Source organism: Pseudomonas sp. P9_2 (assembly GCF_034008255.1).
GTDB lineage: Bacteria > Pseudomonadota > Gammaproteobacteria > Pseudomonadales > Pseudomonadaceae > Aquipseudomonas > Aquipseudomonas synxantha_A.
On record NZ_CP125376.1, the window covers coordinates 2,705,172 to 2,818,768 of the forward strand.

Annotated in this window: 111 protein-coding genes, 1 tRNA gene and 2 pseudogenes (2 of these 114 cut by a window edge); 70 read left to right on the forward strand and 44 right to left on the reverse strand. The window is 59.0% G+C overall.

Features of this window, described 5'->3' with window-relative positions:
- The 3 genes in view from QMK52_RS12020 to QMK52_RS12030 are tightly spaced (at most 29 nt apart) and all read left to right on the forward strand, a layout consistent with a single transcriptional unit that may run on beyond the window.
- Positions 1-353, forward strand: partial view of a MurR/RpiR family transcriptional regulator gene (locus tag QMK52_RS12020; RefSeq protein ID WP_005791330.1) — the final stretch only. 508 nt of this gene lie to the left of the window's left edge; only the last 353 of its 861 coding nucleotides appear in the window; its start codon lies off the left edge, out of view; the stop codon is at positions 351-353.
- Position 354: 1 nt separating this feature from the next.
- On the forward strand, positions 355-1,818 hold the full coding sequence (locus QMK52_RS12025) for an N-acyl-D-amino-acid deacylase family protein (RefSeq protein ID WP_194439177.1): 1,464 nt from the start codon (positions 355-357) through the stop codon (positions 1,816-1,818).
- A gap of 29 nt (positions 1,819-1,847) precedes the next feature.
- Positions 1,848-2,216, forward strand: coding sequence for a glyoxalase superfamily protein (locus QMK52_RS12030; RefSeq protein ID WP_005791326.1), 369 nt, complete (start codon positions 1,848-1,850; stop codon positions 2,214-2,216).
- 626 nt (positions 2,217-2,842) lie between these two features.
- Here QMK52_RS12030 and QMK52_RS27360 read toward each other — a convergent pair.
- Together QMK52_RS27360 and QMK52_RS27365 are read right to left on the reverse strand one after the other, a co-directional pair.
- Positions 2,843-3,706 (reverse strand): methyl-accepting chemotaxis protein, encoded by an 864-nt coding sequence (locus QMK52_RS27360; protein WP_413817843.1) that lies wholly within the window; start codon positions 3,704-3,706, stop codon positions 2,843-2,845.
- A 39-nt stretch (positions 3,707-3,745) separates the two neighbouring features.
- Positions 3,746-4,762: pseudogene (locus QMK52_RS27365) on the reverse strand (methyl-accepting chemotaxis protein); the annotation flags it as partial.
- 255 nt (positions 4,763-5,017) lie between these two features.
- On the opposite strand from QMK52_RS27365, the gene QMK52_RS12040 reads away from it, so the two are divergent.
- Positions 5,018-5,635 carry an FKBP-type peptidyl-prolyl cis-trans isomerase gene (locus tag QMK52_RS12040; protein WP_014719893.1) on the forward strand — a complete coding sequence of 206 codons (618 nt, stop codon included), beginning with the start codon at positions 5,018-5,020 and terminating at the stop codon, positions 5,633-5,635.
- A gap of 60 nt (positions 5,636-5,695) precedes the next feature.
- On the opposite strand, the gene QMK52_RS12045 is transcribed toward QMK52_RS12040, so the two are convergent.
- The 3 genes from QMK52_RS12045 to QMK52_RS12055 all read right to left on the reverse strand — a co-directional run bounded on the left by QMK52_RS12045 (position 5,696) and on the right by QMK52_RS12055 (position 7,604).
- Positions 5,696-5,953 carry a hypothetical protein gene (locus tag QMK52_RS12045; protein WP_005791321.1) on the reverse strand — a complete coding sequence of 86 codons (258 nt, stop codon included), beginning with the start codon at positions 5,951-5,953 and terminating at the stop codon, positions 5,696-5,698.
- A 159-nt stretch (positions 5,954-6,112) separates the two neighbouring features.
- The gene (locus QMK52_RS12050) at positions 6,113-6,454 is read right to left on the reverse strand and encodes a zinc ribbon domain-containing protein YjdM (protein WP_005791320.1); all 342 of its coding nucleotides are present in this window, start codon (positions 6,452-6,454) and stop codon (positions 6,113-6,115) included.
- A gap of 181 nt (positions 6,455-6,635) precedes the next feature.
- Positions 6,636-7,604 (reverse strand): polyprenyl synthetase family protein, encoded by a 969-nt coding sequence (locus QMK52_RS12055; RefSeq protein ID WP_005791318.1) that lies wholly within the window; start codon positions 7,602-7,604, stop codon positions 6,636-6,638.
- A 377-nt stretch (positions 7,605-7,981) separates the two neighbouring features.
- On the opposite strand from QMK52_RS12055, the gene rplU reads away from it, so the two are divergent.
- The 7 genes from rplU (at position 7,982) to QMK52_RS12090 (ending at position 13,593) form a co-directional block, all read left to right on the forward strand.
- Positions 7,982-8,296: a 50S ribosomal protein L21 gene (rplU, locus tag QMK52_RS12060; RefSeq protein WP_003176051.1), complete on the forward strand. Its 315-nt coding sequence runs from the start codon at positions 7,982-7,984 to the stop codon at positions 8,294-8,296.
- A 34-nt stretch (positions 8,297-8,330) separates the two neighbouring features.
- Positions 8,331-8,588 carry a 50S ribosomal protein L27 gene (gene rpmA, locus QMK52_RS12065; RefSeq protein ID WP_003176049.1) on the forward strand — a complete coding sequence of 86 codons (258 nt, stop codon included), beginning with the start codon at positions 8,331-8,333 and terminating at the stop codon, positions 8,586-8,588.
- A gap of 192 nt (positions 8,589-8,780) precedes the next feature.
- Complete coding sequence (gene cgtA, locus QMK52_RS12070) at positions 8,781-10,004, forward strand: Obg family GTPase CgtA (protein ID WP_005791308.1); 1,224 nt, start codon at positions 8,781-8,783, stop codon at positions 10,002-10,004.
- Positions 10,005-10,113: 109 nt separating this feature from the next.
- Entirely contained in the window at positions 10,114-11,232 is a 1,119-nt protein-coding gene (proB, locus tag QMK52_RS12075) for a glutamate 5-kinase (RefSeq protein ID WP_005791305.1), read from the forward strand.
- Between the two features lie 16 nt (positions 11,233-11,248).
- Complete coding sequence (locus tag QMK52_RS12080; RefSeq protein WP_005791303.1) at positions 11,249-11,713, forward strand: CreA family protein; 465 nt, start codon at positions 11,249-11,251, stop codon at positions 11,711-11,713.
- A gap of 101 nt (positions 11,714-11,814) precedes the next feature.
- Positions 11,815-12,297: a glutathione peroxidase gene (locus QMK52_RS12085; RefSeq protein WP_005791301.1), complete on the forward strand. Its 483-nt coding sequence runs from the start codon at positions 11,815-11,817 to the stop codon at positions 12,295-12,297.
- Positions 12,298-12,489: 192 nt separating this feature from the next.
- Complete coding sequence (locus QMK52_RS12090) at positions 12,490-13,593, forward strand: NADH:flavin oxidoreductase (RefSeq protein WP_005791299.1); 1,104 nt, start codon at positions 12,490-12,492, stop codon at positions 13,591-13,593.
- Between the two features lie 49 nt (positions 13,594-13,642).
- Here QMK52_RS12090 and QMK52_RS12095 read toward each other — a convergent pair whose 3' ends face one another.
- The 4 genes from QMK52_RS12095 to cysZ form a co-directional block, all read right to left on the reverse strand.
- Entirely contained in the window at positions 13,643-13,822 is a 180-nt protein-coding gene (locus tag QMK52_RS12095; protein WP_005791298.1) for a hypothetical protein, read from the reverse strand.
- A 49-nt stretch (positions 13,823-13,871) separates the two neighbouring features.
- A complete protein-coding gene (locus QMK52_RS12100; protein ID WP_157264181.1) occupies positions 13,872-14,192 on the reverse strand; it encodes a hypothetical protein in 321 nt (106 codons plus the stop codon).
- Positions 14,193-14,586: 394 nt separating this feature from the next.
- Positions 14,587-15,765 carry a glycosyltransferase family 1 protein gene (locus QMK52_RS12105; protein ID WP_320404135.1) on the reverse strand — a complete coding sequence of 393 codons (1,179 nt, stop codon included), beginning with the start codon at positions 15,763-15,765 and terminating at the stop codon, positions 14,587-14,589.
- 54 nt (positions 15,766-15,819) lie between these two features.
- Positions 15,820-16,584 carry a sulfate transporter CysZ gene (cysZ, locus tag QMK52_RS12110; protein ID WP_122732597.1) on the reverse strand — a complete coding sequence of 255 codons (765 nt, stop codon included), beginning with the start codon at positions 16,582-16,584 and terminating at the stop codon, positions 15,820-15,822.
- Positions 16,585-16,877: 293 nt separating this feature from the next.
- Between cysZ and trxB the strand changes: the two genes are divergently transcribed.
- A complete protein-coding gene (gene trxB / locus QMK52_RS12115; RefSeq protein ID WP_194439172.1) occupies positions 16,878-17,840 on the forward strand; it encodes a thioredoxin-disulfide reductase in 963 nt (320 codons plus the stop codon).
- Between the two features lie 175 nt (positions 17,841-18,015).
- Here the strand turns inward: trxB and QMK52_RS12120 are convergent, their stop codons facing one another.
- From QMK52_RS12120 to QMK52_RS12145, 6 genes are read right to left on the reverse strand one after another with little or no spacing between them, the layout of a single operon-like run.
- Complete coding sequence (locus QMK52_RS12120; protein WP_320404136.1) at positions 18,016-18,357, reverse strand: HopJ type III effector protein; 342 nt, start codon at positions 18,355-18,357, stop codon at positions 18,016-18,018.
- On the reverse strand, positions 18,350-18,646 hold the full coding sequence (locus QMK52_RS12125) for a DUF1244 domain-containing protein (protein WP_032879544.1): 297 nt from the start codon (positions 18,644-18,646) through the stop codon (positions 18,350-18,352). Before QMK52_RS12125 ends, QMK52_RS12120 begins: the two co-directional genes overlap by 8 nt.
- 23 nt (positions 18,647-18,669) lie before the next feature.
- Positions 18,670-19,041: a dihydroneopterin triphosphate 2'-epimerase gene (gene folX / locus QMK52_RS12130; protein WP_122732594.1), complete on the reverse strand. Its 372-nt coding sequence runs from the start codon at positions 19,039-19,041 to the stop codon at positions 18,670-18,672.
- A gap of 2 nt (positions 19,042-19,043) precedes the next feature.
- Positions 19,044-19,604 carry a GTP cyclohydrolase I FolE gene (gene folE, locus QMK52_RS12135; protein WP_005791285.1) on the reverse strand — a complete coding sequence of 187 codons (561 nt, stop codon included), beginning with the start codon at positions 19,602-19,604 and terminating at the stop codon, positions 19,044-19,046.
- Between the two features lie 20 nt (positions 19,605-19,624).
- Positions 19,625-20,335, reverse strand: coding sequence for a dihydromonapterin reductase (gene folM, locus QMK52_RS12140; protein WP_413817838.1), 711 nt, complete (start codon positions 20,333-20,335; stop codon positions 19,625-19,627).
- Positions 20,336-20,390: 55 nt separating this feature from the next.
- The gene (locus QMK52_RS12145; RefSeq protein WP_320404137.1) at positions 20,391-20,948 is read right to left on the reverse strand and encodes an antibiotic biosynthesis monooxygenase; all 558 of its coding nucleotides are present in this window, start codon (positions 20,946-20,948) and stop codon (positions 20,391-20,393) included.
- 212 nt (positions 20,949-21,160) lie between these two features.
- On the opposite strand from QMK52_RS12145, the gene QMK52_RS12150 reads away from it, so the two are divergent.
- Positions 21,161-22,117, forward strand: coding sequence for a MerR family transcriptional regulator (locus tag QMK52_RS12150; protein ID WP_078822275.1), 957 nt, complete (start codon positions 21,161-21,163; stop codon positions 22,115-22,117).
- Positions 22,118-22,119: 2 nt separating this feature from the next.
- On the opposite strand, the gene QMK52_RS12155 is transcribed toward QMK52_RS12150, so the two are convergent.
- The gene (locus QMK52_RS12155) at positions 22,120-22,725 is read right to left on the reverse strand and encodes a hypothetical protein (RefSeq protein ID WP_194439166.1); all 606 of its coding nucleotides are present in this window, start codon (positions 22,723-22,725) and stop codon (positions 22,120-22,122) included.
- Between the two features lie 58 nt (positions 22,726-22,783).
- The gene (locus QMK52_RS12160) at positions 22,784-23,251 is read right to left on the reverse strand and encodes a PAS domain-containing protein (RefSeq protein WP_005791275.1); all 468 of its coding nucleotides are present in this window, start codon (positions 23,249-23,251) and stop codon (positions 22,784-22,786) included.
- A gap of 129 nt (positions 23,252-23,380) precedes the next feature.
- Between QMK52_RS12160 and QMK52_RS12165 the strand changes: the two genes are divergently transcribed.
- From QMK52_RS12165 to QMK52_RS12180, 4 genes are all read left to right on the forward strand, one after another.
- Complete coding sequence (locus QMK52_RS12165; protein ID WP_005791273.1) at positions 23,381-23,836, forward strand: flavodoxin; 456 nt, start codon at positions 23,381-23,383, stop codon at positions 23,834-23,836.
- Positions 23,837-23,981: 145 nt separating this feature from the next.
- Positions 23,982-24,764 carry a class II aldolase/adducin family protein gene (locus tag QMK52_RS12170; protein WP_005791271.1) on the forward strand — a complete coding sequence of 261 codons (783 nt, stop codon included), beginning with the start codon at positions 23,982-23,984 and terminating at the stop codon, positions 24,762-24,764.
- Entirely contained in the window at positions 24,764-25,666 is a 903-nt protein-coding gene (locus tag QMK52_RS12175; protein WP_005791269.1) for an alpha/beta fold hydrolase, read from the forward strand. The genes QMK52_RS12170 and QMK52_RS12175 overlap by 1 nt, the downstream gene beginning before the upstream one ends.
- Positions 25,667-25,796: 130 nt before the next feature.
- Positions 25,797-26,708: an SDR family oxidoreductase gene (locus QMK52_RS12180; RefSeq protein ID WP_005791267.1), complete on the forward strand. Its 912-nt coding sequence runs from the start codon at positions 25,797-25,799 to the stop codon at positions 26,706-26,708.
- Between the two features lie 403 nt (positions 26,709-27,111).
- On the opposite strand, the gene QMK52_RS12185 is transcribed toward QMK52_RS12180, so the two are convergent.
- The gene (locus QMK52_RS12185) at positions 27,112-27,987 is read right to left on the reverse strand and encodes a helix-turn-helix domain-containing protein (RefSeq protein ID WP_005791265.1); all 876 of its coding nucleotides are present in this window, start codon (positions 27,985-27,987) and stop codon (positions 27,112-27,114) included.
- Positions 27,988-28,123: 136 nt separating this feature from the next.
- On the opposite strand from QMK52_RS12185, the gene QMK52_RS12190 reads away from it, so the two are divergent.
- Positions 28,124-29,026, forward strand: a complete 903-nt coding sequence (locus tag QMK52_RS12190; protein ID WP_005791264.1) for a DMT family transporter — start codon at positions 28,124-28,126, stop codon at positions 29,024-29,026.
- Between the two features lie 14 nt (positions 29,027-29,040).
- Here QMK52_RS12190 and norR read toward each other — a convergent pair whose 3' ends face one another.
- On the reverse strand, positions 29,041-30,585 hold the full coding sequence (norR, locus tag QMK52_RS12195) for a nitric oxide reductase transcriptional regulator NorR (protein ID WP_005791262.1): 1,545 nt from the start codon (positions 30,583-30,585) through the stop codon (positions 29,041-29,043).
- Between the two features lie 147 nt (positions 30,586-30,732).
- On the opposite strand from norR, the gene hmpA reads away from it, so the two are divergent.
- From hmpA to queC, 8 genes are all read left to right on the forward strand, one after another.
- Positions 30,733-31,914 carry an NO-inducible flavohemoprotein gene (gene hmpA, locus QMK52_RS12200; protein ID WP_005791260.1) on the forward strand — a complete coding sequence of 394 codons (1,182 nt, stop codon included), beginning with the start codon at positions 30,733-30,735 and terminating at the stop codon, positions 31,912-31,914.
- Between the two features lie 221 nt (positions 31,915-32,135).
- Positions 32,136-32,642, forward strand: a complete 507-nt coding sequence (locus tag QMK52_RS12205; RefSeq protein WP_005791258.1) for a disulfide bond formation protein B — start codon at positions 32,136-32,138, stop codon at positions 32,640-32,642.
- Positions 32,643-33,434: 792 nt separating this feature from the next.
- Positions 33,435-34,376 (forward strand): ubiquinol oxidase subunit II, encoded by a 942-nt coding sequence (cyoA, locus tag QMK52_RS12210; RefSeq protein WP_005791256.1) that lies wholly within the window; start codon positions 33,435-33,437, stop codon positions 34,374-34,376.
- A gap of 3 nt (positions 34,377-34,379) precedes the next feature.
- Complete coding sequence (gene cyoB / locus QMK52_RS12215; RefSeq protein WP_005791254.1) at positions 34,380-36,398, forward strand: cytochrome o ubiquinol oxidase subunit I; 2,019 nt, start codon at positions 34,380-34,382, stop codon at positions 36,396-36,398.
- 3 nt (positions 36,399-36,401) lie between these two features.
- Positions 36,402-37,028: a cytochrome o ubiquinol oxidase subunit III gene (locus QMK52_RS12220; protein ID WP_005791252.1), complete on the forward strand. Its 627-nt coding sequence runs from the start codon at positions 36,402-36,404 to the stop codon at positions 37,026-37,028.
- Complete coding sequence (gene cyoD, locus QMK52_RS12225; protein ID WP_003194051.1) at positions 37,028-37,363, forward strand: cytochrome o ubiquinol oxidase subunit IV; 336 nt, start codon at positions 37,028-37,030, stop codon at positions 37,361-37,363. Before QMK52_RS12220 ends, cyoD begins: the two co-directional genes overlap by 1 nt.
- Positions 37,364-37,374: 11 nt before the next feature.
- Positions 37,375-38,262 (forward strand): heme o synthase, encoded by an 888-nt coding sequence (cyoE, locus tag QMK52_RS12230; protein WP_005791249.1) that lies wholly within the window; start codon positions 37,375-37,377, stop codon positions 38,260-38,262.
- Positions 38,263-38,415: 153 nt separating this feature from the next.
- Complete coding sequence (gene queC / locus QMK52_RS12235) at positions 38,416-39,114, forward strand: 7-cyano-7-deazaguanine synthase QueC (protein ID WP_320404138.1); 699 nt, start codon at positions 38,416-38,418, stop codon at positions 39,112-39,114.
- 35 nt (positions 39,115-39,149) lie between these two features.
- Here queC and QMK52_RS12240 read toward each other — a convergent pair whose 3' ends face one another.
- On the reverse strand, positions 39,150-40,013 hold the full coding sequence (locus QMK52_RS12240) for a queuosine precursor transporter (protein WP_005791245.1): 864 nt from the start codon (positions 40,011-40,013) through the stop codon (positions 39,150-39,152).
- Complete coding sequence (locus tag QMK52_RS12245; RefSeq protein ID WP_005791243.1) at positions 40,000-40,605, reverse strand: helix-turn-helix transcriptional regulator; 606 nt, start codon at positions 40,603-40,605, stop codon at positions 40,000-40,002. The genes QMK52_RS12240 and QMK52_RS12245 overlap by 14 nt, the downstream gene beginning before the upstream one ends.
- 212 nt (positions 40,606-40,817) lie before the next feature.
- Here QMK52_RS12245 and QMK52_RS12250 point away from each other — a divergent pair, with 212 nt between their 5' ends.
- Positions 40,818-41,912: a pyridoxal phosphate-dependent aminotransferase gene (locus tag QMK52_RS12250; RefSeq protein WP_320404139.1), complete on the forward strand. Its 1,095-nt coding sequence runs from the start codon at positions 40,818-40,820 to the stop codon at positions 41,910-41,912.
- Between the two features lie 66 nt (positions 41,913-41,978).
- On the opposite strand, the gene QMK52_RS12255 is transcribed toward QMK52_RS12250, so the two are convergent.
- From QMK52_RS12255 to QMK52_RS12290, 8 genes are all read right to left on the reverse strand, one after another.
- Positions 41,979-42,695 (reverse strand): hypothetical protein, encoded by a 717-nt coding sequence (locus QMK52_RS12255; protein WP_032879566.1) that lies wholly within the window; start codon positions 42,693-42,695, stop codon positions 41,979-41,981.
- A gap of 94 nt (positions 42,696-42,789) precedes the next feature.
- A complete protein-coding gene (locus QMK52_RS12260) occupies positions 42,790-44,043 on the reverse strand; it encodes an aspartate aminotransferase family protein (protein WP_005791238.1) in 1,254 nt (417 codons plus the stop codon).
- A 114-nt stretch (positions 44,044-44,157) separates the two neighbouring features.
- Positions 44,158-45,171 carry a diguanylate cyclase domain-containing protein gene (locus QMK52_RS12265; RefSeq protein WP_320404140.1) on the reverse strand — a complete coding sequence of 338 codons (1,014 nt, stop codon included), beginning with the start codon at positions 45,169-45,171 and terminating at the stop codon, positions 44,158-44,160.
- Positions 45,172-45,311: 140 nt separating this feature from the next.
- Positions 45,312-47,213, reverse strand: a complete 1,902-nt coding sequence (locus tag QMK52_RS12270; protein WP_194439162.1) for an alkaline phosphatase family protein — start codon at positions 47,211-47,213, stop codon at positions 45,312-45,314.
- 116 nt (positions 47,214-47,329) lie between these two features.
- Complete coding sequence (locus QMK52_RS12275; protein WP_157264179.1) at positions 47,330-47,515, reverse strand: hypothetical protein; 186 nt, start codon at positions 47,513-47,515, stop codon at positions 47,330-47,332.
- Positions 47,516-47,656: 141 nt separating this feature from the next.
- Positions 47,657-49,885, reverse strand: coding sequence for an ATP-binding protein (locus tag QMK52_RS12280; protein ID WP_320404141.1), 2,229 nt, complete (start codon positions 49,883-49,885; stop codon positions 47,657-47,659).
- The gene (locus QMK52_RS12285) at positions 49,882-50,496 is read right to left on the reverse strand and encodes a biliverdin-producing heme oxygenase (protein ID WP_320404142.1); all 615 of its coding nucleotides are present in this window, start codon (positions 50,494-50,496) and stop codon (positions 49,882-49,884) included. The genes QMK52_RS12280 and QMK52_RS12285 overlap by 4 nt, the downstream gene beginning before the upstream one ends.
- A 194-nt stretch (positions 50,497-50,690) precedes the next feature.
- Positions 50,691-51,071 carry a response regulator gene (locus QMK52_RS12290; protein ID WP_005791228.1) on the reverse strand — a complete coding sequence of 127 codons (381 nt, stop codon included), beginning with the start codon at positions 51,069-51,071 and terminating at the stop codon, positions 50,691-50,693.
- 180 nt (positions 51,072-51,251) lie between these two features.
- Here QMK52_RS12290 and QMK52_RS12295 point away from each other — a divergent pair, with 180 nt between their 5' ends.
- A complete protein-coding gene (locus tag QMK52_RS12295; protein ID WP_320404143.1) occupies positions 51,252-51,683 on the forward strand; it encodes a VOC family protein in 432 nt (143 codons plus the stop codon).
- A gap of 30 nt (positions 51,684-51,713) precedes the next feature.
- Entirely contained in the window at positions 51,714-52,088 is a 375-nt protein-coding gene (locus tag QMK52_RS12300; RefSeq protein WP_005791225.1) for a c-type cytochrome, read from the forward strand.
- Between the two features lie 445 nt (positions 52,089-52,533).
- On the opposite strand, the gene QMK52_RS12305 is transcribed toward QMK52_RS12300, so the two are convergent.
- A complete protein-coding gene (locus QMK52_RS12305; RefSeq protein WP_005791222.1) occupies positions 52,534-52,791 on the reverse strand; it encodes a colicin E3-like toxin immunity protein in 258 nt (85 codons plus the stop codon).
- Positions 52,792-52,798: 7 nt separating this feature from the next.
- Positions 52,799-53,953: an S-type pyocin domain-containing protein gene (locus tag QMK52_RS12310; protein WP_005791220.1), complete on the reverse strand. Its 1,155-nt coding sequence runs from the start codon at positions 53,951-53,953 to the stop codon at positions 52,799-52,801.
- A gap of 133 nt (positions 53,954-54,086) precedes the next feature.
- On the opposite strand from QMK52_RS12310, the pseudogene QMK52_RS27370 reads away from it, so the two are divergent.
- Positions 54,087-54,227: pseudogene (locus QMK52_RS27370) on the forward strand (DNA-binding protein); the annotation flags it as partial.
- Here the strand turns inward: QMK52_RS27370 and QMK52_RS12320 are convergent.
- Positions 54,226-54,597, reverse strand: a complete 372-nt coding sequence (locus QMK52_RS12320; RefSeq protein ID WP_005791218.1) for a PH domain-containing protein — start codon at positions 54,595-54,597, stop codon at positions 54,226-54,228. The pseudogene QMK52_RS27370 and the gene QMK52_RS12320 sit on opposite strands and share 2 nt — an antisense overlap.
- Before the next feature lie 156 nt (positions 54,598-54,753).
- Between QMK52_RS12320 and QMK52_RS12325 the strand changes: the two genes are divergently transcribed.
- On the forward strand, positions 54,754-55,389 hold the full coding sequence (locus tag QMK52_RS12325) for a LysE family translocator (protein ID WP_005791216.1): 636 nt from the start codon (positions 54,754-54,756) through the stop codon (positions 55,387-55,389).
- Positions 55,390-55,397: 8 nt separating this feature from the next.
- On the opposite strand, the gene QMK52_RS12330 is transcribed toward QMK52_RS12325, so the two are convergent.
- Entirely contained in the window at positions 55,398-56,090 is a 693-nt protein-coding gene (locus tag QMK52_RS12330; RefSeq protein WP_005791214.1) for an NBR1-Ig-like domain-containing protein, read from the reverse strand.
- 229 nt (positions 56,091-56,319) lie between these two features.
- Between QMK52_RS12330 and QMK52_RS12335 the strand changes: the two genes are divergently transcribed.
- Both QMK52_RS12335 and QMK52_RS12340 read left to right on the forward strand, forming a co-directional pair.
- Entirely contained in the window at positions 56,320-57,126 is an 807-nt protein-coding gene (locus tag QMK52_RS12335) for a 2OG-Fe(II) oxygenase family protein (RefSeq protein WP_005791210.1), read from the forward strand.
- A gap of 26 nt (positions 57,127-57,152) precedes the next feature.
- Positions 57,153-57,791, forward strand: a complete 639-nt coding sequence (locus QMK52_RS12340; protein ID WP_005791208.1) for a LysE/ArgO family amino acid transporter — start codon at positions 57,153-57,155, stop codon at positions 57,789-57,791.
- On the opposite strand, the gene QMK52_RS12345 is transcribed toward QMK52_RS12340, so the two are convergent.
- Both QMK52_RS12345 and QMK52_RS12350 read right to left on the reverse strand, forming a co-directional pair.
- Positions 57,762-58,091 carry a hypothetical protein gene (locus QMK52_RS12345; RefSeq protein WP_005791206.1) on the reverse strand — a complete coding sequence of 110 codons (330 nt, stop codon included), beginning with the start codon at positions 58,089-58,091 and terminating at the stop codon, positions 57,762-57,764. The two genes, QMK52_RS12340 and QMK52_RS12345, sit on opposite strands and share 30 nt — an antisense overlap.
- An 83-nt stretch (positions 58,092-58,174) precedes the next feature.
- Positions 58,175-58,259 (reverse strand) — tRNA-Leu (locus QMK52_RS12350).
- A 108-nt stretch (positions 58,260-58,367) separates the two neighbouring features.
- Here QMK52_RS12350 and queA point away from each other — a divergent pair.
- The 6 genes from queA (at position 58,368) to QMK52_RS12380 (ending at position 64,442) form a co-directional block, all read left to right on the forward strand.
- Positions 58,368-59,417, forward strand: coding sequence for a tRNA preQ1(34) S-adenosylmethionine ribosyltransferase-isomerase QueA (gene queA / locus QMK52_RS12355; RefSeq protein ID WP_005791205.1), 1,050 nt, complete (start codon positions 58,368-58,370; stop codon positions 59,415-59,417).
- Between the two features lie 5 nt (positions 59,418-59,422).
- Positions 59,423-60,538, forward strand: coding sequence for a tRNA guanosine(34) transglycosylase Tgt (tgt, locus tag QMK52_RS12360; RefSeq protein ID WP_032803964.1), 1,116 nt, complete (start codon positions 59,423-59,425; stop codon positions 60,536-60,538).
- 43 nt (positions 60,539-60,581) lie between these two features.
- Positions 60,582-60,920: a preprotein translocase subunit YajC gene (yajC, locus tag QMK52_RS12365; protein ID WP_003175975.1), complete on the forward strand. Its 339-nt coding sequence runs from the start codon at positions 60,582-60,584 to the stop codon at positions 60,918-60,920.
- A gap of 62 nt (positions 60,921-60,982) precedes the next feature.
- On the forward strand, positions 60,983-62,851 hold the full coding sequence (secD, locus tag QMK52_RS12370; protein WP_103734905.1) for a protein translocase subunit SecD: 1,869 nt from the start codon (positions 60,983-60,985) through the stop codon (positions 62,849-62,851).
- A gap of 9 nt (positions 62,852-62,860) precedes the next feature.
- Positions 62,861-63,775: a protein translocase subunit SecF gene (secF, locus tag QMK52_RS12375; RefSeq protein ID WP_005791199.1), complete on the forward strand. Its 915-nt coding sequence runs from the start codon at positions 62,861-62,863 to the stop codon at positions 63,773-63,775.
- Positions 63,776-63,899: 124 nt separating this feature from the next.
- Complete coding sequence (locus tag QMK52_RS12380; RefSeq protein WP_005791197.1) at positions 63,900-64,442, forward strand: glycine zipper 2TM domain-containing protein; 543 nt, start codon at positions 63,900-63,902, stop codon at positions 64,440-64,442.
- A 223-nt stretch (positions 64,443-64,665) separates the two neighbouring features.
- Here QMK52_RS12380 and suhB read toward each other — a convergent pair whose 3' ends face one another.
- The gene (gene suhB / locus QMK52_RS12385) at positions 64,666-65,481 is read right to left on the reverse strand and encodes an inositol-phosphate phosphatase (RefSeq protein WP_005791195.1); all 816 of its coding nucleotides are present in this window, start codon (positions 65,479-65,481) and stop codon (positions 64,666-64,668) included.
- A 145-nt stretch (positions 65,482-65,626) separates the two neighbouring features.
- Here suhB and trmJ point away from each other — a divergent pair, with 145 nt between their 5' ends.
- The 21 genes from trmJ (at position 65,627) to QMK52_RS12490 (ending at position 84,435) form a co-directional block, all read left to right on the forward strand.
- On the forward strand, positions 65,627-66,397 hold the full coding sequence (gene trmJ, locus QMK52_RS12390; protein ID WP_005791193.1) for a tRNA (cytosine(32)/uridine(32)-2'-O)-methyltransferase TrmJ: 771 nt from the start codon (positions 65,627-65,629) through the stop codon (positions 66,395-66,397).
- 2 nt (positions 66,398-66,399) lie between these two features.
- Complete coding sequence (cysE, locus tag QMK52_RS12395) at positions 66,400-67,182, forward strand: serine O-acetyltransferase (RefSeq protein WP_005791191.1); 783 nt, start codon at positions 66,400-66,402, stop codon at positions 67,180-67,182.
- A gap of 284 nt (positions 67,183-67,466) precedes the next feature.
- Positions 67,467-67,958, forward strand: coding sequence for a Fe-S cluster assembly transcriptional regulator IscR (gene iscR, locus QMK52_RS12400; protein WP_003194020.1), 492 nt, complete (start codon positions 67,467-67,469; stop codon positions 67,956-67,958).
- A 50-nt stretch (positions 67,959-68,008) separates the two neighbouring features.
- Positions 68,009-69,223 (forward strand): IscS subfamily cysteine desulfurase, encoded by a 1,215-nt coding sequence (locus QMK52_RS12405; protein ID WP_003194019.1) that lies wholly within the window; start codon positions 68,009-68,011, stop codon positions 69,221-69,223.
- A 99-nt stretch (positions 69,224-69,322) separates the two neighbouring features.
- Complete coding sequence (gene iscU / locus QMK52_RS12410; protein ID WP_003175965.1) at positions 69,323-69,709, forward strand: Fe-S cluster assembly scaffold IscU; 387 nt, start codon at positions 69,323-69,325, stop codon at positions 69,707-69,709.
- Between the two features lie 28 nt (positions 69,710-69,737).
- Complete coding sequence (iscA, locus tag QMK52_RS12415; protein WP_003209680.1) at positions 69,738-70,061, forward strand: iron-sulfur cluster assembly protein IscA; 324 nt, start codon at positions 69,738-69,740, stop codon at positions 70,059-70,061.
- A gap of 8 nt (positions 70,062-70,069) precedes the next feature.
- Entirely contained in the window at positions 70,070-70,591 is a 522-nt protein-coding gene (gene hscB / locus QMK52_RS12420; protein WP_005791186.1) for a co-chaperone HscB, read from the forward strand.
- A 51-nt stretch (positions 70,592-70,642) separates the two neighbouring features.
- Positions 70,643-72,505, forward strand: coding sequence for a Fe-S protein assembly chaperone HscA (hscA, locus tag QMK52_RS12425; protein ID WP_005791184.1), 1,863 nt, complete (start codon positions 70,643-70,645; stop codon positions 72,503-72,505).
- 3 nt (positions 72,506-72,508) lie between these two features.
- Positions 72,509-72,850 carry an ISC system 2Fe-2S type ferredoxin gene (fdx, locus tag QMK52_RS12430; protein ID WP_005791182.1) on the forward strand — a complete coding sequence of 114 codons (342 nt, stop codon included), beginning with the start codon at positions 72,509-72,511 and terminating at the stop codon, positions 72,848-72,850.
- A 14-nt stretch (positions 72,851-72,864) separates the two neighbouring features.
- Positions 72,865-73,065, forward strand: coding sequence for a Fe-S cluster assembly protein IscX (gene iscX, locus QMK52_RS12435; protein WP_003194015.1), 201 nt, complete (start codon positions 72,865-72,867; stop codon positions 73,063-73,065).
- A gap of 91 nt (positions 73,066-73,156) precedes the next feature.
- Complete coding sequence (ndk, locus tag QMK52_RS12440) at positions 73,157-73,582, forward strand: nucleoside-diphosphate kinase (protein ID WP_003175956.1); 426 nt, start codon at positions 73,157-73,159, stop codon at positions 73,580-73,582.
- A 29-nt stretch (positions 73,583-73,611) separates the two neighbouring features.
- Complete coding sequence (rlmN, locus tag QMK52_RS12445) at positions 73,612-74,760, forward strand: 23S rRNA (adenine(2503)-C(2))-methyltransferase RlmN (RefSeq protein ID WP_005791178.1); 1,149 nt, start codon at positions 73,612-73,614, stop codon at positions 74,758-74,760.
- 12 nt (positions 74,761-74,772) lie between these two features.
- Entirely contained in the window at positions 74,773-75,531 is a 759-nt protein-coding gene (gene pilW, locus QMK52_RS12450; RefSeq protein WP_005791176.1) for a type IV pilus biogenesis/stability protein PilW, read from the forward strand.
- Positions 75,531-76,517: a RodZ family helix-turn-helix domain-containing protein gene (locus tag QMK52_RS12455; RefSeq protein WP_320404144.1), complete on the forward strand. Its 987-nt coding sequence runs from the start codon at positions 75,531-75,533 to the stop codon at positions 76,515-76,517. The genes pilW and QMK52_RS12455 overlap by 1 nt, the downstream gene beginning before the upstream one ends.
- 2 nt (positions 76,518-76,519) lie before the next feature.
- A complete protein-coding gene (gene ispG, locus QMK52_RS12460; protein WP_003175952.1) occupies positions 76,520-77,629 on the forward strand; it encodes a flavodoxin-dependent (E)-4-hydroxy-3-methylbut-2-enyl-diphosphate synthase in 1,110 nt (369 codons plus the stop codon).
- Positions 77,630-77,652: 23 nt separating this feature from the next.
- Positions 77,653-78,942, forward strand: coding sequence for a histidine--tRNA ligase (gene hisS / locus QMK52_RS12465; RefSeq protein ID WP_005791172.1), 1,290 nt, complete (start codon positions 77,653-77,655; stop codon positions 78,940-78,942).
- Between the two features lie 41 nt (positions 78,943-78,983).
- Positions 78,984-79,625: a YfgM family protein gene (locus QMK52_RS12470; protein ID WP_003194010.1), complete on the forward strand. Its 642-nt coding sequence runs from the start codon at positions 78,984-78,986 to the stop codon at positions 79,623-79,625.
- A complete protein-coding gene (bamB, locus tag QMK52_RS12475) occupies positions 79,618-80,769 on the forward strand; it encodes an outer membrane protein assembly factor BamB (RefSeq protein WP_005791169.1) in 1,152 nt (383 codons plus the stop codon). The genes QMK52_RS12470 and bamB overlap by 8 nt, the downstream gene beginning before the upstream one ends.
- Before the next feature lie 134 nt (positions 80,770-80,903).
- Positions 80,904-82,373, forward strand: coding sequence for a ribosome biogenesis GTPase Der (gene der, locus QMK52_RS12480; protein WP_005791167.1), 1,470 nt, complete (start codon positions 80,904-80,906; stop codon positions 82,371-82,373).
- Positions 82,374-82,507: 134 nt separating this feature from the next.
- On the forward strand, positions 82,508-83,656 hold the full coding sequence (locus QMK52_RS12485; protein WP_005791166.1) for a pyridoxal phosphate-dependent aminotransferase: 1,149 nt from the start codon (positions 82,508-82,510) through the stop codon (positions 83,654-83,656).
- A complete protein-coding gene (locus tag QMK52_RS12490) occupies positions 83,644-84,435 on the forward strand; it encodes an amidohydrolase (RefSeq protein WP_005791165.1) in 792 nt (263 codons plus the stop codon). Before QMK52_RS12485 ends, QMK52_RS12490 begins: the two co-directional genes overlap by 13 nt.
- A gap of 163 nt (positions 84,436-84,598) precedes the next feature.
- Here the strand turns inward: QMK52_RS12490 and leuA are convergent, their stop codons facing one another.
- From leuA to QMK52_RS12520, 6 genes are all read right to left on the reverse strand, one after another.
- A complete protein-coding gene (gene leuA / locus QMK52_RS12495) occupies positions 84,599-86,278 on the reverse strand; it encodes a 2-isopropylmalate synthase (RefSeq protein ID WP_005791164.1) in 1,680 nt (559 codons plus the stop codon).
- A 365-nt stretch (positions 86,279-86,643) separates the two neighbouring features.
- Positions 86,644-90,528, reverse strand: a complete 3,885-nt coding sequence (locus tag QMK52_RS12500) for a membrane-targeted effector domain-containing toxin (protein ID WP_320404145.1) — start codon at positions 90,526-90,528, stop codon at positions 86,644-86,646.
- Positions 90,529-91,024: 496 nt separating this feature from the next.
- Positions 91,025-95,161, reverse strand: a complete 4,137-nt coding sequence (locus tag QMK52_RS12505) for a membrane-targeted effector domain-containing toxin (protein ID WP_320404146.1) — start codon at positions 95,159-95,161, stop codon at positions 91,025-91,027.
- 135 nt (positions 95,162-95,296) lie between these two features.
- A complete protein-coding gene (locus QMK52_RS12510; RefSeq protein ID WP_005791161.1) occupies positions 95,297-96,115 on the reverse strand; it encodes a M23 family metallopeptidase in 819 nt (272 codons plus the stop codon).
- Between the two features lie 3 nt (positions 96,116-96,118).
- Complete coding sequence (gene xseA / locus QMK52_RS12515) at positions 96,119-97,498, reverse strand: exodeoxyribonuclease VII large subunit (protein WP_005791160.1); 1,380 nt, start codon at positions 97,496-97,498, stop codon at positions 96,119-96,121.
- Positions 97,499-97,507: 9 nt separating this feature from the next.
- Positions 97,508-98,398: a LysR family transcriptional regulator gene (locus QMK52_RS12520; protein WP_005791159.1), complete on the reverse strand. Its 891-nt coding sequence runs from the start codon at positions 98,396-98,398 to the stop codon at positions 97,508-97,510.
- 99 nt (positions 98,399-98,497) lie between these two features.
- Between QMK52_RS12520 and QMK52_RS12525 the strand changes: the two genes are divergently transcribed.
- From QMK52_RS12525 to guaA, 4 genes are all read left to right on the forward strand, one after another.
- Positions 98,498-99,265, forward strand: a complete 768-nt coding sequence (locus QMK52_RS12525; protein ID WP_005791158.1) for a sulfite exporter TauE/SafE family protein — start codon at positions 98,498-98,500, stop codon at positions 99,263-99,265.
- Between the two features lie 137 nt (positions 99,266-99,402).
- Positions 99,403-99,951, forward strand: a complete 549-nt coding sequence (locus QMK52_RS12530) for a hypothetical protein (protein ID WP_005791157.1) — start codon at positions 99,403-99,405, stop codon at positions 99,949-99,951.
- 104 nt (positions 99,952-100,055) lie between these two features.
- The gene (gene guaB, locus QMK52_RS12535) at positions 100,056-101,525 is read left to right on the forward strand and encodes an IMP dehydrogenase (RefSeq protein ID WP_005791156.1); all 1,470 of its coding nucleotides are present in this window, start codon (positions 100,056-100,058) and stop codon (positions 101,523-101,525) included.
- A gap of 81 nt (positions 101,526-101,606) precedes the next feature.
- Positions 101,607-103,184 carry a glutamine-hydrolyzing GMP synthase gene (gene guaA, locus QMK52_RS12540; RefSeq protein ID WP_005791155.1) on the forward strand — a complete coding sequence of 526 codons (1,578 nt, stop codon included), beginning with the start codon at positions 101,607-101,609 and terminating at the stop codon, positions 103,182-103,184.
- Between the two features lie 152 nt (positions 103,185-103,336).
- Here guaA and treR read toward each other — a convergent pair whose 3' ends face one another.
- Positions 103,337-104,041, reverse strand: coding sequence for a trehalose operon repressor (gene treR, locus QMK52_RS12545; protein ID WP_005791154.1), 705 nt, complete (start codon positions 104,039-104,041; stop codon positions 103,337-103,339).
- A gap of 239 nt (positions 104,042-104,280) precedes the next feature.
- Between treR and treP the strand changes: the two genes are divergently transcribed.
- The 5 genes from treP (at position 104,281) to QMK52_RS12570 (ending at position 111,642) form a co-directional block, all read left to right on the forward strand.
- Positions 104,281-105,723, forward strand: coding sequence for a PTS system trehalose-specific EIIBC component (gene treP, locus QMK52_RS12550; protein WP_032879618.1), 1,443 nt, complete (start codon positions 104,281-104,283; stop codon positions 105,721-105,723).
- A 119-nt stretch (positions 105,724-105,842) separates the two neighbouring features.
- Positions 105,843-107,489, forward strand: a complete 1,647-nt coding sequence (gene treC, locus QMK52_RS12555) for an alpha,alpha-phosphotrehalase (RefSeq protein ID WP_194439140.1) — start codon at positions 105,843-105,845, stop codon at positions 107,487-107,489.
- Positions 107,490-107,557: 68 nt separating this feature from the next.
- A complete protein-coding gene (locus QMK52_RS12560) occupies positions 107,558-108,778 on the forward strand; it encodes a maltoporin (RefSeq protein WP_005791151.1) in 1,221 nt (406 codons plus the stop codon).
- Positions 108,779-108,826: 48 nt separating this feature from the next.
- Entirely contained in the window at positions 108,827-111,361 is a 2,535-nt protein-coding gene (gene ptsP / locus QMK52_RS12565; protein ID WP_194439138.1) for a phosphoenolpyruvate--protein phosphotransferase, read from the forward strand.
- A gap of 2 nt (positions 111,362-111,363) precedes the next feature.
- Entirely contained in the window at positions 111,364-111,642 is a 279-nt protein-coding gene (locus QMK52_RS12570; RefSeq protein WP_005791149.1) for a PTS transporter subunit EIIB, read from the forward strand.
- 136 nt (positions 111,643-111,778) lie between these two features.
- Here QMK52_RS12570 and mltF read toward each other — a convergent pair whose 3' ends face one another.
- Positions 111,779-113,239, reverse strand: a complete 1,461-nt coding sequence (gene mltF / locus QMK52_RS12575; protein ID WP_005791148.1) for a membrane-bound lytic murein transglycosylase MltF — start codon at positions 113,237-113,239, stop codon at positions 111,779-111,781.
- A 286-nt stretch (positions 113,240-113,525) separates the two neighbouring features.
- Between mltF and purL the strand changes: the two genes are divergently transcribed.
- Positions 113,526-113,597: the beginning of a phosphoribosylformylglycinamidine synthase gene (purL, locus tag QMK52_RS12580; RefSeq protein WP_320404147.1), read on the forward strand. It continues 3,825 nt past the right edge of the window; only the first 72 of its 3,897 coding nucleotides appear in the window; its start codon is at positions 113,526-113,528; the stop codon falls past the right edge of the window.

A 113,597-nucleotide genomic window follows, 5' to 3' on the forward strand; every position in this document is an offset into this window, starting at 1 on the left:
CGACCCTGGGCCCGCAACATGCCTTGATTGTCTGTTCCCTCACCGGCCGTACGCCCGAATTACTGGATGTGGTGAAGCTGGCGCGCAACTACGACGCGCGGATTATTGCCCTCACCCTCGCGGACTCACCCCTGGCCGAACTGGCGGATGTGTTGCTGCCGCTGCAACCGGCGGAGACCAGTTTTATCTACAAACCCACCGCCGCCCGCTACGGCATGTTACTGGCCATCGACCTGCTTGCCACCGAGCTGGCGCTGGCCTTGCCGGACGACAATCAGGAACGCCTGCGCCGGATCAAGCTGGCCCTGGATGATTACCGCGGCGGCCCTGACAGCCTGCCGCTTGGAGACTGATATGAAATACGACACGCTGATTCGCCAGGCGCTGGTCATTGATGGCAGCAACACCGAAGGGTTTGTCGCCGATGTGGGCGTGCGCGGTGGGCGTATCCAGGCGATGGGTGACCTGTCCACCGACGAGGCCGCGCATGTCATCGATGCGCATGGCCTGGTATTGGCGCCGGGCTTTATCGATGTACACACCCACGATGACACGGTGGTGATCCGCCAGCCGCAGATGCTGCCCAAGCTCAGCCAGGGCGTGACCACGGTGATTGTCGGCAACTGTGGCATCAGCGCTTCGCCGGTGAGTTTGCGCAGTGACCCGCCAGACCCAATGAACTTGTTGGGCAGCCGTGAGCAGTTCTGTTATCCGCGGTTCAGCGATTATCGCAACGCAGTGCAAGGCGCCCATCCGGCAGTCAACGTCGCGGCATTGATCGGCCACACGGCGCTGCGCAGCAACCATATGGATGATCTGCATCGCACCGCCACACCGTATGAAATCGCGGCCATGCGCGTGCAGTTGCAAGAGAGCCTGGAGGCCGGTGCCCTGGGGTTATCCACAGGCCTGGCCTACGCCAGCGCATTCAACGCCGAGACCGATGAAGTGTTGCAACTCGTTGAGGAACTGACGGCCTATGGTGCGGTGTACACCACGCATTTGCGCAGCGAGTTCGAGCCGGTGCTGGAGGCAATGGATGAGGCGTTTCTGATCGGCCGACATGCCAGGGTGCCGGTGATTATTTCCCACCTTAAATGCGCTGGTGCTGGTAACTGGGGGCGTAGTCCGCAGTTGTTGGCGGCCCTGGAGGCTGAGGCGAAAAACCACCCGGTGGGTTGCGATTGCTACCCCTACGCCGCCAGCTCCTCGACTCTGGATCTCAAGCAGGTGACCGACGCGTTTCGCATCACCATCACCTGGTCGACGCCGCACCCCGAAATGGGTGGGCGGGATCTGCAGGCTATCGCTGCCGAGTGGGGCGTTTCGCTAATGGACGCTGCCCGTCGCCTGCAACCGGCGGGAGCGGTGTACTACGGGATGGACGAAGACGATGTGCGGCGCATCCTCGCCCATCCGTTGTCGATGGTGGGCTCCGATGGTTTGCCCGAAGATCCGTTTCCCCACCCGCGCTTGTGGGGGGCGTTCCCGCGGGTGCTGGGGCACTTCAGCCGCGATGTCGGCTTGTTCCCGTTGCACACGGCGGTGCACAAGATGACTGGTCTGTCGGCAGCGCGCTTTGGCTTATCCGAGCGTGGCGAAATCCGCGAAGGGTACTGGGCCGACCTGGTGTTGTTCGACCCGTTGCGGGTGCGTGATGTGGCAGATTTCAACACACCGCAACGTGCAGCGGAAGGGATCGACGGTGTGTGGGTTAACGGCGTACTGAGCTACAGCAATGGGCAGGCCAATGGCCAGCGGCCAGGGCGATTCCTGGCGCGCAGTGGGGATTTGCGTGGCGGCTTTTCGTCTTTATAGTGGGCGTTCTCATACACGGAGCGGTCGCCATGCACTTAGGAAAAGTCACCCCCATCCTGCGGATTTTCGACGACACCAAAGCGTTGGAATTCTACGTCGACTTCCTGGGGTTCAAGGTCGATTGGCAGCATCGGTTCGAGGCGAATTTCCCGTTGTACCTGCAAGTGTCGCTGGGTGAGTGCGTGTTGCATTTGTCCGAGCACCATGGCGATGCTTCGCCGGGCGCGGCGGTGCGGATCCAGGCGCAAAGGGTGGATGCGTACCAGCAGCAATTGCTCGGCAAGGATTACCGCTATGCCAAGCCTGGGGTCGAGGAAACGCCTTGGGGATCGCGGGAAATGAGCATCCGGGATCCGTTCGGGAATCGCTTGGTGTTTGTCGAGGACAGCGAGGGCTAAGTGGCAAATGGCAGGCAATAAAAAACCGCCTTGATAGGGCGGTTTTTTTTGCAAACCCAGTTAGTGGCTGGGGTTGCGGCTTCACAGGAGCACTGGCGTGGTCACAATACTACTGCTGCTTTAGGGCGTTATGCAACACCAGACGAACAAGAGTTTTTCACGGCAGCATTGATCTTTTGTGTTGTTTAACTTTGCAAAAAACAGCAACAGATTTTAAGGCTAGCTGGCCGTTGTTCGTTACACCTTGGAGCAGAGTGCTGAGCTAGTATCGCCCTCGTTCTGTGTTCGTCGTGAAGTAGGTTGGCTGGGTTCGCGCGCAAATTTTGGACCGCCCGCCACGGGCTAGTAATCCGTGCCGGATTCACGCGGGAGGACCATAAACCCAGCCGCCTCACAGGAGCACTGGTGTGCATCCAAAGGCCCACATGTTCCGGTAAGTGCGCTGGAGGTAAGGCCCAACTCACGGAGGGCCGAGTATGTCTAAGTTTGCACGACGTACATGGAACCTCGTAGTGAACTGCCTGCGTGCGTATCACGTATGGAAGTTCCTGCGGGACAGCTTCGATGACCGTTAAGGTCTGAGAGGTGGAGCCGCCTCGGTCTAGATCGAGGCGGCTTTTTGGTGTCTACACCCGGAAATGACTGACCATCTGCTGCAACTGGCTACCCAATCGAGCCAGTTCCACACTCGACTTGGCCGTCTCATCACTGGCAGTCGCGGTCTGCTCGGACACGTCCCGCACATTCACGATACTGCGGCTGATCTCTTCCGCCACGGCGCTTTGCTGTTCGGCGGCCGCGGCAATCTGCTGGTTCATCGACTGAATATTCGACACCGTACGGGTGATGTTTTCCAGGGATATCCCGGCCTTGCGCGTCAGTTCGACGCTGCTGTCGGTGAGGCTGCGGCTGTTGTTCATCACGCTGGCGACTTGTTGGGTGCCGTTCTGCAAGCCGGCCACCAGGCCTTCGATTTCTTCGGTGGATTTCTGCGTGCGCTGGGCCAGGCCACGCACTTCGTCGGCGACCACGGCAAAGCCACGGCCGGCTTCCCCGGCACGCGCCGCTTCAATGGCAGCGTTGAGGGCCAGCAGGTTGGTCTGTTCGGCCACGGCCTTGATCACGTCCATCACGCTGCCGATCTTGTTGCTCTCTTGTTGCAGGTGCGTCATGGCGTCGGTGGAGCGGGCGACTTCGGCGGCCAGGCGTTCGATCTGGGCGATAGCTTCGGCCACCACCTTGTCGCCTTCGCGGGCCTGGCCGTCGGCGTCGGAGGCGGCTTGGGACGCCTGCTCGGCATTGCGCGCAACTTCCTGCACGGTAGCGGTCATTTCATGCATGGCGGTGGCCACCTGATCGGTCTCGATCTTCTGGCTGTTCACACCGGCGCTGGTTTGCTCGGTCACGGCCGATAGCTCCTCAGCGGCGCTGGCGATCTGGGTCACGCCATCGCGGATGCCGCTGATCAATTCGCGCAGGGTCGTGCCCATGCGCTGGATGCCTTGTTGCAATACGCCCAGCTCATCACGACGGGTCACCTGGATGTTCTGGCTCAAGTCGCCTGAAGCGATGCGCTCCACCACCGCCAGGGTGTCCTGGATCGGGCGGGTGATCTGACGGGTGATGACCCAGGCGGCAATCACGCCGACCAGCAGTGCCAGCAAGGTGCTGATCAATTGCAGGCTTCGGGCCTGGGTGCTTTCAGCGTCGCGACGTTCCAGTTGGATGTCGTATAGCTTGTCGCTGATCGTCACGATATCGGCGCCCTGGGTGGTCATTTCGGCGCGGGCGGTGACGATGTTGGCGTTGGCTGCCTTGTAGCTCTGCACGGCGCTGCGATAGGCACCGAGGGCGGCTTCCAGTGCGGACAATGCGTTTTGCTGGCCGGTACTGAACGCCGTGCTAAGGCCCTTCAAACCGCCGACGGCTTTTTCCAGTTGCGCAGCAGCGCGGGCTTCGGTTTCTGCGTTGGGGCTATTGGTATAGCCGCGCACTTCGTAGCGAGCTTGCTGGAACTCATTCTTGGCTTGGGTCACGGCCAGAAATTGCGTGAAGCGCTCCGGGCTATCGGGCGCCTGCTGCACACTGGTTTCCAGTGCATTGATTTGTGCGTTGGCGACATCGGCTTTGGCGCTCATGACGTCGCGCGCAGCGTTGCCATTGCGGTAGGCCTCGCGCATTTTGTTCAGGGACTGGCGGTAAGCAGTGATGACGGCTTTCTGGTCATTGAGCAGTTTGAGGTTTTCCGGGCTCTTGAAGCTGTCCAGCAATTTCTGTTGTTGAGCTGCGAAGGCATCCAGGCTGGTCTGCACATTCTGCGCCACGGCTTCGTCGCCATTGGCCAGCATGTATTGCAGGCGTACGATCCGCAGCTTGGTCAGCGAGGCGTTGAGCTGGGTGATGTCGCTCATCCAGTTGCTGCGGTCGATCAGGCCGCCCAGGCTGGTCCAGCCGGTGAGCGCCAGGATCGAGGTGAGGACCAGCACCAGGCCAAAGCCCAGGCCGAGTTTGAGATTGACGCTGATGTTACCGAACCAGCTGTTCATCGAAAGCTCCTTGAAGAGTGATGTCTGTCTGCTGGACGGTGTGTTGTTGTTTGAGCCAGCCAAGATGTGTAGGGCTGTATCGGCGGCATGGGATAATTCTGAAATACTTTTATTGATGGGCGACGAAGGGTCGCTGGTGCGCTAAGGCGATGCCGGGGTGGGGCTGATCATGGGCCGCTCTTGTGTGCTAGTCTGCGGGCCCTTTTAGTTCTGGGCAGCACGGGAAACCATGTTGTCCTACAGCGGAGCCTCTTCATGTCCGAAGTTAATCTGTCCACCGACGAAACCCGCGTCAGCTACGGTATCGGCCGTCAGTTGGGCGACCAACTGCGCGACAACCCGCCACCGGGCGTGAGCCTGGACGCAATCCTGGCCGGCCTGACCGACGCATTTGCAGGCCAGCCTAGCCGTGTTGACCAGGAGCAAATGGCTGCCAGCTTCAAAGTGATCCGCGAGATCATGCAAGCCGAAGCCGCTGCCAAGGCTGAAGCTGCTGCGGGTGCCGGCCTGGCATTCCTGGCTGAAAACGCCAAGCGTGATGGCATCACCACCCTGGCTTCCGGCCTGCAATTTGAAGTGCTGACTGCTGGCACCGGCGCCAAGCCGACCCGTGAAGATCAAGTGCGTACCCACTACCACGGCACCTTGATCGACGGCACTGTGTTCGACAGCTCCTACGAGCGCGGCCAGCCTGCAGAATTCCCGGTTGGCGGCGTGATCGCTGGCTGGACCGAGGCCCTGCAACTGATGAATGCCGGCAGCAAATGGCGTCTGTACGTGCCGAGCGAACTGGCTTACGGCGCTCAAGGCGTTGGCAGCATCCCGCCGCACAGCGTTCTGGTATTCGACGTCGAGCTGCTCGACGTTCTGTAAGACCTGCTGGTTACCTGTTGGGACGAACGCGTTCGCCCCAACAGGCATTTGCCAGTTTCTTCATGGATGGAACTTGCCATTCAAGTCGGTCGCCGGGCGCAATGCTCGGGCATAGCAGAACAGAAACAAATTCCTCACCACTTCCTTCAGTACTCCAGGCTCACTGGAACTCAGGCCATTGACGTCCAGGTCACCCTGGTCCTGTAGTTCGTTCAGCGCTTCTTCCTCAAGCACCGCACAGACTTCGCCGGTTTCCCGATGCAGGATTCGCAGGTAAGGGTGGGGGCGATCCAGCCAGGCATCTATCAAATAAGTCATGGTCGTTCTCCTTGATGAGTTTCAATGAGAATAATTCTTATTCGTAGAATAGCAAGTATCTATTGGCGGTTTCCGGGTTTTTTTGTGTGGATATTGTTTTCGATCAATCAGGAGGGCGAAACGCCATCCCGCGGCGGGCGCGGGATGGATGCAGCAGCTTCAGACCTTGCGCACGAACTCGGACTTGAGTTTCATCGGGCCGATACCGTCGATCTTGCAGTCGATATCGTGGTCTCCGTCGCACAGGCGGATGTTCTTGACCTTGGTGCCGACCTTGACCACCAGTGAGGTGCCCTTGACCTTGAGGTCCTTGATCACGGTGATGGTGTCGCCGTCCTGCAGGACGTTGCCCACAGAGTCTTTCTTCACGGTCTCATCGCCGGCCACTTCGGCCTCGCCATTGGCGGACCACTCATGGGCGCATTCCGGGCAGACCAGTTGGGTGCCGTCTTCGTAGGTGTATTCGGAATTGCATTTCGGGCAGGGTGGCAACGTGCTCACTAAAGCTCCTTGAGATTCAGGGATGACTAAAAGTCGCACATTATATAGGGTTTTGCGGCGAGAGCGGGGAGGTCAGTGGTGAATGCGATCTAAATGGGGGAGCTGGCTTGCCTGCGATAGCGATTGTGAATTCACTACCGTCATCGCAGGCAAGCCAGCTCCCACATTAATCAACGCGGAATCAGTGAGTACGGGCCACCGCGAACTCACTCAGTTCCACCAATGCATCCCGGTATTCACTGGCCGGCAAGGCTTCCAGGCACTGGATCGCCCGCGCCACGTAGTCACGCGCCAGTTGCGCGGTGTACTCCAGGGAACCGGAGGCTTCGACGGCGGCACGGATGGCCTCCAGGTCTTCGATCCCGCCTTTCTGGATGGCCTTGCGCACCAGGGCGGCCTGTTCCGGCGTGCCTTCGCGCATGGTGTAGATCAGCGGCAAGGTTGGCTTGCCCTCGGCCAGGTCATCACCGACGTTCTTGCCCAGGGTTTCGGCATCGCCCTTGTAGTCGAGCAGGTCATCCACCAGTTGGAACGCCACGCCCAGGTGATCGCCAAAGGTACGCAGGGCTTCGGCCTGTTCCGCGGTGGCGCCACACAGCGCGGCGGCGCTGTGGGTGGAGGCTTCGAAGAGCATCGCGGTTTTGCCGCGAATCACTTCCATATAGGTTTCTTCGGTGGTGCTGGCGTCGCGGACCTTGGACAGCTGCAACACTTCGCCTTCGGCGATGATGCGCGTGGCCTGTGAAAGAATTTTCATCACCGGCATCGAGCCCAGTTCGACCATCATTTCAAACGAGCGCGAGTACAGGAAGTCGCCCACCAACACGCTGGGTGCGTTGCCCCACATGGCATTGGCGGTCTCGCGGCCACGCCGCATACCGGACATGTCGACCACGTCGTCATGTAGCAGGGTGGCGGTGTGCAGGAACTCGATGGTCGCGGCCAGCAAGCGCAGGTCATCGCCTTCGCGGCCCAGCGCCTTGCCACACAGCAGCACTAATAAAGGACGCAGGCGTTTACCGCCCGCCGACGTAATATAGTCGCCAATTTTGGAGACCAGCGGCACTTTAGACGTCAGCTGCTGCTTGATGATGCCGTCGACGGCGCTAAAATCGTCCGCGACCGCGCGGTAGAAAGCTTGGGGTTGCATCAGCGACAGTCGCTCCAGAAGGGTTGCGCGGCATGCTAGGACCCTGACCCCGCAGTGTCAAGGCGCGCCCAGTCACCATGAAAGCTACTGCGCTCGGTAATCCTGCGTCAAAAACAGGCTCGGAATGCTCATTTACAACCAGTAAACTCCGCTTCCTCGCCTGTTTTTTCCTTGTCTTCCCTTCGCTCGTTACGCTTTCAAGGCGACTGGCGGCCCCTTGCAACACCCATTTACCTTGCGTACAATCGCGCACCCTGAACTTCCTGGGCAGCACCTGCCTTACGCAATTGCATTCGGGACGTCCATCCCATGCAGCCATGCCAGCCAATACCTCTTCTTATAAAGCGCTGGGTGAGCAGGATTATCGGAGAAATACCATGTCGTACGCAGTAATTGTTACTGGTGGCAAGCAATACAAAGTCGCCCCAGGTGAATACCTGAAGATCGAAAAACTGGAAATCGCTACTGGCGAATCCGTTACTTTTGATCGCGTTCTGTTGGTCGCCAATGGCGATGACGTGAACATCGGCGCTCCAGTTGTTGCTGGCGCTACCGTTGTGGCTGAAGTGATCTCCCAAGGTCGTCACGATAAAGTCCGCATCATCAAGTTCCGTCGTCGTAAGCACCACATGAAGCGTATGGGCCACCGCCAGTGGTACACCGAGATCAAAATCACCGGTATTCAGGCTTAATTTCAGCCTAATTCCTCACTAGGAGAATTGACTCATGGCACACAAAAAAGCTGGTGGTAGTACCCGTAACGGTCGCGACTCAGAAGCCAAACGCCTTGGCGTGAAGATGTATGGCGGCCAGAAAATCATTCCGGGCAACATCATCGTGCGTCAGCGCGGCACCCAATTCCACGCCGGTTACGGTGTTGGCATGGGTAAAGATCACACCCTCTTCGCTAAAATCGAAGGCGTGATCAAGTTCGAAGTAAAGGGCGCGTTCAACCGCCGTTACGTGAGCGTTGTCGCAGCTTAATTGCGAGATCGCTGGAAAAGCCCTGTCTTGCGACGGGGCTTTTTCGTTTGTGGAGTGAGTCTCTTGCAAAGCTGTTTGTGATGAGCTCAGGCGCAAGTTTTCGGTCGCTGATTGAGGTCGCTGCGCTCATTTTTGCAAGAGTCTTATGTCTTGGTTTCTTAAGCTCGTCCATGCGGCGAGAGGCGTTTTGTTATGAAGTTCGTTGATGAAGTTTCCATCCGAGTAAAAGCAGGCGACGGCGGTAACGGTTGCATGAGTTTCCGTCGCGAAAAATTCATCGAAAACGGTGGTCCGAACGGCGGTGACGGCGGTGACGGCGGCTCCATCTACATGATGGCCGACGAAAACCTCAACACCCTGGTCGACTACCGTTACACCCGGCACTTCGATGCCGAGCGTGGCTCCAACGGCGGCAGCACCGACTGCACCGGCAAAAAAGGTGAGGACCTGGTACTGCGCGTACCGGTCGGCACCACGATCATCGATTCCGCGACACAGGAAGTGATTGGCGACCTGACCAAGGCCGGCCAGAAACTGATGGTTGTGCAGGGCGGCTGGCACGGCCTGGGTAACACCCGATTCAAGTCCAGTACCAACCGTGCGCCGCGCCAGACCACGCCGGGCAAGCCGGGCGAACAGCGTGACCTGAAGCTGGAAATGAAAGTACTCGCCGACGTGGGCCTGTTGGGCCTGCCGAACGCCGGCAAAAGTACCTTCATCCGCTCGGTATCGGCCGCCAAGCCGAAGGTCGCCGACTACCCGTTCACCACCCTGGTGCCAAACCTGGGTGTGGTCAGCGTCGACCGCTGGAAGAGCTTCGTGGTTGCCGACATTCCTGGCCTGATCGAAGGCGCTTCCGACGGTGCTGGTCTGGGCATTCGCTTCCTCAAGCACTTGTCCCGCACCCGTTTGCTGCTGCACCTCGTCGACATGGCGCCGCTGGATGACACCAGCGCTGCGGATGCCGCCGAAGTGATCGTCAGCGAGCTGACCAAGTTCAGCCCGGCCCTGGCCGAGCGTGATCGCTGGCTGGTACTGAACAAGTGCGACCAGATCCTTGAGGAAGAGCACGAAGAGCGCGTCAAGGAAATCGTCGATCGCCTGGAATGGGAAGGCCCGGTCTATGTGATCTCGGCCATTGCCAAAGAAGGCACCGAACGCCTGACCCGCGACATCATGCGTTACCTGGAAGACCGTGCTGACCGCCTGGCGGCCGACCCGGTATTCAAGGCCGAGCTTGCCGAGCTTGACCAGCAGATCGAAGACGAAGCCCGTGCCCAGTTGCAGGCCCTGGACGACCAGCGTGCCCTGCGCCGCAGCGGCGTGAAGTCGGTCCATGACATCGGCGACGATGATTGGGACGAAGAAGACGTGGATGATGAAGACGGTCCGGAAATCATTTACGTGCGCGATTGATTCGTTGCGATAAACTTGAACGCCGCTCCCTGGAGCGGCGTTTTGGTATCCGGGTATAACGTTATGGGCGGCGCTGGGTCGCGCGGCCCTCACTCTAAGGTTGAAGATGATGCGGAGCAAAGTGACAGGTGCGCAGCGCTGGGTCGTGAAGATCGGCAGTGCGTTGCTGACGGCCGATGGCAAGGGGCTGGATCGCGCAGCCATGAGCGTCTGGGTCGAGCAGATGGTGGCCTTGCATGAGGCCGGTGTCGAGTTGGTGTTGGTGTCGTCCGGGGCTGTTGCCGCCGGGATGAGCCGCCTCGGCTGGACCGCGCGACCCAGCGCGATGCACGAACTGCAAGCCGCCGCGGCCATCGGCCAGATGGGCCTGGTGCAAGCCTGGGAGTCCAGCTTTGCCGAGCACGGCCGCCACACGGCGCAGATCCTGCTGACCCACGACGACCTGTCCGACCGCAAGCGCTACCTCAACGCCCGCAGCACCTTGCGCGCCTTGGTGGAGCTCAAGGTCATCCCGGTCATCAATGAAAACGACACCGTGGTAACAGACGAAATCCGTTTCGGCGACAACGACACCCTGGCTGCGCTGGTGGCCAACCTGGTGGAAGCCGACCTGTTGGTGATCCTCACCGACCGCGACGGCATGTTCGACGCCGACCCGCGCAACAACCCCGATGCCCAGTTGATCTATGAAGCCCGCGCCGATGACCCGGCACTGGATGCGGTCGCTGGCAGTGTCGGCGGTGCCCTGGGCCGTGGCGGTATGCAGACCAAACTGCGCGCCGCTCGCCTGGCTGCGCGTTCCGGTGCCCATACCATCATCGTTGGTGGGCGCCTGGAGCGCGTGCTGGATCGCCTCAAGGCCGGTGAGCGCATCGGTACGCTGCTATCACCGGAACGCGGCATGCTGGCAGCGCGCAAGCAGTGGTTGGCCGGGCATCTGCAAACCCGTGGCACCCTGGTGCTGGACGAGGGCGCGGTGTCGGCGTTGTCCCAAGGCAACAAGAGCTTGCTGCCGGTGGGCGTCAAGCTGGTGCAGGGCAGCTTCCGCCGTGGTGAGATGGTGGTGTGCGTCGCGCCGGACGGTCGTGAGATTGCCCGTGGCCTGGCCAACTACAGCGCCCTTGAAGCACAGAAGATTATTGGACAATCGTCTGACGCTATTGTCGGACTCTTGGGCTATATGGCGGAGCCGGAACTGGTGCACCGCGATAACCTCATCCTGGTTTAAACGAAAGGAATACCCGATGCGTGTAATTAAGGGATTACTCGGCCTGTTATTGCTCATGCCACTGCTGGCCTCGGCCGAAGAAATCGCCCAGGTCTCGACGGTGTTCAAGTTTGTCGGCCCTAACGACCGGATTGTGGTCGAAGCGTTTGACGACCCCAAGGTCGACGGCGTGACCTGCTACCTGTCGCGTGCCAAGACCGGCGGCGTCAAAGGCGGCCTGGGCCTGGCCGAAGACCGCGCTGAGGCCTCGATTGCCTGCCGCCAGGTTGGCCCGATCCATTTCAAGGGCGAACTCAAGGACGGGGATGAAGTCTTCAAGGAACGCACCTCCCTGGTGTTCAAGACCATGCAGGTGGTGCGTTTCCTCGACAAGAAGCGCAATACCCTGGTGTATCTGGTCTACAGCGACCGCTTGATCGAAGGCAGCCCGCAGAACGCGGTGACGGCGATTCCGATTCTGCCTTGGCCGACCGCTCAGTAACCTGCAGGCGAGTTTTGTCACCGGCGTCTATGATTGCAGACTCGCCGGTTGTAAGCTCCGAGAGCTGCAATGCAAAGAATATGGGATATCTGGAGTTCGTCATGAGTGCTTTCCACGATCTGAAACTCAAAGCCCTGGACGGACAAGAGCTACCGCTGGCGCCCTTCAAGGGCCAGGTTGTGCTGGTGGTCAATGTGGCGTCCAAATGTGGTTTGACCCCGCAATACGCGGCGTTGGAAAACCTCTATCAGCAATACAAAGACCAGGGGTTTTCGGTGCTTGGGTTGCCGTGCAATCAGTTTGCGGGCCAGGAGCCGGGCTCCGAGGAAGAGATCCGCGAGTTCTGCAGCCTGAACTACGGCGTGACCTTTCCTCTGGGCAGCAAGCTCGAAGTGAACGGTCCTGAGCGCCATCAGTTGTATCGCCTGCTGGCGGGCGAGGGCGCCGAGTTTCCTGGGGATATCACCTGGAACTTCGAGAAATTCCTGTTGGGTAAAGATGGCCGGGTGCTCGCGCGTTTCTCGCCGCGCACGTCTCCGGATGACCCGACTATCATCCTGGCCATCGAAAAAGCCCTGAGCTGAACACCTTTCGGTGTAGCTTCAAGTCCCAAGCCTTAAGCTGCAAGTAGACGCGCCACCGCTTCTCTTGCAGCTTTAAGCTTGCAGCTACCCACTGCTTTCATACCCCTTAATCACCCAGATCAATAGTGCTACTAAGCGCTGCACACTCAGCATATTATCCGCGTCATAAATCCCGTCCTGGTGGAGTGCGCCATGCCTGTCCAAGCCTTGTTCAAACCCTTCCAGCTCGGTGGGCTGCAACTGTCGACCCGCGTGGTCATGGCGCCCATGACCCGTTCGTTCTCTCCGGGTGGTGTACCCAACTCCAAGGTCATCGAGTACTACCGTCGTCGTGCGGCTGCCGGTGTGGGCCTGATCATCACTGAAGGCACCGTGGTCGATCACCGGGCGTCCAACGGCTACCCCAACGTCCCGCATTTCTACGGTGAGGCCGCGCTGGCCGGCTGGAAGAAAGTGGTCGACGCGGTACACGCCGAAGGCGGCAAGATTGTCCCGCAGTTGTGGCATGTGGGTAGCGTGCGCCGTATCGGCACCGAGCCTGATGCCAGCGTGCCTGCTTATGGCCCGATGGAAAAGCTCAAGGACGGCAACGTGGTTGTGCACGGTATGACGCAACAGGACATCAGGGACGTGATCAACGCCTTCGCCCAAGCTGCCAAGGACGCCCAGGCGATCGGCATGGACGGTGTAGAAATCCATGGCGCCCACGGTTACCTGGTGGATCAATTCTTCTGGGAGGGCAGCAACCAGCGCACCGACGAATACGGTGGCAGCCTGGCCAACCGTTCGCGCTTTGCCATTGAGTTGATCGAGGCCACTCGTGCTGCTGTAGGGCCGAACTTTCCGATCATCCTGCGTTTCTCGCAGTGGAAGCAGCAGGATTACACCGCACGCCTGGTGCAAACCCCTGAGGCGCTGGGTGAGTTCCTCAAGCCATTGGCTGAGGCCGGCGTAGATATTTTCCACTGCTCCACTCGCCGTTTCTGGGAGCCGGAGTTTGAAGGCTCCGACCTCAACCTGGCTGGCTGGACGCGTCAGCTCACGGGTAAGCCAACCATCACCGTGGGCAGTGTTGGCCTGGATGGCGAGTTCCTGCAATTTATGGTCAACACCGACAAGGTCGCGCAACCTGCCAGCCTCGAAAAGCTGCTGGAGCGCCTCAATAACGATGAGTTCGACCTGGTGGCCGTAGGGCGTGCGCTGCTGGTAGACCCGGATTGGGCCGTGAAGGTGCGTGAAGGGCGCGAAAGTGACATCTTGCCCTTCAGTCGCGACGCGTTGACCACTCTGGTGTAAAAGGCTGGACTCCCTGTGAGCGTCACAGGGAGTTTCTTCTCTTTAGCGATTAATACTCTGGTCGCTTATTCAACTCTTTACCGTGATCAGTCTTGAGCGCGTCTTTATGGCCAGGCTGGCCGTAGATTGGCGGTTCAGCACGGGCTTGATCCAGCCATTGTTGCTGCTGGGTCCATTGCGCGGTTGGCATGTTGACGCCATTGCGTACACCCATTCCATAAATTGACATGTTCCGTATCTCCTGTGGTTGGCTGATCAATAGGGGCGTACTGGCTGCGTCAGGGTTTGGTCGTATGGATGTGTGGGTTGCTGTGGACGATACGAACCGTAGTCGGGGCGTGTGGGTTGATGTGGACGATGCGAGCCGTAATCGGGTTGTGAGGGTTGCGGACGATGCCAGCCGTAATCGGGTTGTGAGGGTTGCTGCGGACGATGCCAGCCGTAATCGGGTTGTGAGGGTTGCTGCGGACGATGCCAGTCATAATCGGGTTGTGAGGGTTGCTGCGGACGATGCCAGCCATAATCGGGTTGTGTGGGTTGCTGCGGACGATGCCAGCCATAATCGGGTTGTGTGGGTTGCTGCGGACGATGCGAGCCATAGTCGGGACGTGTAGGTTGCTGCGGGCGATGCCAGCCGTAGTCGGGGCGTGGGGGTTGCTGTGGGCGATGCCAGCCATTGTCGGGCCCCGTAGGCCTCTGGCCGAAGGTATCGGTAGTCGGGTACCGTGGAACCATGGATTCGTTTATCAGTGTCGACATAGTTATCTCTCAAGTTTCCATCATGAATGCCTGCCTCTCGGGTGCGATCTGTAAAAGACACCCCTGATAAGACAGGTGTCATGTGGGTGGTGATAAATCCTGTGGCGTTCCAGAAATATCCTGTTGGGGGGCGCTTATTCAGGCGCTCTGGCGCGAAAAAGCCTACCGCCTGGGCCATTACTCGGGGGCTCGTCTGTCAGGCAGGTGAAGTGGCTTACAGTCATTGCTGAGTCTTCAGCCTGCGTGCGGCTGTGTTGGGACGATAAAATGTTCCCCACACACACCTCGCAACTGCTGTTCGAACTGTTCGACAATCGCTGGCCAACCCTGGCGGCTTGCGTGTTGACGGGCATTGAGGCGCATACGGCGTAGACTCTCTGCGTCCTCCAGCAGCCAGTTGGCGGCATCGCAAAACGCATTTTCATCCCCCGGCATCGCCAGCACCCCGTTGTATCCATGACGTATATGCTGGGTGGCGGCAGCCTGGTCATAGGCCACGACACCCAACCCCGACGCCATGGCTTCCAGTACCACGTTGCCAAAGGTTTCGGTCAGGCTGGGGAACAGGAACACATCGCCTGACGCGTAATGACGAGCCAGTTCTTCACCGCGCAAGGCACCGCAGAAAATTGCTTCGGGAAGGTCCTTTTCCAGCATTGCTCGTTGTGGTCCATCACCGACGATGATCAGTTTCATCTGGCGCAATGGGTATCTGTTCTGCAAGGTCTCGAAACAGCGCTTGAGCAGGCCAAGGTTCTTTTCCTGGGCCAGCCGCCCTACATGCAGCACTGCGATTTGCCCATTATTCAATGCCCAGCTTTCCCGCAGAGCGCTGTCGCGTTTGGCGGGGTGGAACAATTGGCTGTCGACGCCCCTGGCCAACATCCCCAGGCGCTCAAAATGCCGACGCTCCAGTTCCAGGCGCTGACTGGCACTCGGTACCAGGGTCAGGCTCGATCGGTTGTGAAACCAGCGCAGGTAATGGGTGACCATGCGACTGAGCAGGCTCAAACCGTACTGGTTCGAATACTGCTGGAAATTGGTATGAAAGCCGCTGACAACACTGATTCCCAGACGCCGCGCCGCACGCAGAGCGGATAAACCCAACGGCCCTTCGGTGGCGATATACAACACGTCCGGGCGCTGGCGGCTCCAGCGTCTGAGCAGTTTGCGCATCGACGATTGGCCCCATTGCAGCCCTGGATAACCGGGTAATGGCCAGCCGCGGCACAGCAGCAGTTGATCGTCACTCGGTCGGCTCTGATCGGCACCCTGGCGTGGACGCACCAGTTCGACCTGATGACCACGCGAGCGCAAACCCTCGCACAGGCGGCCAAGGGTATTGGCCACGCCGTTGATTTCCGGCGGGAAGGTTTCGGTAATAAGGGTGATGTGAAGCGAGGCTGTCGTCATGACCCACAGTGTCACCGTGGGCCATGTCGCCATTGTGTCTGTGTGATGATGAATTTATGACGGGGTCACGGCTTGCTGCGCCATCGCCTCGGCACCTTGCTCACGCACCCAGAACAACGTCGCCCCGGCGACTGCCGCCGGCATCATCAGCAGGTTGACAACCGGCACCAGCAGCACCAGATAGACAATGCCGCCGAAGCTCATGCTCTGCCAGCGCTTCTGGCGCAGCCAGGCGAGCATCTCGTTCCAGCCCAGTTTGTGGTTGTCGGCCGGGTAGTCGATGTACTGGATTGCCATCATCCACACCCCAAACAGCAACCACAGCGGCGCCGCGATCAGGTTGACCACGGGAATGAACGACAGGATAAACAGGCCGATGGCCCGCGGCAGGAAGTAGCCCAGCTTGCGCATCTCCCGGGCCAGAGTGCGGGGCACCATGGCGATCAGCTCACTCCAACTGAACGGCGGAAAGTCATCGGTGCCACGTACCACCACCTCGACTTTCTCCGCGAGAAACCCATTGAACGGCGCGGCGATAATGTTGGCGAGCATGGTGAAGGTGAAAAACACCATCAGCACCACCAGCACGACAAACAGCGGCCACAACAAGTAATTCAAAAAGCCTAGCCAGCTGGGCAGGGTTGGTATCAGGCTATCGACCCACAGGCTGAACTGATGGCCGGCGAAATAGATCAGTCCGACGAACAGCGCCAGGTTGATCGCCAGCGGCAGCAGTACAAACAGGCGCAGGCCGGGGCTCAACACCAGTTTGAGACCTTCACGCAGATATTGCGGGCCGGAAAGAGCAGGGGCAGGCATGGAGAACTCCGAGCAAGGTGACGAACGCGCCGACCTTACCGGCTTTGCACGCGATGTGAAAGCATGGGCCGGCAGGCGACATCCGGGGTTACAAAGGCATCGATTAACCTGACCAGGCGCATAGAGAGTAGCTATGAGCTGGATTGTTAATGCGTATTTCCTTAATCTTGCCCCCCTCGATACGCTGCACCCATTATTTTCAGGACCTGGCGAGTTAAAGCCTTCCCCAAGTGCTTCGCCGTCCTTTTTTATTCCAGCCGCTCTGTGGTCCGGGCGGTCGATAGGAGTGAGTCATGACTGATACCCGTCATTCCCGAGTGATTATTCTCGGTTCCGGCCCTGCCGGTTACAGCGCTGCCGTCTACGCTGCCCGGGCCAATCTCAAGCCGCTGCTGATCACTGGCATGCAGGCGGGCGGCCAGTTGACCACCACCACTGAGGTCGACAACTGGCCGGGCGATGTCCACGGCCTGACCGGCCCGGTGCTGATGGAGCGTATGAAAGAGCACGCCGAGCGCTTCGAAACAGAGATCGTCTTCGACCATATCAACCAGGTCGACTTCTCGAAAAAGCCTTACAGCCTGACCGGTGACAGCGGCGTGTACACCTGCGACGCGCTGATCATCGCCACTGGCGCCAGCGCACGTTACCTGGGCCTGCCGTCCGAAGAAGCGTTCATGGGCAAGGGCGTTTCCGCCTGCGCCACCTGCGACGGTTTCTTCTATCGCAACAAGCCGGTTGCCGTTGTGGGCGGTGGCAACACAGCTGTCGAAGAGGCGCTGTACCTGGCCAACATCGCCAGCACCGTGACCCTGGTTCATCGCCGTGAGACTTTCCGCGCCGAGAAAATCCTGATCGACAAGCTGCATGCACGTGTTGCCGAAGGCAAGATTATCCTCAAGCTCAATGCCACCCTGGATGAAGTCCTGGGCGACAACATGGGCGTGACCGGTGCTCGCCTGAAAAACAACGACGGCAGCTTCGACGAACTGAAAGTCGATGGCGTGTTCATTGCCATCGGCCACACTCCGAACACTTCGTTGTTCGAGGGCGTGCTGGAAGCCAAAGACGGTTACCTGGTGGTGCAGGGCGGCCGTGAAGGCAATGCGACTGCGACCAACATCGAAGGTATCTTCGCTGCCGGTGATGTGGCTGACCACGTCTACCGCCAGGCCATTACCTCGGCTGGCGCCGGTTGCATGGCGGCCCTGGATGCCGAGCGCTACCTCGATGGTTTGAAGGACGCTTCGTTCTGAACCCATTGAACTGAAAAAACCGGCTGCGAGGCCGGTTTTTTTATGTGCGCGATCTAGCCAACACCGCAAAACAAATGTGGGAGGGGGCTTGCTCCCGATAGCAGAGTGTCGGTCAGCCTATCTGTAGCTGACACACCGCCATCGGGGGCAAGCCCCCTCCCACAGGTTGTTTGACTCAGGATTTTCGAGTCAGTGGCAGCGTTGTGAACGTCACGCCGCCCAAGCCCTGTTTGATCAACGCCCGAATATTGCCATGGTCACTGCCCTCAGGCGTCGCGACCACCGACCGGTAATGCTCGCCAAACGCCAGCAACGCTTCCTGATCGCTCAAGCCTTCCAGCAAGGCCAGGCCCAGGGTCTTGCACGAACCTTCGTTTTGCCCGGCTGCGTTTTCCACATCGCCATTGGTGAATGCTTGTGGCTGGTAGTCGTAACCAGCCGCGACAAACGCCAGGGTATCGGCAAAGACGTGTTCGCCACTGTTGAGGCTGGCGCGCAGGGTGTTCAGATCAGTCATGGGGCTTTCCTTTGGCGAACGCGGCCTGTTGGTCTGCGTTGGCTTCTTGCTGGTATTGGGCTTTCCACTCGGCATAGGGCATGCCGTACACCACTTCACGGGCGTCATCGAGGCTGACCTCGATCTGGCGTTCGTCGGCCTCGGCCTTGTACCACTTGGACAGGCAGTTGCGGCAGAAGCCGGCGAGGTTCATCAGGTCGATATTCTGCACATCCTTGCGGCTGTCCAGATGCGCCACCAACCGGCGGAAGGCGGCAGCTTCAAGTTCGAGGCGTTGTTGGTCGTTCATAAGGCTCACTGCAATTGAGAAGGTTAGCGGCTGGCGGCCAGAGTGATCGAAACCGACTCGGCAAAGCGCAGCGCGTGGGGCTTGTCGACTTCCACCTCGGCGTACAACACCGATTCGTTGTTCATCACCAGGTCCAGCAATTCCTGGGTCAGGCGCTCCAGCAAGGCGAAGCGGTTGCCTTCCACATGGGCGATGATCGCCTTGGTGATGGTGCGGTAGTTCAAGGCGTGGTCGATATCGTTGTCGCGCACGGCTTCCTGGGCGGCATACAGGATGGTCAGGTTGATCAGCACATCCTGCTTGTTGAGGATTTCGTCCTCATTGATGCCGATAAAAGTGCGCAGGCGCAGGTCTTTGACCCGGATGCGCGCCATGCCTGGTTGAAGTTGTGGCATTGCTACTTGCTCCGTCCAATCAATTGCAGGAACTCCATGCGCGTGGTGTTCGATTCGCGGAAGGCACCGAGCATCACTGAGGTGTTCATGGTTGAGTTCTGTTTCTCCACGCCGCGCATCATCATGCACATGTGCTTGGCTTCGATCACCACCGCCACGCCGGCGGCCTGGGTCACGTCCTGGATGGCGTCGGCGATTTGCCGCGTAAGGTTTTCCTGGATCTGCAGGCGCCGGGCAAACATGTCGACGATGCGCGCCAGTTTAGACAGGCCCAGCACTTTGCCGGTCGGAATATAGGCCACATGCGCCTTGCCGATAAAGGGCAGCAGGTGATGCTCGCACAACGAGTACAACTCGATGTCCTTGAGGATCACCATCTCGTCATTGTCGGAGGCGAACAGCGCGCCGTTGACGATTTCTTCCAGGTTCTGCGCGTAGCCATGACACAGGTACTGCATGGCCTTGGCGGCGCGCTTGGGCGTGTCGAGCAGACCCTCGCGCTCTGGGTCTTCGCCCAGGCCCTTGAGGATTTCGCGGTAGTGGTGGGGCAGGGAAAGGGTCATACAACATCCTCGCAAACGGCTTACTTGATATGCCGCCCGCCGTTGACGGTCAGGGTGGTACCGGTGACATAGGGGTTGTCCAGCAGGTAACGCACGCTCTGGTAGATCACCTCAGGCCCGGGCTCGATGCCCAGGGCCGACTTGGCCAGGACCTTGGCGCGATAGGCCGCGTCGTCGCCTTCGTTGAACATCACCATGGCCGGCGCGATACCGTTGACCTTGATCAGCGGCGCGAACTGCGCGGCAAACGATAGCGTGAGGCTGTCGAGGCCGGCCTTGGTGGCGCAATAGGCGATGTGCTGACGGCTGCCCTTGCGCACCACGTCATCGCTGATGTGCACGATATCGGCAGGTGTCGAGCGTTGCAGCAAGGGTGAACAATGCAGGTTGATCAGGTACGGCGCAAGCATGTGTACGCTGAACATATCGATAAACGCGCGGCTTTCGTCGCCCGGTGTTTCTGCGACCCAGGCCGAAGCATTGTGGATGATCGCACGCAGGCTTTGGGTATGGGTTTGCAACTGCGCGATGAAGGCAAGAATCCCGGCTTCGCTGGAAAAGTCGGCAAATACGCCGATGGCCCCTCGTTTACGTAGCGCCTGCACACCTGGGCGTTCGCTGCGGTAACTGAAAATCACCGAGTAGCCATCATCCAACAGGCGCTCAGCACAATGCAGGCCGACGCGCTGGCCGGCACCGGTGATCAGGATCGGTGCGTGGGTTGCAATCATGGGAGGCTCAAGTCGCTGGCAGACGCAAACTATACCAGCGACCCGGCCCCTGTGCTCATGCGGCGGCTTCGGTGACTTTGCGCGGTGGCGAGGGGTGCAGCCAGTTCGCCAGCAGATGCGTCGAGAGCGGAATAAAGAGGTAAACCATCAGCGGTGTCAGGGCGGCGGTGCTGACCAGTACACGGCTGAACAGGTCCAACTCGCCAAGCAGCGGGCCGAGACCGAAGTTGAACAACAATGACACCGGGAAGAACGCCAGCCAAATCGCGACCGCCTGTTTCCAGCGCGGCGGGCGTGCCCCTACGGCACCAAACCAGCCATCGATACCGCTGACACGATGCTCGCAAGGGTTGGCAAACAGCTCGCTGCCGCGACTTAGCCAGGCGTTTCGCGAGGCGGAAAATTCCCAGGCGTGCAGGGTTTTCTCATCGGCGAAGCGGAAGATGATCTGGAACTCATCATCATGGGGTGGCGGGGCGAGTACGCCGGAACCCAGGTAACCCGGGAAGTCAGTGGCCAATTGCTCGCCTTCGCGCAGCCAAGCCATCAATTCTTCGTAGCGACCTTTGGCGACGCGGCGCGCAACCATCAAGGTGACGGGGGAGGTAGACATGATGTATCTCCAGGTATCGAGTGCGCTGGGCCGGGTAAGCGGCGCACGAACGAGGCTGCGGGGTGCTGCAGCGACGTAAAAAACAGGCAAGGATTATTCCTGTTTTGCCGAAATACGCCAGAAACTTCGGATGGATCGCCGTAGATCTTGAATCATGGGCTTCAATGGGCGTTAAATAGGATCCAAATCCATATGGATATTGCTGACAGCTGATGTCCCAAATCATAGCTCCGTCTCTTGAAGCAGCACCCGATAGTCAGGCTGACGCCGAGGTGCTGTTTCCAATTCGTGAAGTGGCAAGACTTACAGGTGTTAACCCGGTGACATTACGTGCCTGGGAGCGTCGCTATGGCTTGATTCAGCCCGTTCGCACCGAAAGTGGGCATCGGCTGTACTCAAGCACCGATATCGACACGGTTCATCGCATTCTTGACTGGATCGAACGCGGCGTGGCGGTGAGCAAAGTGGGCAAGATCCTGGCGCGCGATCAACGGCCCGGCGAGCTGGCCACGGCGTCGCGCAGCGATACCGAACTGGAATGGCAGCAGTGGCAGGCGCAACTGCGGGTGGCCATCAGCGCTTTTGACGATCGTGAACTGGGGCAGTTGTACGGCCAGATCTTCAGCGCTTATTCAACCACGGTGGTATTTCAGGACATCCTGATGCCCCTCTGGCAGCAATTGCTGCGTCACCAGGGGCGTTTTGGCCAAGCCAGCGAATGGCTGTTTTTCGACAACTTCCTGCGTTCGCGCACCGCCCAACGGCTGCAATTGGCCTGTGCTTCACCGGCGCCGAGGGTGTTGCTGGCCGCCATTGCCGGGGAGTGCCGTGAGCTGGAACTGTTGGTCGCGGGTTTATTGATATCCAGCGACAAGCTCGCGGTAAAAGTTCTGGGTGTTGGCCAACCGCTCGATGAGTTGACGCTGGTCTGCGAGAGAACTCGGCCACAAGCCCTGGTGCTGTTTTCCAACCATTCTCCCGGTGCAGAACTGCCTTCGCGGCTCAGTCGCCTGGCATTGACGCTCAATTGCCCGTTGCTGTTGGCTGGCGATGCCTCGGACCTCGCCGAGCACAGCCTGGCAGGTTCATCGATAGGTTGCCTGGGCAATGACGGACGTTTGATGCAGCGCCGCTTGCAGCAGTTTCTCAGCGGTCGCCTGGATACCTGAACTCAGGCGTGCACGTGGGGATGAACCAGGCGGTGCTGGTGCAGAATGAACTGGCGCAGGCGCTCGATCTCATCTGCATCACTCTGGTTCAGGCGGTAAGCGAACAGGCCTCGGGCGGTTTCCCGCTCCAGTGTGCCGCGAAGCGCGATACGCTCGTAGCCGGAAGGGCTGAACCACAGGGAAAAGGTTTTGGGCGGTTTGGCCCGGCCGCGCACTTCTACCAGTACACCTTTGAATGATACTTCGTGCACCCACAATGCACTGGGGGAGCCCTTGACGTTTTCCAGCGTCACGGGCGCTTCAAGGGCCAGGCGCCACGGGCGGATCATCGGCCCGTCTTCGAAAATGCTCGGCACGCCCAGGCGCAGATGCACCGCATGAAACTCATCTTCCACCAGGCGCAGGGGGAAGGTAAGTTGCTGGTTGTCGAACTGCGCCTGGATGGTGACCTGGTCGTGAGCGGCCAGCCGCGTGAGCAAATCACGAATCTGCGCGCCACCATTAACCGTCAGGCTCGACCACGCATCCCGCAGATTGAGCTGCGGGTTGTGCTGCATGTCCTGGATAAAGTCCAGTTCGTCCTGCGTCAAAAGCGTGTCGCGGTGCATTGATCTGGCTCAAGGCTGAGGCATTAAAAAGCCATTATCGCTCTAAAGACTGCGTTTTTTACAGTTTGTTAATTCCACTCGTCGCCTTGAGCGCCGCGAGCTCGTTTTTAAGCTCGGCCAACTGCGCTTCCAACTGGGCGACGCGCTGCTGCGCCTTGACTTGAGTGGTGACGTCTTTTTGCACACCGACGAAATACGTTTGCCTGTCCGCCTCGTTGTACACCGTCGAAAGTGACAGCTCATTCCAGAAGTGCGTGCCGTCCTTGCGGTAGTTACGCAGGATCTCGCGACATGCGCCGCCGTTATCGAGGGCGTCACGAATGGCCATCAGTGCCGGCTGGTCACGGTCACCGGACTGGAGGAAGCGGCAGTCCTGATACAGGATCTCGTCCAGGGTGTAGCCGGTCAGGCGTTCGAACGCAGGGTTGACGTAGATCAGCGGTTTGTCCTTGCCCTCACGCTCGGCAACGACGATCCCGTCGTTGGAGGCATTGACGACCATTTGCAGCAGCTTGGCGTTAATCATTGAGCGGTCCATGGCTTGTGTTTGACGGTGCAAGTTTATGGCAAGTCTTGATTCTTGCACGCTGCGCGCTGAATTATCGGCACAGACTGCTAATATCCCAGGCTTTGACTCAACTACAGGATCAGATTGATGAAAGTCGCCATCCTTTCCGGCTCGGTCTACGGTACGGCTGAAGAAGTCGCTCGCCACGCGGAAACAATCCTCAAGGACGCTGGTTTTGAAGCCTGGCACAACCCTCGCGCCAGCCTGGGCGAGGTGCAGGCGTTTGCTCCCGATGCGTTCCTCGCGGTGACCTCGACCACCGGCATGGGCGAGTTGCCCGACAATCTGCAACCGCTGTACTCAAGCATTCGCGACCAGCTCCCCGCTGCCTGGCGCGGGCTGCCGGGTGCGGTCATCGGCCTGGGGGACGCCAGCTATGGCGATACGTTCTGCGGTGGCGGCGAGCAAATGCGCGAACTGTTCGGCGAGCTGGGCGTCCGTGAAGTGCTGCCGATGCTGCGCCTGGACGCCAGCGAAAGCGTGACCCCGGAAACCGACGCCGAGCCTTGGCTGGCTGAACTGGTCGTCGCGCTGCGCGGTTGAGCGAAGGGGGCGCGGTTGTACTATTCTCTTGGCTGACTCGCTCAGTCATCAAGCTGGCTGCGAAGGCAACTCCTTGTGCCACGGCGTCTGACTAGACTGGCTCTCACTTAGACACAATAACAAGTGCGCCAAGGAGGACGTTGCCGTGAGCCTAGCCCCTGCATCATCGCCAGAAAACATCAAAGCCCAGGTCAGTGCTGCCGAATGGCAAACCCGCGTTGACCTGGCGGCCTGTTATCGCCTGGTGGCGATGCATGGTTGGGATGACCTGATCTTCACGCATATTTCGGCCAAGGTGCCGGGCACGGAAGATTTCCTGATCAACCCTTATGGGCTGATGTTCCACGAAATCACGGCCTCAAGCCTGGTCAAGGTTGACCAGGCCGGCAACAAGCAAATGGACAGCCCCTACGAGATCAACCCCGCGGGCTATACCATCCACAGCGCCATCCACGAAGTGCGCCATGACGTGACCTGCGTGTTGCATACCCACACCGCTGCCGGTGTGGCGGTTTGCGCACAGAAGCAAGGCGTATTGCCCATCAGTCAGCAGTCGCTGTTTGTGCTGTCCAGCCTCGGCTATCACGCCTACGAAGGCGTAGCGCTGAACCACGAGGAAAAAGCCCGTTTGCAGGCGGACCTGGGGCAAAACAATTTCCTCATGCTGCATAACCACGGCTTGTTGACCTGTGCTGGCACCATCGCCGATACCTTCCTGATGATGTTCACCTTCCAGCGCGCCTGCGAGATCCAGGTGCTGGCGCAAAACGGCGCAGCGCAGCTGATTGCCATCGAACCGCAAATCCTGGCTGGCGCCAAGGCGATGGTGGCGGCTGTCACAAAAAGCGCCCAAGGTATGGGAGGTGCGCTGGCCTGGCCGGCGCTGCTGCGCAAATTGGACCACCAGAACCCCGGGTATAAAAGCTGATGCCACTCGCCGAGATACCGCTCAGAGCCTGGCGCAAACGCGGCCAGGACTTCGTCTTTCGTGGTCATACCCTGCGGTATTGGGTGGCCGGGCAGGGCACACCGCTGCTGCTGCTTCATGGTTTTCCCACCGCCAGTTGGGATTGGCATTACCTGTGGCAGCCCCTGGCCCAGCGCAATCTGGTGATTGCCTGCGACATGCTCGGTTTTGGTGACTCGGCCAAGCCCCTGAGCCACGACTATTGCCTGTTGGAGCAAGCCGACGTGCAACAGGCGTTGCTTGAACACCTGGGAGTGGAGCAGCCGGTGCATGTATTGGCCCATGACTACGGCGACAGCGTCGCCCAGGAGTTACTTGCCCGGCATTATGAAGGCCGCTTCCAGATGGCCAGTTGCGTATTTCTCAACGGCGGGCTGTTCCCGGAAACCCACCGTCCCACCCTGGTGCAAAAATTATTGCTCAGCCCATTGGGCTGGATGATCGGCCGGGCTTATGGGCGCAATGCCCTGGCCAGCAGTTTCAGCCAGATATTCGGCCCGCGAACGCGGCCCAGTGAAAGCGCTCTGGATGATTTCTGGAGTCTGATCAGTTGCAATGACGGGCCGCGTATCCTGCACAAACTGATCGCCTACATTCCCCAGCGTCGACGCTTGCGTGATCGCTGGGTGGCCGCCATGCAGCACGGCAGCGTGCCGATGCGGGTGATCGACGGCGAGGTGGACCCGATTTCCGGCGGCCATATGGTCGAGCGCTTTGAGCAACTGGTGCCCCACGCCGATACGGTGTTGCTGGCCGATATCGGCCATTACCCGCAGATCGAAGCACCGGTGCAGGTGCTCAGGCATTACCAGGCATTTCGTGATCGCATCGGCCAGCCGTCACCGCAAGCGGTCTATTCCTGAGCCTGGCTTCTATAACGAGCATCATCCTGATGCCTTATTGAGCACCATTCAGCCTCGGTCGTTTTTATTGTGACCAAAGGCCCTGTGCGTGACACTCTGCCTATTCCCATTGTCGCCAGCGGAGTTCGGTATGAGTGAATCAGTGCAGTTCCAGGATAAGGTCGTGATCGTCACCGGTGCCGGCGGTGGCCTGGGCCGTGCCCATGCGCTGCTGTTCGCCAGGCACGGGGCCAAAGTGCTGGTCAATGACTTGGGTGGCTCCACCCAGGGCGAGGGCGCCAACGCCTCGGCGGCCGATCGGGTGGTTGCCGAGATTCGCGCGGCAGGCGGCATTGCCGAGGCCAACCATGACTCGGTCACCGACGGTGACAAGATCGTACAGAACGCTCTGGATGTCTTCGGCCGGATCGACGTGGTGGTTAACAATGCCGGGATCCTGCGCGACAAGACTTTCCACAAGATGGACGACGGCGACTGGGACCTGGTTTACCGGGTGCACGTCGAAGGCGCCTACAAGGTTACGCGTGCCGCCTGGCCCCATCTGCGCGAGCAAGGTTATGGTCGGGTGATCTTCACCGCCTCCACGTCAGGCATCTACGGCAACTTCGGCCAGTCAAACTACGGCATGGCCAAGCTGGGCCTGTATGGGTTGACCCGCACCCTGGCGCTGGAAGGGCGCAAGAACAATATCCTGGTCAACGCCATCGCCCCTACCGGCGGTACGCGCATGACCGAAGGGCTGATCCCGCCCCAGGTATTCGAGCGGCTCAAGCCGGAACTGGTCAGCCCGTTGGTGGTGTATTTGGGCAGTGAAGCCTGCCAGGAAACTTCAGGGTTGTTCGAAGTGGGTGGCGGCTGGATCGGCAAGACCCGTTGGGAGCGCAGCCTGGGGGTGGGGTTTGATCCCGAAGCGGGCTTCTCGCCGGACGACGTGGCGGCGCACTGGCAGCAGATCTGTGATTTCGAAGGGGCTGCACATCCCAAGGACAACATTGAGGCATTGAAGGAGATGATGGCCAACTTGCAGAAGTTCAGCCTCTGATCATTGCCGGAACATCACTGAATCTCGCGGGGCGTCGATGACGCCCCGTTTTATTTCAGGCATAAAAAAGGCCGCTGCATAAGCAGCGGCCGAAGTAAGACGTTGGATCAAGGAGCGACAAATCAACGTCAGTGAACACCGGTAACAGACTGAATACGGGATCAATCCGTTGTAAATCTGCTGTTCTCCCCCAGCAGGGAGCGGGCCATTTGCCCTGAAAGCGAGGTAAGAATAGTCGCTTGTAACAAAATGAGTAATAGCAGTTCAGGACAAGGACTGTTACCAATTACGCAACAGTTGCGCGGCGTTCATCGACTCTTCCAATAACCCCCTACCCACCCCGTTCATGCGCCATCTTCAGGGCACAGGCGCTGGCCAAGGCGACGACGCTGGGCCTGATGGCCTAGGCGCGCAATGCCTGGCGGTATTCGCCCGGGGTGGCCCCCAAGGCCTGGCGAAAGCGCTGGTTGAAATGGCTGGCGCTGGAAAAACCGCACCTCAAGGCCACCTCACCCAGGGGCAGCGTGCTGCTGCGCAGCAGGGTCTGCGCCCGCGCCAGACGGCGTGCCAGCAGGTATTGATGGGGCGGCACGCCGAAACTCTGACGGAACATCCGGGCGAAATGGTATTCCGACAGCGCGCACATCGATGCCAACTGGCCGAGGCTGATGGGCTCTTCGACATGGTGGTCGATGTACTCCACCAGTCGCCGCCGTTGGTGCGCCGCCAGCCCGCCTTTGAGGCGCAGGCCCTCGCGTACGCCGACCTGATTGAGCAAAGTGTGGCTGAGCAACTCATGGGCCAGGCTGCTGGTCAGCAAGCGCTCTGCGGGTTCGAGCCAGTTGAGGCTAATCAGCTGGTGAAAGCGCCGGGCCTGGCGGGCGTCTTCAAGGAAGGTCGTCTCACGCAACTGCAATTCCCGCGGCTCGCGGTCCAGCAGGGTGACGCAGCCGAGGGCAAATTGCTCCGGGCTGAAATACACGTGGGCCAGGCGAATCTCGCCGTTGATCACCCACGCCGACTGGTGCTCGGCCGGCAGAATGCACAATTTGTCGGGGCCGCCCTTGGTACCCGGTCGGTCGCGACGAAAGGTGCCAGTGCCGCCGCCGATATAGCAGGACAAGGTGTGATGGCTGGGCGCCTGATAGTCCTGGGCATCGTGGTGGTTGCTCCAAACGGCCGCAGACAAACCGTCACCGAGCTCGGCGCAGGCTTCCAGGCGTGCGTGGGGCGAGCGGTTGAGGGATTGAAAGACGTGCAGCGATTCCAGCTCTGGCATGGTGTGTTCTCCGACGCCTTGCATCCTACTCCCGGCGGCGAGCGCTGTGAGCCCGTCACCCGACAAAAGCGCAAGAATGTGCAAGAACCTCAGGGCGATTAACCGCAACACTGTGGCTCAATCGTCGGAGCCTGCTATGAACCTCTTCTTGTACTTACTCACGGTCCTGATTTGGGGTACCACCTGGATCGCGCTCAAATGGCAACTGGGCGTGGTGGCGATTCCCGTGTCGATTGTCTATCGCTTCGGCCTGGCGGCGCTGGTGCTGTTCGCGCTGTTGCTGCTCAGCCGCAAATTGCAGGTGATGAACCGCCGCGGGCACCTGATTTGCCTGGCCCAAGGGCTGTGCCTGTTCTGCGTCAACTTCATGTGCTTTCTCACCGCCAGCCAGTGGATCCCCAGTGGCCTGGTCGCCGTGGTGTTTTCCACGGCGACCTTGTGGAATGCCCTGAATGCCCGGGTGTTTTTCGGCCAGCGGGTTGCACGTAACGTATTGACGGGCGGCGCGCTGGGGCTGCTGGGCCTGGGCTTTCTGTTCTGGCCGGAACTGGCCGGGCATACCGCCAGCCCGCAGACCTTGCTCGGGCTGGGCCTGGCGCTGCTGGGAACGCTGTGTTTTTCGGCGGGCAATATGCTGTCGAGCCTGCAACAGAAGGCCGGGCTCAAGCCGTTGACCACCAATGCCTGGGGCATGGCCTATGGGGCAGCCATGTTGGCGACCTATTGCGCAGTGCGTGGCATTCCCTTCGAGATGGACTGGAGCGCGCGGTATATCGGTGCGCTGTGGTACCTGGTGATCCCGGGCTCGGTGATTGGGTTTACCGCCTACCTCACCCTGGTCGGCCGCATGGGGCCGGAAAAAGCGGCATATTGCACCGTGCTGTTTCCGGTGGTGGCGTTGAATGTGTCCGCATTCGCCGAGGGCTACCAGTGGACGGCGCCGGCGTTGGCGGGGCTGGTGCTGGTGATGTTGGGGAATGTATTGGTGTTTCGTAAACCCAAGCCGGTAACCCCGGTTTTCCAAGCGAAACACATTTAACCGAGTTGCCTGGTCTATTTCAGGCCCAGGCGCTTGGCCATGCGCCCAAGGTTGGCGCGGTCCAGGCCCAGTTCGCGGGCGGCGCCGGCCCAGTTGTGCTGATGACGTTCCAGACAGGCGCTGATGATCTGGCGCTGATAGTGCTCGGTGGCCTGGCGCAGGTCGCCAGTGGCGATGGGCGCGGCTTGCACTGGTACTTCAATCACCGCTGCACTGATGTCAGGCAAGTCCAGGTCCTGGGCGCTCAGGCTGAGAATCTTCGGACGTTCGCGACAGTTGCCCAAGGCTTTGAGCGCGCTACGTCCGATCAGGTGTTCCAGTTCGCGCACATTGCCCGGCCAGTTGTAGGCCAGCAGCGCCGCCTGGGCGTCACTGGTCAGGCGCAAGCTGCCCAGGCCCATGCGCGACCGGTTCTGTTCGAGGAAAAAGCCTGCCAATAGCAGCACATCCCGTCCGCGCTCACGCAGCGCCGGCACTTGCAGCGGGTACACGCTCAGGCGATGGTAGAAATCGGCGCGGTAGCGGCCATTGCGCACCTCTTCGGCAAGGTCGCGGTTGGTGGCGGCAATCAGGCGCACGTCCACCTGGTGTTCCTTGTCCGAGCCCAGGCGCTGCAACTGGCCGCTTTGCAGTACGCGCAGCAGCTTGGCCTGCACGCTCAATGACAGTTCACCCACTTCGTCCAGGAACAACGTGCCGCCGTTGGCCAGTTCGAATTTGCCCCGTCGCTCATTCAACGCGCCGGTGAAAGCACCGCGCACATGGCCGAACAGCTCGCTCTCTACCAGGGTTTCCGGTAGCGCGGCGCAATTGAGGCTGATCATCGGCTTGTCGGCACGCGATGACGCGGCATGGATCGCCTGGGCCACCAGTTCCTTGCCGACCCCGGTTTCGCCGGTGATCAGCACGGTCAGGTCGCTGCCGCCCACCAGCTTGATTTCCTCGACCAGCCGTTTGTGCGCTTTGCTCTGGCCGATCATTTCCTTGTGCTGCTGGCCGCTGGCCTGGCGATAGATTTCGGCGCGCTGGTGCTCGTCTTCGGCCCGTAGCGCCAGGCGCTCAATGCGTTCAGCCACATTGACCGTGGCCGCGGCCAGGCTGGCGAAGGCTTGCAGCGCGTCCAGTTCGACCCGTTCAAAGCGTTCGTTGTCGAGGGCGTCAAGGGTCAGCAGGCCCCAGGGCTGGTCGTCGATAAACAGCGGGCAGCCCATGCAGTCGTGGACTTCAAGGTGGCCGTGCAAACCGGCGACCAAGCCGTCATAGGGGTCGGGCAATTGGCTGTCGCTGTCGAAGCGGGTAGGGCCGGGGCTGCTGAGCAATATTTCAAAGCGCGGGTGTTCGCTGATCTTGAAACGGCGGCCCAGGGTATCGGCGCTCAAACCATCCACCGCCAGCGGCACCAGCCATTCGCCATCCAGGCGCAGCAGCGCGGCGGCATCACACGGCAGCAGGGCGCGCATGGCTTGCAGCAGGCGGCGGTAGCGCTCGCCTTCGGGCAATTCGCGGGACAGGTCGGCGACCAGCGGCAGCAGGGCGGTGAGCAGCGATTTTGCAGTCATAATGACTCCTTGTAGTCGTTATGACTATAAAGTGTAAGAAGTCATATTGACTACAAAATATTTAAACCATTGAAAAATAACGATTTATTAATTGGCACGAATACTGACTACCTGAAGGTAATGAGTAAAAAGACCCAGGAGTCTGCCATGCTGAGTGCCCAAGACCGTGCCATCGTCAAATCCACTGTGCCCCTGCTGGAAAGCGGCGGCGAAGCGTTGATCACCCATTTCTATCGCATGATGCTCTCCGAGTATCCCGAAGTCCGCCCGCTGTTCAACCAGGCCCACCAGGCCAGCGGCGACCAGCCCCGGGCCCTGGCCAATGGCGTGCTGATGTATGCGCGGCATATCGACCAGTTGGACCAACTGGGCGACCTGGTGGCCAAGATCATCAACAAGCACGTGGCCTTGCAGATCCTGCCGGAGCATTACCCGATTGTGGGTGCCTGCTTGCTGCGGGCTATTTCCGAAGTGCTGGGCAGCGAGATTGCCACCCCTGAGGTGATGAGTGCCTGGGGCGCGGCCTACGGCCAGTTGGCGGACATTCTGATCGGTGCCGAAGCGGCCATCTACGACGAAAAAGCCCAGGCGCCCGGCGGCTGGCGGGGGGCGCGGCCATTCCTGTTGGTCAAGCGTGTGGAGGAGAGTGACGAGATCATCTCCTTCTATTTCGCCCCGGTGGATAACGGCCCGATCCTGGCTGCCGCGCCCGGCCAGTACATCGGCCTGAAGTTGGTCCTCGATGGAGAAGAGGTGCGTCGCAACTATTCCCTGTCGGCTCTCACCGATACCGGCATGTACCGCATCAGCGTCAAGCGCGAAGCCGGCGGGCGAGTGTCCAACTACCTGCATGACCAGATGCACGTTGGCGCAACGGTTGACCTGTTTCCACCGTCGGGCGAGTTCACCCTGGCTGCCAGCGATAAGCCGCTGGTGCTGATCAGCGGCGGGGTGGGCATTACGCCAACCCTGCCGATGCTCGAAGCAGCCCTGGCGAGCGAACGGCCGGTGCACTTTATTCACTGTGCGCGTAATGGCGGGGTGCATGCGTTCCGTGACTGGGTGGATACCCTGGCGGCCAAGCACCCGCAGCTCAAGCGCTTCTACTGCTACGCCGAGGATGACGGTATCAGCCCGGCGGCGGACAAGGTCGGGATGCTCAATCAGGAGCAACTGGCGGCCTGGTTGCCCGAGGACCGTGATATCGATGCGTACTTCCTGGGGCCCAAGGGCTTCATGGCGGCGATCAAGCGTCATCTCAATGCCCTGGGTGTGCCGGATAAGCAGGCGCGCTATGAGTTCTTCGGCCCGGCGGCGGCGCTTGAATAGATTTTAGCCCATTGACCGTATCGGCATCATCGCGGGCAAGCCCGGCTCCCACATTGGAATGCGTTCTCTGTGGGAGTCGGGCTTGCCCGCGGTGGCGTCCGCATAATCACTACGTTTACCACGATTAATCCGCTGTTAACCCCTCTCTGTTTTAACCACTGCCTGTGTGTAAACTTGTTGCCATCAGGCACAACCATAATCAGAGAAAGGGAAAGACGGGGATGATTGACGACATGCGTTTGGGCAGGGAGCGGCGCTTTCTGGTGTTGCTGGGCATTATCTGCCTGGCGCTGATTGGCGGCGCGCTGTACATGCAAGTGGTGCTGGGCGAAGCGCCGTGCCCGCTGTGTATCCTGCAACGCTATGCCTTGCTGCTGATTGCGGTCTTCGCGTTTATCGGTGCCGCCATGCGCACCAAAGGCGCGGTGACCTTCTTCGAAGGGTTGGTGGTGCTCAGCGCCTTGGGTGGCGTGGCCGCCGCCGGCCACCATGTGTACACCCAGTTCTTTCCACAGGTCAGCTGCGGCATCGATGTGTTGCAACCGATCGTCGACGATCTGCCCCTGGCCAAAGTGTTTCCCCTGGGGTTCCAGGTCGATGGTTTCTGCAGCACCCCTTACCCGCCGATCCTCGGCCTGTCCCTGGCCCAATGGGCGCTGGTGGCGTTCGTGCTGACGGCGATCCTGGTGCCACTGTGCATCTACCGCAACCGTCATCCCAAAGCCTGAGCCCTTGCTCCAACAAGACGCTCCGCCCTTCCTGTGAAGGCCGGAGCGTTTTTGTTTGTAGGGATTTGTGAAAGCGCTGTGACGAGGGGCAACTTAAGGTGCGCGCAACGTGCGACATGTTGTCACACGGACGCTGTCGCAGGACGTTTCTGACCCGCCGAATCGACCCTTAAATTTGCACCCTGCGCACAAATTGTGCTGTCAGTTCGTGGGCCTGGCCGTGCCGTGACGGGCGCGAGGCCGGAAGGCTTGATGGATCTGCGAATCCCTTGGTTTATGGGCACTTGCATCCATTGGTCATGCCCTTACAGCCTGTAAGGGAAGTGGCAGTCTGCCCAATAACACGGCAATTTTTGTGGTTTTTGTTGAGAATCGAACGCGATAAGATCGCGAATCTTTGCAACTTTGGTGAAGGATTGTTGCTGGAATCGATAAAAATTATTTCTTTATAAGACATGGTTTATACATCGCTAGCTAACTACAATCGCCCGCACTGAATGTCCGGTGCTGTTCAATATTTGAGCATTGGAGCGGTCGAGGAGCAGATGGAAGGCTCTGTGCGACCCCAGGTTCCGGCAGCCTTTCAACTATCCGCACCAAATGGAATTGGTCTGTAACAAGGCCTTTAGCCACGAAATCGAATAAGAACTCACTGCAGGTCCGTGAAACGTACAGTTATGACGTGTCGGGCAGGCTCTTATTCAATCGAAGAGAAATGCCAACCCTTGGCAGGGTGAAGTGTTGGCGATCAAAACCCAACTGCATTGCGCAAGCTGCTTTAGAGGTCGTGAGATGAGTAAAAACAGGTACCCCCGATTACTAGGCTTTTTGCCGCTGCTTGGCATGTTTTTAATGCTGGGAGGCTGCAAGTGGACCTTGCTCGACCCAAAAGGACAGGTCGGTCTGGATGAACGAAACCTGATCATCACCGCTACCCTGCTGATGCTGCTGGTTGTGGTGCCTGTGATCGTGATGACCTTCGCCTTCGCCTGGAAATACCGCGCGTCCAACACCAGCGCCACCTACGCGCCGAAGTGGTCGCACTCCACCAAGATCGAAATCGCGGTGTGGCTGGTCCCGATCCTCATCATTATCGCCCTGGGTTACATCACCTATAAGTCGACCCACGCTCTGGACCCGTACCGTCCGCTGGAATCCGACGTGAAGCCTGTGAACATCCAAGTGGTCGCGCTGGATTGGAAGTGGCTGTTCATCTACCCGGACCTGGGTATCGCCACCGTCAACGAGATCCGCTTCCCGGAGCACACCCCGCTTAACTTCCGGATCACCTCCGACGCCGTGATGAACTCGTTCTTCATCCCTGCACTGGGTGGCCAGATCTACGCGATGGCAGGCATGCAGACCCGCCTGCACCTGATCGCCAACCAGAAAGCCGAAATGGAAGGCATCTCCGCCAACTACAGCGGCGCTGGTTTCACCGGCATGAAATTCAAAGCGATCTCGACAAGCCAGGAAGATTTCGACGCCTGGGTAGCTGCAGTCAAGGCCGCACCTAAACAGCTTGATCAAGCTGAATACGACGCCCTGACCAAACCAAGCCAGAACAACCCTGTCGCCTTGTACTCCGCGTATGAGCCGGACCTGTTTCAGAAAATCGTCGACAAGTACGAAGGTATGAAGCCAGGCAAGCCGGTCAAGCACGAGAAGAAAGAAGTGGCCGCGGTTGAAGGTTCTGATACAGGCGCGCATTCAACTGCTGGGGCAGAGGAGTAAACGATGTTTGGTAAATTAAGTTGGGACGCGGTCCCATTCCACGAGCCGATCGTGATGGTGACCATCGCCATGATCGCGCTGGGTGGTCTGGCACTGGTTGCGGGTATTACGTACTTCAAGAAGTGGTCCTACCTGTGGACCGAGTGGCTGACCTCGGTCGACCACAAGAAAATCGGCGTCATGTACGTCATCGTTGCCATGGTCATGCTGCTGCGTGGTTTTGCCGACGCCATCATGATGCGTACCCAGTTGGCCATGGCCACCGAGGGTTCGCCTGGCTACCTGCCACCTGAACACTATGACCAGATCTTCACCGCCCACGGTGTGATCATGATCATCTTCATGGCGATGCCATTCTTCACCGGCTTGATGAACCTTGCCTTGCCGCTGCAGATTGGTGCGCGTGACGTTGCCTACCCGTTCCTGAACTCCCTGAGCTTCTGGCTGCTGGTTTCCGGCGTGGTGCTGATCAACGTTTCCCTGGGCGTCGGCGAATTCGCCAAGACCGGTTGGGTTGCGTATCCGCCATTGTCGGGCTTGCAATACAGTCCGGGCGTGGGTGTGGACTACTACATCTGGGCCCTACAGTTATCAGGACTCGGGACGACATTGACGGGGGTCAACTTCCTGGCCACCGTCCTGAAAATGCGCGCCCCTGGCATGAAACTGATGGACATGCCGATCTTCACCTGGACCTGCACCTGGGCAAACGTGCTGATCGTGGCTTCGTTCCCGATCCTGGCCGCTACCATGGCGCTGCTGTCGCTTGACCGTTACCTGGATTTCCACATTTTCACCAATGAACTTGGTGGCAATCCAATGATGTACGTGAACCTGTTCTGGGCATGGGGTCACCCTGAGGTGTACATCCTGATCCTGCCAGCGTTCGGTATCTTCTCCGAAGTGATCTCGACCTTTACCGGCAAGCGCCTGTTCGGTCACCACTCGATGGTCTACGCATCGGGCGCGATCTCCGTACTGGGCTTCATGGTGTGGCTGCACCACTTCTTCACCATGGGCTCGGGGGCCAGCGTCAACGCCTTCTTCGGCCTGGCGACGATGCTGATTTCCATCCCGACGGGGGTGAAGCTATTCAACTGGCTGTTCACCATCTACCACGGGCGTCTGCGCATGACCAGCCAGGTCCTGTGGACCCTGGGCTTCATGGTGACCTTCGCCATTGGCGGCATGACCGGCGTACTGCTGGCCATCCCGGGTGCTGACTTCGTACTGCACAACAGCCTGTTCGTGATCGCGCACTTCCACAACGTGATCATCGGTGGTGCGGTATTCGGCTACATCGCTGGTTTCAGCTTCTACTTCCCGAAAGCGTTCGGCTTCAAGCTGCACGAAGGCTGGGGCAAGGCTGCATTCTGGTTCTGGATCTCGGGCTTCTTCGTCGCGTTCATGCCGCTCTATGCACTGGGCTTCATGGGCATGACCCGTCGTCTGAACGCCACCACCAACCCTGAGTGGGTACCGTACCTGTACGTTGCCATGTTCGGTGCGGTGATGATCGCTGTGGGCATCGCCTGCCAGCTGATCCAGCTGTACGTCAGTGTGCGTGATCGCAAGAAGAACATGTGCGAGTCCGGCGATCCATGGAACGGCCACACCCTGGAATGGTCGACCTCGTCGCCACCACCGTTCTACAACTTCGCTGTGATCCCGACTGCGAACACCATTGATGCGTTCACCGAAGCCAAGGAAGACGGTACTGCGTACCAGAAGCCCAAGCACTACGAGCCGATCCACATGCCAAACAACACCGCCACTGGCGTGGTGATGGGTGCGCTGTTGACCGTGTTCGGTTTCGCGATGATCTGGCACATCTGGTGGCTGGCAATCGCGAGCCTGGTGGGCACTATCGGTTACTTCATCATTCACGCTGCCCGTGATGATCAAGGCTACATGGTGCCGGTCGAAACGATCGAACGCATCGAAGCCGAGCAGCACGCTCGCCTGGTAGCCGAGAAGAAGATTCCGGCCAACCGTGTAGAAACCTCGTTGGAACAGGCTTAAACCATGTCGAACTTAGTGACCAATGCTGGACACGCCCATGTCGATGACCATGGGCACGATGACCATCACCACGACTCGGGGCCAATAACCGTCTACGGTTTCTGGCTCTACCTGATGACCGACTGCATCTTGTTTGCGTCGATCTTCGCGGTGTACGCGGTACTGGTAAACAACGTAGCGGGTGGCCCATCGGGCCACGACATCTTCGAACTGCCTTACGTGCTCGGCGAAACCGCCTTGCTGTTGTTCAGTTCGATCACCTACGGCTTCGCCATGTTGGCCTTCTACAAAGGCAACAAGAAGGGCGTGCTGACCTGGCTGGGCCTGACCTTCCTGTTCGGCCTGGGCTTTATCGGCATGGAGATCAACGAGTTCCACCTGCTGATCTCCGAAGGCTACGGTCCTAGCCGTTCCGGTTTCCTGTCGGCGTTCTTTACGCTGGTCGGCACCCACGGTCTGCACGTAACCGCAGGTTTGCTGTGGATGGCGGTGATGATCTATCAGGTCAACAAGCACGGCCTGACCAACACCAACAAGACCCGCCTGAGCTGCCTGAGCCTGTTCTGGCACTTCCTGGACGTGGTCTGGATCTGCGTATTCACCGTCGTTTACTTGATGGGGACTCTGTAATGGCTAATGCACACTCCCATGACAGCCACGATTCGAGCCACGGCAGCGTAAAGTCTTACGCCATCGGCTTCATCCTGTCGGTCATCCTGACCCTGATCCCGTTCGGCCTGGTGATGTACCCAACCTTGCCGAAGTCGATCACCTTGATGATCGTCCTGGCGTTCGCGGTGATTCAGGTCCTGGTGCATCTGGTGTACTTCCTGCACCTGGATCGCTCCAAAGAGCAGCGCGAGAACGTGATCGCGTTTGTGTTCGCAGGCCTGGTGATCGTTCTGCTGGTTGGTCTGTCGCTGTGGATCATGTTCAGCATCCACACCTACATGATGGCGAAGTGAGGTAAGACCCGATGTCGCTTAAGCACTTTATCCAAATCACCAAACCGGGGATCATTTTCGGTAACGTGCTTTCTGTGGCGGGCGGTTTCTTCCTGGCCTCCAAGGGACATGTCGATCTGGCCATCTTCCTGGCGGCGATGATCGGTACGTCCCTGGTGGTTGCTTCCGGATGCGTGTTCAACAACTGCATCGACCGTGACATCGACATCAAGATGGAGCGCACCAAGAATCGAGTGCTGGTCCAGGGGCTTATTTCCCTGAAGCTGGCGCTGATCTTCGCGACCATCCTGGGTGTTGCGGGTGTAGTGTTGTTGTACAAGGTGGCCAACCCGTTGGCGGCGCTGTTTGCCGTGATCGGTTTTGTCATCTATGTCGGCCTCTACAGCCTGTACCTCAAGCGCAAGTCGGTTCACGGCACGCTGGTGGGCAGCCTGTCGGGGGCGATGCCGCCGGTGATTGGTTATGTGGCTGTAACCAATAGCTTCGACATGGCCGCGCTGGTGCTGCTGGTGATGTTCAGCCTGTGGCAGATGCCGCATTCCTACGCCATCGCGATTTTCCGCTTCAATGACTACCTGGCTGCGTCGATTCCGGTATTGCCGGTCAAGCGTGGCATCCAGGTGGCCAAGAAACACATCCTGCTCTACATCCTGGCCTTCCTCGTGGCGACCTTGATGTTGACCTTCAGTGGCTACGCCGGCATGAGCTACCTCGCCGTAGCCGCCGCCATGGGCATGTACTGGTTGTACATGGCCTGGACCGGTTACAAGGCGGTGGACGACACCGTCTGGGCGCGCAAGCTCTTCGTGTTCTCGATCTTCACCATCACCGCGCTCAGCGTGATGATGTCCCTGGATTTCCAGGTACCCAAAGAGCTGTTGCTGACCTACGCGCACTGAGTGGTCTTGCAGTAAAAAAGCCCCGCCTTCGAAAGACGCGCGGGGTTTTTTATTGAGCGCTGCGCTAAACCGGATACGCTGCGTTATCGTTGACGTTTTTCGTGAGCGCGCTCGCTCCTACACCCCAATTCTACAAATGCAGGAAGCAATGCAATGAGTAAAAAAGCCGTGATGGTCTTCAGTGGCGGGCAGGACTCGACTACCTGCCTGATCCAGGCATTGAAGCAGTATGACGAAGTGCACTGCATCACCTTCGATTATGGTCAGCGCCATGTGGCGGAAATCGAAGTGGCCCGCAAGTTGGTCAAGCAATTGGGCGCCACCGTGCACAAAGTGATGGATGTGTCGCTGCTCAATGAGCTGGCGATCAGCAGCCTCACCCGTGACAACATTCCGGTACCGACCGTTAACAGCTCAGGCGAAAGCCTGCCGAGCACTTTCGTGCCGGGCCGCAATATTCTGTTCTTGACCCTGGCTGCGATCTACGCCTACCAGGTCAAGGCCGAGGCCGTGATTACCGGTGTGTGCGAAACCGACTTCTCGGGCTACCCCGATTGCCGTGACGAGTTCGTCAAGGCATTGAACCAGGCCCTCAAGCTGGGCATGGAATACGACGTGCGCCTCGACACCCCGTTGATGTGGCTGAACAAGGCCGAAACCTGGGCCCTGGCCGATTACCACAACCAACTGGAACTGGTGCGCGAGCAGACGCTGACCTGCTACAACGGCGTCATTGGCACCGGCTGCGGCAACTGCGATGCGTGCAACCTGCGTGCCCGGGGCTTGAATGACTACCTGCAAAACAAAGCGGATGTCATGCAGAGCCTCAAGCACAAGTTGCAACTGAAGTAACCCTCGTAGGAGCGAGCTTGCTCGCTCCTACGAGATTATTGATAGCGCTTGAACAGCGAACGTGCCCCGTAGGCAGGCAGAATATTGAAGAACGCAAAACCGACTTTGATCGCGATCTGCACATAGATCATGCTCAGGATATCGCTGGTCTGCATGGCGCCGTAGAAGGCAATAAAGCAGAACAGAAAACTGTCGATGATCACCGCAAAGAAGGTGCTGAAGAAAATCCGCAGGTACAGGTACCTGGAGTTGGTCAGCTCTTTGATCTTGCACAGCAGATAGGAATTTATATTCTCCGAGACCAGGAACGACACCGAAGAGGCAACCAGCACCGACGACACCTGCAGGATCACGTCGTTATACGGCCCATCGAGTTTCCAGCCCGGCAGCCCCGGCAGGAACGTTGAGCCATACAACAGGATGATGATCATCGCATTGCTGGCAAACGCAAACATAATGGCTCGCCGGGCCAGGCGCAGGCCGAAGTTCTCGTTCAGCAGATCCACAATCAGGAAGGTCAGCGGGTACAAAAAAGTGCCCGGCGTCACAATGATGCCCATGGATTCCAGGTAGATCGGTTTGGTCGCGGCGATGCTGGTGAAGATGTAAAACGTGAACAGCAACAGGTTCAGGATGATGTAGATCATCCAAGAGTTTTCATTGCGGTCGTTAATGTCGTAGGCGGTGAGTGCTCCTGCTTGTGAATAGAACTTCTTGTAGAGGTTCTTGATTTCCAGCTTGTTGAAGTTGTCCATCATTTCGCTGTTGAGCACCTCACTGAGCTTGATTTTCACGACCTTGCCCGTGGCGATCACCATGATCACCGCCAGGCGCTTGTCATTTTCAAAGCCCAGCAACTTGTATTTGCTGTTTTCCACGGCGCCTTCAAAGGTTGTCATTGAAGCGCTCCTCGAGAATATCGCCGATGACGCACAAGCGGTCTGAGTTGCCGCAGGGTTCAAGGGTGATGAACAGCTTCTTGGTGGCGCGGTCGTACACCAGCTTTTCTTTATCGTCGCTCGATGCGCCTTTCTGCACGATCAGCAAGTCCCCCGGCTCATTGATGCCGGGAATCGCATGCTCCAGGCGAACGCCGATCAAGTTGCAGGAGTTGCCGAAGTAGTAAGTCAGTGGGTAAAGCGTGGCCAGCTCGCCGATGCGCTTGCCCAGGTTCTGCATCAGCAGGCTTTCCTTGAGCACAGGCACTGCCGCCGGGTTCTTGTTGCCCAGGGGGGAAACATTGCTTTCGATGACTTCCTTGGCTTCAAAGTTGACGGTCTCGATTTCTTCGTACGAAACGCCGAAGAAATCAGAGATCTTGCGAATGGTCGACTGTTGCACTTTGACGACCTTGCCTTCCAGGATGTTGTAGATGGTCGTCCTGGTCACGCCGGCGGCATTGCTTAACGAAAGCTGGGTTTCGCCACGACTTTTGATCAAGTACTTGATATTGCTCTTCAAGTGCTCGGTTTTTTCTCGTCTGTGTATCAAGTGCTCACCACTTCCATTTAGTCATCAGTCCATACCCGGCAGAACGTCTAGTTCCAGGCCAGCGGCAGCGCAAGTGTTGCATGGGCTCGCGTTGACAATAAAGTACTGAGTGCAGGGATACGTCCCGCCGCTAAATCAGGCAACTGCTTTCTCGTCATACCGTTATATCCGACCTGTGCGAATCCCTCGCACTTCGACAAGGAGTAGTCACCATGGTCAGCTTCAGCCGCAGGTCCCTTCTCGCTCTTGGGGCGGCGTTACCTGTACTTGGCCAGCTGGATTGGGCGGTTGCCAGCCCGGTGCCGGCTCAACCCGACAAGGTACGGCTCAACTACAACGAAAGCCCCTACGGCCCTTCAGACGCCGCCCGTGAGGCGATGCAGCGAGCGATTGCAGCGTCTGGGCGCTATCCCTACCCGGACATGTACGCCTTGGCCGCGCAGTTTGCCCACCAGCAGGGGGTTGCCGAAGAAAACGTCGCGGTGTTTGCCGGCTCGATGGCGGCCCTGCGTTTTGCGGTGCTGGCGTTTACCAGCCAAACCCGCGGCCTGGTCATGGCGACACCGTCCTATGAACTTGTGCGTCAGGCGGCCGAGTCGATCAAGGCGCCGGTGCATGAAGTGAACCTCGACGCCGGTCATGCCCATGATGTACCGGCCATGCTCGCGGCAGACCCACAGGCCGGCATGTTGTACCTGTGCAACCCCAACAACCCCACCGGCACCCTGACCCCTACCGAGGCCATCCGCCAAGCCCTGGCGAACAAACCCAAAGGCAGCGTGCTAGTGGTGGACGAGGCGTATATCGACTTCTGCGATGCAACCAGCTGTGTGAGTTGGGTCAACGACCACGACGATCTGTTGGTGCTGCGTACGTTCTCGAAAATCTACGGCATGGCCGGAGCGCGTCTGGGGCTGGCAATCGGTCATCCGGCGCTGCTGGAGCGGCTGGCGGTGTTCGGCGGTGACAACGTCCCGGCCGCTGCCAGCCTATTGGGCGCACGTGCCAGCCTGGAGGACGCCACGTTGGTGGGCCAACGCAAAGCGCTCAATGCCAGGTTGCGTGATGAGACAGTCGCCTGGCTCAAAGGCCGGGGCTTTAGCTGCACGGCTTCCCAGAGCAATTGCTTCATGATCGATGTAAAGCAACCCGCTGAGCAGGTGGTTGAGCGGCTGGCCGCACAGAATGTGCTGGTGGGGCGCGTATGGCAGAACTGGCCGCAATGGGTGCGGGTGACAGTGGGCAACCAGCAGGAGATGGAACGCTTTCGCGAGGTGTTTGCCGCGCAGATCGCGCACGTAGGCTGAAACACTACAAACAAGTGGGGGCTAGCGCCTCCACTTGTTTAGTCCAGCGGTGTTGCCTGTAACGCGTTACTGCTGGGCAATGCTGTAGCCGGCAAACGCTGTCTGCTGCTGCAGCGCAGTAATCACACTTTTGCGGCTCAACGGCTGCTCATTACCGGCGTTATCCACGAAGCTTTCCACTTCCAGTTCGGCCTCGTCGCCTTCACCGACGAAGTTGAACCCCAGGAACTCGAATGCTTCGCGGTCCACGCTGAGCCTGGAGCGCGGTGTGCGCAGCGGCAGGGTGACGCTGATGCCATCCTTGCTGATCACGAACACCTCGGCTTCTTTCTTGGCACGTGCTGCCTTGCCCTTGCCGGCACTTGGGTTGCTGATGGCCTGATGCGACTGGTTCAGCACCTTGAGGGCCAGGCCATAGACCAGTTCCTGAAACTGGGGATCGTCCTTGAAGCTGGACAGGATGCGGCTGATCGAGAACTTGCTGCTCAGGTCTTCGAGGGCGGCGTTATCGGCGGCTTCGGCGTCCTTCAATTGTTTGAGCTGGCCCATCAGGTCGTAGGCTTTGTCATCGTCGAAGGCGTCATGGGCCTGGCGGATGGCGATGCGCAACTCGCGGATCTGGTCGCTTTCCTTGGAGGTATGAAACGCGTCCAGCACCATCTCGCTGATGATCTTGGCCGCTGGCACATGCTGTGAAAGATTGATGGCGTTTTCGTATTCGGCTTTGGCATGCAAGGCGGTTACGGATTCTTCGGCGGATTCTGCGGTGTAGGAATCAGGCATTAAAATTTCACTGCGTAGTAAACGGGGAGACAAAAACGTCGGGCATTTTCGGCGGGGTGGGGGATCAGGTCAAGACAGGTTCGGGCAGGTGATGCTATTGATCCAGTTGCGCGAAGCACGCCTGGAGAATATCCAGGCCTTCCTCCAGCACCCAAGGCTCGATGGTCAACGGTGCCAGCAAGCGCACAATGTGCCGCGACTTGCCGCTGGGCATCAGCAGCAAGCCGGCGTCTCGCGCCAGGCCCAGCAACTGAGTGAGTTGCCTGGAGGCCGGAGTGCCATCGACATTCACCAGTTCAATACCACGCATGGCGCCGACGCCGGTGAGGCGGCCCAGGTAGGGCGACAGTTGTTGTGAGCGCCAGCTTTCATGGCGTCTGACAATGGCCGCCTCCTGCTGTGCCCCCCAAGCTTGCAGGTGTTCATCGGTCATCGCCTCAAGGGTAGCCAGCGCCGCCGCGCAGGCGATGGGGTTGCCGGAGTAGGTGCCGCCGAGGCCGCCCTTGGGCAGGTTGTCCATCAGCGCCTTGCGCCCCACCACAGCACCCAACGGCACGCCGCCAGCGATGCTTTTGCCGAGCAGCAACAGATCCGGTTCGATGCCCAGGCGCGAAAAGGCAAAGCGCTGCCCCGTGCGACCAAAGCCGGACTGGACCTCATCGACAATCAGCAGGATGTTGTGCTCGTCGCAAAAGCGCCGCAGGGCTTGGGCGAACTCGATATCAAGGGCGAGGAAACCGGCTTCGCCCTGCACCGGCTCGATGATGAAACAGGCCACATCGTTTACGTCGATTTCCACGCTGAACAGACGGTCCATCGCCTTCAGCGCTTCGGCGCATGTCACGCCGTTATCGGCACTGGGGTACGGCAGGTGATACACCGGGCCAGGCAGTACGCCGACCTTCTGCTTGTAGGGCGCCACCTTGCCATTGAGGTTGAGGGTCGCCAGGGTTCGGCCGTGGAAGGCTCCATCAAAGGCGATCACCGCCGTTCGCCCGGTGGCGCCGCGGACGATCTTCAACGCATTTTCCGCCGCTTCCGCGCCACTGTTGGTGAGCATGCCGCTGACCGGGTAGTGCACCGGGATAAACGCCGTCAGGCGTTGCATCAACTCGATGTAGGGCGTATGCGGTGCGGCGTTGAATGCGTAGTGGGTAAGCCTGGTTGCTTGCTCGCGAATCGCCGCCACTACGCCCGGATGGCAATGGCCCAGGTTGAGTACGCCGATACCGCCGACAAAATCGATGTAGCGTTTGCCCGCGGTGTCCCACACCTCAGCGTTTTTACCGTGGCTGAGGCTGATGGGATGGACGATGGAAATCGATTGGCTGATGCTGGCGTGGCTCATGAATCGCTTACTCGACAAGGCTGGGCGTGGTTTATCTAAGCCGCGCACCGGGCCTTGTCGCAAACGAAATAAAGTCGCCGGGTCATTCCAAATCGGAAGGAGCGCTTATCTGCATTAATCCGACACCCCATCTTTGCCCGCCGCCTTGGACCGATATAGCGCTCGATCAGCCCTCGCCACCAGCGCGGCAGGGGGCTCACCCATGCGCCGCTCTACAATCCCCAGGCTCAGGGTGACGTTGAGCTCGTTGACGATAGGTGACTGTTTGATTGCACGGCGAATCCTTTCGGCCAATTCCTTCGCCGTGTCCAGGTTGCTTGCAGGCAGCACCACCATGAACTCATCGCCGCCCCAGCGAGCCAGCAGGTCAGTTGTGCGTACGCAGCTTTCCAGACGCTCCGCCACCCCTATCAGCGTCTGATCACCGACGCCGTGACCGTATCGGTCATTGACCGGCTTGAAGTCATCGATGTCCATCGCCACCAGCGCCAGGGGCACACGAAAGCGTTCGGCGCGGTCGCATTCTTCCAGCAGGCATTTTTCCAGGCGATAACGGTTGGCGATGCGCGTCAGCGCGTCGCGCTCGGCCAGGGAACGATTTTCGTCCAGCTGTATCTGCAATTGTTGATTGACCCGCGACAGCTCAAGGGTACGTTCTGCCACCAGTGCTTCAAGGGATTGGTTGCGTTTTTGCAGGCGTTCAATGGAGCATTTACGCGTATGAATGTCGCGGTGCGCGCCCACCATGCGCGCCACTGAGCCGTCGGGGTTGCGTGCAATGATGTAGCCACGATCCTCGATCCACAGATAAGTGCCGTCTTCTTTCCGGCAGCGGTATTCGGCGCGGTAAAGGGGCGAGCGTTGACTGATGTAGTCATCAAACAACGCCATCACGCGCGGGTAATCCTCGCTATGGATCACGCTTTCCCAGGTGAACACGTTGTTTTCCAGCGAGTCTCGGGAATAACCGAGCATTTCGTACCAGCCGGGGTTGCGGTAGACGTAGCCAGTCTTGGCGTTCCAGTCCCAGATCCCGTCACTGACCAGTTCCATGATGGCGTGCAGCAGGTCGGCGTGGAGTTCGGAAAAGTCATTGCGTAGTGGCTCGTTGCCGGGTGTATCGTCCATCAGCGCGCTCCCTGCAAGGGCTGGCTTCTAGGGCCAGTTATTATTGTTGACGCCGATACTCCGTGGCTGGCGCTACTCTACCTCGCGGCTTGCACGGTTTGAATAGGGCGGATGTGCTGCTTTCGGATAGTGGCGTTTGGCTATGATTCGGGCACCAGCATCTTTGTGCGAGGCTTTCCATCCGCGTTGTGTTGGTAAATCTCATCCGGCTGGCCCTGTTCATTGAAAAACACCTGGCCAATTCCCGCGCTATTCCACAGCCGCTCACCCGCCTCGGCATGCTCCGGAATATACGGGACTACCTGCATGGTGCGGCGGCGGGTAAACCAGTTGAGCGGCGAGCGTGGGGAATACAGCCAGCGGTTGAGACGGTCGAACCATTCCAGCAAGCGCGGTGGGAACTCATTCTTGATGCCGCTGCTGGTGATTTGCCAGATCCTCGGGCCGCCGTTGCGATGACGGATCAGCACCTGGTAGACGAACGAGTAATGCACATCGCCGGAGAGGATCACGTAGTTACCGGGCGTGCGCGAGTGGCGGAAGATGTTCAGGATCACTTGGGCGGCGCCGCGATGAGCCATCCAGTTTTCGGCGTCCACCAGCAGTGGGAAGCCGCACCAACTGAAGACCTTTTGCACCGTTTCGATCAGCTTGACGCCAAAGATCGGCGCAGGCGAGACGATAATGGCCGACGGATGGTCGAGCAGCTCCTGTTGCAGTTCGCTCAAGGCTTCCCAGTCCAGCAGGCCGGAAGGTTGCTTGAGGGTAAATTCGCTGCGCCAGCGCCGAGTACGGGTATCGAGTACCACCAGGGCAGGGGTGGTGGGCAAAACGTAATGCCATTGCTGGAATTTCAGCAGCGCCTCCAGCAGATCATCCTGGGCGGCAGCCTCCAGATGATTGCCCTGCGCCTGGCCAGTCAGTGCCTGGGTCTGGCTCAGCAGCTCGTCGAACACTTGGGGCTGGTTGCCCCAGCCCTGGCATAACAGGTACGCCAGCAAGGCATTGCCGATGATGCGTTTGGAGAAGGGATGGCCGTAGGCGGTTTGCTCCCACTGAGCGCTGAGGTTCCAATCGTCAGTGATGTCATGATCATCGAAGATCATCAGCGTCGACAGGTGGGTGAACACTCGGGCTACCCCCGGCAGGCCGGTGCGGAATTGATCGATCTGGACCTGTTCGCGGGCATAACGCAGTTGTTCTTGCGCGCTCAGTTGCGGCGGTTGTGGTGTGATCAGCGTCCACGGGGTGGGCGACCAGACCAGCAGGTACATCGCGATGACTTCGGCGAAGGTCACCAGGTGATTGTCAGCGGTGCTGCTGGTGAAGATCGGCTTCTTCACGCCGCCGAAAAAGCGTTCGCGCAGGGTCTCGTTACTGTCCAGCGCCGGAAGCAGGTCGGCTCGGTGGTAATAGCTGGCGCGATGCCCATAGAGGCTGACGCTGTCGTCCACCACGGCGCCCTCCAGGAACTCGTCGAACAGGCCCAGGCGCGCGATCAGCGCATGGATGGCCCGCAGCATGGGCCCGGCGACATCGTCGGCGTAGACCTGGTCGCCGCTCATCATCAGCAAGGCGGGGCGTTCGAGCGGGGTGCGGGCCTCCGCCAACAGGCGATCGACACATAACAAGCCTTCGTCAGCACGGTGATGGGGTTTACGGCAGGAGCCATGCACCAAGTGGTTGATGCGGCTATGCAGCACGAAGCTCGGCGTTGTGGCGTCGGCATACAGCAAGTGCGGCGCCCATTGTGCAATACCAATTCCGTCGACGATCAGGTCGTAACCGATGACCTCGTCCTGAGGCAGAGCGTCGCTCAGCTCTACGTCGATCAAGTGGATAACGGCATGGCGCCCGACGGGCACGATTTGGCAGTGCGTTGCATCGAGCGGGATATTCAGCGCCTCGCCCTGGGGTAATTGCAGCCTCAAGCACAGTGGCAGGGCACGACTGCCCACCAACCAGATAACCAGGCGCTGCGGTTCAAGGCGCCTTAGCAGGGGACCTGCGATGACAGCAGGCAGGATGTCGGGTTGATGCATGAAAAATGCAGCTCATACCAAATGGGACTGGAGAGGATAACGCAGAGGATGTGAGTGTTTTGTTAACGCAAGTGCAGCGCGGTGCGCTGCACTTGTTGCCGGTGACCCGTAACGGTTTAAAGCAGTTTGCCTCCTCCGAGAGAGGTCATACCCGAATCTTTGGGTTTTGGTTGCGTGTCCTGCCCCTGTGGGGGGCCGTCAAGCGGCGAAGAAGTTGGCGCGGGATTGGCTGGAGGCTGGTTATCTTTTAAGCCTTGCTGGACGTTATAGCTGAAGCTGTGAAACGAATTGCCGATGAACATGGTAAAACCCCTTACTCAATTGGAGGACTGTTGTCGCATCAATACTCCCTTTGAGTGCGCACTGATTGAGTGGAGTTGGCCGGGTTTTTCGTTCCCGGCCATAGGTAACCATATGTTTGGCTAGTAGGAATTTGGTGTGTCTCAAGCAGGCTTAGGCACCGTAAACCTGAATTCACTGCCGCGCCCCAATTCACTGTCGGCTTCGATCCGACCACCATGGGCCTGGACAATCCCCTGGGTGATATACAGCCCCAGCCCGCTGCCGGTGGGATTGTTCTCGGACTGGGTCCAATAGCGGTCGAACACATGGGGCAAATGATCCGGCGCAATGCCTTCACCGGAATCGCGTACCGAAAACACGATCTCTTCGCCGTTGCTCATGGCGCTGATACCGATGTTGCCCTGGCGGGGGGTGAATTTGATGGCGTTGCCGATCAGGTTCGACAGCACTTGGAACAAGCGCTCCGGGTCGGCGCTGATCTGCAGGCCAGGCTCGGCGTTGAACGACAGGTCGATACCTTTTTCCGAGGCCAGTGGCGACAGCAGCGAGTATGCCTCTTCAAATATCTGGCTGACGTCCAGCGCAACCGGCTTGACCACATAGCGTCCGGCTTCGATTTTCGAGGTGTCGAGCAAGTCCTCCAGCAGCACATTCATGCGCCCGGCGGCCTGTTGCATGGTGTCGATGGCCGAGGAAATCCGCCGTGAGGTGTGTGGGCCGTCGGAGCTGAAGGCTTTCTGCATCATGCCGCAGAGCATGGAAATGACTGTCATCGGGTTGCGCAGGTCGTGGGAAACCACTGCGACCAACTCGTCTCGGGCACGCACCGCTTGTTGTTCGCGCAGCACCTGGCGGGCCAGATCATTTTCCAGGGCCGAGCGGCGCAGGTCATTGGCGGCAAACAGGTCGCCGTGGCTCCACTTGGTGGAAATGCCGGCCATTTCCACTTTCCAGATTTCAAACGACGTGCGTGGGCGAAGGCGTAGGCCAGTGTCAGAGGTTTCCAGATTTAGCGGCTTGCTCGGGTCACCGCTCCAATTGATGTTCTCTTTGACTTCCGGGCGAAACCACAACACACCGTTATCCACAGGCTTGGGCAGGCTCATGGCGAGCACACCACTGGCCACCGCCTGATACTCGGCGGCCGGTGGGTACACCGAAGCCAGGTTGTGGTTGGAAAATACCGGCTGGCCCAGCGTTTGCAGCCACTTGTGCAGCGCCCGGATTTGCGCTGGTTCCGGGCAGTTGCCGTAACGGTGCAACTGCTTGTCTTCGATGATCGCCACACCGCCCGACAAGGTCAGGTCCATCAGTTTTTTACCGTGGTGGGCCAGGCTGTCGAACACGTTGTCGTCGCTGGCTTTCATCGCCCGATCAAGCAACGCCAGGGTTTCGACTTTCTCCTCTCGCTGGCGGCTTAACTCCAAGGCTTCCATGGCACTGATCTGCAACGACAGCACCTGACCGATGGTTTGGCAGGTCATACGCAGATCGTTCGGCACCAGCAGCGGCTCGCGGTTGCCGCAGCTGATCAGGCCCCAGAGTTTGTCGCCCTTCATCAGCGAAATACTCATGGACGACAACACGCCCATGTTCTGCATGTATTGGCAGTGAATCGGCGACACGCTGCGCAGGGTCGCGAAGCTCAGGTCCAGCGGTTGGCCGGTGTCCGGGCGCAATTTTGGCAATAGCGGTACGGGTTCGTAGGACGCATTCGGGATGATCCGAAGCCAGTTGGTGCGATACAGCTCACGGGCTTGTTCGGGGATGTCGGACGCGGGGAAGAACAGGCCGTTGAATAACTCCATGGCCGGCGCCGAGGCTTCAGCGATTACCTGGCCATGGCCTTCGTCTTCGAAGCGATAGATCAGCACTCGGTCATAACCGGTCATGGCCTGGATTTCATCCACGCTGATGGCGTACAGCGCTTGCAGAGTCTTGGCTGATTGCAGGCGTTGCAACATTTTGCTCAGGTTGCTGGTGAGACCATTGCTTACCTGGGGTTTGAAATCCGTGAGCAGGGGTTCGAACTCCAACACCAGCACGTTCTGATGACGATGCAACAAACCTTCGAACTGAGCACCGTTGAGCGTGACATGCAGGGGTGGGGCGTCGATAAAGGTATTGTGCTCGGCCATCGACTGCACCACTTGGGCGTGTTCACTGCCGATCAACGTATGCAACGGTTGATTCAACAGGGCCTCGGGCGCGTGGCCGAACAAGGTGCCGACGTTGGCACTGACCTGGATGATGTTCAGCTCAGGCTCCGACAGCGTCAGCAACACGCCATGAGGCTGGATTGCCCCGGGGAAGCGGATGGGCTCGTCGGCACAGTTGGCAAGCAGCTCTTCAAAATCTTCGGGTTTCATAGCAGTACCTCCTGGCGTTCGAGCCATTGCTCAAAGCCGCTGAAAGTGGACCGGGCACCCATCACTGCGCGCGCTCGAGCGCTCGCATCCAGTGGCTGATGAGCCAGGTAGTCGAGAAAGTCTTTCCAGCGCCGGCCGGTCTCGGCACCGTAGACATCGAGAAACGCACCGCCGTTGTCGGCTTCGATCGCCAGGCGTGACGCCATTTCCCGGCGTAATACCTGGCCACCGAGCGTTGCGCCTTCCAGTACATACAGGGCGCCGAGGCAAGCGGCAGGCGTGTCCAGCGCGGGGAGTTGGGTGCAGCGGGGAAGGGCAGCGAGGGTGTGACTATCCAGGCCCAGGGCGCGCAGATCGTTGACCAGCGTCGGCGTTTTCACACGTGATGCAATGTCAATTCCATCTGGAATCAGGCCGCCGTTGTACAGCGCCGCCTCCATGGGTTGATAAAAACCGTAGTACGCCTGCAGCAATCGCCGATACCACTGGGCATCCAGGCGTTCGGAAAAAAACGGCAAGCGCTTTTCCAACGCGACATGCAACAGGCCGGTGCCCGTGCGCAACGATTCCAGCAAGGATGGCGCACCAACGTCATGGGCCTGTGAGTGCATTCAATGAGCTCGAACTGTGGGCCTGTCGGCCAGGAATGACGCATGAAAATGGGCGACAATTCTACACAACTCGTTGTCGTCAGCTGAGCGCAAGAAGCGAAAAGGCTGACCAGTAGATCAGAAAAGTCGCTCCCTGTATTCCAAATGACCCCACGGCACGCCACGAGTTCGGTCCGGATGATATCGCGACGCTATCAATGCATGGGCGGTCCCTGCTGGGTCAACGCCGTTTGAACGCACTCAAGCAAGTGATCGGTGCTCCATGGTTTAGGCAGAAACCGCACCGAGCTGCCCAATTGAGTGGCGATCTTCGTATTGCCGGAAGTGAGCACCACCTGCACCTCAGGCCAGCGATGAGCCACTACGCGGCTCAAGTCGTAGCCATTGAGCAGGCCGGGCATTTGAATATCACTGACAATCAAGTCCACAGGGTCGTCGCCTCGCTCCAGATAAATCATCCCTTCATCCGCCGAAGGGAATGAAGTCACCACCGCACCGAAATCCTCCAGCACATCCACCATTAACGCCCGAATGATCTCGTCGTCTTCCAATACTAAAATCGATGGCTGAACCATGATCCTTACTCCACCATCAGGGGTTCAGTAAGGTGGAGTGGGGGTTGGGTATATAGGTTCGATTGGATGTTTTTTAAACGATGGGTGGTCATTCGGCTGGTTCCAGTATGTGGTCTTGCTCCACGCCGTCAGCACGATAATCCGTTAAGGTAAGCGCCACTGCGACGTCCAAGGAATGCCATGTTTAAGCGTAATCCCCTCGTGCCAGAACTCATCGTTACCCACCTCGATGCCAGCCTGGCATTCTGGGTTGACCAGTTGGGTTTCGGCATCGCCTATCAGCGCGCTGAAGAAGGCTTTGCCTACCTCGACCTGCACGGTGCGCAAATCATGCTGGAACAATACGCGCCGCACGCCGGGCAGTGGCTGACCGCGCCCTTGCAGCAGCCTTTTGGGCGTGGCATCAACTTGCAAATCGACGTGCCTGCCGTAGCGCCTATCTTGCGGCGCCTGTCGGAGATCGGCCGCCCGTTGTTCCGTAACGTCGAGGATGCCTGGTACCGCGCGGGCGACGTAGAGGCCGGGCAGCGCCAGTTCATCGTGCAAGACCCGGACGGTTATCTGGTGCGCCTGGTGGAACGGCTGGGGGAGCGGCCGTTCAAGCAGGCATAATTGACGGCAATAACCCCTAGGGAGCCCCTGATGAAGTACGTGTTATTGACCTTCGCCCTCACCGTTGTCGCCGCACCCGCGTTTGCAGCTGGCGACGCCGAAGCGGGCGGCAAACTCTTCACCAAGACCTGCGGCGGCTGCCACAGCATCGGTGAAGGTGCGCGCGGCGGTTTTGGGCCGCAGCTGAACGGCATTCTCGGCCGACCTGCCGGTACGACCCCGGACTATCAGTATTCGGATGCGATGAAGAATTCGGGAGTGGTCTGGACGCGGGACAAACTGGCGGCCTACATCGAAGACCCGAAATCGGTGGTAAGTGGGACGCGGATGATTTTCTGGGGAATCAGTGATTCGCAGAAGATCGAAAATATCCTGGCGTACTTAGATACATTCCAGCCCAAGTGAGCCAACGCGATCAAAGTGTGGGAGGGGGCTTGCTCCCGATGGCGGCCTCATTTTTGAAAAGCGTGTACGGAACGGGCACATGGTGGACGGGTGTGCCTAAGATCAAGAGCGGCTCGCGTCGCATCGTGGTGACGGTCGGCTACCACTAAGTTGTGTCGGTACCTATGTCGCGATAGCGGTGAGTCAGTCAATGAAGTTGGGGCTGACACTCCGCTATCGGGAGCAAGCGTCCTCCCACTTTGAACTGGGTTGGGAGTAACGGACCGATGTCTGGCATACGTCTGCCGAGAACTACAGCTAAGCCGGGCTTCTTGCGTAGAAGCAGGCATCAATAGACCCTAATTACTAGTGTGAGCTGCGAAAACCATACCGTTAAAGGTGTGAGCGCAGCAGTCACACAATGGCTTCATCTGCTACGACTCAGTCTGAACTCTGTGAATGTTTGTTATTCGTTTGAAACTTCGTAATCAAATGCGATGAAGTAATCACTTTCTGAAAGAGAAATCTCATGAGAAAAGTATGGCTGTATCATGGATAACCACTCCGTGCGCAGTTCAAACATGCCGTTATTTACGTCTCGGGCAGTCGATAGCCCAAGACTGGATATCACGGTGTAGTCATCCCCCAAGTCCGCCGAGTTTACTGTTCCGCATAGCCTTTCTGTGGCTCTGTTAAACCATTCCAACCTTACTTTTAGTCCCATGTTGCCCTCACAGATATTTTTTGATGTTTCGTTTCTTGTTTGGCCCTTTTAGCTGCGCGCCGGTTATGTGGTTGTACGCACCTACGTGGCTTCCATCACTTGCTAGATAGACTTCTAGCTCCCCATGTTGGGAATCCCATTCATAGACTTTCCGGCCTTTTTCCTCAATCCAGCGCTCTCTCAGTCCGGCACCTCCCTGTCTGGGAGTCATGGGCTTTGCTTTTATCAGGTTTGCAAAGCCAGTTATGTGTTCAGTGTTAGGCGCTTTGTGGTACTTGTGATCCCCAGCCTTGACACTTACTACCACATACAGTGGTCGAACCCCGGACTCCACTGGGAACACCAGAATGAAATCCCGATACTGCGGCGGGTAAATCGGATTCACCAGAATCTGCGCGGCTGTCTCCGTTGGCGGATAGATCCAAATCACCGGCGCTTGCGGCGCAGCCTCCAGTGCTGGAATACCTAGTGTGTCACCCGGATCAACGGCGGGCGTCCAAATCAGCTCCGCCCCCTCGTCCAACACCGCCACAAACTGACCGCCTCGGTTTTGAAACTGCACCACATCAATCATCTGCCAATCAGTATTGTTGCCGGTGTAAAAGCCGTAGCCTTCGAGCGTGCCGTCATCGCGTTGCTCGATATGCAACCGCATCTGCGAACGCGCCCGTTGTAACGAACGCAGTTGCTCCGCGCTGTAGAGTGCGCTATCACCCAGTTGCGACGGCCAGGCCAGCGCTACCAACCCTGTCAACAGACCACCTGCGACGCCCCCGGCGATTGTGGCAGTCGACTCAAAAAGCGCCGAACGCAATGACAGCTGCCCCAAACCAGCGGGCAGTGCACTGCCGCCGATCTTGCGCAAGGCAACCGCGCCTCGGGTGTCCACTTCGCGTCCCCCCAACAGGCTTAAATGACCGTACTCCTTGATCAGCTCCAACGGAACGTACCCAGAGGGTTTGAAGTAATGGGTGAAGCCGTCAGGCAGTTGGCAGGGCTTGATGAAGACGCAGCCGGGAGGTTTGGCTGGCGCGGGTGTCGGGGCAGGCGATGGCTCGGAAAAATCAATAGGCGGCGAATACGGCACACGCGATGGCTGCGGAGTCAGGATTCGTCGTTTGGTTAACTCTTCTTCGGTCGGTGGATAAAAGCGTTCTGACATGAATAGCTCACTTCCCTGTGCGAAGTGTGAGCCTAAGAGCAGGTATCAGAAGCGGCTATCGTCTTTATTCGCTAGCCTGTGTAGGAAAGGTGGATTGATTTTCGACAAACAAGACAAACCTCCCACCCTCGTACTCCCTACGTCTGCATTGCGTCTGCTGGTCGATATTTTGTGAGAATTGACCCTCGGTAATGCCGTCAAGGTTGTTCCGGTTCATGCTGAATTGACCTCTCAGGAAGCTGCTGACCTGCTTAACGTCTCGTGCCCAAGGCTCAGGCCAGCAGGTGCTTTGATATCAGCCGCGAAATCTCCACAATCGAGGTTTTCCCAGTGAACTCGAACTTCACCTTCCCCAGCGACGAAAAGTAAATCTCCAGCTCCGAATCCAGATCAAACGTCCCTGACGTTTCCACTGAATACGCCACGATGTTTTTGTACGGCAGCGAAGTGAAATCCTTCTTGCTGCCGGTAATCCCCTGCACGTTCACTGCGATGATGCGCTTGGTGGTGAAGACCACGCCGTCGCGCATGGCCTTGTACGCGTCGACCACTTCTTCGCCGTCCAGCAGCAGGGCCGATACGCGTTCGGCGTATTCGTTGTTTTGTTTGAGCTTGAAGAAGCCTTTGTTGTTGAAGTCGATCATGTGCTTGTCCTGGTTGAAGGGTGCCGCTGGTGTATGGCGTTTTGCTCGCGGATCTGTATCTAACGGCCGAGCCTGCAAGGCTCTAGCATGGCGCGTAACACTACAGTGCTGGCGAAGGATTTTACGCCGGCAGCATAAAAATCCAGGAGTTAAACAATGCCCGATATGTCCAGCTTGCTTGCCTATGGCCTGATTTCACTCGGCATGGTGCTCACGCCCGGGCCGAATATGATTTACCTGATTTCCCGCTCGATCTGCCAGGGGCGCACCGCAGGGCTGATCTCACTTGGCGGGGTGGCGCTGGGCTTTTTGATCTATATGGTGTGCGCGGCGCTGGGTATCACCGCGCTGGTGATGGCGGTGCCGCTTGCCTACGACGTGCTGCGGTTCGGCGGGGCGCTGTATCTGGTGTACCTGGCGTGGCAGGCGGTCAAGCCGGGCGGGCGTTCACCGTTTCAGGTGCGGGACTTGCCCAAGGACAGCCCGCGCAAGTTGTTCACCATGGGCGTGGTGACCAACCTGCTCAATCCCAAGGTGGCGGTGATGTATCTGTCGCTGCTGCCCCAGTTCATCGAACCGAACGGCCATGGCAGCGTGCTGTTGCAATCGTTGGTGTTGGGCTCTCTGCAGATTTTCATCAGCGTCAGCGTCAATGCGGTGATTGCTTGTATGGCCGGCTCCATCGCGGTGTTCTTCGTGACTCGGCCGGGGTGGCAGGTGGTGCAGCGCTGGGTGATGGGGTCAGTGTTGATGGGGTTGGCAGTACGGATGGCGGTGGAAGGGCGCAAATAAGGCTGCTTTCAGCGTGCCATGACGTTGACAATCACATGCAGGATGAATGCAGGTCCATAGCAGGGGCGCCCGTGTTCATCTTCGATACGCCATATCGAAGTGACCGTGCAGGTCTCTTTCGGCGCTCCAAACTCTACGGTGATATGCACCGGTTGGCCGGGCAGGGTTTCGGCAATCGGTACCTCGTTGTTAAGGCTGCGCAGGTGGCTGTCCATCACCACTTCCAGGGGCTCGCCTGTAGCCGTGCGACGGGCGATGACGTATTCACCGTCTACTCGAACCAATCGTCGACCGCGCCAGGGGCGGGTACCGACGTTCTGGATCTCCCAGGTTTTCTGAAACGTTTCGCCAGGCAGCACGACGGTTTGGTCGGGCGTGGTGACGTCGGCGTTAAACACCACAATGTCGCCAAGATCATGCAGGCCGATGGCTCGGTTGGTGGTTGCCATTGAATGGGTATCGACCGGTGCGCCTGCCAAATCGGCGAAGTAGCGGAACAGCAATAGCGGGGACACCTGCAGCGCCTTGGCCAGTTTGATCAGGGTGCGTACCGAGGGATCCTGTGAAATGCCACCCGCTAATCCGTAAAGATAGGTACGCGAAATACCGGCTTCCTTGGCCAGGGTTGTCATGGATTTGCCCAGTTCCCGGCTGCGTCTTACGACCAGTGCTCGGAGTGTGTCGCGGGTTTTGATGCTCATATCCGTACGTTGATCCCCGTCCTTGAAAAATCATCATCTTGTTCGCCAAAAAGGACAACTTGCTCGCCGTTGCGTGTAGTGAGCCCTGCACACTCGCAACCTGCTAGCGCCGTTGTGAAGGACATGGATCAGTCCCTTTCTGTTTGGCTATATCCAGTGTCGCGGTTTCTCGCATGCTTGCGAACCTAGTGTGTGTTGCATTCCTTTACAACTATCTTTGGGTATAGCTATGTCTCGATTAAAAGCATGCTGCGAATCCATAGCCCGATCAGGCTTTGGCATTCTGCAAATTCCTGATGCGATGTTGCAGGACTACAGAAAGATCATCGATGGGTATTCGGCCATTCCCCAGGCCATCAAGGATGAATTTTCCTTTGCCCAGGACACGGATGGGTTTTTCCCTTTTGGCGCCGAGTACTCCCTTGCCGAGGATCACCCTGACCTGTGCGAGCGGTTTTGTTACTGGCCCGCGCACGCTTCAAAAAGAACCGCTTTCGAATTTACCCGAAGTACTTTCGTTGACGCAGTCGGCAGTTTTGAACGACAGATGAGCGAGTTGGCCCAGGGGGTGATGGATGGCATTTGCGAGGAATTTGGCGTGGCACCCTTGGCCCCCTTTCGCGCGGCATCGTATATCCAGTTGTGTGTCTACGGTCCACAGGCCAAAGACCATTCTCGTAGATTTGCTCAAGATCCTCATGAAGACGGGCATATGCTTTCGTTTATCAAGCCTACCCGCGAAGGGCTGGTCTTGATGAAGGGACGATCGTTGGAACCTGTACGCCTTCTGGAGAACGAGGTCGCGGTGCTGGCGGGCTCCTTGCTGACAGAGCTCTCCGATCATGCCGTGCCTGCCGCCTACCATGCTGTACTTGCACCCAGCAAACCGGTCGCCAGAAGCTCATTGATTTACTTTGCAAACCCCAATCCGGATCAGTTGCTGACGACCTTTTACCGCCAGAAACCCCTTGACCTGGGCAGCACGGTGAATGCTCGTCATACCGGTTTCGGTAATCAGCCGATTCAACTGCGCTAAATAGTCCTGGAGGGCTCGAACAGTCCATGTTTCCTCACTTCAATGCCCTTTACATCGAAGGTTTGCTCTTGGGTATCGGACTGTTCGCCGCCCCAGGCCCGAAAGACACCCTGGTGATCCGCCAAGGTGTCGGTCGCGGGCCGATCTGGGGCGTTGTCGCCATTTGCGTATTGGCCGATATTTTCCTGATCGCTTTCGGGGTCACGGGTTTAGGGTCGTTACTGGGAAGTCGGCCTGAGGTGATGGCGCTATTGCTGTTGTCCGGCGCGGCCTATCTGCTGTGGTTTGGTGGCCAGCGTCTGTTGGCTTGCATCCGGGATCAGTCCATGCCGGATGCTCAAGGCGGCAACTCGCAAAGAGGGCTGTTGCGCTCGGCGGTCATACTCGGCTTTGCCAACCCTTATGCATGGCTGGATACCGTGGTGCTGATTGGTTCTATCGGTGCCACGAAACCTGCGGGTCAACAGGCACTGTTCGCGACAGGCGCCATGACGGCATCACTCGTGTGGTTTGTGGTGTTGGCGCTGTGCTGTCAGCGGCTGACAGTATTGTTTCGCAAGCCAGCGGTCTGGCGTTGGCTGGATGCAGGGGTGGCGGTATTGATGGTGTACCTGGCCGTTATGCTGATCACCGATTCATTGCACATCTTTCAGATAGCCCTTTAGAACGGTCAGCGGGCAGATCAACTCATCAAGGCGAGAGATGTTTTGCACAGGGGTGGACAGCTTTAGCAATTCACGCCCGAGCACGCTGTCCGCTCCACCCAATGCAATCAACGCCTGGGTGATGCACTCATCGAGCTTAAACTGGATCTCAGCCAAGTTTCCCTGGCGCACCAACAACCCAAACACTTCACGCTCATAGCCATCCATTGCAGGATCATCGCGCAGCAGCGGGCTGCCGTCCTCGGTTTCATGCGCCAGCTTCAGGGCGAACAGCGCAACCGCTTCAAGCATCAATTCCATGGTCCCGCTACCTCCACTGCCACGCCCGGCACTTTTTCACAGGCGAAAAAAAAGACCTTGAATTTCAAGGTCTTTCTTTAAGATGGTGCCCCGAGGGAGACTCGAACTCCCACTCCTTTCGAAAACGGATTTTGAATCCGCCGCGTCTACCAATTCCGCCATCAGGGCTCAATGGCGGCGAAGTATAGAGATGAGATTACCGTTGGTCAATCACGTTTCATGGTCTATTTTCACTATTTCCGCTAGACTTCCCGGCCCTGCTAGACGAACCCCATCATGCGCGTTGCTGACTTTACTTTTGAGCTCCCTGATTCGCTGATCGCTCGCCACCCTTTGGCCGAGCGTCGCGCCAGTCGACTGTTGACCCTGGACGGGGTCAGCGGTGCCCTCGCACACCGTCAATTCACTGATTTGCTTGAGCATTTGCGCCCGGGCGATTTGATGGTTTTCAACAACACCCGGGTAATTCCGGCGCGGCTGTTTGGCCAGAAAGCTTCCGGCGGCAAGCTGGAAATCCTGGTGGAGCGGGTGCTGGACAGCCATCGTGTGCTGGCCCATGTGCGCTCCAGCAAGTCGCCCAAACCGGGTTCGAGGATCCTCATTGATGGCGGTGGCGAAGCCGAGATGGTGGCGCGCCACGATGCCTTGTTCGAGCTCAAGTTTGCCGAAGAAGTGCTGCCATTGCTGGATCGCGTCGGCCATATGCCGTTGCCTCCTTATATAGACCGCCCCGACGAAGACGCGGACCGCGAGCGCTATCAAACGGTGTACTCACAGCGCCTCGGCGCTGTAGCGGCGCCGACTGCCGGGCTGCATTTCGACCAGCCGCTGCTGGATGCGATTGCCGCCAAGGGCGTCGAGACGGCCTATGTGACGCTGCACGTGGGGGCCGGTACGTTTCAGCCGGTGCGTGTGGAGAACATCGAAGACCACCACATGCACAGCGAATGGCTGGAGGTCAGCCAGGACGTCGTGGACGCGGTCAATGCGTGCAAGGCACGCGGTGGGCGAGTGGTGGCCGTGGGCACCACCAGCGTACGGTCGCTTGAAAGTGCGGCGCGTGATGGCGTGCTCAAGCCGTTCAGTGGTGACACTGATATCTTTATTTTCCCGGGCCGGCCATTCCATGTGGTCGATTGCCTGGTCACCAATTTCCATTTGCCCGAATCCACGCTCTTGATGCTGGTGTCGGCATTTGCCGGTTACCCGCAAACCATGGCTGCTTACCAGGCCGCCATTGCCAACGAGTACCGTTTTTTCAGCTACGGTGATGCGATGTTTATCACCCGTAACCCGGCGCCACGCGGCCCAGAGGAACAACTATGAGTCGTATGTCGTTTGAATTGTTGGCCACCGACGGCAAGGCCCGTCGCGGTCGCCTGACCTTCCCGCGCGGCACCGTGGAGACCCCGGCGTTCATGCCGGTCGGCACCTACGGCACCGTCAAGGGCATGTTGCCGCGCGACATCGTCGCTACCGGTGCCGAGATCATCCTCGGCAACACCTTCCACCTGTGGCTGCGCCCGGGCACGGAAGTGATCAAAAAGCACGGCGATCTGCATGACTTCATGAAATGGCAAGGCCCGATCCTCACCGACTCCGGTGGTTTCCAGGTATTCAGCCTGGGCGCCATGCGCAAGATCAAGGAAGAGGGCGTAACCTTCGCCTCGCCGGTGGACGGTGCCAAGGTGTTCATGGGGCCGGAAGAGTCAATGCAGGTCCAGCGCGACCTGGGTTCCGACATCGTGATGATTTTCGACGAGTGCACGCCTTACCCGGCTGACGAAGACGTGGCGCGCATCTCCATGGAGCTGTCCCTGCGTTGGGCCCAGCGCTCGAAGAATGCCCATGGCGACAACACCGCGGCGCTGTTCGGGATTGTCCAGGGCGGGATGCACGAAAGCCTGCGTAAACGCTCGCTGGAAGGCCTCGACAAGATCGGCTTCGACGGCCTGGCCATCGGCGGTTTGTCGGTGGGCGAGCCCAAGCACGAAATGATCAAGGTGCTCGACTACCTGCCGGGCCTGATGCCCGCTGACAAACCTCGTTACCTTATGGGCGTTGGCAAACCGGAAGATCTCGTAGAGGGTGTGCGCCGCGGTGTGGACATGTTCGATTGCGTGATGCCAACCCGTAATGCCCGCAATGGGCATCTGTTCATCGATACAGGCGTGCTCAAGATCCGTAACGCGTTCCATCGCCATGATGATTCGCCGCTGGATCCCACCTGTGACTGCTACACCTGCCAGAACTTCTCCCGTGCCTATCTGCATCATCTGGACAAGTGCGGGGAAATGCTGGGTAGCATGTTGAATACCATCCACAATTTGCGTCACTACCAAGTCCTGATGGCTGGTTTGCGCGAGGCTATTCAACAGGGTACATTGGCCGCCTTCGTCGATGCCTTCTATGCCAAGCGCGGGCTCCCTGTGCCGCCCTTGGACTGAGTTTTCCGACCCTAAGATTCACTATTTGCAACTGGAGTGCTAAATGAGCTTTTTTATCTCTAACGCCATGGCTGACGCCGCTGCGCCTGCTGCTGCCGGCCCTATGGGTGGTGGTTTCGAGTGGATTTTCCTGGTCGGCTTCCTGGTCATCTTCTACCTGATGATCTGGCGTCCACAGGCCAAGCGCGCCAAAGAGCAGAAAAACCTGCTGGGCAGCCTGCAAAAAGGCGACGAAGTCGTGACCACTGGCGGCATCGCCGGCAAGATCACCAAGGTTTCCGATGCTTTCGTGGTACTGGAAGTCTCCGACACCGTGGAAATGAAGTTCCAGAAGGGCGCCATCGCCGCCACGCTGCCTAAGGGCACGCTCAAAGCGATCTAAGTAACAACCTTTACCAATCGACGGGGCGCGCAAGGCGCCCCGCGTTATAAGCGGGCGGCGTGATGCTGAACAAATACCCTCTGTGGAAATACGTACTGATCCTGGCGGTGCTGGCGATCGGTTTTATTTATTCCGCTCCCAATCTCTATCCTGATGACCCGGCGATCCAGATCTCTGGCGCCAGCACTTCGCTGCAGGTCAATCAGGCTGATCTGGAACGCGCGAGCAAAGCGCTGACTGACGCGGGCATCCAGGTTAAAGCGGCAACCTTGGCAGCTGGTTCCAAAGGCGGCTTGTTGCGCCTGACCAAGCAAGAAGACCAATTGCCGGCCAAGGACGTTGTACGCAAGGTCATGGGTGACGATTACGTCGTTGCATTGAACCTGGCACAGACCACGCCACAATGGCTGCGCAGCATTGGCGCGCACCCGATGAAGCTGGGTCTGGACTTGTCCGGTGGTGTGCACTTCCTGCTGGAAGTCGACATGGACAAGGCTCTCGACGCGCGTCTGAAAGTCTACGAAGGCGACGTGAAGAGCCTGCTGCGCAAAGAGAAACTGCGTTATCGCAGCTTGCCGCAGCTCAACGGTGCCATCCAGCTGGGTTTTGCTGACGAAGCGTCCCGCGAGCAGGCCCGTGCGCTGATCCGCAAGAATTTCAATGACTTCGACATCGTGCCGGCCGACTTGAATGGTCAGGCTGTGTTGCGCCTGGCGATGAGCCCGGCCAAGATCGCCGAGATCCGCGAGTACTCCATCAAGCAGAACTTGACCACGGTACGTAACCGCGTCAACGAGCTGGGTGTGGCCGAGCCGATCGTGCAGCGTCAAGGCGCCAACCGCATCGTGGTTGAGCTTCCGGGCGTGCAGGACACCGCTGAAGCCAAGCGTATCCTGGGTAAGACCGCCAACCTGGAATTCCGCCTTGCAGCTGAGCCGGGTGCCACTCGTGCGACCTCCGAAGAGTTCGAGTTCCGCGAGGGCAATCGTCCTCCTGCGTTGATCGAGCGTGGCTTGATCATCACCGGTGACCAGGTGACCGATGCCAAGGCCGGTTTCGGCGAGCACGGCACCCCTGAAGTGAACATCCGCCTGGATGGTCACGGTGGCGAACTGATGAGCCGCGCCACGCGCAGCAACGTCGGTCGCAGCATGGCGGTGATCTTCATCGAGCAGCGCCCTGTTACCACCTATACCAAGCAGATGGTCAACGGCGTCGAGAAAGACGTGCCGGTGCAGACCTTCAAGGAAGAGAAAAAGATCATCAGCCTGGCGACCATCCAGTCGCCGCTGGGTGCGCAGTTCCGCATCACTGGCCTGAACGGCCAGGGTGAGTCCTCCGAGCTGGCGCTGCTGCTGCGTGCCGGTGGCCTGGCGGCGCCGATGTACTTCGCTGAAGAACGTACCATCGGCCCGAGCCTGGGTGCCGACAACATCACCAAGGGTGTGGATGCGGCGCTGTGGGGCATGTTGTTCGTGTCCCTGTTCATCATTGCCATCTACCGCTTCTTCGGCGTTATCGCCACCGTCGCACTGGCGGGCAACATGGTGATGCTGCTGGCGCTGATGTCGCTGCTGGGCGCGACGCTGACCTTGCCGGGTATCGCCGGTATCGTGCTGACCATGGGTATGGCGGTCGACGCCAACGTACTGATCTTCTCGCGTATCCGTGAAGAGATCGCCGCCGGCATGACCGTACAGCGTGCTATCAACGAAGGCTTCGGCCGGGCATTTACCGCGATTCTCGACTCCAACTTGACCACTTTGCTGGTCGGCGGGATTCTCTTTGCCATGGGCACCGGCCCGGTCAAAGGTTTTGCGGTGACCATGTCCCTGGGTATCTTTACCTCGATGTTCACGGCCATCATGGTGACCCGCGCAATGGTCAACCTGATCTTTGGCGGGCGTGACTTCAAGAAGTTGTGGATTTAAGGGGCTGCCATGTTACGTACAATCAACTTCATGGGCGTTCGCAACGTTGCGTTCGGCGTCACCGTGCTCCTTACCGTTCTGGCGTTGTTCAGCTGGTTCCATAAGGGCCTGAACTACGGTCTGGACTTCACCGGTGGTACGCTCATCGAGCTGACCTACGAGAAGCCGGCCGATGTCACCCTGGTGCGCGACGAGCTGGTCAAGGCCGGCTATCACGAAGCCGTCGTGCAGAGCTTTGGTGCCACCACCGACCTGCTGGTGCGTATGCCTGGCGAAGACCCGCAACTGGGTCACCAGGTAGCCGAGGCCTTGCAGAAGGTCGGCGGCGACAACCCGGCTTCGGTCAAGCGCGTCGAGTTCGTCGGCCCGCAGGTGGGTGAAGAACTGCGCGACCAGGGCGGCCTCGGCATGCTGATGGCGCTGGTCGGCATCATGATCTACCTGGCCTTCCGCTTTCAGTGGAAGTTCGGTGTCGGCGCCATTGTGTCGCTGATCCACGACGTGATCGTGACCGTGGGTATCCTGGCCTACTTCCAGATCACCTTCGACCTGACCGTATTGGCGGCCGTACTGGCGATCATTGGTTACTCGCTCAACGACACCATCGTGGTATTCGACCGGGTTCGTGAGAACTTCCGGGTGCTGCGCAAGGCGACGTTGATCGAGAATATCAACATCTCCACCACCCAGACGCTGCTGCGGACCATGGCGACGTCGATCTCCACCTTGCTGGCGATCGCCGCGTTGATGATCTTCGGGGGCGACAACCTGTGGGGCTTCTCGCTGGCGCTGTTCATCGGTGTTCTGGCGGGTACCTACTCGTCGATCTACATTGCCAACGTGGTGCTGATCTGGCTGAACCTCAACAGCGAAGACTTGATCCCTCCTGCTGCTACTGGCAAGGAGGTCGACGACCGCCCTTGATGGGCGTTAGTTGATCGGCTGTTACAAGAAGGGCGCGAGTATTGAACTCGCGCCTTTTTTTTTGCTCCAAGGCTGGGTATAGCGCGGATCTTTCGATCCGTTTGTGATGGTCAGGAGGTTCAACGTGAACAAGTCGTTGCTGGTTGGTGCGGTATTGGGTGCTGTCGGTGTGACTGCCGGGGGTGCTGTTGCCACCTACAGCCTGGTAAAAAGCGGCCCTGAGTATGCGCAAGTACTGGCGGTACAGCCGGTTAAAACCCAGATCAAAACCCCTCGTGAGGTCTGCAAGGACGTCACTGTGACCCGGCAACGTCCGGTGCAGGATCAACATCAAATCGCCGGTACCGTGGTCGGCGCCCTTGCGGGTGGCCTGTTGGGTAACCAGATCGGTGGCGGTAATGGTAAGAAGCTGGCCACCGTGGCCGGTGCGGTCGGTGGCGGTTACGCCGGTAACAAGGTTCAGGAAGGCATGCAGAACCGTGATACCTACACCACCACGCAAACCCGCTGTAACACTGTTAACGACATCAGCGACAAGGTTGTCGGTTATGACGTGCGTTACAACCTGGATGGCAAGGAAGGGACTGTGCGTATGGAGCGTGATCCAGGCGGCCAGATTCCAGTCGACAAAGAAGGTCGTCTGATCCTGGGTCAGAACCAGCAGTAATTTCGGGCCTGGCACTGATTCAAAGGCCAGGTGCAGTTCAAAATGTGGGAGGGGGCTTGCCCCCGATTGCAGTGGGTCAGCACCTGATTAGCTGGCTGACCCACCGCCATCGGGGGCAAGCCCCCTCCCACATTTGATAAGTATTGCTGCTGTTTCACGGGGCTGGCACAAATCCCATGCATAAAAAAAGCACCCCTAGGGGTGCTTTTTTGTGCCCGCTCGCTTAACGCTTCAGCGAAGCCGGCAGGTGCGGCTGGATCGCCGTCAGTACTGCCTTGAAGCATTTGGTGTTGCCGGCAACCACGTGGCCCTTCTCCAGGAAGTCGTGACCACCGGTGAAATCGCTCACCAGGCCGCCTGCTTCCTGGATCAGCAGGGCGCCTGCTGCCATGTCCCACTCGGACAGGCCTGATTCCCAGAATGCATCGAAACGACCGGCGGCGACATAGGCCAGGTCCAGGCTGGCTGCACCGGCGCGGCGGATACCGGCGGTCTGGCCAACCAGGGCGCGGAACATGCCCAGGTAGTTTTCCAGGTTGTCCATCTGGTCGTCACGGAACGGGAAGCCGGTGCCCAGCAGGGCGCCTTCCAGGCTCGTGCGACCGCTGACGCGCAAGCGACGACCATTGAGCTGGGCGCCACGGCCACGGCTGGCGGTGAACTCTTCCTGGCGCACCGGATCCAGCACAACAGCGTGTTCCAGGCGGCCACGGTATTTGCAGGCGATGCTCACGGCAAAATGCGGGATGCCGCGCAGGAAGTTGGTGGTGCCATCCAGTGGGTCGATGATCCACAGGTAGTCTTCGCCTTCGCCGCTACCTTTGTGCAGGCCGGTTTCTTCGCCGAGGATGCCGTGGGTAGGGTAGGCCTTGCGCAGGGCGTCGATGATCTTCTGTTCGGCGGCGCGATCCACTTCGGATACATAATCCTTGGCGTCTTTTTCGTCGACCTTGATGGTATCCAGGCGCTCGATGGAGCGGAAGATCAATTCACTGGCGCTGCGGGCGGCGCGCAGCGCGATATTCAGCATGGGCTGCATGGATGTGTCACCTAAGGTTGTTAAAGAAAGCCGGGCATTCTAGCAGAAACTTTCCTCAGGTGAAGGACGACGTTAGCTTTCATGGCATAACCTTAGGCTGTTCTGTAAGATTTGCTCCCCTTTCCCGTGTCCGAGAGCGCCTCCCTTGCTGCAAAACATTCGTGTCGTCTTGGTCAATACCAGTCATCCCGGCAATATCGGCGGGGTGGCGCGAGCCATGAAAAACATGGGGCTGACGCGCCTGGTGCTGGTCGAACCGCGGGTGTTCCCGCACCACGAGGCCGATGCCCGTGCGTCTGGCGCCAATGACATTCTTGAAAAAGCCCAGGTCGTCGCCACTCTGGAAGATGCCCTTGTTGGTTGCAATCTGGTGCTTGGTACCAGCGCCCGTGACCGGCGTATCCCCTGGCCGCTGCTGGATCCGCGAGAATGCGGCACCAAAGTGGTAGAAGAGGCTGCCGGTGGCGCTGAGATCGCCCTGGTGTTCGGCCGTGAAGACTCCGGCCTGACCAATGAAGAGCTGCAGCGATGTCATTATCACGTGCATATCCCCTCAGACCCTGAGTTCAGCTCGCTGAACCTCGGGGCGGCGGTGCAGGTGTTGACATACGAAGTGCGCATGGCCTGGCTGGCAGCTCAAGGCCAGCCGAGCAAGATGGAGAAGGACGAGGTTGCGTCGACCAAAAGTGGCGAGTTGGCCACCATGGACGAGCTCGAACGCTTCTATGAGCACCTGGAGCAAACCCTGGTGGCCATCGAATTCCTCGATCCTGAAAAGCCACGGCACTTGATGGCGCGCCTGCGTCGTTTGTACGGTCGCAGCTCGGTGAGCCGGGCGGAGATGAATATATTGCGTGGCATCCTCACGGAAACCCAGAAAGCGGCCCGTGGTGAGCTTCTTAAGCGGAAGGATTAAAAATGTTCGAGCGTTTGCGAGAAGATATCCAGAGTGTTTTCCATCGTGACCCGGCGGCGCGCAACGCCTTTGAAGTGCTGACCTGCTATCCGGGCCTGCACGCGATCTGGATTCACCGTTTGTCCGGCGCCTTGTGGGGCATGGGCTGGAAATGGCTGGCCCGGCTGGTGTCGAACTTCGGTCGCTGGTTGACCGGCATCGAGATTCATCCGGGCGCCAAGGTGGGACGTCGCTTCTTTATCGACCATGGCATGGGTATTGTCATAGGCGAGACCGCCGAGATCGGTGATGACGTGACGCTTTACCAGGGTGTGACCCTGGGCGGTACTACATGGAATAAAGGCAAGCGTCACCCGACCCTGGAAAATGGTGTAGTGGTGGGGGCGGGCGCCAAGGTGCTGGGGCCCTTTACCGTGGGCGCCGGTGCCAAGGTGGGTTCCAACGCCGTGGTGACCAAGGCTGTACCTGCTGGCGCCACCGTGGTGGGTATTCCGGGTCGCATCATCGTCAAGCCGGAGGTCGGCGACGAGCAGGAGGCCAAGCGCAAGGCCATGGCCGAGAAGATCGGTTTCGACGCCTACGGCGTCAGCGAAGACATGCCCGATCCGGTGGCTCGCGCCATTGGCCAGCTGCTTGATCATCTGCAAGCAGTGGACGGCAAGCTGGACGGTATGTGTGGTGCGCTGAAGGACCTGGGCAGCCCATACTGTGCGAAGGATCTGCCTGAGTTGCGCGAAGAGGACTTCGCCCAGATCAAGGATGAAGCCGCTACCAAGGCAAGCTGAGGTCTCCTGTGGGAGGGGGCTTGCCCCCGATAGCGGTAGGTCAGTTGATGCCTGATTGGCTGACATTCAGTCATCGGGAGCAAGCCCCCTCCCACATTTTGATCTCCATTGGTCTCGAGATCTCTGCCTGGCCCTGTTCCTGCTGTTCGATCCCACCCCATCCTGCTATGATTCGCGCGCCCTTTTTACGGGTATTCCTGACTAAAGTACTAGGTCTTATAGTTGACTTAAATACTCGGGAATCGCATACTTGCTCCCATTCTGAAACACCTTGGTACTTGTCCATGAGACTGACTACAAAAGGCCGATACGCGGTGACCGCCATGCTTGACCTGGCCCTGCACGCGCAAACTGGGCCGGTGTCCCTGGCCGATATCTCCGAGCGCCAAGGCATTTCCCTGTCCTACCTTGAGCAGCTGTTCGCCAAATTGCGCCGCAGCAATCTGGTTTCCAGCGTTCGTGGTCCAGGTGGTGGCTATCAATTGTCCCGCGACATGCAGGGCATCCAGGTGGCCCAGGTGATCGACGCGGTCAACGAATCCGTCGATGCCACCAAATGCCAGGGTTTGGGTGATTGCCATGCCGGCGACACCTGCCTGACACACCACTTGTGGTGTGACTTGAGCCTGCAGATCCATGAGTTTTTGAGTGGTATCAGCTTGGCTGATCTTGTGACTCGCCGTGAGGTGCAAGAAGTAGCCCAGCGTCAGGACCAGCGCCGTTGCAACACCAAGGCGCCGCGTCTGGACAAGATCGAAGCGTCCGCCGTCGAGTGACAGCCGAAGAGCTAACGGCGTGCCAGCCAGCCTGATTTAGGAGAAAGTCCATGAAATTGCCGATTTACCTTGATTACTCAGCGACCACCCCGGTTGATCCGCGTGTTGCGCAAAAAATGAGCGAATGCCTGCTGGTTGACGGAAACTTCGGCAACCCGGCCTCCCGCTCCCACGTATTCGGCTGGAAGGCCGAGGAAGCGGTTGAGAACGCGCGTCGCCAGGTCGCTGATCTGGTCAACGCCGACCCGCGTGAAATCGTCTGGACGTCCGGTGCTACCGAGTCCGACAACCTGGCTATCAAGGGTGCGGCGCATTTCTACGCGACCAAGGGCAAGCACCTGATCACCACCAAGATTGAGCACAAGGCTGTCCTCGACACCATGCGCCAACTGGAGCGTGAAGGTTTCGAGGTGACTTACCTTGAGCCCACCACCGACGGTATCGTCACCCCTGCGATGATCGAAGCCGCGATGCGTGAAGACACCATCCTGGTTTCCGTGATCCACGTGAACAACGAAATCGGCACCATCAACGACATCGCCGCCATCGGCGAGCTGACGCGCTCCAAGGGTGTGTTGCTACACGTCGACGCCGCTCAGTCCACCGGCAAGGTCGATATCGACCTGTCCAAGCTGAAAGTCGACCTGATGTCGTTCTCGGCTCACAAGACTTACGGCCCTAAAGGCATCGGCGCTCTCTACGTCAGCCGCAAGCCGCGCGTGCGCATCGAAGCGACCATGCACGGTGGCGGCCACGAGCGCGGCATGCGTTCGGGCACCCTGGCGACCCACCAGATCGTCGGCATGGGCGAAGCCTTCCGCGTGGCCAAGGAAGACATGGCTGCCGAAAATGTGCGTATCAAGGCCCTGAGCGATCGCTTCTACAAGCAGGTCGAGAACCTTGAAGAGCTGTACATCAACGGCAGCATGACTGCCCGTGTACCGCACAACCTGAATTTGAGCTTCAACTATGTCGAAGGCGAGTCGCTGATCATGGCGCTCAAGGACCTGGCGGTCTCGTCCGGTTCGGCCTGTACCTCGGCATCCCTTGAGCCTTCGTATGTATTGCGCGCCCTGGGCCGCAACGACGAACTGGCACACAGCTCGATCCGCTTTACGTTCGGCCGCTTCACCACTGAAGAGCAAGTCGACTACGCGGCGCAGAAGGTCTGCGAAGCCGTCAACAAGCTGCGCGTTCTGTCGCCGCTGTGGGACATGTACAAAGACGGTGTCGATATTTCCAAGATCGAGTGGGCGGCACACTAAATATAGAAGCCGCCACCCAAGCTCTGTAGGAACGTGGCGGTAAACGCAGGCGTTTCTACAGGGTTCCAGAGCGGCCCTGATGAGTGAGGATTCAGTACCATGGCTTACAGCGAAAAGGTCATCGACCACTACGAAAACCCGCGCAACGTCGGCAAGATGAACGCGGAAGATCCTGATGTCGGCACCGGCATGGTCGGCGCTCCGGCGTGCGGCGATGTGATGCGCCTGCAGATCAAGGTCAACGATGCTGGCGTTATCGAAGACGCCAAATTCAAGACTTATGGCTGCGGTTCGGCCATCGCCTCCAGCTCCCTGGCGACCGAATGGATGAAAGGCAAGACTCTGGATGAGGCTGTCACCATCAGCAACACCCAGCTGGCCGAAGAACTGGCACTGCCGCCAGTCAAAATCCACTGCTCCGTACTCGCTGAAGACGCCATCAAGGCGGCGGTTCGCGACTACAAGCAGAAGAAAGGCTTGATCTAAGCATTTGGCGACGAGTAAGGAGTCAACGATGGCTATCAGCATGACAGAAGCGGCAGCGCAGCACATTCGCCGCTCCCTGAATGGGCGCGGTAAAGGTGAGGGGATTCGTCTGGGTGTTCGCACCACGGGCTGTTCCGGCCTTGCCTACGTGCTGGAGTTTGTCGACGAGGTGGTTGAAGAGGATCAGGTGTTCGAAAGTCACGGCGAGAAAGTGATCATCGACCCCAAGAGCCTGACCTACCTGGACGGCACCGAACTCGATTTCGTCAAGGAAGGGTTGAACGAAGGCTTCAAGTTCAACAACCCCAACGTGCGCGGTGAATGTGGCTGCGGCGAAAGCTTCAACATCTGAGGCTACTCGTGGGTACTCCTTGTCATTTCGCTTTATTCGAGCTGCAGCCGAGCTTTCGGCTGGACCTTGAGCAGCTTGCCACGCGCTATCGAGAACTGGCGCGTGGGGTGCATCCGGACCGCTTTGCCGACGCTTCCGAGCGTGAGCAACGCCTGGCCCTGGAGCAATCGGCCAGCCTCAACGAAGCCTATCAGACGCTCAAAAGCCCTCCCAAACGCGCGCGCTATTTGCTGGCGATGAAGGGCGGTGAGTTGCCGATGGAAGTCACTGTGCATGACCCGGACTTCCTGATGCAGCAGATGCAATGGCGTGAAGAGCTCGAAGATCTGCAGGACGAAGCCGATGTGGCGGGTGTCGCGGTCTTCAAGCGTCGTCTGAAAACCGCCCAGGACGAGCTCAACGAAAGCTTTGCGGCCTGTTGGGATGATGCGGCGCAACGTGAACAGGCCGAGCGCCTGATGCGGCGCATGCAGTTCCTCGACAAGCTCACCTACGAAGTGCGCCAGCTAGAAGAGCGCCTCGACGATTAACCCAGTGCTGCCCGTGATGCACGCCTGATAGACAGATAAGACCTGATTACCATGGCCCTACTGCAAATCGCCGAACCCGGCCAAAGCCCTCAACCGCACCAGCGTCGCCTGGCGGTCGGGATTGACCTGGGCACCACCAATTCCCTGGTTGCTGCCTTGCGCAGCGGCCTGTCCGAGCCGCTGCCCGATGCCGATGGGCAGGTGATCCTGCCGTCTGCCGTGCGTTACCACCCTGATCGTACCGAAGTGGGGGAGTCGGCCAAGTTGGCCGCGTCCTCGGACCCCCTGAACACTGTGCTGTCGGTCAAGCGCTTGATGGGTCGTGGGCTGTCCGACGTCAAGCAGTTGGGCGACCAGTTGCCGTACCGCTTTGTCGGCGGTGAATCCCATATGCCGTTTATTGACACCGTCCAGGGCCCGAAAAGCCCGGTCGAAGTGTCGGCCGATATCCTCAAGGTGCTGCGCCAGCGTGCGGAAAAAACCTTGGGCGGCGAGCTGGTCGGTGCGGTGATCACCGTTCCGGCGTATTTCGATGACGCCCAGCGTCAAGCCACCAAGGACGCGGCGAAACTGGCCGGCCTGAATGTACTGCGTCTGCTCAACGAGCCGACCGCTGCGGCTGTGGCCTACGGCCTCGATCAGCACGCTGAAGGCCTGGTCGCCATTTATGATCTGGGCGGCGGCACCTTCGATATTTCGATCCTGCGCCTGACCGGCGGTGTTTTCGAAGTGCTGGCCACCGGCGGCGACAGCGCCCTGGGCGGCGATGACTTCGACCACGCCATCGCCGGCTGGATCATCGCCAGCGCCGGTTTGTCTGCCGACCTGGACCCGGGCGCGCAGCGTAACTTGCTGCAAACTGCCTGTGCGGCCAAGGAAGCGCTGACTGATGCTGCATCTGTTGAAGTCAAGTATGGTGATTGGTCGGCACAGCTGACCCGCGAAGCCTTTGACGCGCTGATCGAGCCGATGGTCGCCCGCAGCCTCAAGGCTTGCCGTCGTGCTGTGCGTGACTCCGGTATTGAACTGGAAGATGTCGGCGCTGTGGTCATGGTCGGTGGCTCCACTCGCGTGCCCCGTGTGCGTGAGGCGGTTGCCGAAGCCTTTGGTCGCCAGCCGTTGACTGAAATCGATCCGGATCAAGTGGTGGCCATTGGCGCCGCAATCCAGGCCGATACCCTGGCTGGTAACAAGCGCGATGGTGGCGAACTGCTGTTGCTCGACGTGATTCCGCTGTCTCTGGGCCTGGAAACCATGGGCGGCCTGATGGAGAAGGTGATTCCACGCAACACCACCATCCCCGTCGCGCGCGCCCAGGATTTCACCACCTACAAAGACGGCCAGACGGCCATGATGATTCATGTGCTGCAAGGCGAGCGCGAGCTGATCAGCGACTGCCGCTCCCTGGCGCGTTTTGAATTGCGCGGCATCCCGGCCATGGTGGCGGGGGCGGCGAAGATTCGCGTGACCTTCCAGGTTGATGCTGACGGCCTGCTCAGCGTGGCTGCACGTGAGTTGGCTTCGGGCGTTGAGGCCAGCATCCAGGTCAAACCGTCCTACGGCCTGACCGACGGCGAAATCGCCAAGATGCTCAAGGACTCGTTCCAGTATGCCGGTGACGACAAGGTTGCCCGCGTACTGCGTGAGCAGCAAGTGGATGCCCAGCGCCTGCTCGAAGCGGTGCAGGGCGCCCTTGAAACCGACGGCGAGCGCCTGCTGGATGCCGAAGAGCGCATGGTCATCGACCTGCAGATGCAGGAATTGGCCGAACTGATGAAAGGCAACGATGGTTACGCCATCGAGCAACAGACCAAGCGCCTGTCGCAAGTGACTGATGCCTTTGCTGCCCGTCGTATGGATCAGACGGTGAAAGCCGCACTGGCGGGCCGCAACCTGAATGAAATCGAGGAATAACTGATGCCGCAGGTCACTTTTCTACCGCACGCCGAACACTGCCCGGATGGCATGGTCGTGGAGGCAGAGACCGGCAAGTCCCTGCTTGACGTCGCGCACGACAACCATATCGAGATTGAAAGTGCCTGTGGTGGCGTCAATGCCTGCACCACTTGCCACTGCATCATTCGTAAAGGTTTCGACAGCCTCAATGAGGCTGACGACCTGGAAGAAGACTATCTTGATAGGGCGTGGGGGCTGGAGCCGACGTCGCGTCTGAGTTGCCAGGCGAAAGTGGGGACTGAAGACCTCACCGTTGAAATCCCGAAATATTCGCTCAACCATGCCGCCGAAGCGCCGCATTGATTCAAGGAAGTGTCATGAGTCTTAAATGGGTTGATGTACAAGAGATCGCTATCCTGTTGGCCGATGGCAACCCGGATCTGGATCCTTACTCCCTGAACTTTGTAGCTTTGCGTGACATGGTCATGGCATTGCCCGGGTTCGAAGATGAGCGTGATCGTGGTGGTGAAAAGGTCCTGGAAGCGATCCAGACTGCCTGGAAAGAAGAACAGGACTGACGCCTCCCTCACGCAGTTAGGCAATACCCAATAACCCGCGTATAATTCGCGGGTTTAATTTTTCGTAAATTACCGTTTCTGGAGTTACACCATGGCTGTTCAACGTACTTTCTCCATCATCAAGCCTGACGCTGTTGCAAAAAACGTCATCGGCGAGATCACCACTCGTTTCGAAAAAGCCGGCCTGAAGGTTGTAGCTTCGAAACTCAAGCAACTGTCCAAGGCTGAAGCTGAAGGCTTCTACGCTGAGCACAGCGCTCGTGGTTTCTTCGGCGACCTGGTTGCCTTCATGATCTCCGGTCCTGTTGTTGTTCAGGTTCTGGAAGGCGAAAACGCTATCGCTCTGAACCGTGAGCTGATGGGCGCTACCAACCCTAAAGAAGCGGCTGCCGGCACCATTCGTGCTGACTTCGCTGAGTCCATCGACGCCAACGCTGTTCACGGTTCGGACTCCGAAGCCGCTGCTGCTCGCGAAATCTCGTACTTTTTCGCTGCTACTGAAGTAACCGCTCGCTAAGCATCGGCTTAAAGAGTGAGGGTGAATCCATGACTACATCGACTGTTAAAACCAACCTGCTGGGTCTGACTCAGCCGGAAATGGAGAAATTCTTCGACTCAATCGGGGAGAAGCGTTTCCGTGCCGGTCAGGTAATGAAGTGGATTCACCACTTTGGCGTCGACGATTTCGACGCCATGACGAACGTCAGCAAGGCCCTGCGCGACAAGCTCAAGGCCATTGCCGAGGTGCGTGGTCCCGAAGTTGTCAGCGAGGACATCTCCAGCGACGGCACCCGTAAATGGGTGGTGCGTGTGGCGTCCGGCAGCTGCGTCGAGACCGTGTACATTCCCCAGGGCAAACGCGGCACCTTGTGCGTTTCGTCCCAGGCAGGCTGTGCCCTGGATTGCAGTTTCTGCTCCACCGGCAAGCAAGGCTTCAATAGCAACCTCACCGCCGCCGAAGTCATCGGCCAGGTGTGGATTGCCAACAAATCCTTTGGCAGCGTCCCGGCGACCGTCGACCGTGCCATCACCAACGTGGTGATGATGGGCATGGGTGAGCCGCTGCTGAACTTCGACAACGTGATTGCGGCCATGCACCTGATGATGGACGACCTGGGCTACGGCATCTCCAAGCGCCGTGTGACCCTGTCGACCTCCGGCGTGGTGCCGATGATCGATGAGCTGGCCAAGCACATCGACGTCTCCCTCGCGTTGTCGTTGCACGCACCGAATGACGCATTGCGTAACCAATTGGTGCCGATCAACAAGAAGTATCCGCTTAAGATGCTGCTCGAATCTTGCCAGCGTTACATGGCGACCTTGGGTGAGAAGCGTGTGCTGACCATTGAGTACACCATGCTCAAGGACATCAACGACAAGGTCGAGCACGCGGTCGAGATGATCGAGTTGCTCAAGAACACCCCGTGCAAGATCAACCTGATCCCGTTCAACCCGTTTCCGCATTCCGGTTACGAGCGGCCGAGCAACAACGCCATCCGCCGTTTCCAGGATCAACTGCACCAGGCCGGCTACAACGTCACCGTACGCACCACCCGTGGTGAAGACATCGACGCCGCCTGTGGCCAATTGGTAGGGCAGGTGATGGACCGCACCCGCCGCAGCGAACGTTATATCGCCGTGCGCGAACTTAACGCCGCCGAAGATTTGCCGCAAATTGCTGTGAATCGAATCTGAGAGAGGATCTCTATGCCCTTGCGCCTTGCGCTGCTTTTACTGCTTGCCGGCCTCGTTGCCGGTTGTGTTTCATCGGGCCATGACAGCCCTTTGCACACCACTAAAGGCCGTGATGAGGCGCGGGTTGCCTATGTGCAATTGGGCTTGGGGTATTTGCGTCAAGGTATGAGCGAGCAAGCCAAGGTGCCGCTGAAAAAGGCCCTTGAACTGGACAGCGCGGATGCCGATGCCAACGCCGCACTGGCTCTGGTGTTTCAGGCCCAGGCCGAGCCTGAGCTGGCCGACCGCTATTTCAGCAAGGCCCTGGCTTCACGTCCTGCCGATCCCAGGTTGCTGAACAACTATGGCAGTTTCCTGTTCGAGCAGAAACGGTATGACCAAGCCGCTGCTTATTTCCAGCAAGCCAGCGCCGATACTCTTTATCCTGAGCGTTCGCGGGTGTTCGAGAACCTCGGGGTGACTTCGATGCGCCTCGGTCAGCGCGACAGCGCGCGCCAGCAGCTGGAAAAAGCCCTGCATCTGAACAGTCGCCAGCCACGGGCATTGCTCGAAATGGCTGAGTTGTCTTACGAAGACAGGCATTATGTGCCGGCACGAGACTATTACGAGCGTTTTAGCCTGCTCAGCGGGCAAAATGCACGTAGTCTATTGCTCGGTGTGCGCCTGGCGACGGTTCATGAAGAACACGACACGGCCGCACGTTTTGGCCAGCAACTCGAACGACTCTATCCCGGTACGCCGGAATATCAGCAATACCTGTCGGAGCAATGATGAAAGCCGCGCACCCGGAAGATGTAGCAGCTAATCGCGTAAACCCAGGCGAAACCTTGCGTCAGGCCCGCGAAAGCAATGGTTGGTCGCTGGCGGAAGTGGCCCTCAAGCTCAATTTGACCAGCACGTCCCTGGCCAATCTGGAAGCCGGCGCGTTCGACAAGCTGCCTGGGCACACCTTTGCCCGTGGCTATATTCGCGCCTACGCCAAATTGCTGGGTATTGACCAGGCGGTGCTGGTGCAGGAATTCGACCAGTTCACCGGTACCGATGCCCAGGGCAGCAATGTCCATGGCCTTGGGCGCATCGAAGAGCCAACGCGGGTTTCCCACACGATTTTGCGGATTGTCAGCCTGTTGCTGCTGGTTGCCGTGGTCGGCGGCGGTTTCGTCTGGTGGCAAGACCAGGCCTCCCAGCGCAGCAAAGACCTGACCAGCAACGCCATGGAGCACGTCGAAGTCGAAAGCGCCGATGGCACCACCCAGATTCATCCGCTGGACGAGCCGGAAGACCAGGCGGTTGCCGAAGGGCAGGCCGCACCGCAAGTGCCGGCTACGGCTGAGCAGCCGGCGTCGCAAGTGGGCACCACGCCTGCTGACACTGCGGTGGTACAGGCCCCGGTGACCCCGGCAGCACCCGTGGTTCAAGCTCCTGCGGCACCCGCACCCGCACCCGCGACGCCTGCGCCAGCCGCACCGGCAACGCCAGCAATGTCGCCTCCGACCACCCCAGCGTTGATCGCCGGTGACGGGCGCGTTCAGATCACCTTCATCGCTGACTGCTGGACGCAGGTCACCGATGGCAACGGCAAAGTGCTGTTCAGCGGTTTGAAGCGTAAGGGAGATACGCTTGACCAGGGCGGCAAGCCTCCTTTGACGCTGCGTCTGGGCTTTGCCCGTGGCGCGCAAGTGGCCTACAACGGCCAGCCTGTAGACGTGGCGCCGTTCACCAGTGGCGAGACCGCTCGCCTCAAGTTGGGACAATAGTCATGCACGGCGAATCTCCAATCAAACGTCGCGTATCGCGCAAGATCTGGGTTGGCTCTGTGCCGGTGGGGGGCGATGCCCCTATCGCCGTGCAGAGCATGACCAACAGCGACACCAATGATGTGGCCGCCACCGTAGCCCAGATCAATCGCCTGGAAGCGGCGGGTGTGGACATCGTGCGGGTTTCCGTGCCGGACATGGATGCAGCCGAGGCTTTCGGCCGCATCAAGCAGTTGGTCAAGGTGCCGCTGGTTGCCGACATTCACTTCGACTACAAGATTGCACTGCGCGTGGCCGAGCTGGGTGTGGACTGCCTGCGTATCAACCCGGGCAACATCGGTCGCGAAGACCGTGTGCGTGCCGTGGTGGACGCCGCCCGTGATCGTGGGATTCCGATCCGCATTGGCGTGAACGCCGGCTCCCTGGAAAAAGACCTGCAAAAAAAATACGGCGAGCCTACCCCGGCGGCGCTGGTCGAGTCGGCACTGCGCCACGTTGAGCACCTGGAACGCCTGAATTTCCAGGACTTCAAGGTCAGCGTAAAGGCCTCCGATGTGTTCATGGCGGTAGAAGCCTACCGCCTGCTGGCCAAGGAAATCGTGCAACCACTGCACTTGGGTATCACTGAAGCTGGCGGTTTGCGCTCAGGCACAGTGAAATCTGCCGTGGGTCTCGGTATGCTGCTCGCCGAAGGGATTGGCGATACTATCCGCATCTCCCTGGCGGCAGACCCCGTAGAGGAAGTGAAGGTCGGCTACGACATTCTCAAATCCCTGCGTTTGCGTTCCCGTGGTATCAACTTCATTGCCTGCCCGAGCTGCTCGCGGCAGAACTTCGACGTGGTGAAGACCATGAACGACCTGGAGCTGCGCCTAGAAGACCTGCTGGTGCCGCTGGATGTCGCAGTCATCGGTTGTGTGGTCAACGGGCCGGGTGAAGCCAAAGAGGCTCATGTGGGCCTGACCGGTGGTACGCCGAATTTGATTTACATCGACGGCAAGCCGTCGCAGAAGCTAACGAATGACAATCTGGTGGATGAGCTGGAAAAGCTGATCCGCGAGAAAGCGGCCGAGAAGGTCGCCGCTGACGCAGCGCTGATCGCTCGCGGCTGATTGAACGAATTTAAGGATTTGATGTGAGCAAGTCTCTGCAAGCCATTCGTGGCATGAACGACATCCTGCCGGAGCAGACGCCACTGTGGCGCTACTTCGAAAGCACTGTCGCGCGCCTGCTGGATAACTACGGTTACAAGCAGATCCGCATGCCGATCGTCGAGTTCACCGAGCTGTTCAAGCGCTCCATCGGTGAAGTGACCGACATCGTCGAAAAAGAGATGTACACCTTCGAAGACCGCAACGGCGACTCCCTGACCCTGCGTCCGGAAGGCACTGCCGCGTGCGTGCGCGCCGTACTGGAACATGGCATCACCGGTGGTGGCCAAACCCAGAAGCTCTGGTACATCGGCCCGATGTTCCGCCACGAGCGCCCGCAGAAGGGCCGCTATCGCCAGTTCCACCAGATCGGTTGCGAAGTCTTCAACCTTGACGGCCCGGACATCGACGCCGAGCTGATCGTGCTGACCTGGCGTCTGTGGGGCCAACTGGGCATCCGCGATGCGGTCAAGCTCGAACTCAACAGCCTGGGTACCAGCGAGTCCCGGGGCCGCTATCGCGAAGCCCTGGTCGAATACCTGTCGGCTCACCTGGATAAATTGGACGAAGACAGCCAGCGCCGTCTGAAGACCAACCCGTTGCGCGTTCTGGATACCAAGAACGCCGACACCCAGGCCGTATTGGTCAACGCACCGAAAATGGCCGATTACCTGGACGACGAATCCCGCGTGCACTTCGAGGGCCTCAAGGCTCGCCTGGATGCCGCGGGGATTCCCTACGTGATCAACCCCAAGCTGGTGCGTGGCCTCGACTACTACAGCAAGACTGTATTCGAGTGGGTCACCGACAAGCTCGGCGCCCAAGGCACCGTGTGTGCCGGTGGTCGCTACGACGGCCTGGTCGAGCAAATGGGCGGCAAGCCGACCCCGGGCGTAGGCTTTGCCATGGGCATCGAGCGGCTGATCCTGCTGCTGGAAACCCTGGAGCAGGTTCCCGAAGAAATTTCCCGTCAGGTGGACGTGTACCTGTGCGCTTTTGGCGAGGCTGCCGAACTGGCCGCCCTGGCCTTGAGCGAGAAGGTGCGCGACCAACTGCCGAACCTGCGCCTGCAGATCAATGCCGGCGCCGGCAGCTTCAAGAGCCAGTTCAAGAAGGCTGACAAGAGCGGTGCGCTGTACGCACTCATCCTTGGCGATGACGAGTTGGCCCAGCAAGTGATAGGTTTCAAACCCCTGCGTGGCCAGGGTGAACAACAGAACGTTGCCTTTGATGCGCTCGCTGCGCACTTGGCCACCTGCGTCGTGCAGGGTTGAAGCTGTCGAACAGCCGAATTTAGCGATTAAGGAGTATTGGGGTGTCGAGTACTGATGATGAGCAACTGGCCGAGTTCAAGGACTGGTGGCAGCGTAACGGCAAGCCCCTGGTCACTGGCGGCCTGCTGGCTTTAGTGGTGGTGTTCGGCTGGCAAGCCTGGACCAAGTATCAGGCCAACCAATCCCAGGGCGCCTCGATCGTTTACCAGCAATTGCTGGAAACTACCCTGACGCCGGACGGCAAGCCTGACCCTGCACAGGTGGCAGACCTGGCCGGCAAGCTGAAAAACGAATTCGGCGGTAGCACCTACGCCCAGTACGGCAGCCTGTTCGTCGCGAAAGTCGCGGTCGATACCGGCAAGCTGGATGACGCAGCCACCGAGCTGAAGGCCATTGCCGACAAGCCGACCAACCCGACCCTGGGTGAAATCGCACGTCAGCGCCTGGCACAGGTATTGGCGGCACAGAACAAGGCTGACGAAGCACTCAAACTGCTCGACGGCGATGCTGACAAGGCATTCGTGGCCACTCGCGAAGAGCTCAAGGGCGACCTGTTGGTCCAATTGGGTCGTACCGACGAAGCCCATGCTGCGTACCAAAAAGCCAAGGCGGCGCTGTCTGATGAAGCGGCGGTCGGTGGCTTACAAATCAAGCTCGACGACTTGGCCAAAGGGGATGCGTGACGTGATCCGTTGGAAACATGCAGCATTGCTGGCTCTGGCCGTTTTGGCCGCGGGTTGCAGCAGCAACAGCAAAAAAGAACTGCCGCCTGCCGAGCTGACCAGCTTCAAGGAAGAAGTGGTCCTGCAAAAACAATGGAGCCAATCCATTGGTGACGGGCAGGGCGACCTCTACAACCTGTTGCAGCCGGCGATCGACGGCGACAACATCGTGGCCACTGATTCCACTGGCGTCGTGGTTGCCATGGATCGCATGAACGGCGACGTCAAGTGGAAGAAAGACCTCGAGCTACCGGTTTCCGGTGGTGTGGGTGTCGGCTACGGCATGGTGCTGATCGGTACGCTCAAAGGTGATGTGGTCGCACTCGACTCCAGCACCGGCGAAGAGAAATGGCGCGCTCGCGTGACCAGTGAAGTGCTCTCGGCGCCAGCGACCAACGGCGATATCGTCGTGGTGCAGACCCAGGATGACCGCGTGATCGGTCTGGATGCCTCCACTGGCGACCAACGCTGGTTGTACGACAGCACCCCGGCGGTGTTGACCCTGCGTGGTACCAGTGGTCCGATTGTGACCAACAATCTCGCTGTGGCTGGCCTGTCGACCGGTAAAGTAGTCGCCCTGGATACCCAGAACGGCGTGCCAGCGTGGGAAACCCGTGTGGCTATCCCGCAAGGCCGTTCCGAACTGGACCGCGTCGTGGACATCGACGGTGGCCTGCTGCTGTCGGGTGAAACCCTCTACGTGGCCACCTATCAGGGCCGTGTTGCCGCGCTGGACCTGCAAAGCGGCCGCATCAACTGGCAGCGTGATGCTTCCAGCTATGCGGGTGTCGCCCAAGGGTTTGGCAGCGTCTACGTGAGCCTGGCCTCCGGCACCGTTGAAAGTGTCGATGAGCGTTCCACCACTGCACTGTGGAGCAACGACTCGCTGGCTCGCCGCCAACTGTCGGCGCCGGAAGTCTTCTCCAGCTACGTAGCAGTCGGTGACTTTGAAGGTTACCTGCACCTGCTGAGCCAGGTGGATGGTCGCTTTGTCGGTCGCCAACGTATCGACAGCGACGGCCTGCGTGCGCGTCCGCTGGTGGTAGGTAACATGCTTTATGTGTATGGCAACGGCGGCAAGCTGGAAGCCCTGACCATCAAGTAAGAACCATGCTTGGGGTAACACCCAGGCGGCCCTGCTTTTGCAGGGCATGCGGCATCTGACGATGCTGCCCCGAGCACCAGCCGCTGCCCTGCAGCGGCTTTTGTATTTTCTGAAATAACGAAGTGGAGAGCCGCATGGTTCCCGTAATCGCCCTGGTGGGCCGACCTAACGTCGGCAAGTCCACCTTGTTCAACCGCCTGACCAGGACTCGCGACGCCATTGTCGGCGACTTGTCCGGTCTGACCCGTGATCGCCAATACGGTGAGGCAAAGTGGCAAGGGCGCTCCTACATTATTGTCGACACCGGTGGTATCTCCGGTGACGAGCATGGCATGGACGAAAAAATGGCCGAGCAGTCGCTGCTGGCCATTGAAGAAGCCGATGTCGTGTTGTTCCTGGTGGACGCCCGCGCGGGTTATACCGCCGCTGACCAGATGATTGGCGAGCACCTGCGCAAGCGCAACAAGCGTTCCTATCTGGTCGCCAACAAGATCGACAACATCGATCCTGAGGCGGCCCGTGCCGAATTCAGCCCGATGGGCCTCGGTGATGCGATCCCGGTCGCGGGTGCCCACGGCCGTGGCATCACCCAGATGCTGGAAATCGCCCTGCGCGACTTCCCCAAGGATGATGTCGAGGAAGAAGAGGGCGAGGAAGAGATCGTCGCTGAAGGCGAGGAAGCCAAGCGCATTCCTGGCCCGAGCGAAAAAGACGGTATCAAGATCGCTATCATCGGCCGCCCGAACGTCGGCAAGTCGACCCTGGTCAACCGTATGCTCGGTGAAGACCGCGTTATCGTCTACGACCAGCCCGGCACCACTCGCGACAGTATCTACATCCCGTTCGAGCGTAACGACGAGAAGTACACGCTGATCGACACCGCCGGTGTGCGCAAGCGCGGCAAGATCCACGAAGAAGTTGAAAAGTTCTCCGTGGTCAAAACCCTGCAAGCGATCAAAGACGCCAACGTGGTGATCTTCGTGATGGACGCCCGCGAAGGCGTGGTGGACCACGACCTCAATTTGCTGGGCTTTGCCCTGGAAGCCGGTCGGGCCCTGGTGATCGCGATCAACAAGTGGGACGGCATGACGCCGAGCGAGCGCGATTTCGTCAAGATCGAACTGCAGCGTCGGTTGTTCTTCGTCGAGTTCGCCGATATCCACTTTATCTCGGCACTGCACGGTACTGGCGTGGGTAACCTCTACGCCTCGGTACAGAACTCGTTCAAGTCCGCGGTCACCCGCTGGCCGACCAACCGTCTGACCCAGATCCTCGAAGATGCCGTGGGCGAGCACGCACCGCCGATGGTCAACAACCGTCGGATCAAACTGCGTTACGCCCACTTGGGTGGTGCCAACCCGCCGATTATCGTGATCCACGGTAACCAGATCGAGAAGGTGCCCAAGTCCTACGTGCGTTACCTGGAAAACACTTACCGCCGAGTCTTGAAACTGGTCGGTACGCCGATCCGCATCGAGTTCAAGGGTGGCGAGAACCCATACGAAGGCAACAAGAACACACTGACCGACCGTCAGGTGAACAAGAAGCGTCGTTTGATGACTCACCACAAGAAGGCCGACAAGAAGCGTCGCGACAAGAAATAGCAGGCGCTATAAGTTGTGAGCGACAAGCTGCAAGAGAGGGCTCCTTTGGAGCCCTTTTTTATGCGCGACCGTTTGTGCCTTGACCCGATGCAATTGGCAGCTTAAAACTTGAGGCTCACCTGCAGGGGCCTCCGATGATCACCAGCAAGCTGCCGAACGTCGGCACGACCATTTTCACCACCATGTCGCAACTCGCCGCTGAAACCGGCGCGCTCAACCTGTCCCAGGGTTTCCCGGATTTCAATGGCCCGCAAGGTTTACTCGATGCAGTGGGCAAGCATATCGCTCTGGGTCACAACCAGTACGCGCCCATGACCGGCTTGCCCGTGTTGCGTCAGCAGGTGGCCGCCAAGATTGCTCGCAGTTATGGCGCCACAGTCAATGCCGACAGCGAGGTGACCATCACCCCTGGCGCCACTGAGGCGATCTTCTGCGCGATCCAGGCGGTGATTCGCAGTGGCGATGAAGTCATCGTGTTCGACCCCAGCTACGACAGCTATGAGCCCTCGGTGGAGCTGGCCGGTGGTCGTTGCGTGCATGTGCAACTGAGCCTGGACGGTTTTGCCCTCGACTTCGAGCAGATCAAGGCGGCGCTGTCGCCGCGCACCCGCATGATCATCATCAACTCGCCCCATAACCCGACTGGTGCGCTGATCAGTCGCGCCGAGCTGGACCAGTTGGCCGAACTGATCCGCGACCGTGATATCTACCTGGTCAGCGATGAGGTCTACGAACACCTGGTGTTCGACGGTGTGCCCCACGCCAGCATATTGGCCCATCAGGAGCTGTATCAGCGCGCCTTCGTGGTCAGCTCCTTCGGCAAGACCTATCACGTGACCGGGTGGAAAACCGGTTACGTGGTCGCGCCGCCGGCCCTGACTGCCGAACTGCGCAAGGTGCATCAATATGTCAACTTTTGCGGCGTGACCCCTTTGCAGTACGCTTTGGCTGACTTCATGGCCGAACACCCGGAGCATGTCGAAGAACTGCCGGCCTTTTACCAGGCCAAGCGCGACATGTTTTGCGACCTGCTGGCGCCGTCCCGCTTCAGTTTTACCCGGGTGAGCGGCACTTATTTCCAACTGGTGGATTACTCACAGATTCGCCCTGACCTGGATGACATTGCTATGTCCTTGTGGATGACCCGCGAACACGGCGTGGCGACCATACCGGTCTCGGTGTTCTACCAGCACCCACCCCAAGGCCAGCGCCTGGTGCGTCTGTGCTTTGCCAAACGCGAGGAGACGCTGCAACAAGCAGCCGAAAAGCTATGCGTGATCTGAGTGCACTGCCCAATCTGAACATCGCCCTGATCCAGACCAGCCTGGTGTGGCATGACCGTCAGGCTAACCTTGAGCATTTTGAGCTGCTGCTGGAGCAGGCCAATGGCGCCGACCTGATCATACTGCCGGAGATGTTCACCACCGGATTCTCCATGGAGTCAGCCACCCTCGCCGAGCCGGAAAAGGGCCCGACCCATCACTGGCTCCAGGCGCAGGCAACCAGATACAACGCGGTGATCACTGGCAGCGTGATTATCCAGGCCGCCGACGGTAGCCACCGCAACCGCCTGTTGTGGGCAAGGCCGGATGGCGAGGTGCTGCATTACGACAAGCGTCACCTGTTCCGCATGGCCGGTGAGCACGATCACTACACCCCCGGCGAACGCCAGGTGCAGTTTGAGTTGAAGGGCTGGCGCATTCGCCCACTGATTTGCTACGACCTGCGCTTCCCGGTATGGAGTCGCGATGCCCAGGACACCGACTTGCTGCTGTACACCGCCAATTGGCCCGGTGCACGTCGTCAGCATTGGAACCGCTTGTTGCCGGCGCGGGCGATTGAAAACCTGTGCTATGTGGCAGCCGTGAATCGGGTAGGCACGGATGGCAAAGGATTTGCGTATACCGGGGATAGCCAGGTACTGGATTTCCAGGGTGAAACCTTGCTGAGTGCAGGGGAGGCGGACGGGGTGTTCCAGGTGATTCTGGATGCGGCGGAGTTGGCTGCTTATCGCACCAGGTTTCCAGCGAACCTGGATGCCGATAGCTTTCAGTTTGTCTGATAAACCGCTATCGGGAGCAAGCCCCCCTCCCACTTTGATTTGCGAATACATTCAAATGTGGGAGGGGGCTTGCTCCCGATGGGGCCATCAGCGCCACCATAACCCCAAAGTAAAAAAGGCCCCTGGATTCACACCCAGGGGCCTTTCACATTTCAGCAGCCGATTACGCCGCTTTGGCTTCCAACTGGCTCAACGAGCGGTTCAGCGCACTGAACAGCGCCTTGAAGCTGGCGGTGGTGATGTTTTCATCAATGCCCACACCATGCACCGGACGTTCGCCGTTCACGCGCAGTTCAATGTAGGCGGCCGCCTTGGCATTGGTGCCCGCACCGATGGCATGTTCGTTGTAGTCCATGATCTCCACGCCAATCGGCAGGCCGGCCACCAAGGCTTCCAGCGCACCGTTGCCTTTGCCTTTCCAGTGCAGGTTGGTTTCGCCCTGGCCCTTGCCGGAAACTTCCACCTCGACAAAGCTGTTGCCGTTCTCTTCCTGCAGGCGATGGCTGACCAGCGCGTACGGGGTGTTGGCTTGCAGGTATTCACGCTGCAGCAAGGCGTAGATCTGCGGCGCAGTCATCTCAAGGCCCACGCGGTCGGTTTCGGCCTGAACCACCTGGCTGAATTCGATCTGCATGCGACGCGGCAAGCTGATGTCGTATTCCTGTTCCAGCAGGTAGGCGATGCCACCTTTGCCCGACTGGCTGTTCACACGAATCACCGCTTCGTAGCTGCGGCCAATGTCCGCTGGGTCGATCGGCAAGTACGGCACTTCCCACAGCGCATCGTCTTTCTGCTGGGAGAAGCCTTTGCGGATAGCGTCCTGGTGTGAGCCGGAAAACGCGGTGTGCACCAGGTCGCCCACATAAGGATGACGCGGGTGCACCTGGATCTGGTTGCACTCTTCAACGACTTTGCGCACACCGTCGATATCGGAGAAGTCCAGTTGCGGGTCCAGACCCTGGGTGTACATGTTCAGGGCCACGGTCACCAGGTCGACGTTGCCGGTACGCTCGCCGTTGCCGAACAGGCAGCCCTCGACGCGGTCGGCACCGGCCATCAGGCCCAGTTCGGTGGCGGCGACGCCGGTGCCGCGATCGTTATGGGTGTGCAGGCTGATGATCACACTGTCACGACGGTTGATATGGCGACCGAACCACTCGATCTGGTCGGCATAGATATTCGGTGTGGCGCATTCAACGGTGGCCGGCAGGTTGAGGATCATCTTGTGCTCGGGCGTCGGGTTCCACACCTCGATCACTGCGTCGCAGACTTCCTTGGCGAACTCCAACTCAGTGGCGCTGAACGTCTCCGGGGAGTATTCGAAGGTCCACTGGGTTTCAGGCTGTTGGGCGGCGTATTTGACGAACAGCTTGGCCGCGTTGACGGCGATAGCCTTGATGCCATCCTTGTCCTGGTTGAACACGATGCGGCGGAACGACGGCGACGTGGCGTTGTACAAGTGCACGATGGCTTTTTTGGCTCCGCGCAGGGATTCGAAGGTGCGTGCGATCAAGTCTTCACGGCCCTGGGTCAGCACCTGGATGGTGGTGTCCTCGGGGATGTGGTTGTCTTCGATCAGGGTGCGCACGAAGTCGAAGTCGGTTTGCGAGGCGGCCGGGAACGAGGCTTCGATTTCCTTCACGCCGACGGCGACCAGGGTCTTCCAGAAACGCAGTTTTTTCGCGGCGTCCATAGGCTCGATCAGCGACTGGTTGCCATCACGCAGGTCGGAGCTGCACCAGATCGGCGCGGTGGTGATGGTCTTCGACGGCCAGGTGCGGTCCGGGATGTCGATGGTCGGGAACGCGCGGTACTTCGAAGATGGGTCTTTGAGCATGCTCATCGGGAAATCCTTTGTTGTAGGGGCCGAGAAAAGGCGGCCTGCCGTAGAACTGTTATTGGGGATAAAACTTGAGGACGAGGCAGATCGATTCAGCCTGGCAGTCGTGCGCTGACGAGGCACAGGCTGCGGTGCTGGCGGAGCTGAATGAGGGTGTGAGAGGTTTTCATGCAGTCAACCCTAACCGCGAGATGGGAGGATGGCAAGCAGTGGGATAAAATTGAGAGAAGTTCTATTTTATTGCTTTTTTTTGAGTTTTTATTGCGGCGTTATTCTTTTTTTGTTGTTTTAGTGCTTCTTAGTGTGCTTCCTGCGCAATGGGTAGCCATGCGGCGGTAAGGCCGCATGGTGTTCCTCTCATGGGACGGTCAGACGGTCAGGTTGTCGATGTTGTAGTCAATGTGAATGTCTCCGCGTGGTTCAGGGATGTTGGTGCCGTGCATGAGCTTCAATGGTGGGGGGGGAGTATGAGGAGGCTGACTGGCGAGGCTTGAGCTGCCTTTTAGGCTAGGTGATACGGATACGCCGAGCCCTCCTGTCAACTCTGCAAGACCTGGAACACCGTCATAATTATTCATATGCGCATTTCCTACTACCGCCACATATTTTTCTCCAGCTGGGAGTTCTTCCATGATACGGGCTGCGAAGTAGTTGAACTCGCGTAGGCGCTCAACTGCCCATGTTGGATTAGCTTGCCAGGCTGCAAGGTTATCCATATGCCACGTTAATTGTGGGTGCTCGAGCCCTATGACCTTTATTCCGTGCTTCTGTGCTTCGGCGATGACGTCTTCCATAGTTGGACCGCCACTGAATTCGGGGCGATAGATACGTGGCCCCAGATAATCCGTATGAGACGCCAGTAGGGTCGCGTCTTCTACGCCTGGATAACTGCGCAGAAAAATCGCGTTCTCGAGGTAAACGGTGGTTACACCGCTATTTGCAAAGTTTTGCATCTGGTCGATCAGCAGTTGAAACGTCACAGGTTCGTCATGCAGTTCGCCAAGTACTAAGCCACGTATACCGGGTTGAGACAGGGCGTTTTGTAGGGCCGCCTCAGGTGTTCTATTGGTTGTTATCACCGTCTCGATTGTGCGTGTAGGCGTCGCATTTGTTAGGCGATTGTTGTAAAAGTTTCGCGTATTACGTCTGAACCATCGCCGTATTTGGGTAATGGTCGTTGCGTTCGCGGTAGAAATGTCTTCGGTAGCTGTACCGGAGAGCACTCGGTCCACATACTCAGTTCTGTTCCTTCTGCCACCACTTCCGCCCCTGCCGCCTGGTAATTCACTCAACCGCCATTCCCCGTTTCCAGCCGATTGCAGGGACGCCACGATTCTACTGCCGCGTGGCGCCGTCAGCGGGGCATTGGGGTTGACGATACTGACCTGCCCGTTGCGCGCATGAAACACCGAATCGATCTGATAAACCCTGTTCGTACCGGTACTGTCGGTGTAACGCACATACCAATGGTCGCCCACGTTATAAGTGCCGTCTGCCCTCAGGCGTTGCCCGCTGATGACTTCGTTCGGCACGGTGTAGGCGCTCAGGTCGCGGTTGGGCAGAGCGGTGGTGGTCGAGGGGCGGGTGGCAATGGTGGTGACGCCGCTGCTGGTGGAGGCCACCGCAGGGGGAGGGCTGGTGGGAGCCGGCAGCGCTCTGGGACCCGAACGTGTGGCGATCGGGCCGGCTTGGACGGTGGATCTGAATACCGGCCGCATCGGTGCGGCGCGAAGATTGGTGATGCCTGTGGCAGCCAGGCTGAAATCACTGTAGATCGTCCGTGCCAAGCCAGGCTTTTTGATCAAGTGCGGCAAGATTCTGCTATTGACGCGCAGCGCAGTCACACCGGCTTTGCCCAGACGAACACCTGTGGACACACCTTTGCCGACCACAGGTATCAGGTCCGCGAAGATCAAGGCCACCTCAATGCCGAACTCGATTTTGTTGAGGGTGGATTGCTTTGCCACTTCAGCACTGCTTACGGACTGGTGATCCGCGCGGTCGATCATCATTTGTACGTGTTGTTTGTACAGGTGATCCTGAACATTGCCTTCGATTGGTTTGAAGCTGGTTGCACCCCCCATTAACTTGAACGATGAAATAATCAATTCGGAAGAGATCAGGTTCAAGGGGTTGTAGGCACTGCTTTTAATGGCGTCCTTGAATTGCGCGATATCATCTTTACTGACTGGCGATTTTCTTTTTGTGATATAGGACGCCCACTCGCCTTTGGTCAGAAGGGCATCCAGGGCTTTATGGTCTGCCACTTCGCGAAATGTGATGCCGTCGGGAGCCTTGGGCGTATACAGCACCAACGATGAGTCTGTCTGATTGCCGATCACCATCACGCCCTGCACAACCAGCCCACGGTGGACAAGGCTGTTGGCCACAATGTTGTTTCCATCGACCTGGGGGCGTGTGGCGGGGTCGGGGTGGTCCAATACCATATCAACCCACTGCGCCGCGCGCTTGGTGGTGGTGTTTTCGTGGTTTTGTTCCTTGTAGGCGTCGGGATTGAGTTCTGATAAAAACGCCTCTTTGAACATGGCGCCTTCCAGGCTGGCTTTCCAGGCCGTACGCAATTGCGCGGCGCTGCCAACCTCGGTATCAGTCGCCATCTCTTGTTTAAGCAGCTTGGTGTATTCGCCGCCGACATCGGCGGCATTGACCAGCTTTTTAAGGCTCTCGGTGTCCAGAATCACCTGTTTGCCAGCCAAGTCCCGGACGGGCTCGCCTTGTGTATCCAGCAGCGCCAAGGTCATTTTCACATCGGTAAAAGTGCCTCTCTCGATGGCTGGAAAACCACTGGGATTGCTCAACGCCAAGTCGGTTAGAGAGACGGGGTCATTTTTGGAATAGAGGGGCTGGCCAGTACCCCGTCCGCCGTGGACGCCAGTGCGGGTGTGTACCTGCACCTTTAATTGATCAGCATCGACTATCGCCCCCGGGTATTGCTTGTTGAGGGCCGCATTCAGTCTGTCGCGGGAGAAGGCTCCCAGGGACGGGATTTTTTCGAGCAGCGGCGCCAGCGTATTCAGGCTTTTCTCTTGCACCTGTTCCAAATGTGAAAACACGGCTTCCTGAACGGGGGGCAGATTCTTCAGCCACTCGGGTTGGTTTTTGTCGGCCAGTTTGGCGTCCCTGGCCAGCATGGCATTGCTGCCATCGAGCAGATAAGACCAGTCCGCAGCATTGTCTATGGCTTGGACCGATGCGCTGTCGAGTAATGAGTTGGCGCCGTTACCTGAGGTTAGTGCTTTGCTCATGCCTGCGTTGATTTCTGCCTGCTGGCGCCTGAGCATCCAAGGTACGGCTTCTGCCAACACATCACCGGAAGATGGCGAGACACTGTGCATCAGGTCATCGCCGGAAAAACCGTCAGGTCTGTTTTGCAGGAACGGTGGCAGGGTTTGCAACAATAGTTCGGCGTGGGTGCCGCCTTGATCCAACCGGTCGGCCAGTGCCTGGCGTGCCTGGGCCGGTGTGGCAAACTCTTCGAATCCTTCGCCGGGTGTGTACAGCACGACCGGACCATTGGTGTCGTTGAGCTCAAGCGTGCGCCCATTCGGCCAGGTAGGTGACGTGGCATGTGAACCGTCGCTTTTGGTGATGAGGAACGCGCCCGCCAGCATCGCGCCGCGTTCGGTTTTGTCATCGACCGTGATGGGGTACACGCCCAGGCGAGCACCATTGGCGAATTTTTTTTCCCGGGCTTCCAGGGTGGGGTATCGCAGCGCGTCGTCGATCAGCGCTTTGCTGTCTGTGCTCAGGGTTTGATCGCTGACGCGTAGGGCGGCCAGGCTCGACAATTGGCGTTTGTGCAGGGTCAGCAGTTGATTGAGCGGCGACTCGTGCTTGCTCGGGTCTTCATGAACCGGGCTGGGGGTGTTCCAGTACTGCTCAATCGCCTGCGGGTACTGCATGGCGATGCTGCGCGCGATGGTTTGCAATGTGCTTGCGGTGGTGGCGGGAAATTCCAGATCGTCCGGGCTTTTGCGATGATTGAATTGGATGTGTATGTCGCGTTCAGGCGGCATCTGGTTAGTGGGGTCAGCCAGGATGGCTTGAATCATCCTGGCCAGGGCGGTCATCAGAGGTTCGGACGACTCCAGTGAGACCTCATTGCCGTTAATGCGATAACGACTGACGCTCATCGTTTCCGCGTCCAGAGGTCTGACGTCCGGGAACGCTTGTTCGAGTTGCGCCTGCATGAACGCTTTGAAGCTCGGCTGTTGGTTGTGCAGGCGTTGCATATCTTCCGTCAAGAGGCCGTGTTCAACGGTGTAGGCTAACTGCTTGCTGGGTTTGAAGTGTTTCTCCAACCTGGGGTAACGCAGTTGGGCGCTGGTTATGCCGGGAGATGTGGGGACGGGAGGCGTTTCGGGAGCGTAGGTTGGTGCGGGAGTAAGCTCTTGTGTCGTACTGGAAGGCGTGGGAGGAGACGGGGAGTCGGTGACTGCAGAAGTGCTCAGGGTTTGTCGTTGGAGTTGTGCTGCCAAAGCTTGGGTAAGAGAGAACATAGAATGAATCTCACAGGTTTCGAATTGCCACTGGTCAGGTCATGCTCATTACGCTCCGTGTAAGTTATGGGATAAGTGAATATTGGATGTCGGATGGTTCCTGGCGGAATTGTAAGAGGTGCGCAACAACCTGCTTCGAAGTCCCCTCGCTTGAGGGACAGGTGGTAACGCCAGGCAAGTGTGTTCGGCGTAGCGCGCTGCTACAGCCAGCGCGCCGTCATCAGGTGGATCAAGGCTTTTTAAGGTAAGGGTCAACGTTCTGGTGGACTTGGTAGTCTCCCACCGTTGCATTGGCAGCGAACCGCTCTTCAGGCGCCGGACGCGGGCCGGTATGCTTGACGGCGATACTGCTGGCGCCGGGCGTTGCGTCGTATACACCCACGCTGACGGCCCCGGTTTGTTCAGCGATGCCGGGCACGCCCTGGGTGGTGTTCATATGTCTTCTACCCACCACCGCAATCCACTTTTCCCCTGGCGGGGTTTGCTGAATAACTTTGCTGGCGAAGTAGTTGAACTCTCGCAATCGATCAGTGGTATGCCGAAGGTTAGCAACGTCATCGTCATAGGGGCGAGTTGAGTGCATCGTCAGATGTTCATGTTCGATACCTACGATTTTGATGCCGTGTTGCTGCGCGGCGACCAGCACATCCTCGCGCGTAGGGACTTCGGGTTTATAGATACGATTGCCGGGCTGCGGGGGTATGCGTGAAATTTCATCGGCTGTGTAACCGGTGAAGCCATTCCATTCAGCGCCTTCCAGATAAAGGGTTGTGACGCCTTCATCTGCATAGGCCTGCATGTTCTTTATCAGCATGACGTTGGTAGCAATCTGATTGTGTTGCTCTCCAAATACAATGCCGTTTGAAGTGCTTAGCAGCTCACGTGCCAGTTCGCCCGGTGATGTGTTTGGCGTTATAGCAGGCATGTTCGGACGAGGTGTAGGCGCTAAGGCCTGATTGATATAGCTTTCATTCGCCCCTTCTCTGAACCAGCGCGTCACAAAGCGTCTGTTAATGCCTGAAGCGGTTAAATCAGGTTGTCCTGAGAGCAAATAGTCGGTGTAATTCACCGGCCATTCATGCATCTGCCTGCGTTCTCTACCGCGCCTGCCGCCAGGCAGTTGATTGATGCGCCATTCCCCGTTGCCTGCCGATTGCAGGGAGGCCACTTTCCTACTGCTTCTAGACGCCGTCGCCGGAGCATTAGGATTAATGATATTGACCTGTCCACTGCGAGCGTGGAATGCCGAGTCGATCTGATAAACCCTATTCGTACCGGTACTGTCGGTAAAACGCACGTACCAGTTATCTCCCACGTTGTAAGTGCCGTCGGGCCTCAAGGGGCGGCCGCTGATGACCTCATTGGGCACGTTGTATGCGCTCAAGTCGCGGTTTGGAATGGCAGCGTTGGTCGAGGGGCGCGTTGCGACGGTGGTTGCGCCACTGCTGGTGGAGGCACTCGCTGATGATGGGGCACGCAATGCCTCCGACGACGTGCTGGGCTCTTGACGTGGCACAGGCGCGCGCGCCGTTGTCGACGATTTGAAGACGGGGCGTAGTGGCGAGGCACGCACACCCTTGATACCTGCTGTAGTCAGTACGAAATCAACATAGATCGTCTGCGCCAGGCCGGGTTTGCTTATGAGCTTGGGCAAAAGTTTGCTGTTGGCGCGCAAAGCGACCAAGGCGGCCTTAGTCAGATGAGCACCGGTTCTTGCGGCCTTGCCGATACCTGGCAAAAAATCCAGAAATAGCATGCCCACTTCGACGCCAAATGTGGCTTTATTGATGAACGATTGCCTGGCCACTTCCGCACTGCTGACTGATTGATGGTCTGCCTTGTCTACTATCATCTGAACATTTTGCTGATACAGATGATCCTGAACATTACCCTTTATGGGTTTGAGTTCCGAGCCGCCGAACATGACCTTTATCTCTTTGACGGCCATATCCAAGACTTTGTCGGGCGACAGGACGGTGAACGGATTGTTGGGGATATCCCTGATAGTCTCGTCGCGTTTGGCCAAATCGTCTTTATTGATCGGTGATTTTCTGTCCGCGATGTAGGCTTTCCACTCGTTTTTTTTCAACAAGGCGTCCATTGCTTTTTGGTCCGCTACCTCGCGAAACGCGATGCCGTCGGGCGCTTTGGGTGTGTACAGCACCAATGATGAATCGACCTTGTTGCCAATCACCAAGATTCCATGAATTGGTTGTCCATAGTCGAGCAGGGCATTGGCGATAATCTTCTGGCCATCGACTTTGGGGCGGTCGGCGGGGTTGGGGTGGTCCAGGATTGCCGTAACCCATTGCGCTGCGCGTTTGCTGCTCTTGTCTTCGGTGGCCTGCTCTGTATAGGCCGTGGGGTTGAGTTGCGCAAGAAACGCATCTTTCTCCATGGCGTCACTCAGGTTGGATTTCCATGCCTCGCGTAGATCCGAAGGGGCATCAGGTGCCAGTTCTTTTTTAAGCAGCTTGTCGTATTGGCCTCCCACATCCGCAGTGTTGATCAGGGCTTGAAGCTGTTCATCATTGAGTATGATCGGCTTGCCATTGCTATCGGGAATCGGACTGCCCTTTGTGTCAACCAGCGGCAGGGTCAGTGTGAGGGTGGTTTTTTTCTGGACACTTCTTGGAAGAAAACCGGTGGGATTTTTCAGTGCCAGATCAGTCAGTGAAAGATGTTTTTGTTCTGACGAGCTGGTGATGCGGTTACCCAATATTGACATGGCCAGGTCGGCAATCACTAAGCCGGACGAATTGTCCTGGGTTGTGGTTTCGTCTATCTGCACCTTTAATTGATCGGCATCAATCTGCGCAGTCGGATACAGCTTCTTGATCGCCTCGTTCATCCTGTCGCGGGAGAAGTCTGACAGGGAGGGGATTTTTTGAAGCCTTGGTAGTAACGCGTCAGTGCTTTTTTTCTCCGACTGTTCCAGGTTCAGAAAGATGGTTTCTTGAGCCGGGGTCAGGTTTTTCAGCCACTCTGGTTGTTGTTTTTCAATCAGCTTGGCGTGGTAGGCCAAGAGTGCATTGCCGCTATCAAGCTGGTACGACCAGTCGGCGGCGTCATCAATGGCTTGGGTTGACGCCGGATCGGTCAGTGGGTTACCTGGCGTAGCGGCCGTCAGTGTCTCGGAGAGCCGCTTATTGATTTCTTCTTGCTGGCGCTTGAGCATCCACGGAATGCCCTCTGCCAGAACATCTGCGGTCAAAGGCTCAACGCGCAGTGTCAGGTCATCTCCCGAAGGCTGCTCTGCTCGGTTTTGCAGCGCCAGCGGCAGCGTTTGCAGCAACAGTTCGGCGTCCACCCCACCTTGATCAAGGCGCTTGGCCAATGCCGCGCGGGCTTGAGCGGGCGTGGCGAATTCCTCGAACCCTTCGCCGGGGGTATACAGAACCACCGGACCATGGCTGTCGTCGAGCCACAAGGAGCGACCGTCAGGCCATGTGGGCTCAGTCGCGAAGGAACCGTCGGTCTGGGTTATGAGGAAGGTACCCGCCAACAGTGCCCCACGTTCACTACCGTCATCCACGGTGAGTGGGTACACCCCAGGGCGGGCGCCGTCAGCAAAGGCATTTTCCCGTTCGGCCAAGGTGGGGTATTGCAGCGCTGTGTCGATCAGTTGCTTGCTTGCCGGGCTCAAGGTGCCATCGTTCGCGCGCGCTGCGGCCAGGGTTGCCAGTTGCTGTTTGTGCAAGGCCAATAGCTCATTCTGTGGCGTGGTTCGTACCTGCGGGTTTTGCGAGCTTTGGCGGGGTGTGGTCCAGAATTTCTGCTGCGCTTTCGCGTATTGGATGATGCGCTGGGCAATCGTGTGCAATGAGTGTGCTGAGTTGACCTGGGTGGGCGGCACCCCGGCGCTGCCTTGCGTGAAAAAGCCCGCGTGTACGTTGTTGCCTTCACCTGCTTTTTTCCCAGGATTACGCAACTGTTCCTGGATTTCTTTATTTAGTGCATCGAGAAGGGGGTCTACGGACAGCGTTTTTATACTGCCGTCGTTTTGCTTGCGCCAATGCTTGACGGTGAGGTCTGCGGTATTGAGGTGGGGTTGGTCGGGAAACAGTGTGGTCAGTTGTTGCTGCAGGAAGGTCTTGAAGTTCGGTTGCTCTTTGTAGAGCTGCTGTATCGAACGGGTAGCTTCGTTGTGTTGCTCTATGAGGCTGATATTGCGTGAAGGGGGGACTGTGGCAGTTGGCGTACTTGGTGAGTCGGGTAAAGGCAGATCGTCTGGTGCGTACGTCGAAGGCGTTGCGTGGGGGCCGGTCTGGCTTTTTTTTTGCGGGGGGGGCGTTTCGGCGGGTGGGGCAAAGGATTGATGTTGATCCAAAGCGCGTTGGACTGTAGAGCTGGCTGGCGCAAACATAGAAACAACCTCATCACATAATCGAAATGTTGTCGTTACGGTCCTTGTAAGTCGCCAGTTAAGTGAAGGGGAGCGGTGTGTTGGTTCCGGCTGCAAATGTAGCGATATGTCCGGGGCCAGGGCATTGGGCAGCGCTCAGGGCTGAAAAGCGCCGATAAAGATCGCCGGATCGACACGCGCATCGTTCAGGCTGATATTCCAATGCATATGCGGCCCGGTCGCCCGTCCGGTCGAGCCGACCTTGCCCACTACTGCGCCGCGCACCAGTTGCTGGCCCACCTTCACGTCGATCTTCGACATATGGCAGAACATGCTGATAAAGCCCTGGCCATGGTCGACGAACACCGTGTTGCCATTGAAGAAGTAATTGCCAACCAGAATCACCTTGCCGTTCGCGGGCGTCTTGATCGGCGTACCGGCTGGCACGGCGAAGTCGAGGCCCGAATGCGGGTTGCGCTCTTCACCGTTGAAGAAGCGCCGCACCCCGAACTTGCTCGACAACGGGCCGTTCACCGGTTTGTCCAGCACCAGGTTGCTCGGCAGGGTGGGGCTGAAACTGCGGTAAGCCTTGAGCTGTACCGCCAACTCGCCTTCGATGCGCTTGAGCTGGGCCGGGTCAGGGTTGACCTGGCTTTTATTCTTCAGCGTGATGCGCTGTTCCGGGTACTTCTTGTAACCGACGATAAACGGCAAGTTGCGCCCGCCGCTGCTGATGCGCTCGTTTCCAGGCCTGACCGTCAACGGGATACCGACGATGGCTAGCCAGTTGTCCTGTTCTTTGACCACCAGCACCGGTTTGCCTTGGTAAGTGGCTTTGGGCGCCGTGGCGGCCGGTCCCAGTTCGACCACGGCCACACCACCGGGCACCGGTTTGTTCAAGGTGCGGGTGATATAGCTGTCCGCATAGGTATTCATGGACAGGCACAGCAGCAACAAACTCAGTAGACGTGGCATCAATCAATCCAGTAGCGAAAGGGTGACGGGGGTCAGGTGATTGTCTTCCACCCGCACTTGCAGTTGACCTTCACCCAGGCGCGCGGTCAGACGCTGGCCGGTGTGGGTTTGTGCGGCATTGCGAATCGCCTGGCCGCGTTCATCCAGCAGGATGCTGTAGCCACGGCCCAGGGTCGCCAGCGGGCTGACTACCTGCAACGTCTGCACCTGGCTTTGCAGTTGCAGGCGTCGGGCCTTGAGACCTTCGCGCATGGCTCGGGGCAGGCGTTCGGCGAGGCTGTCCAGGCGCTGGCGCAGCAGCGCCAATTGGCGGCCCGGATGCTGGCCGGCGAGGCGGGTTTCCAGGCGAATCAAGCGCTCGCGACGAGTATTGAGGCTGCGCTCGAAGGCGCGGCGCATACGCATGTCCAGGTCATCCAGGCGTTGTGCCTGCTGGCGCAAGCGCTCGCCCGGGTGACGCAGGCGCCGGGCCATACCTTCCAGGCGCAGGCGGCTGTGGCTCAGGCGGTTACGCATCAGCATCACCAGGCGCCGATGCAGGTTGTCTACCTGGCGCACCAGATGGCTGGCGTCCGGTGCCAGCAGCTCGGCGGCGGCGGAGGGCGTCGGAGCGCGCACGTCCGCCACGAAGTCGCTGATCGACACATCGGTTTCATGGCCGACGGCGCTGACGATGGGCGTGACGCAGGCGTCCACTGCGCGGGCCACGGCTTCTTCGTTGAAGCACCAGAGATCTTCCAGTGAGCCGCCGCCACGGGCCAGGATCAGCGCGTCGAAGCCGCGGGCATCGGCGAGTTTAAGCGCCCGCACGATCTGCGGGATCGCCTCGCGGCCCTGCACAGCAGTCGGGATCAGTGTCAGTTCAATGTTCGGCGCCCGGCGGCGGAACACACTGATGATGTCGCGAATCACCGCGCCGGTCGGCGAACTGATGATGCCGATACGCCGCGGGTGCGCGGGCAGCGGCACCTTGCGCTCGGCGCTGAACAGGCCTTCGGCGCTGAGCTTTTCCTTCAAGGCATCGAAGGCCAGGCGCAGCGCGCCATCGCCGGCAGGTTCCACGGTGTCGAGGATCAGTTGATAGTCGCCACGCCCCTCGAACAACGAGACCTTGCCACGCACTTTGACCGCCAGGCCGTCCTTCAACGCCTGGCGTACGCGTGCAGCGTTGTTGCGAAACAGCGCGCAACGCACCTGGGCCCCGCTGTCCTTGAGGGTGAAATACACATGGCCGGAAGCCGGGCGGGCGAGGTTGGAGATCTCGCCTTCCACCCAGATATTGGTGAACACGTCTTCCAGCAACACCCGCGCGCGGCCGTTGAGCTGGCTGACTGTCAGGACTTCGCGGTCCAGGCCCAGTCGGGCAAAAGGATCTTTAATCATGGCGGCAGTTTATAGGCATTCGTGCAGGGTTTGACAGAACTGCTCCACCAGCGGGTTCGGCACTTGCGCGCAGGCCAGCGCCACGGTGCTGTGGCAGTCCGGGTCGGCCAGGGGTAAAAAGTGCAGGTTGGCGGGGGCGATGTCCTGCATGGATTCTGGTAACAAGGCAATGCCGAAACCGGCCTGGATCAATTGCAACTGCGTGGTCTTGCGCGACATCACCCGCGCGGCCCTGGGGAAAAATCCTGCACGCATGCACAATTCGGCCGACAGATAACTCAGCCCGCCGCGTTGGGGATGGGGGATCGAGATAAACGCCTGGTCCCTTAGCTGCGCCAACTCCACCGGCGCGTCGCTGCGTGCCAACGGATGATTCGGCGGCACCGCCAGCACCAACGGCTCCGTGTACAACGGCAGCACACGCACTCCGTCGCGCTGGCGTAGTACGGGCAAGCGCAGCAGGCCAACGTCCAGGCGACCCTCGGCGATGTCCTCCAACTGGGCTTCGGAGGAGAGCTTGGCGATATCCACCGATACTCCAGGGCAGCGCTCTAGCCAGGTGCTGATGCCGTGCAATAACGCGCCGCTCATCGGCACTGTGCTCGAGTGACTCAGGCGCAGCGTGCCAAGCTGGCCATTGCCTACTAGGGTCGCCACTTCGCTGGCCTTGAGCAACTCACTCAGCAAATTGCGCGCCCGTGGGTAGAACGCTTCACCGGCCGCTGTGAGCCGCGGTTGGCGTGCGGTGCGTTCGAACAATGGGGTTTGCAGTTGATTTTCCAGTTCCTTGATCTGCCGGCTCAAGGCCGACTGCGCCACAAACAGGCGTTCGGCCGCGGCACTGAAGCTGCCGCTCTCGGCGATTTCGACGAAGTAACGCAGTTGTCGCGTGGAGATCACGAGTCATGCCTTTTTGAGATGAGTGGCTAGCTTTGAAGATATTAGTCGCAACAGTCGACAATGGCTAAAGTGAAGGCCATGTCCAACAAGGAATAACCCATGAGCCTGGTTGAGTTGATGAGTCAGTGGTCGTTCGGGGCTGTGGATTGGCTGGTGATCGGCCTGGGTGTGGTGCTGGCCTATGTGGTGTTTGGCATTGCCGGGTTCGGGACGGCCTTGGTCGCCGGGCCGATCCTGATTGTGTTTATGCCGCTGTCGAAGATCATCCCGTTGCTGGTGCTTCTCGACTTTGTCGCGGCGTTTGGCGGCCTGCTGCAAACGCGGCGCGATGTGAACAAACCAGAACTGTTGCGGTTGCTGCCCTGCATGGCCGTCGGCTGCAGCCTGGGCGTGGTGTTTTTGCTCAACCTGCATTCGGACCTGTTGCTGCTGTTGATGGGCCTGTTTATCAGCGCCTACGCGATTTACAGCCTGGCGGTGAAGGCACGGCCGACTGAGCTGGCAGCGGGCTGGTCGATTCCAATGGGCACTGTTGGGGGGCTGTTTGGTGCGCTATTCGGCAGTGGCGGCTTTTTATATGCGATTTACCTGAACAGCCGTTTGCCCAAGGACGCGGCGCGGGCTACGCAAAGCGCGCTGATCAGTTGCAGCACGGTCGTGCGTTTGAGTCTGTTCCTGATTGCCGGCGTGTATGCAGATTTGCCGTTATTGATGTTGGCGGTTTGCCTGTTGCCGGCGATGGCCCTGGGGCTGTGGTGTGGACGCAGGCTGACGATGCGGCTGTCCCGTGAGGCGTTCGTGCGGTTGGTGACCTGGTTGGTATTGGCCAGTGGTATTGCGTTGATCGGGCGGTATGTGAGTACTTGACCTGATTTTTTCAGGGATTAAGCTGCCGTCCTCCCGGGCGTCATCGCGGGCAAGCCCGGCTCCCACATTGGAATGCGATCAACTGTGGGAGCCGGGCTTGCCCGCGATGGCGCCAATAGCCACACCGCAGGACTCCCATGAACTCCCAAAGCATCCTTGTACCGAAAATCTCCACCTTGCCCGTCCACGAACCTCGCGCGCGGGCGATCGTGCGTTGGCTGGTGCGCAAGAACATCATCAAGGAAGAACTCACTACCTGCGGGCGCACCGGCAACCGCATGGGCTACGCCCTGGCCGATGGCGCCCGCGCCGTGGTGCTGCACCCTGAAGCGCTGCCGTTCAACGAGCCGGTCAATGGCCTGGAAATCATCTACAAGCGTTGCATCTACACGCCGGCCAAGGGGTTCCTTGAAGAAGCCGGCTGCCCGGAATGCCTGAAGGAAGTTGGCGAGGCGCTGTTCGAAAGCCTGGAAGACTGGATGCCTGGTCACACCGACAACTTCACCTGCCCGCTGTGTGGGCATGAAGATGACATCAACGGCTTTCTGTTCCTGCAGGAGTGCGGGTTTTCCAACCTGGGGTTCATCTTCAACAACTGGGCGGAGGCGGGGTTCAAGCAGAGCTTTATCGACGAATTTGCCGATTGGTTGGACCAGAAAATGAGCTGGGTCAAAGTCGAGCTTTAATCCTTCTATCAGTATTACCAAGTTTGTCAGAGTTTTACATTGAGCCGGGCAGGGTGCATGTATATAATGGCGCGCTTCCATTTTCCCGCTCGGGAGCCCCCGCGATGCTGCGTATCAGCCAAGAAGCTCTGACATTCGACGACATTCTCCTAGTGCCCGGTTATTCCGAGGTGCTTCCTAACGAAGTCAGTCTCAAGACCCGCCTAACCCGTGGCATCGAGCTGAATATTCCACTGGTTTCCGCTGCCATGGACACCGTCACCGAAGCCCGTCTGGCCATTGCCATGGCTCAGGAAGGCGGCATCGGCATCATCCACAAGAACATGACCATCGAGCAGCAAGCTGCCGAAGTGCGCAAGGTCAAGCGTTACGAAGCCGGTGTGGTGAAAGATCCAATCACCATCGAAGCCGACACCACCGTGCGTGACCTGTTCGAACTCACTCGCATGCACAACATCTCCGGCGTCCCGGTGCTGCATGATGGCGACCTGGTCGGCATCGTCACTTCCCGTGACGTGCGTTTCGAGAACCGCCTTGAAGTCACCGTCCGTGAAGTGATGACGCCTAAAGAGCGCCTCGTTACTGTCAAGGAAGGCGCCGACAAGAACGATGTGCGCGAACTGCTGCACAAGCACCGCATCGAGCGCGTGCTGATCGTCGATGACAAATTCGCCCTCAAGGGCATGATGACCGTCAACGACATCGAAAAAGCCAAGGCTTACCCGCTGGCCAGCAAGGATGACCAGGGTCGTCTGCGTGTTGGCGCGGCAGTCGGCACCGGTAAAGACACGGGCGACCGCGTTTCGGCGCTGGTTGCTGCCGGTGTTGACGTGGTGGTGGTCGACACCGCCCACGGCCACTCCAAAGGCGTGATCGACCGCGTGCGCTGGGTCAAGCAGAACTTCCCTGACGTGCAAGTGATCGGCGGCAACATCGCCACCGGCGCTGCCGCCAAGGCTCTGGCCGAAGCTGGCGCTGACGCCGTCAAGGTCGGTATCGGCCCTGGCTCGATCTGCACCACGCGTATCGTCGCCGGTGTGGGCGTGCCGCAGATCAGCGCTATCGCCAACGTCGCTGCTGCCCTTGAAGGCACTGGCGTACCGTTGATCGCCGACGGCGGCATCCGTTTCTCCGGTGACCTGTCCAAGGCCATCGTCGCCGGTGCTTCCTGCGTGATGATGGGCTCGATGTTCGCCGGTACCGAAGAAGCGCCTGGCGAGATTGAACTGTTCCAGGGCCGTTCGTACAAGGCTTACCGTGGCATGGGTTCGCTGGGCGCCATGTCCCAGGCGCAAGGTTCTTCCGATCGTTACTTCCAGGACTCCTCGGCAGGCGCCGAGAAGCTCGTACCGGAAGGTATCGAAGGCCGTGTGCCGTACAAAGGCACCCTGAGCGCGATCATCCATCAACTGATGGGCGGCCTGCGTTCCTCGATGGGCTACACCGGCAGCGCCGACATCGAAGAAATGCGCACCAAGCCTGAGTTTGTGCGGATCACCGGCGCAGGCATGGCTGAATCCCATGTCCACGACGTGCAGATCACCAAGGAAGCGCCAAACTACCGTGTAGGTTGAGCCTTCCAGCAAAATGTTAAGTAACCGGGGCTGTTCTTTCAGCCCCGAGTTGTTTCTGATTCATTAGACGAGACTGACTTCATGGCCCTCGACATTCACGCCCATCGCATCCTGATCCTCGATTTCGGTTCCCAGTACACCCAGCTGATCGCCCGCCGCGTGCGTGAAATCGGCGTGTACTGCGAACTGCACCCGTTCGACATGGACGACGCAGCGATCCGCGAATTCGCCCCTAAAGGCGTCATCCTCGCCGGTGGCCCCGAGTCCGTGCACGAAGCCAACAGCCCGCGTTGCCCGCAAGCGGTATTCGACCTGGGCGTACCGGTGTTCGGTATCTGCTACGGCATGCAAACCATGGCCGAGCAACTGGGCGGCAAGGTGGAAGGCTCCGAGCTGCGTGAATTCGGTTATGCCCGTGTGGACGTGGTCGGCAAGAGCCGCCTGCTGGACGGCATCGAAGACCACATCGACGCGGACGGCCTGTTCGGCCTCGACGTCTGGATGAGCCACGGTGACAAGGTCACCAAGATGCCGGAAGACTTCCACATCCTGGCCAGCACCCCAAGCTGCCCGATCGCCGGCATGTTCAGCGACGAGCGTCGTTACTACGGCGTGCAGTTCCACCCGGAAGTGACCCACACCAAGCAAGGCGGGCGCATCCTGTCGCGCTTCATCCTCGACATATGCGAGTGTGAAGCCCTGTGGACCCCGTCGAAAATCGCTGAAGACGCCATCGCCCAGGTGCGCGCCCAGGTCGGTACCGACAACGTGTTGCTCGGCCTGTCCGGCGGCGTGGACTCCTCGGTAGTTGCTGCCTTGCTGCACAAGGCCATCGGCGACCAGCTGACCTGCGTATTTGTCGACAACGGCCTGCTGCGCCTGCACGAAGGCGAGCAAGTGATGGCCATGTTCGCCGAGAACATGGGCGTCAAGGTGATCCGCGCCAACGCCGAGGAGCAGTTCCTCAACAACCTGGCCGGCGAGTCCGACCCGGAGAAGAAGCGCAAGATCATCGGTCGTACCTTCATCGACGTCTTCGATGCCCAGTCCAACAAACTGGACAACATCAAGTACCTCGCCCAGGGCACCATCTACCCAGACGTGATCGAGTCGGCCGGCGCCAAGAGCGGCAAGGCTCACGTGATCAAGTCCCACCACAACGTGGGTGGCCTGCCTGAGGAAATGAACCTCAAGCTGGTAGAACCGCTGCGCGAACTGTTCAAGGACGAAGTCCGTCGTCTGGGCCTGGAACTGGGCCTGCCGTACGACATGGTCTACCGCCACCCATTCCCAGGCCCGGGCCTGGGCGTGCGTATCCTCGGTGAAGTGAAAAAGGAATACGCCGACCTGCTGCGTCGCGCCGACCACATCTTCATTGAAGAACTGCGCAAGGCCGACTGGTACCACAAGGTCAGCCAGGCGTTCGTGGTGTTCCAGCCGGTGAAATCGGTGGGTGTTGTTGGCGATGGCCGTCGTTACGCATGGGTTGTTGCGCTGCGTGCCGTAGAGACGATCGACTTCATGACCGCGCGTTGGGCACACCTGCCGTACGAACTGCTGGAAACTGTCAGCGGGCGGATCATCAATGAAATCGAAGGCATTTCGCGCGTGACGTATGACGTGTCGAGCAAGCCGCCGGCGACGATTGAGTGGGAATGATCCTGCAATAGCAGGTGAGTGCTGAATGACAAAACCCCGGCCACGTGCCGGGGTTTTGCTTTCTGTGTCGCCCGTTGAGCCCGGTGCATGGGGAGCTGCTATTGAGTGGCGCGGGCGCTTTTCAAACCGTCAGACCCAAGCCTGTGTAGATTTCACCGCCGCGCAATATCCGAAAAGTAAAACTTATCCAACGTATGCCGCGACTCGGTGTACTCGAACTGCCTTCCATCCTGCAAAAACGTCTGGTTACTCACCACGATCACATGGCTCTGCCCATCGAGATCCAGGTGCGCCTGGTCGTCCTTGCTGCGCGGCAGGGCTTCGATGGTGCGCTGTGCATAGCTGATCTGCAGCTCCAGCGTTTGCTCGATAAACGCGTAGATCGACTGCTCGGCAATCGAGCGGTCCAGGCCGGGGATCAGGTCGGCAACGAAGTGGTTGATGTCCAGGATCACGCGCTTGCCACCGATGCGTCGTACGCGTTTGACGCGGGTGATCAGCGTGCCGGGCTCGGCTTCGATGTGTTGCAGCAACGAACCTTCCAGCGGGATCTGGGTGAACTCGACGACGTCAGTGCGTACGTCATCGCCCAGGTCGGCGTGGGTCTCGTGGAAGCTGACGATGCCGCCCAACTGGAACTCGATCGGGTTGGGCGACAACACAAAGGTGCCCTTGCCATGGATTTTTTGCGCAAAGCCACGCTCCTGCAACTGCTCGATGGCGCGTCGCACGGTGCCACGGCTGGCCTGGTAGGCGTCCATCAGTTCGGTTTCGGAGGGCAGGCGCGTACCGCGTTGCAGGCGTTCGGTGGTGATGCTGGCAAGCAGATCCGTATAGATCTGGTTGTATTTGCTCATGAGATGGCTCTGTGCCTGGCTTGCATTCAAGGCAGGAACCTTAGTGGCAGAGGTGGGGTTTGTCCATTGGATAGCCGTGCAGGCGAGGGAAAAATCTGACAGCAAGCTCCCACATATAAACAAAAGTGTAACTCGTACAGACGAGTTGTTGATTTAACTCGTACAGACGAGTACTTTTCCTTCCTCGGCGTGCTGCCAATGACTGCCACCCATAAAAACAATCACAGTGGAAAACGAGCATGAGCCACGACTATTCGTCTACTGCCCGCGAGATTCTCGAGCACCTCGGGGGCCGCGATAACCTTGAGCAAGCTGCCCATTGCGTGACCCGCCTGCGCCTGGCGCTCAAGGACCCAAGCCTGGTCAACGGCAATGCGTTGAACCAGGTCGATCTGGTCAAGGGCTCGTTCTTTACCGGCGGCCTGTTCCAGGTGGTGATCGGCCCCGGCGAAGTGGAGAAGGTCTATGCCGCCCTGCGCGAGCTGACCGGCCTGGCCGCCTCAACCATTGCCGACGTGAAGAAAGCCGGCGGCGACAAGACCAACCCCATGCAGCGTCTGGTGCGGGTGTTTTCCGATGTGTTCATGCCGATCCTGCCCGCGCTGATCATCGCCGGCCTGTTGATGGGCGTGAACAACCTGATGGGCGCCAAGGGCATGTTCATCGAAGGCAAGACGCTACTGGAGGCCTACCCGAACCTGGATGGCCTGTGGAGCCTGATCAACCTGATGGCCAACACCTCGTTTGTGTTCCTTCCGGCGTTGGTGGGCTGGTCGGCAGCCAAGCGTTTTGGCGGCAGTGAAATCCTCGGCATTGTGCTGGGCCTGATGCTGGTGCACCCCGACCTGCTCAACGCCTGGAACTACGGCAAGGCGGTCGCCGGCCTCGACGGCCAGAGCCTGCCGTACTTCGATATCTTCGGCTGGTTCCAGATCGAGAAGGTGGGTTACCAGGGGCAGATCCTGCCGATCCTGATGGCCGCCTTCGTCATGAGCGTGATCGAGAAGTGGCTAAGGGCGCGGGTACCGAATGCCATTCAATTGCTGGTCGTGCCGATCACCACCATCGTTGTTACCGGCGTGCTGGCCCTGGCGATCATCGGCCCGGTCACCCGCCACCTCGGCATCCTGATTACCGAAGGCCTGGTCACCCTGTTTGAGATTGCACCCATGATTGGCGGGGCGATTTTCGGCCTGCTGTATGCGCCATTGGTGATCACCGGTATGCACCACATGTTCCTGGCCGTCGACCTGCAGCTTATTTCGACCCAGGGCGGCACCTTTATCTGGCCAATGATCGTCATGTCCAACCTGGCCCAAGGCAGCGCCGCATTGGGCGTGTTCTACATGACCCGCAATGCGCGGGACAAAAGCATGGCGTCCACCTCGGCAATTTCGGCTTATTTCGGTATCACCGAGCCGGCGATGTTCGGGGTGAACCTGCGCTTCAAGTTCCCGTTCTACGCCGCTCTGCTGGGCTCGGCGCTGGGCAGTATTTTCCTGTCGCTGAACAAGGTGACGGCTTCGGCCATCGGCGTCGGTGGCTTGCCCGGGTTTATCTCGATCGTGCCGAGTGCGATTCCGATGTTTGTGATCGGCATGATCGTGGCGATGGTCGTGCCGTTTGCGCTGACTTGCCTGTTGAGCATGAAGATCATTCGGCCTGGTTACCGGGTCGCCTGATCAATCGCCATCGGGGGCCAGCCAGCTCCCACAGGTTGAACGCATTTCAACTGTGGGAGCTGGCTTGCCTGCGATGAGGCCAGACGGGCCAGCACCCAACTCTACTGAAGGAACCCACCATGCAAACCTGGCAACACTCGGTGATCTACCAGATCTACCCCAAAAGCTTCCACAGCCACGCGGGTAACGCTACCGGTGACCTGCTGGGCATCGTCGACAAGCTCGACTACTTGCACTGGCTGGGCGTGGATTGCCTGTGGGTCACCCCGTTTTTGCGCTCGCCCCAGCGCGACAACGGCTACGACATCAGCGACTACTACGCCATCGACCCCAGCTACGGGACCATGGCCGACTGTGACCTGCTGATCAGCGAAGCGGCCAAGCGCGGCATCAGGCTGATGCTCGATATCGTGGTCAACCACACCTCCATCGAGCACGAGTGGTTCCAGCAGGCACGCAGCAGCCTCGACAACCCTTACCGCGACTTCTACATCTGGCGCGACCAGCCGAACAACTGGGAGTCCAAGTTCGGCGGCTCGGCCTGGGAATACGAAGCGCAGACTGGCCAGTACTACCTGCACCTGTTCGACCACACCCAGGCCGACCTCAATTGGGACAACCCCAAGGTGCGCGCCGAAGTGTTCAAGATGATGCGCTTCTGGCGTGACAAAGGCGTGGGTGGGTTCCGCCTGGACGTGATCAACCTGATCTCCAAGCCCGCCGATTTCCCCGAAGACACCAGCGACGGCCGCCGCTTCTACACCGACGGCCCGCATGTGCACGAGTACCTGCAGCAAATGCACCGCGAAGTCTTCGACGGCCATGACCTGATCAACGTGGGCGAGATGTCGTCCACCCGCCTGGAACACTGCATTCGCTACTCGAATCCGGCCTCGAAAGAGCTGTCGATGACCTTCAACTTCCATCACCTGAAAGTCGATTACCCCAACCTGCAAAAGTGGGTAAAGGCCGATTTCGATTTCCTGCAACTCAAGCAGATTCTCTCTGATTGGCAGACAGGCATGCAGGCCGGTGGCGGTTGGAACGCGCTGTTCTGGTGTAACCACGACCAGCCGCGGGTGGTTTCGCGATTTGGTGATGACGGCGAACATCGTGTGGTCTCGGCCAAGATGCTTGCCACCGCGCTGCACTTCCTCCAGGGCACACCCTACGTGTACCAGGGCGAAGAACTGGGGATGACCAACCCGGGCTTTGACAGGATCGAACAATACCGCGATGTAGAAACCCTGAATATCTTCCGACTCAAGCGCGATGCGGGAGAGTCCGAAGCATCGAGCATGGCGGCGATCATGCAGAAGTCCCGCGACAACGGGCGTACGCCGATGCAGTGGAACAACCAGGCCAATGCCGGTTTCAGTCGTGGCGAGCCCTGGATTGGCATCCCGGACAACGCCGCGCGCATCAATGTCGAAGGTCAGCTGGATGACCCGGACTCGGTGCTGCATCACTACCGAGCATTGATCGCCCTGCGGCGCCGCGAACCTCTGATCCAGCAAGGCGTTTATCGCCCGCTGCTGCAAGACCATTCCAAGGTTTGGGCCTACCTGCGTGAAGGCCAGGGCGAGCGCCTGCTGGTGCTCAACAACTTCTACGGCACGCCGTGCGAAATCCAACTGCCCGATCAGGTGATCAACGCGGCGTGCGAACAACGTCTGCTGATCAGCAACTACCCCGACTGCCCGGTGCGTACGAGCACGGTGGTGTTGCGCCCTTACGAATCGTTTGTGCTGCACCTCAAGGGCTGAGCCGCCCTACGGGCAATCGCATCACGCAAGACAGTAAGAAAAAACAATAAAAATAAAAGGAGCGCTTCATGAAAACAAAAATAAAGCTGGGTCTTATCGCCTCTTGCCTCGCTGCGCCGTTTGGCGCCCAGGCTCTGGAATTCGCCGGTTACCTGCGCAGCGGCGCAGGCACATCGACGGGCAGTGGCAAGCAGCAATGCTTCCAACTGCCAGGGGCGCAAACCAAGTACCGCTTGGGCAACGAATGCGAGCAGTACGCTGAACTGGAATTGCGCCAGGACCTGCTGACCCTCGATGACGGGTCGGTGTTCAGCGTCGATGCCATGGCTTCCCTCTACAACCAGTACGACCGCGCCCTGAAATTCCAGGGCGAAAACAATGGTTCGGCGCGTATGCCGCAGATGTACGCGCAATGGTCCAACCTGCCCAGCCTCAATGGCGGTTCGCTGTGGGCCGGGCGGCGTTACTACAAGCGTAACGACATCCATATCTCCGACTTCTACTACTGGAACCAGAGCGCCACCGGAGGGGGAATCGAGGACGTGCTGATCGGCGGCTTGAAATACAGCTACGCGCTGTCACGCAAGGACAACCTGTACCAGAAGGAATACGCCACCCGTCACGATTTCAACGTTGCAGGTTTCAATACCAACCCTGGCGGCGAGCTGGAGCTTGGCTTGAGCTACATCGCCAAGGCTGGCGGGCGTGACGCCAACAGCGGATGGGCGCTGACCGCGCAGCATGTACAAGCTGCATTCCTGGGGGGCAAGAACAAGTTTGCCCTCCAGTACGGTGAAGGCCCAGGCACCGGCCTGGGCTATACCGGCAATACCGCGTTGGACAGGAGCAGCAAAAGCTACCGGGTAGTGGAGTTCTTCGACTGGCAGGTGACCCCGCGTTTCGGCGGGCAAGTTGAAGCGGTGTACCAGAAAGACGTGCGCCCAGGGCGCCAGGACCAGAATTGGATCTCCCTCGGCGTGCGCCCGGCGTATGCCATCAGCGAGCAATTCAAACTGGTCGCTGAGCTGGGTCACGATCAGGTTGACGCCACGGGGGGCACGCGCAAGTTGAGCAAATTCACGTTCGCTCCGACCTGGTCGCCCAAAGGTCCTGAATTCTGGGCTCGGCCGGAAGTGCGGTTGTATTACACCTATGCGTCCTGGAACCAGGCGGCCAAGCGTGCGGCCAATGAGCTGGCGGCGGGTTCGGCGTTATCCGATACCGGTGCCTATGGCACTGCGCGGCATGGCTCGAACATGGGTGTACAAGTCGAGTACTGGTGGAAGTAATTCGGTAGCTCCCAATGATCTTAAAAAAACACAACAACAGGTGAAGTCATGACCCCATCTAAACCCCTGATACTGCTGGCGCCCCTGCCCGGGGTCCTGCTGGCGCTGGATCAGGTACCCGACCCGGTATTTTCCGGTCGCGTGATCGGCGACGGCCTGTGCATCGACCCGACCTCGCAGACGCTCTGCGCGCCGTTGGCCGGGGTGATCAGCAACATTCAGGACAGCGGTCATGCGGTCAGTGTCACCGACGACAACGGCGTGCAGGTGTTGCTGCATATCGGTCTGGACACCGTGAACCTGGCTGGCCAGGGCTTCACCCGTCTGGTCGAGGAAGGCCAGCGGGTGGAGGCTGGGCAGCCGCTGATAGAGTTCGATGCCGACCATGTGGCGCTCCATGCACGCAGTCTGCTGACCTTGATGCTGGTGGTGAGCGGCGAGCCGTTTGAGCTGTTGGTGGCGGACCGGGCGTTGGTCGAGGCCGGCCAGCCACTGTTGCGAGTATTGCCCGGGCAGGTGTTGGCCGAGCTGGATGAGGAGGAGGGTAACGCGCTGTTTTCCAAGCCACTGACCGTGCCCAACGCTCATGGCTTGCACGCCCGGCCTGCGGCGGTGCTTGCCCAGGCTGCGAAAGGGTTCAACTCGAGCATTTACCTGCACAAGCAAACCCAGAGTGCGAATGCCAAGTCCCTGGTGGCGATCATGGCGCTGCAGACCTGCCAGGGCGACAGCGTGCAGGTGAGCGCGGCAGGCGAAGATGCCGAGGCGGCGATCCAGATACTGGTGGCGTTGTTGCTCGACGGCTGTGGCGAGACCTTGCCGGTAGCGGTCGAGAAAACCAACACGCCTGCCGCGCCGGCGTCTTCGGCCACCGTGTTGCGAGGTGTCTGTGCATCGCCGGGCTCGGCGTTCGGCCAGCTCGTCCAAGTGGCTGAGCCGGTGCTCGATATTCCCGAAGCTGGCGCCGGAGAAACCTTTGAGCGGGCCGCATTGGCGCGCGGCCTACGGGCGGCAAGCGAGGCGCTGCAAGACATGCAAGCCAAGGCGGCCGGCAGTGCCCAAGCCGAAATTTTCCGCGCCCATCAGGAATTGCTCGAAGATCCAACCCTGCTTGAACAAGCCTATAGCCTGCTGGCCGAGGGCAAGAGTGCCGCCTTTGCCTGGAACCGCGCCACAGTGGCGACCGCCCAACTCTTCGAGGGCTTGGGTAAGGCACTGCTCGCTGAACGTGCAGCGGACTTGGCCGACGTTGGTCAGCGCGTGCTCAAGTTGATCCTGGGCGTGCCCGAGCGATCCATGGAGCTGCCGGAGTGCGCCATCCTGGTCGCCGAGCAACTGACACCCTCACAAACCGCCGGCCTGGATACCGGTAAAGTCCTGGGCTTCGTCACGGTCGCCGGTGGCGCTACCAGTCATGTGGCAATCCTTGCGCGCGCGCTGGGCCTGCCGTCCATTTGTGGGGTGCCGAGCCAGGTATTGGACCTGGCCAACGGCAAACGGGTACTGCTCAATGCCGACAAAGGCGAGCTGCATCTGGAGCCGGACCTGGCTGAAATCGAACAATTGCAGGCGGTTCGCCAACAGCAAAAGCTGCGACTGCAACGTGAGGTGGCACAGGCCTCACGGGCGGCGGTCACCCGCGATGGGCATCACGTTGAAGTCACCGCCAATGTCGCCTCGTTGCAGGAAGTGGAGCAGTCCCTGACCCTGGGCGGGGAAGGCGTGGGCCTGCTGCGTTCGGAGTTCCTCTACCTGGACCGCAACCGCGCCCCGAGCGCCGAAGAGCAGGCTGGCACTTACAGCGCCATCGCCCGTGCCTTGGGCACCGAGCGCAACCTGGTGGTGCGCACCCTGGATGTGGGCGGCGACAAACCCTTGGCCTATGTGCCGATGGAAAGCGAGACCAACCCGTTCCTTGGCCTGCGCGGTATTCGGCTGTGCCTGGAGCGCCCCGAACTGCTGCGTGAACAGCTGCGCTCGATCCTTGCCAGTGCGGGCTTGGCGCGACTGCATATCATGTTGCCGATGGTCAGCCTGCTGTCGGAACTGCACCTGGCGCGCAAGATGCTCGAAGAAGAGGCGTTGGCGCTTGGGCTGACCGAGTTACCGAAGCTGGGCATCATGATCGAGGTCCCCAGCGCTGCGTTGATGGCGGATGTGTTTGCGCCCCATGTGGATTTCTTCTCCATCGGCACCAACGACCTGACCCAATACACCCTCGCCATGGACCGCGACCACCCGCGACTGGCCAGCCAGGCCGACAGTTTCCACCCGGCGGTACTGCGCCTGATCGACATCACGGTCAAAGCGGCCCATGCCCACGGCAAGTGGGTGGGGGTATGTGGTGCGCTGGCCTCCGAAACAGTAGCCGTGCCGGTATTGATCGGGCTCGGCGTGGATGAGCTGTCGGTCAGCGTGCCGCTGATCCCGACCATCAAGGCCACCGTGCGTGAGCTGGACCTGCACGACTGCCAGATCATCGCCCGCCAGGTGCTGGGCCTGGAAGAAGCCCATCAAGTGCGTGAGGCCCTGCGCCTGTACCACGCGGCCACCGTTGAAACCTCATCTGTCGTGGAGCACTGAGCATGTTCGAGAAATTGCAGCGGGCGTTCTGGAAAGCCCTGACCCCGGACCTGGTGGCCGAGACAGTTGCCGCGCCGACACCGAGCCTGTTGTCGGCCGAGGTGCTGAGTGCATTGGGTGGGGAGGGGAACGTCACGTCACAGCAGCGCGTGGCGCTGACGCGTGTGAGGGTGCAATTGAAGGAGGTGGGTGGGTTGGATGAGTCGGCGTTGAAGGCTGCCGGTGTACCCGCAGTAATGGTACTGCCGGGCGGCGTGGTCCATCTGCTCACCGGCCTATAAGGCTACGATGATCAAATGTGGGAGCCGGGCTTGCCCGCGATAGCAGTGTGTCAGGCGCCGAATACCTTGACTGTCAGGCCGCCATCGCGGGCAAGCCCGGCTCCCACAGGGATTTGCGGTGTGCGGGCTGTCGTGATCAGAGTTGAGGGCTGTCTTGCGGCGGCTTGGTCTTGTCCACACCCGGTACATGCAGGTTGCCTTCCACCACCTGGTTGCCTTCCAGCTGCGGCTGGGTCACCCAGGTAAGAATGTCGTAGTAACGCCGGATGTTCGCCACAAAATGCACCGGCTCGCCGCCACGCGCATAACCATAGCGGGTCTTGCTGTACCACTGCTTCTGCGACAAGCGCGGCAGCATCTTCTTCACGTCCAGCCACTTGTTCGGGTTCAGGCCTTCTTTCTTGGCCAGGATACGTGCATCGTCCAGATGACCGGTGCCGACGTTATAGGCGGCGAGGGCAAACCAGGTGCGGTCGGGCTCGGCGATCTTGTCGTCCAGCTCATCCTTGATCCTGGCCAGGTACTTGGCGCCACCCATGATGCTCTGCTTGGGGTCCAGGCGGTTGGACACGCCCATGGCTTGGGCGGTGTTCTGGGTCAGCATCATCAGGCCGCGCACGCCGGTCTTGGAGGTGACCGTCGGTTGCCACAGCGATTCCTGGTAGCCGATGGCTGCCAGCAGCCGCCAATCGACTTTTTCTGCCTTGGCATAGGCACGAAAGTGCTTCTCGTACTTGGGCAGGCGTTGTTGCAGATGCTGGGCAAAGGTATAGGCGCCCACATAGCCGAGTACGTCGACATGTCCGTAATAGCGGTCTTTCAGACGCTGCAACGTGCCGTTCTTCTCGACCTTGTCCAGGTAGCTGTTGATTTCGTTGAGCAGGCTGTTGTCGTCGCCTGCCGCCACGGCCCAGCTTTGGTTGCTGGCATTGCCGAGGTCGAACGCCACGCGCACATTGGGAAAGTACACCTGGTTCATGGCGACTTCGTTGGAGTCCACCAGGGTCAGGTCGATCTGCCCTTCGTCAACCATGCGCAGCAGGTCGACTACTTCAACGGCGTCGGATTCTTCGTATTCGATTGCAGGGTTCTGCTTCTTCAGCGCCGCAAGCTGTTCGGCGTGAGTGCTGCCCTTGAGCACCATGATCTTCTTGCCCGCCAGATCGGCTGCATTGGTGGGGCGCGATTGGCCGTTGCGATAGATGATCTGCGGGGTCACTTCCAGGTACGGGTGGGAAAAACGCACCTGCTGCTGGCGCTGCTCGCTGCTGACCAGGCCGGCGGCGGCCAGAACCGGGCCGTTGGGTTTGCCCAACTGACCGAACAGGTCATCGAGGTTGTCGGCGGTCTCGATTTCCAGCTTCACGCCCAGCTCGTCGGCAAAACGCTTGACCAGTTCATATTCGAACCCGGTCTCACCGTTACGGTCCTGGAAATACGTGGCCGGACTGTTCCGGGTGACCACCCGCAATACGCCATCCTCCTTGATTCGCTCAAGCGTGCTGGGCTTATCAACACAGGCACTGAGCGTCAGGAAGAGCAGGGTGGCGATGAGCCATTTGACCCATCGCGGGCGCAAAACAGTTGGGGAGAACATCTGCGCAGTATACGCAAACGGCCCGTGGCGCCATATCTCGACAGCGCTGCACTTGTCTGCTAGCGCGGTTAAAACTGTGCTGCAGCCCGCAGAAACGCGGCCTGGAGCGCCATTGTGACGGTTAAAATAACTGCCCCCGACACTGCGGATTTCCTGCCGATGCCGTGCAAACCCTGCCAACTGACGTTCGGCAGCGGCCACCGGTGCCGTTTCGGGTGCCGTTGGCGAAGGTTTACGCTAGAATGCACGGCCTCAAAGCACACCCCTTCCCGAGGCTGTCCCGAAGATGTTGATCCTGCGCGGCGCTCCTGCCCTTTCTGCCTTTCGCCACAGCAAACTCCTTGAGCAACTGAGCCAG

Bases quoted from the DNA above. Each gene is read 5' to 3' on its own strand.
- QMK52_RS12025 (WP_194439177.1), top strand. From the start codon at position 355: ATGAAATACGACACGCTGATTCGCCAGGCGCTGGTCATTGATGGCAGC.
- QMK52_RS12030 (WP_005791326.1), top strand. From the start codon at position 1,848: ATGCACTTAGGAAAAGTCACCCCCATCCTGCGGATTTTCGACGACACC.
- QMK52_RS27360 (WP_413817843.1), bottom strand. From the start codon at position 3,706: ATGGGCACGACCCTGCGCGAATTGATCAGCGGCATCCGCGATGGCGTG.
- QMK52_RS12040 (WP_014719893.1), top strand. From the start codon at position 5,018: ATGTCCGAAGTTAATCTGTCCACCGACGAAACCCGCGTCAGCTACGGT.
- QMK52_RS12045 (WP_005791321.1), bottom strand. From the start codon at position 5,953: ATGACTTATTTGATAGATGCCTGGCTGGATCGCCCCCACCCTTACCTG.
- QMK52_RS12055 (WP_005791318.1), bottom strand. From the start codon at position 7,604: ATGCAACCCCAAGCTTTCTACCGCGCGGTCGCGGACGATTTTAGCGCC.
- rplU (WP_003176051.1), top strand. From the start codon at position 7,982: ATGTCGTACGCAGTAATTGTTACTGGTGGCAAGCAATACAAAGTCGCC.
- rpmA (WP_003176049.1), top strand. From the start codon at position 8,331: ATGGCACACAAAAAAGCTGGTGGTAGTACCCGTAACGGTCGCGACTCA.
- cgtA (WP_005791308.1), top strand. From the start codon at position 8,781: ATGAAGTTCGTTGATGAAGTTTCCATCCGAGTAAAAGCAGGCGACGGC.
- proB (WP_005791305.1), top strand. From the start codon at position 10,114: ATGCGGAGCAAAGTGACAGGTGCGCAGCGCTGGGTCGTGAAGATCGGC.
- QMK52_RS12080 (WP_005791303.1), top strand. From the start codon at position 11,249: ATGCGTGTAATTAAGGGATTACTCGGCCTGTTATTGCTCATGCCACTG.
- QMK52_RS12085 (WP_005791301.1), top strand. From the start codon at position 11,815: ATGAGTGCTTTCCACGATCTGAAACTCAAAGCCCTGGACGGACAAGAG.
- QMK52_RS12090 (WP_005791299.1), top strand. From the start codon at position 12,490: ATGCCTGTCCAAGCCTTGTTCAAACCCTTCCAGCTCGGTGGGCTGCAA.
- QMK52_RS12095 (WP_005791298.1), bottom strand. From the start codon at position 13,822: ATGTCAATTTATGGAATGGGTGTACGCAATGGCGTCAACATGCCAACC.
- QMK52_RS12100 (WP_157264181.1), bottom strand. From the start codon at position 14,192: ATGGCTCGCATCGTCCGCAGCAACCCACACAACCCGATTATGGCTGGC.
- QMK52_RS12105 (WP_320404135.1), bottom strand. From the start codon at position 15,765: ATGACGACAGCCTCGCTTCACATCACCCTTATTACCGAAACCTTCCCG.
- cysZ (WP_122732597.1), bottom strand. From the start codon at position 16,584: ATGCCTGCCCCTGCTCTTTCCGGCCCGCAATATCTGCGTGAAGGTCTC.
- trxB (WP_194439172.1), top strand. From the start codon at position 16,878: ATGACTGATACCCGTCATTCCCGAGTGATTATTCTCGGTTCCGGCCCT.
- QMK52_RS12120 (WP_320404136.1), bottom strand. From the start codon at position 18,357: ATGACTGATCTGAACACCCTGCGCGCCAGCCTCAACAGTGGCGAACAC.
- QMK52_RS12125 (WP_032879544.1), bottom strand. From the start codon at position 18,646: ATGAACGACCAACAACGCCTCGAACTTGAAGCTGCCGCCTTCCGCCGG.
- folX (WP_122732594.1), bottom strand. From the start codon at position 19,041: ATGCCACAACTTCAACCAGGCATGGCGCGCATCCGGGTCAAAGACCTG.
- folE (WP_005791285.1), bottom strand. From the start codon at position 19,604: ATGACCCTTTCCCTGCCCCACCACTACCGCGAAATCCTCAAGGGCCTG.
- folM (WP_413817838.1), bottom strand. From the start codon at position 20,335: ATGATTGCAACCCACGCACCGATCCTGATCACCGGTGCCGGCCAGCGC.
- QMK52_RS12145 (WP_320404137.1), bottom strand. From the start codon at position 20,948: ATGTCTACCTCCCCCGTCACCTTGATGGTTGCGCGCCGCGTCGCCAAA.
- QMK52_RS12150 (WP_078822275.1), top strand. From the start codon at position 21,161: ATGTCCCAAATCATAGCTCCGTCTCTTGAAGCAGCACCCGATAGTCAG.
- QMK52_RS12155 (WP_194439166.1), bottom strand. From the start codon at position 22,725: ATGCACCGCGACACGCTTTTGACGCAGGACGAACTGGACTTTATCCAG.
- QMK52_RS12160 (WP_005791275.1), bottom strand. From the start codon at position 23,251: ATGATTAACGCCAAGCTGCTGCAAATGGTCGTCAATGCCTCCAACGAC.
- QMK52_RS12165 (WP_005791273.1), top strand. From the start codon at position 23,381: ATGAAAGTCGCCATCCTTTCCGGCTCGGTCTACGGTACGGCTGAAGAA.
- QMK52_RS12175 (WP_005791269.1), top strand. From the start codon at position 24,764: ATGCCACTCGCCGAGATACCGCTCAGAGCCTGGCGCAAACGCGGCCAG.
- QMK52_RS12180 (WP_005791267.1), top strand. From the start codon at position 25,797: ATGAGTGAATCAGTGCAGTTCCAGGATAAGGTCGTGATCGTCACCGGT.
- QMK52_RS12185 (WP_005791265.1), bottom strand. From the start codon at position 27,987: ATGCCAGAGCTGGAATCGCTGCACGTCTTTCAATCCCTCAACCGCTCG.
- QMK52_RS12190 (WP_005791264.1), top strand. From the start codon at position 28,124: ATGAACCTCTTCTTGTACTTACTCACGGTCCTGATTTGGGGTACCACC.
- norR (WP_005791262.1), bottom strand. From the start codon at position 30,585: ATGACTGCAAAATCGCTGCTCACCGCCCTGCTGCCGCTGGTCGCCGAC.
- hmpA (WP_005791260.1), top strand. From the start codon at position 30,733: ATGCTGAGTGCCCAAGACCGTGCCATCGTCAAATCCACTGTGCCCCTG.
- QMK52_RS12205 (WP_005791258.1), top strand. From the start codon at position 32,136: ATGATTGACGACATGCGTTTGGGCAGGGAGCGGCGCTTTCTGGTGTTG.
- cyoA (WP_005791256.1), top strand. From the start codon at position 33,435: ATGAGTAAAAACAGGTACCCCCGATTACTAGGCTTTTTGCCGCTGCTT.
- cyoB (WP_005791254.1), top strand. From the start codon at position 34,380: ATGTTTGGTAAATTAAGTTGGGACGCGGTCCCATTCCACGAGCCGATC.
- QMK52_RS12220 (WP_005791252.1), top strand. From the start codon at position 36,402: ATGTCGAACTTAGTGACCAATGCTGGACACGCCCATGTCGATGACCAT.
- cyoD (WP_003194051.1), top strand. From the start codon at position 37,028: ATGGCTAATGCACACTCCCATGACAGCCACGATTCGAGCCACGGCAGC.
- cyoE (WP_005791249.1), top strand. From the start codon at position 37,375: ATGTCGCTTAAGCACTTTATCCAAATCACCAAACCGGGGATCATTTTC.
- queC (WP_320404138.1), top strand. From the start codon at position 38,416: ATGAGTAAAAAAGCCGTGATGGTCTTCAGTGGCGGGCAGGACTCGACT.
- QMK52_RS12240 (WP_005791245.1), bottom strand. From the start codon at position 40,013: ATGACAACCTTTGAAGGCGCCGTGGAAAACAGCAAATACAAGTTGCTG.
- QMK52_RS12250 (WP_320404139.1), top strand. From the start codon at position 40,818: ATGGTCAGCTTCAGCCGCAGGTCCCTTCTCGCTCTTGGGGCGGCGTTA.
- QMK52_RS12255 (WP_032879566.1), bottom strand. From the start codon at position 42,695: ATGCCTGATTCCTACACCGCAGAATCCGCCGAAGAATCCGTAACCGCC.
- QMK52_RS12260 (WP_005791238.1), bottom strand. From the start codon at position 44,043: ATGAGCCACGCCAGCATCAGCCAATCGATTTCCATCGTCCATCCCATC.
- QMK52_RS12265 (WP_320404140.1), bottom strand. From the start codon at position 45,171: ATGGACGATACACCCGGCAACGAGCCACTACGCAATGACTTTTCCGAA.
- QMK52_RS12270 (WP_194439162.1), bottom strand. From the start codon at position 47,213: ATGCATCAACCCGACATCCTGCCTGCTGTCATCGCAGGTCCCCTGCTA.
- QMK52_RS12275 (WP_157264179.1), bottom strand. From the start codon at position 47,515: ATGTTCATCGGCAATTCGTTTCACAGCTTCAGCTATAACGTCCAGCAA.
- QMK52_RS12280 (WP_320404141.1), bottom strand. From the start codon at position 49,885: ATGAAACCCGAAGATTTTGAAGAGCTGCTTGCCAACTGTGCCGACGAG.
- QMK52_RS12285 (WP_320404142.1), bottom strand. From the start codon at position 50,496: ATGCACTCACAGGCCCATGACGTTGGTGCGCCATCCTTGCTGGAATCG.
- QMK52_RS12290 (WP_005791228.1), bottom strand. From the start codon at position 51,071: ATGGTTCAGCCATCGATTTTAGTATTGGAAGACGACGAGATCATTCGG.
- QMK52_RS12295 (WP_320404143.1), top strand. From the start codon at position 51,252: ATGTTTAAGCGTAATCCCCTCGTGCCAGAACTCATCGTTACCCACCTC.
- QMK52_RS12300 (WP_005791225.1), top strand. From the start codon at position 51,714: ATGAAGTACGTGTTATTGACCTTCGCCCTCACCGTTGTCGCCGCACCC.
- QMK52_RS12305 (WP_005791222.1), bottom strand. From the start codon at position 52,791: ATGGGACTAAAAGTAAGGTTGGAATGGTTTAACAGAGCCACAGAAAGG.
- QMK52_RS12310 (WP_005791220.1), bottom strand. From the start codon at position 53,953: ATGTCAGAACGCTTTTATCCACCGACCGAAGAAGAGTTAACCAAACGA.
- QMK52_RS12320 (WP_005791218.1), bottom strand. From the start codon at position 54,597: ATGATCGACTTCAACAACAAAGGCTTCTTCAAGCTCAAACAAAACAAC.
- QMK52_RS12325 (WP_005791216.1), top strand. From the start codon at position 54,754: ATGCCCGATATGTCCAGCTTGCTTGCCTATGGCCTGATTTCACTCGGC.
- QMK52_RS12330 (WP_005791214.1), bottom strand. From the start codon at position 56,090: ATGAGCATCAAAACCCGCGACACACTCCGAGCACTGGTCGTAAGACGC.
- QMK52_RS12335 (WP_005791210.1), top strand. From the start codon at position 56,320: ATGTCTCGATTAAAAGCATGCTGCGAATCCATAGCCCGATCAGGCTTT.
- QMK52_RS12340 (WP_005791208.1), top strand. From the start codon at position 57,153: ATGTTTCCTCACTTCAATGCCCTTTACATCGAAGGTTTGCTCTTGGGT.
- QMK52_RS12345 (WP_005791206.1), bottom strand. From the start codon at position 58,091: ATGGAATTGATGCTTGAAGCGGTTGCGCTGTTCGCCCTGAAGCTGGCG.
- queA (WP_005791205.1), top strand. From the start codon at position 58,368: ATGCGCGTTGCTGACTTTACTTTTGAGCTCCCTGATTCGCTGATCGCT.
- tgt (WP_032803964.1), top strand. From the start codon at position 59,423: ATGTCGTTTGAATTGTTGGCCACCGACGGCAAGGCCCGTCGCGGTCGC.
- yajC (WP_003175975.1), top strand. From the start codon at position 60,582: ATGAGCTTTTTTATCTCTAACGCCATGGCTGACGCCGCTGCGCCTGCT.
- secD (WP_103734905.1), top strand. From the start codon at position 60,983: ATGCTGAACAAATACCCTCTGTGGAAATACGTACTGATCCTGGCGGTG.
- secF (WP_005791199.1), top strand. From the start codon at position 62,861: ATGTTACGTACAATCAACTTCATGGGCGTTCGCAACGTTGCGTTCGGC.
- suhB (WP_005791195.1), bottom strand. From the start codon at position 65,481: ATGCAGCCCATGCTGAATATCGCGCTGCGCGCCGCCCGCAGCGCCAGT.
- cysE (WP_005791191.1), top strand. From the start codon at position 66,400: ATGTTCGAGCGTTTGCGAGAAGATATCCAGAGTGTTTTCCATCGTGAC.
- iscR (WP_003194020.1), top strand. From the start codon at position 67,467: ATGAGACTGACTACAAAAGGCCGATACGCGGTGACCGCCATGCTTGAC.
- QMK52_RS12405 (WP_003194019.1), top strand. From the start codon at position 68,009: ATGAAATTGCCGATTTACCTTGATTACTCAGCGACCACCCCGGTTGAT.
- iscU (WP_003175965.1), top strand. From the start codon at position 69,323: ATGGCTTACAGCGAAAAGGTCATCGACCACTACGAAAACCCGCGCAAC.
- iscA (WP_003209680.1), top strand. From the start codon at position 69,738: ATGGCTATCAGCATGACAGAAGCGGCAGCGCAGCACATTCGCCGCTCC.
- hscA (WP_005791184.1), top strand. From the start codon at position 70,643: ATGGCCCTACTGCAAATCGCCGAACCCGGCCAAAGCCCTCAACCGCAC.
- fdx (WP_005791182.1), top strand. From the start codon at position 72,509: ATGCCGCAGGTCACTTTTCTACCGCACGCCGAACACTGCCCGGATGGC.
- iscX (WP_003194015.1), top strand. From the start codon at position 72,865: ATGAGTCTTAAATGGGTTGATGTACAAGAGATCGCTATCCTGTTGGCC.
- ndk (WP_003175956.1), top strand. From the start codon at position 73,157: ATGGCTGTTCAACGTACTTTCTCCATCATCAAGCCTGACGCTGTTGCA.
- rlmN (WP_005791178.1), top strand. From the start codon at position 73,612: ATGACTACATCGACTGTTAAAACCAACCTGCTGGGTCTGACTCAGCCG.
- pilW (WP_005791176.1), top strand. From the start codon at position 74,773: ATGCCCTTGCGCCTTGCGCTGCTTTTACTGCTTGCCGGCCTCGTTGCC.
- QMK52_RS12455 (WP_320404144.1), top strand. From the start codon at position 75,531: ATGAAAGCCGCGCACCCGGAAGATGTAGCAGCTAATCGCGTAAACCCA.
- ispG (WP_003175952.1), top strand. From the start codon at position 76,520: ATGCACGGCGAATCTCCAATCAAACGTCGCGTATCGCGCAAGATCTGG.
- bamB (WP_005791169.1), top strand. From the start codon at position 79,618: ATGCGTGACGTGATCCGTTGGAAACATGCAGCATTGCTGGCTCTGGCC.
- der (WP_005791167.1), top strand. From the start codon at position 80,904: ATGGTTCCCGTAATCGCCCTGGTGGGCCGACCTAACGTCGGCAAGTCC.
- QMK52_RS12485 (WP_005791166.1), top strand. From the start codon at position 82,508: ATGATCACCAGCAAGCTGCCGAACGTCGGCACGACCATTTTCACCACC.
- QMK52_RS12490 (WP_005791165.1), top strand. From the start codon at position 83,644: ATGCGTGATCTGAGTGCACTGCCCAATCTGAACATCGCCCTGATCCAG.
- leuA (WP_005791164.1), bottom strand. From the start codon at position 86,278: ATGAGCATGCTCAAAGACCCATCTTCGAAGTACCGCGCGTTCCCGACC.
- QMK52_RS12500 (WP_320404145.1), bottom strand. From the start codon at position 90,528: ATGCAACGCCTGCACAACCAACAGCCGAGCTTCAAAGCGTTCATGCAG.
- QMK52_RS12505 (WP_320404146.1), bottom strand. From the start codon at position 95,161: ATGTTTGCGCCAGCCAGCTCTACAGTCCAACGCGCTTTGGATCAACAT.
- QMK52_RS12510 (WP_005791161.1), bottom strand. From the start codon at position 96,115: ATGCCACGTCTACTGAGTTTGTTGCTGCTGTGCCTGTCCATGAATACC.
- xseA (WP_005791160.1), bottom strand. From the start codon at position 97,498: ATGATTAAAGATCCTTTTGCCCGACTGGGCCTGGACCGCGAAGTCCTG.
- QMK52_RS12525 (WP_005791158.1), top strand. From the start codon at position 98,498: ATGAGCCTGGTTGAGTTGATGAGTCAGTGGTCGTTCGGGGCTGTGGAT.
- QMK52_RS12530 (WP_005791157.1), top strand. From the start codon at position 99,403: ATGAACTCCCAAAGCATCCTTGTACCGAAAATCTCCACCTTGCCCGTC.
- guaB (WP_005791156.1), top strand. From the start codon at position 100,056: ATGCTGCGTATCAGCCAAGAAGCTCTGACATTCGACGACATTCTCCTA.
- guaA (WP_005791155.1), top strand. From the start codon at position 101,607: ATGGCCCTCGACATTCACGCCCATCGCATCCTGATCCTCGATTTCGGT.
- treR (WP_005791154.1), bottom strand. From the start codon at position 104,041: ATGAGCAAATACAACCAGATCTATACGGATCTGCTTGCCAGCATCACC.
- treP (WP_032879618.1), top strand. From the start codon at position 104,281: ATGAGCCACGACTATTCGTCTACTGCCCGCGAGATTCTCGAGCACCTC.
- treC (WP_194439140.1), top strand. From the start codon at position 105,843: ATGCAAACCTGGCAACACTCGGTGATCTACCAGATCTACCCCAAAAGC.
- QMK52_RS12560 (WP_005791151.1), top strand. From the start codon at position 107,558: ATGAAAACAAAAATAAAGCTGGGTCTTATCGCCTCTTGCCTCGCTGCG.
- ptsP (WP_194439138.1), top strand. From the start codon at position 108,827: ATGACCCCATCTAAACCCCTGATACTGCTGGCGCCCCTGCCCGGGGTC.
- QMK52_RS12570 (WP_005791149.1), top strand. From the start codon at position 111,364: ATGTTCGAGAAATTGCAGCGGGCGTTCTGGAAAGCCCTGACCCCGGAC.
- mltF (WP_005791148.1), bottom strand. From the start codon at position 113,239: ATGTTCTCCCCAACTGTTTTGCGCCCGCGATGGGTCAAATGGCTCATC.